This is a genomic window from Nocardioides sp. OK12, from assembly GCF_024341885.1.
Taxonomy (GTDB): Bacteria; Actinomycetota; Actinomycetes; order Propionibacteriales; family Nocardioidaceae; genus Nocardioides; species Nocardioides marinisabuli.
In genome coordinates, this window is sequence record NZ_BNET01000002.1 from 299,646 (window position 1) to 412,371 (window position 112,726).

Here is a 112,726-nt window from a genome sequence, read left to right on the forward strand (position 1 = left end):
CGGACCCTGACCCGGCTCCGGACCCTGACCCGGCTCCGGACCCTGACCCGGCTCCGGACCCTGACCCGGCTCCGGACCCTGACCCGGCTCCGGACCCCGACCCGGTCCCTGACCCCGACCCGGCTCCGGACCCTGACCCGGTCCCTGACCCCGACCCGGTCCCGGACCCCGACCCGGTCCCGGACCCCGACCCGGTCCCGGACCCCGACCCGGCTCCGGACCCCGAGCCGGCGGCACCGGTCTCGTCCAAGACCAGGCTCAAGGTGCTGGACAAGCCGGTGCGAGCCGGTCAGCGAGCTGACATCAAGGTCGTGGTGCGCACGGCCGACGAGACCGTGCCGACCGGGGAGATCCGGGTGAGGGTGCGGGGTGCCAAGAACCTGACCCGCACGCTCGACGCGGACCAGGCCGGAGTGCTGCGGCTGAAGCTGCCCAAGCTGGCCGTGGGGACGCACCGCGTCAAGGTCCGCTACCTCGGCTCGTCGGACGTGGAGTCCTCCGCGGCCAAGACGCGGAAGGTCCGGGTCAAGCGGGCCAAGGCGGGGAAGTCGGCCACGAGCAGCCCTCGTGGTGGATGGAGCGCGGTCGACTCCTGACCGCCCGTGCGCAGGGGCCGGACCGCATCCGCGGCCCGGCCCCTGCCGCTGTCCACAGGTGCTTCCACCCCTATGCGTCGAACGTGCGTTCGAGTAGGATTGGGGCATGACAGCTGCTCCCTCCACCACCGATCTCGCCGCCCTCGGCGAGGCCGAGCTGGTCGAGGAAGTCCGGCGGCTCGATGAGCTCAAGGCCCACGCCGCCGCGCTGCAGGCCGAGTTGACGGCTCGTCTCGACGAGGTCGTACGCCGCCGGCACGCCGCGGCCGGGCTGCCCGTCGACCGGCAGGGCGTCGGTGTCGCCTCGCAGGTCGGGCTGGCGCGGCGCGAGTCACCCAACAGGGGTGCCCGCCACCTCGGGCTGGCGAAGATCCTGGTGGCCGAGATGCCACACACCCTGGCTGCGATGCGCGCCGGTTGGTGTAGCGAGTGGCGCGCCACCCTCCTGGCCCGCGAGACCGCGTGCCTGTCGCTGGAGGACCGGCGCCGGGTCGACGCGGAGCTGATGGCCGACCCCGAGACCACCGAGGGCTGGGGCGACAAGCGACTGGTCGCCGCTGCCCGGGCCCGCGCCTACGAGCTCGACCCGCACGCCGCACTGAAGCGCTCCCGCAAGGCCGAGGGTGAGCGGTACGTGTCCCTGCGACCGGCACCGGACACGATGACCTACCTGACCGCGCTGCTCCCGGTCGCGCAGGGCGTCGCGGCGTACGCCGCACTCACCCGCGCCGCCGACTCCGCCCGCGCCACTGGCGATGAGCGCTCCCGCGGCCAGGTCATGGCCGACACCCTCGTCACCTCCGTGCTCACCCGGTCCGCCGAGCCGACGCCAGTTCCCGCGGTCCCGGCGATTCCGGTGGCGGTGAACCTGACCGTCTCCGACGCCACCCTCCTCGGCGGCGGCCACCAGCCCGGTTGGGTCGCCGGCTACGGCCCGGTGCCGGCCGGGTTCGCCCGCGAGCTGGTCGCCACCGCGGTCGAGCAGGCGCAGGCGACGCTGCGCCGGCTCTACACCACCAGCGCCGGGGCCCTGGTCGCGATGGACTCCCGGGCCCGTACCTTCCCCGCCAGCCTGGGACTCTTCATCGACCTGCGCGACCAGTCGTGCCGCACCCCGTGGTGCGACGCACCCATCCGGCACCACGACCACGTGGTCCCCGACCACGCCGGCGGACCCACCAGCGCCACCAACGGACAAGGGCTCTGTGAGGCCTGCAACCAGGCCAAGGAAGCCCCCGGCTTCACCGCCACCACCGAGGGCAGCACCGTCGTCACGACCACCCCCACCGGCCACCAGGTCCGATCAAGGGCACCCGACCTCCCACCCGCCCACCCACCGGTCACAGCAGCACCAACGCGACCACGGGTCGACATCCTCCACCCCCGCCTGCAGATCGTCCTCGACGACTACACGCCCGCCGCCTGAGCCACCGAGATGACCACGGGGGAGGTGCCAGGCGCCACCGGCACGGTCGTGGTCTTGGAGCGACGCAGCCCACCGCAGCGGCGAGCAGGTCTCCACCCTGCGCGTGGTGAAGAAGGGGTAGCCCCGGGGCGCACCGACCGCGTGCCCCCTTAGGCTCTGCCCATGGATTCTGCCCACGTGGAGCACGACCTCGTCAACGTCCTCTTCACCGAGGAACAGATCCAGGACCGGCTCAAGGAGATGGCCGCCCAGATCGAGCAGGACTACGAGGGGGAGGACCTCCTCATCGTCGGCATCCTGCGCGGGGCCGTGATGGTGATGGCCGACCTGGCCCGCTCCTTCACCCGCCACCTCGAGATGGACTGGATGGCGGTGTCCTCCTACGGCTCGGGCACCAAGTCCAGCGGCGTCGTGCGCATCCTCAAGGACCTCGACACCGACATCTCCGGTCGCCACGTCGTCATCGTCGACGAGATCATCGACACCGGCCTGACCCTGTCGTGGCTCACCTCCAACCTGAGCAGCCGCAACCCCGCGAGCGTCGAGATCGCCACGCTGCTGCGCAAGCCCGAGGCGCTGCAGATGCCCGTCGACGTCAAGTACGTCGGCTGGGACATCCCCAACGAGTTCGTGGTGGGCTACGGCCTGGACTACCGCGAGAAGTACCGCAACCTGCGCGACATCGCCACGCTCGCCCCGCACGTCTACTCCTGAGCCGGCCCCGGTCGTCCCGGGACCCCGCGATCACCAGTCGCCTGCGAGGATGAGCCTGACGCGGGCATGTACCGTCGTCGGTCCGTTCGACGTCTGAGACGAGAGAAGTCCGTGAAGCGCTTTGTCAAGGGTCCCTGGCTGTGGATCGTGGTCGCCGTGGTCGGCGTCCTGCTCGCCCTGCAGTTCCTGGCCCCCAGCAGCGGCGGGGACGAGATCCCCGCCTCCGAGATGTCCGCCTACATCGAGTCGGGGGAGATCAAGGAGATCACCTTCGTCGACGGTGACCAGGAGATCCGCGCGACCCTCGACGAGGGCGTGCGCGAGGAGGGCGCCGAGGTCTTCTCCTACTGGGTGCAGGGCACCCAGCCCCGTCTCTACAACGCGGCCAGCGACCAGGTCGACAGCGGCGAGATCGAGGAGCTGAAGACCGAGATCTCGCGCCCGAGCGCGCTGAGCTCGTTCCTGTTCTCGTTCCTGCCGCTCATCATCATCTTCATCGTCTTCCTCTGGCTGCTCAACAACATGCAGGGCGGCGGCGGCCGCGGCGTCATGCAGTTCGGCAAGTCCAAGGCCAAGCTGATCTCCAAGGACATGCCGAAGTCCACGTTCGCCGACGTCGCCGGCGCCAACGAGGCCATCGAGGAGCTCGGCGAGATCAAGGAGTTCCTCCAGGAGCCCGCCAAGTTCCAGGCCGTGGGCGCCAAGATCCCCAAGGGCGTGCTGCTCTACGGCCCGCCGGGCACCGGCAAGACGCTGCTGGCCCGCGCCGTGGCCGGCGAGGCCGGCGTGCCCTTCTACTCCATCTCCGGCTCCGACTTCGTCGAGATGTTCGTCGGCGTCGGCGCGTCCCGCGTGCGCGACCTCTTCGAGCAGGCCAAGGAGAACGCCCCGGCCATCGTCTTCATCGACGAGATCGACGCCGTCGGTCGCCACCGCGGCGCCGGCATGGGCGGCGGCCACGACGAGCGCGAGCAGACCCTCAACCAGCTGCTGGTCGAGATGGACGGCTTCGACGTGCGCGGCGGCGTCATCCTCATCGCCGCCACCAACCGCCCCGACGTGCTCGACCCCGCGCTGCTGCGCCCGGGCCGCTTCGACCGCCAGATCGGGGTCGACGCCCCCGACCTGGCCGGGCGCCAGAAGATCCTCGAGGTCCACTCGCGCGGCAAGCCGATGGCCCCCGACATCGACCTGCGCTCGTACGCCCGCCGCACCCCCGGCTTCACCGGTGCCGACCTGGCCAACGTGCTCAACGAGGCGGCGCTGCTGACCGCGCGCAACAACGAGAAGCAGATCACCAACATCTCCCTCGACGAGGCCATCGACCGCGTCATCGCGGGGCCGCAGCGCAGCTCACGGCTGATGAGCGAGAAGGAGAAGCTCATCACCGCCTACCACGAGGGCGGCCACGCCCTGGTGGCCGCGGCGCTGCCCGGCAACGACCCGGTCCACAAGATCACGATCCTGCCGCGCGGTCGCGCGCTGGGCTACACGATGGTCCTGCCCGACGAGGACAAGTACTCCCAGCCCCGCTCGCAGATGCTCGACCAGCTCGCCTACATGCTGGGCGGGCGCGCCGCGGAGGAGCTGATCTTCCACGACCCCACCACCGGTGCCGGCAACGACATCGAGAAGGCCACCAACCTGGCCCGCGCGATGGTCACCCAGTACGGCATGACCGAGCGCCTGGGCGCGATCAAGCTCGGCGACTCCAACTCCGAGCCGTTCCTGGGCCGCGACCTGGGCCACCAGCGCAACTACTCCGAGGACGTCGCGGCCAAGGTCGACGAGGAGACCAAGAACCTCCTCGCGGCCGCCCACCAGGAGGCCTTCGACATCCTGGAGGAGAACCGCGACGTGCTCGACGCGCTCGTCCTGGCGCTGCTGGACAAGGAGACCCTCGACAAGGAGCAGATCGCCGAGGTCTTCGTGCCGCTGCGCCGCCGCGACCGGCGTCCCGCCTGGACCGGCTCGCCCGACCGCCGGCCCTCGCAGGTGCCCGCGGTCGAGATCCCGCAGGAGATCCGCGACCGGGCCCGCACCAACGGGGTCGACCGTCCGGCCGAGGCCGACGAGGCCGGTGGCGGGGCCGTGGTGACCCCGCCGGGCGCCGGCGGCGACGTCCACGGCGGCACGCCGCCCCCCTCCGACGACACGTGGCGTCCGTGACCGACGGGATCGGCCCGGTCAGCATGGTCGAGCGCGACCCCGGCGAGGTGCCCGACTTCGACCAGGCGCGCGCCGAGGCCGCGGTGCGCGAGCTGCTGCTGGCCATCGGCGAGGACCCCGACCGCGAGGGCCTGCTCGAGACACCCGCCCGCGTCGCGCGGGCGTACGCCGAGGTCACCGCCGGGCTGCGGATGCGCGCCGAGGACGTGCTCACCACGACCTTCGACCTCGGTCACGACGAGATGGTGCTGGTGCGCGACATCGAGCTGTGGTCGATGTGCGAGCACCACCTGGTGCCCTTCACCGGGGTCGCGCACGTCGGCTACATCCCCGCCGAGAGCGGCAAGATCACCGGCATCTCCAAGCTGGCCCGCCTCGTCGACGTCTACGCCCAGCGCCCCCAGGTGCAGGAGCGGCTGACCACGCAGGTCGTCGACGCGCTGATGACGATCCTCGAGGCGCGCGGCGCCGTCGTGGTGATCGAGGCCGAGCACCTGTGCATGACCATGCGCGGGGTCCGCAAGGCCGGCGCCCGCACCGTCACCTCCGCGGTGCGCGGCACGATGCTCACCGACCGCGCCACCCGCGCCGAGGCGATGGCCCTGATCCACGGGACCACGCGCCGCTGAGCAGCGCGCCGAGCAGCCGATGATCCCCGCCCTGGCCGTGCCGCTGGGACGCCCGCGCGTCATGGGCGTCGTCAACGTCACCCCCGACTCGTTCTCCGACGGGGGCCGGTACGCCGCCCCCGCCGCCGCGGTCGAGCACGGCCTGGCGCTCCTCGAGCAGGGCGCCGACCTGCTGGACATCGGCGGCGAGTCGACCCGGCCGGGCGCGACGCGTCCCCTGGTCGCCGAAGAGCTGGCCCGCGTGGTGCCGGTGATCCGCGAGCTGGCGGGCGCCGGCGCGGTCGTATCGGTCGACACGATGCGCCACGAGGTCGCCGAGGCGGCCCTCGAGGCGGGCGCGGTCGTCGTCAACGACGTCTCCGGCGGCCTCGCCGACCCCGCGCTGCTCGAGGTCGTCGCGGCCGCCGGGGCGACGTACGTCGCCATGCACTGGCGCGCCCACAGCGACAGGATGCGCGAGTTCGCGGTGTACGACGAGCCTGGCGGCGTGGTCGCGGCGGTCTGCCGCGAGCTGGAGGAGCGGGTCGCGGCGATCCGGGCCGCCGGCGTGGCCGACGACCGCATCGTGCTCGACCCCGGCCTGGGCTTCGCCAAGACGCCCGCGCACAGCTGGGAGCTGCTGCGCGACCTCGACCCGCTCATGGCCCTGGGGCACCCGCTGCTGGTCGGTGCGAGCCGCAAGTCCTTCCTCGGCTCGCTCCTCGCCGACGCCGCCGGGCCCCGCCCCGTGGGCGAGCGCGAGGCCGCCCACCTGGCGGTGGTGCTCGAGCTGGCCAGGGCCGGGGTGTGGGGGGTGCGGGTCCACGACGTACGGTCTGCTCGCGACGCGCTGGCCGCCCGGGCCGCGATGCTCGCCGACGAGACCGGCAGGACCGACGCGCAGGGAGGTGGGCATGACTGACGAGATCGCCGTCCTCGGCGTCGAGTGCTTCGCCCACCACGGCGTCCTGGCGCACGAGAAGCGCGACGGGCAGACGTTCGTGCTCGACCTCGCGCTGGGCGTCGACACCGCTCCCGCCGCCGCCTCGGACGACTTGCGCGACACCGTCGACTACGGAAGTCTCGTGACCGCGGTCAAGACCGCGGTGGAGCGCGAGCCGGTCGACCTGATCGAGACCCTGGCCCAGCGGGTCGCCGACGTCTGCTTGTTGGACGACCGTGTTGAATGGGCCCGGATCACGGTCCACAAGCCGCACGCCCCCATCAGCGCGACGTTCTCGGACGTCACGCTGACGATCACCCGGAGACGCGAGGACTCGACGTGACTGAGACGCCCAACCCGCACATCATCAACGCCGACACCCTCACCGGTGAGATGCGCCCGATCCGCCGTGCCGTGCTGGCGGTCGGGTCCAACCTCGGCGAGCGGATGGCCATGCTCCAGGGCGCGGTCAACGCCATCGCCGACACCCCCGACGTGTGGGTCACCGGCGTCTCGCCGGTCTACGAGACCGAGCCGGTCGACTCCCCGGAGGACGCCCGCAACTACCTCAACGCCGTGGTGCTCATCGACACCACGCTGGCCGCGAACCGGTTGATGGACCGCGCGCTGGCCATCGAGGACGCCTTCGAGCGCGAGCGCAGCGACGTGCCGAACGCCCCGCGCACCCTCGACGTCGACCTGATCGTCGTGGGCGACCGCCGCAGCGACGAGCCCCACCTGCGCCTGCCGCACCCGCGTGCCGCCGAGCGCGCCTTCGTGCTCAAGCCGTGGTTCGACCTCGAGCCCGACGCCGCCCTGCCGGGCCGCGGGCCGATCGCCGACCTGCTGGCCGAGACCGGCCTCGATGGCATCACGCTGCGCGAGGACCTCACGCTCGCCGTCGAGTGAGCGAGCCCGAGCGGACTCCCGAGCAGCCCCCGGGGCGGCCCCCCGGCCAGGGCTGGGGCCGTGCCCCGGCCTCGCCCGCGCTGCTGACGGCCGCGGTCGTCGTCGGCCTCGTCGCCGGCTGGCTGGCCCGCCCGGTCAGCACCGCCTGGCTGGGCTCCGCGCCCGTGGTCACCTGGGTGCAGCCCACGCTCCTGGCGATGCTCGCGCTGGTCATCGGCGTCACCGCCCGCCACACCCACACCGCCCTGCAGGTGCGCCGTGAGCCGATGGAGCCGCACCGCGCGGTCAACCGGCTCGCCTTCGGGCGCGCCAGCGCCTACGTCGGCGCCCTCGTGGGGGCCGGGTACGCCGGCTACGCGCTGTCCTGGCTGGGCCTGAACGCCGAGCTGGCCGGCCAGCGGATGCTCTGGTCGGGCCTCGCGGCGCTGGCCGGTGTGGGCGTTGTCGCGTGCGGACTGCTGCTCGAGCGCGCGTGTCGCGTGCCGGGAGACGACTCGGACGCCTAGCCTGGCGCTATGTCCACTTCTGTCGCTGGGGCCACGCAGGCCACAACCGCCGCGTCCGTCACATCCGCCACGCGGGCCTCGCGGCGTCGCCAGCGCTCGACCCGCCTCACCGTCGCCACGGTGCTGCTGGTCCTCTCGGCGCTGCTCGTCCTCGGCGCCGTCGCCAGCGGGTCCGCCCTGCTGGTGACCGTCGCCGCCCTGGCCGCCGTCGTCCTCGGCGCCGCCGCCACCCGCATCACCCACGCCGAGCTGCTGCAGTCGCGCCGCGACGCGGCGCGCGACCGCGCCGAGCAGGCCCAGGCCTACCGCCGTCTGGCCGAGACCCGCGCCGACGAGCACGCCGCCCGCGTCGCCGAGCTGACCGAGCGCCTCGAGGAGCGCGAGAGCGCCCTGGGCGACCTGCAGACCGAGCTGGTCAAGACCCAGCGCACCGCCGCCGACAGCGCCCGCCAGGTCGACGTCGCGCACCGCCGCAACGTCGAGCTCGAGAAGGAGGGCCGCGTCGTGGCCCGCAGCCTGGAGTCCGCCGAGGAGCGCGCCGCCGACGCGATCGTGCGGGTCGCCGAGCTCGAGGCCGAGATCGACGTGCTGCGCGCCGAGCTCGAGACCGTCACCGCCGCCTGGCGCACCGCCGAGGCCGGGGCCCGCCGCCGCGCCTGAGCCCCGGGACCACCACGCCCGAGCGGGCGAGGCGGCGTACGGCATCATGACCCCCGTGAACGACGAGGAAGCGCTGCCCGAGGAGAACCGTTTCGAGAGCGACCCGGGGGAGATCCTCGACGACCTCCCCCTGCCGGACGGCTGGGAGGTCGGGACCCCGGACGCCGAGGACCGCTTCGAGGTCGCCCGCCTGACCCACCTGCTGCGCGCCCACGAGCGCCACGGCCGCGGCTGGGCCGGCGCCGGCGTCGACGACGTGCTGGTCGAGGTCTCCGAGCACGGCCTGCGCACCCGTGCCAACGTGGTGATCCGCGACCCGGAGGGCAGCATCCAGGCCTGGGGCAGCGTCCACGACCGCGCCGGCGGCCGGATGCTCTACTCCCACATCGTCAGCCGCGAGCTGGCCCCGCCGATCGCGCGCAAGTGCTCCGACGCCCTCTTCGGGTGGGCGGCCGGCCAGGCCCGCGCCGTCGGCGAGGCGCGCGGCCTGCCGACCCAGCAGATCGACACCGGCGCCTTCGAGGGCGACGAGCGCCAGTACGAGTGGCTGACCCGCGCCGGCTTCCGCAAGGTGCGCACCTGGTGGCAGATGAACCGCCCGGTCACCCCCGAGGAGCGCGACCTGGTGCCCGACAACGAGGAGTGGGAGGCGCGCGGCGTGCGCTTCCGCCTCGTCGACCGCGAGGGCCAGGGCCTGCCCGACGAGGCCGACCTGCGCGCGGTCCACGACGTGCTCGAGCAGTCCTTCACCGACCACTTCAACAACTTCGAGGAGTCCTACGCCGAGTTCCTGCACCGGCTGCGCGAGGACCCCGGGCACCGCTGGAACCACTGGTGGCTGGCCGAGATGGTCGAGGACGTCCCCGAGGGCCTCGAGGCCGAGGAGGGCCGCCACCCCGCGGTCGGCGCCCTGATCGGCACCGTCTCGGAGAACGCGACCGGCCCCGATTCCTCCTACGTCTCCTACATCGGCGTCGTCGAGGCCGCCCGCGGCCGCGGCGTGGCCAAGGGCCTGCTGCGCACGATCATCTGCGACGCCGCGCGCCGCGGCCGGGTCGGCGTGGGCCTCGAGGTCGACGCCGACTCCTCGACCAACGCCCACGAGCTCTACACCGCGATGGGCTGGCGCACGAAGTACGTCACCGAGTCCTGGCACCGCGACGTGCCCGTCGAGGGCTGAGGCCCGGCCGCGCCGATGAGACTCCTCGGGGCGGCTAGGCCTGCTCGGCCAGCGAGGCGCGCAGGGCGCGGTGCACCCCGTCGGGGGTGAGGACACCGACGAATTGCGCGCCCTCGCGCACCCCGACCATGCCCCTGTCGTCGCGCAGCAGGTGGGTCAGGGCGTCCTCGAGGGTGGAGTCGAGGTCGATGGCGGCGCCGAGCTGGCCGGCGCTGACACCGTCCATCGGCTCGAGGTCCTCACGCCGCAGGGGGACGACGCTCAGGCGCCGCAGGCTCTTCTCGGAGCCCACGAAGTCGGCGACGAACTCGTCGGCGGGCCCGCCCAGCAGCTCGGCCGGGGTGCCGTACTGCGCCAGCCGGCCGCCCTCGGCGAAGACGGCGACCCGGTCGCCCATCTTGACCGCCTCGTCGATGTCGTGGGTGACCATCACGACGGTCTTGCCCAGCTCGCGCTGCAGGCGCAGGAACTCCTCCTGCAGCCGCACCCGCACGATCGGGTCGACGGCCCCGAACGGCTCGTCCATCAGCAGCACCGGCGGGTCGGCGGCCAGGGCGCGGGCCACCCCGACACGCTGGCGCTGACCGCCGGAGAGCTGGTGGGGGAACCGGTCGGCGTACCGCTCGGGATCGAGGCCGACGAGCTCGAGCAGCTCGACCGCGCGGGCGCGCGCGGTGGCCTTCGACTCGCCGTACAGCAGCGGCACCGTCATCACGTTGGTGACGATGCGCTGGTGCGGGAAGAGCCCGATCTGCTGGATGACGTAGCCGATGCCGCGCCGCAGCCTGACCGGGTCGGCGGTGGTGACGTCCTGGCCGTCGATCTCGATCGTGCCGGTCGAGGGCTCGATGAGGCGGTTGATCATCTTCAGCGTGGTCGACTTGCCGCAGCCCGACGGCCCGACCAGCACCACCATCTCGCCCTCGCGCACCTCCAGGTCGAGGTCCTGCACGGCCACCGTGCCGTCGTCGTAGCGCTTGCCCACGCCGGAGAGACGGATCATCACGTTCGCGGGAGCCGACCCGGTAGCGTCCATGCGGTGACCCTACTCGCGCAGGCCGACGACGGGCCGAGCTGCTACGGACGGCTCACCAACGAGTGGCTGTGCTGGGACTACGTGGTCGACTACCGCCCCGAGATCGTCGAGGCCACCACCCAGCACGTCGCCATCACGATCGTCTCGGTGCTCTTCGGCCTGGCCCTGTCCTTCCCGCTGGCGCTGCTGGCCCGGCGCCTGCCGCGCCTCGAGAGCACCGTGCTGGGGGTCAGCACCGGCCTCTACACGGTGCCGTCGCTGGCGCTCTTCCCGCTGCTGGTGCCCTTCACCGGCCTGAGCGCCACCACGGTGGTCATCGGCCTGGGCCTCTACGCGCTGACGGTGCTGGTGCGCGCGATCCTCGAGGGGCTGCGCGCGGTGCCCGAGGAGGTGCGCGAGTCGGCGCGCGGCCTGGGGTACGGCGACGGGCGGCTGCTGCTGCGCGTCGAGCTGCCGCTGGCGGTGCCGGTGGTGATGGCCGGGCTGCGGGTCGCCACGGTCTCGACGGTGGCGCTGACGACCGTCGGGTCGCTGGTGGCCTACGGCGGGCTGGGCAACCTGATCGCGGAGGGCGTGCAGAGCAACTTCCGCGCCCAGCTGCTGACCGCGGCCGTGCTGTGCGTGGCGCTGGCGGTGCTGCTCGACGTGGTGATCGTGGCGGCGCAGCGGGTGCTGACGCCCTGGACCCGGACGGCGGGCTGATCCCGTGGACGTGCTCCTCGACGCGCTGGCCTACCTGCGCGACGCCGACAGCTGGACCGGCCAGGGCGGGATGCTCGAGCTGCTGGTCCAGCAGCTGCTGGTCACCGTCACCGCGCTGGCGGCCGCGATGCTGGTCGGGCTGCCGGTCGCGCTGTGGCTGGGCCACCTGGGCCGGGGCGGGTTCCTGGCCATCAACATCTCCAACGTCGGTCGTGCGGTGCCGACCTTCGCGCTGCTGGCGATCTTCGTCGCCGGCGACGCGTGGGCCTGGACCGGCGGGGCCTTCCCCGGCACCGGCACCGTCGGCCCGTACGGCCGGGCGGGCATCTCCACCCTGGTCGCGCTCGCGCTCTTCGCGCTGCCGCCGCTGATCACCAACGCCTACGTCGCGGTGCGCGAGGTGCCGCCCGAGGTGCGCGAGTCGGCGCGCGGGATGGGCATGAGCGGGTGGCAGCAGTTCCGCCGCGCCGAGCTGCCGCTGGCGCTGCCGCTGGTGATGTCGGGGGTGCGGCTGGCGCTGGTGCAGGTCTGGGCGACCGCGACGATCGCGGCCCTGGTGGCCGGGCCCGGCCTGGGGCGGGTCATCACCGACGGGTTCTTCCGCACCGACTACGGCAAGGGCATCGCCGGGGCGATCGTGGTCGCCGCGGTGGCGCTGGTCCTCGAGGTGCTGGCCGCCGCGGTGCAACGCTCGCTCGACCCGGTGCGCCGCGCCGCCCGGACGGGTGAGCGGGCCGTGTCCCCGGAGGTGTCTACCCTGGAACCGGCGGCCCGCGAGGGCGGCTGAGCAGTGGGCGCCGCCTGCTGACCGGACACGCGCGGGGCCGACCCGCGGGACACAGAAGGTAGGACCCCACATGATGGTGCGACGTTCCCTGGCCGCGGTGGTCTCCGCCGCCGCCCTGACCCTGACGGCCTGCGCCGGCGACGACCTCGCCGCCGAGGGCGACGACGACTCCGCCGAGCCCACCGGCGGCGGGTCGGTCACGATCGCCTCGCAGTCGTTCCCCGAGGCCGCGCTGATGGCCTCGATGTACGAGCTGCTGCTCGCCGACGCCGGCTACGAGCCCACCGTGCAGCTCGTCGACTCCCGCGACGCCTACATGGCCACGTTCCCCGGCGACGTCGACGTCGTCCCCGAGTACGTCGGCGGCATCGTGAACTTCCTCAACTCCACCTCCGACCAGGGCTCCGGCGACCAGCTGACCGCCGGCGACGGCCAGGAGCTCGCCGACGCCGGCGCCGACCTGCTCGACGAGGCCGGCATCGAGCTGCTCGAGCTGTCGGAGGCCACCGACACCAACGCCTACTTCGTGACCATCGAGCGCGCCGAGGAGGAGGGCTGGGAGGTCCTCTCCGACCTCGAGGGCGAGTCGGTCGTGCTGGCCGCCGCCCCCGACTGCGAGGGCCGCCTGGACTGCGAGGCCGGGCTGCGCGACGAGTACGGCATCGACATCACCAAGGTGCTGCCGCTGGGCTACGCCGGCGACCAGACCTACCAGTCGGTCCTCGACGGTGAGTCCGACCTGGGCCAGACCTCCACCACCGACGGCACCCTGGAGTCGCTGGGCCTCGTCGTGCTCGACGACGACCAGGAGATCCAGCCCGCCCAGAACCTGGTGCCGGCCGTCTCCGAGGACTTCCTCGAGCAGAACGAGGGCGTCGCCGACATCCTCAACGAGCTGATGGCCGCCCTCGACACCGACACCCTCACCGAGCTCAACGGCCGGATGGCCGTCGACCGCGAGAAGCCCGAGGACGTCGCCCGCGACTTCCTGGAGTCCGAGGGGCTGCTCTGACTCAGCGCTCGTGCGCGCGCAGGGCCACGGCCTCGTGCGGCACGGGCGCTGCGTCGTCCCCGAGGGGTACGTCGATGACCGGGCCGGCCGGTGAGTCCCGCCGGGGCACCGGCCCGGGGTGCCGGGCCACGTAGGTCATCACAGCCGCGGCGTCGGCGCGCCGGCCCTGCTCGACCAGCCAGCCGGTCAACCGGTGCACCGGGGTCAGCCCGGAGTGCACCAGCGAGCGCTCGCCCCACAGCGAGACGACGCCCTCGTGCAGCAGCGCCCACCACTCGTCGGAGCAGCCGGGGATCTCGGTGAAGTAGCGGTGCAGGTCGCCGGCGAGCACCCGGTCGAGGAAGACCTCGGTGACCTCGGGGGAGCCGTGGGCGCGCACGCTGGCCAGCGACATCTGCTTGGTCGTCCACCGGTCGCGCAGGTCCTCGACCGACGAGCGCTGCTGGGTGATCGAGGAGCCGTCGGAGCGGATCCGCCAGTGGTAGACGACCTCGGGCAGCACCGCGAAGCGGCGCGCGGCCAGGAACGCCCGGGTCGTGGTGGGCTGGTCCTCGTAGCGCAGCCCCTCGGGCCACGAGAGGCCGTGGGCGTCCCAGAAGGAGCGCCGCACCAGCTTGTTCCAGGCGAAGACGTCGCCCAGCACCTCGGGGTGCTCCTCGACGGTGACGGTGCGCCGCTCGCGGTGCAGGCGGCGCATCCACGGCGGCTCGACGAGCGCCTCGCCCTCCCACCGCACGATCGAGCCGGTCGCCAGGTCGACCCCGCGCCCGCGCAGCGCCCGCGCCAGGACGTCGTACGCCGCCGGCGGGACGACGTCGTCGGAGTCGGCGAAGGCCAGCAGCTCGCCACGGGCGTGGGCGACGCCGGTGTTGCGGGCGGCGCCCAGGCCGTGGTTGGCGGTGTGCACGACCCGGATCTCCTCGTGGCGGGCGGCCCACTCGTCGGCGACCGCGCCGGAGCCGTCGGTGGAGCCGTCGTCCACGACCACGACCTCGAGGGGCCGGTAGGTCTGCGCCAGCAGGCTCTCCAGGCAGGCGGGCAGGTAGTCGGCCACGTCGTACACGGGGACGACCACGCTCAGCAGCGGGGCGCGCCGCCGGAGTTTCATGGGTCCCACGCTATCCAGGACGGGCGCTGCGGCGCGGGCGGGGATAGCATCGCCTCCCGTGAGTGCCGACCCCTTCGCCGTGCCCGCCGACCCGGATCCCTCGAGCTACCCCCGCAAGGTCCTCTTCGTCGCGGGCGCCGGGAGGTCCGGCACCAGCACGATGGCCGGGCTGATGAAGATCCTGGGCCTGCACGTGCCGCAGCCCGAGGTCGAGCCCGACGAGACCAACCCCAAGGGCTTCGCCGAGCCGGCCTGGGCCGTCGAGCACCACTCGCGGCTGCTGCGCGAGGCCGTGGTGCAGGTCAGCGACTCGCGCCCCGACGCGTGGTTCGAGACCGCCCGGGTCTCCGCGCGCGAGCCCGAGCGGATCGCCACCGCCGAGTGGCTCGAGGGCCACTTCGCGGTCAACCCCGAGCTCGTCGTCAAGGACCCGCGGCTGAGCTGGTTCCTCTCGCTGTGGCGCGTCGCCTCGATCCGCTGCGGCGCCACCCCGGTCTTCGCGACCATGCTGCGCCCGCCCTCGGAGGTCGTGGGCAGCAAGCAGAAGTACTACGCCAACCGCCTCGGCTCCGCGCACCTCGCGGCCTCGTGGCTCAACATGCTGCTGCACACCGAGCGCGCCACCCGCGAGTCCGTCGCCGACGGCGGCCGCGTCTTCGTGCGCTACGGCGACCTGCTCGACGACTGGGTCAAGGCCACCAGCCACGTGGGGGAGACCCTCGGCCTGCAGCACGTCGTCAACGCCAAGTCCGAGCGGATCCGCGACGGGCACCGCTTCGTCGACCCGGGTCTGCGCCGCGTCTCGGGCTCGCTGGAGGACCTGGGCCTGCCCAAGCGCCTGCACGAGCTGACCGCCGACACCTGGAACGAGCTCAACAAGCTCGCCGAGCCCGGCGGCGACCAGCCCGAGGTGCACCAGGCGCTCGACCAGCTGCGCGAGACCTACGTCGACCTCTACGAGGAGTCCGAGGCCATCTCGCGCTCCTCGGTGGTCGCGGCCGAGCAGAAGACCCGGCGCGGGCGCGACAAGGCTCCCGCCGCCGCGGCTCCCGCGCCCGGCGCCCCCGCTGCCCCGGCCGGCGGCTCCGCCGTCGACCGCATCCCGCACGGCCTGCGCGCCGCGATCCCGCCGAGCGTGCGCCGCGGGCTGCGCAAGGCCGCCGGTCGCGAGCGCTGACCCGGTCGTGAACGCGATCCGCAACGCCGAGGGCCTGCGCAACATCGAGGGCCACAGCGACTTCGACATCACCTGGCCGTGGAACCGGCCCGGCGGGCTGCGCCCCGGCGCGACCGCGGTGCTGCGCGTCAAGGACGAGTCGATGGCGCTGCCCTTCGTGCTGCCGCCGCTGCTGCGCGCCACCGACCACGTGGTCGTGGTCGACAACGGCTCGACCGACGGGACCCCCGAGGTGGCCGCCCGTGCCGCCGCCGACGCCGGGCTGGCCCACAAGCTCACCCAGCTGACGTACCCCTTCGAGGTCGCCCGCGCCGGCGCCGAGCACCTCGCGGTGCACGAGCTGTCGGTGCACTCGCTGTCGTACTTCTACAACTGGTGCTTCGCCCAGGTCGGCACCCGCTACTCCTGGAAGTGGGACGGCGACATGGTGCTGACCACCGAGGGCGAGGTCTCGATGGCCGACCTCACCTGGCAGGTCGGCGGCGTGCAGTCGATCGTGCGGGTGCCGCGCCACGGGCTCTACATCGAGGACGAGTCGCTGGCCTACCTCGACCTCGGGCTGCGCAACGCCGAGGAGTGGGGCTACCCCGTGGGGCCCGACTTCGTCTTCACCAAGGCCTTCGAGTGGGAGATCCGCTCGACGCCGGAGAACTGCCGCACCATGGGCCTGCCGCACGGGCTGTGCGTCGAGCTCAAGGACCTGCACGGCGACGAGTTCGCGCACTGGACCGACCCGTCGTCGTTCGCGACCTCGTGGCGCAACCGCCGCAAGCGCCGCGAGTGGGCGGTCTTCCACGCCCTCAAGGAGGGCACGGTGCCCCCCGGCGTGCACGAGATCCGCGCCCCCGAGGGCGTGCACGTGGTCGACCACGTCACCCACGACTGGCTGCCCCGCGCCCCCCGCCCCCTCCAGGTCGGCTGACCAGGGCCGCGTACGACGACCGTGGGTCAGGTCACACCCGGGTGGGTTACGCGCCCGAGCGGTGCGGCGTACCGTTCATGGGGTATCTGACGGACACGACGTCCGGTACCCACACCGGCCCCCGCGCCAGCAGCCCCGGCTGCGCCGACGAGGGGGTGGTCGGAGGGACTGGAACGAAAGGTTCTGACATGTCTCACCCCGCACTGCGGGTGGGGGTGGTCGGCGCGGGACGCGTCGGCGCCGTCCTCGCTGCCCGACTGCGCGCCGCCGGCCACGAGGTCGTCGCCGCGGCCGGAGCCTCCGACGCCACGCTCCAGCGCATCTCGGCGCTGCTGCCGGGCGTCGCCAACGCCAAGCCGACCGCGGTCGCGCGGGCCTGCGACCTGCTGCTGCTGACCGTGCCCGACGACATGCTCGACAACGTCGTCTCCACCCTCGCCGCGGCCGGGGCCCTGCACGAGGGCCAGCTGGTCGTGCACACCTCGGGCCGCCACGGCCTCGCGGTGCTCGAGCCCGCGCGCGCCGCGGGCGCCCGCACCGCCGCGATCCACCCCGCGATGACCTTCACCGGCACCGCCCTCGACCTCGACCGCCTCGCAGGGTGCGTCTTCGGGCTCACCGCCGGGGCGGGGGAGCGCGAGGTCGCCGAGCGCCTTGTCGCCGACCTCGGCGGTCGCCCGATGTGGGTGCCCGAGGAGATGCGCACGCTCTACCACGCCGGTCTCGCCCACGGCTCCAACCACCTGGTCACCCTGGTCACCGAGGCCATGGAGGTGCTGGCCGCGGCCGGCGCCGACGACCCGGCGGGCACCCTGCGCCCGCTGCTGGTCGCCGCCCTCGACAACGCCCTCGCCCACGGCGACGCCGCGCTGACCGGCCCGATCGTGCGCGGCGACGTCGGCACCGTGCGCGCCCACCTCGAGGACATCACCGCCAACGCGCCGCAGACCAAGGCGTCGTACGTCGCCCTCGCGCGCGCCACGCTGGGGCGCGCGGTCACCGACGGGCGGATCGTGCCGCTGCGCGCGATGCGCATCCACGAGCTGCTCGACGAGCACTCCGAGGCCCGCGCCGGCGACGCGTCCACCGGCCGGCCCGCGGACGCCCGGTGAGCGGCCCGGTCCTCGTCCGCACCCGCGCCGAGCTCGCCGACCAGCTCGCGCCCGCGCGCCGGGCCGGGCAGCGGGTCGGCCTGGTGCCGACGATGGGCGCCCTCCACGAGGGCCACGCCTCGCTGGTGCGCGTCGCGCGCGAGCACGTCGACCAGGGGCCCGTCGTGGTCTCGGTCTTCGTCAACCCGCTGCAGTTCGGCGAGGCCGCCGACCTGGAGTCCTACCCGCGCACCCTCGAGGCCGACCTCGAGGTCTGCGCCCGCGAGGGTGTCGACGTCGTCTTCGCGCCGACCGTCGACGAGGTCTACCCGGGCGGCGACCCGGAGGTCACCGTCGAGCCCGGCCCGCTGGCCGACGTGCTCGAGGGTCGCACCCGCCCGGGCCACTACCGCGGCGTGCTGACCGTGGTCGCCAAGCTCTTCGGCCTGGTGCGCCCCGACGTGGCGGTCTTCGGCCAGAAGGACTACCAGCAGCTGGTGCTCATCCGCCGGATGGTCGCCGACCTGTGCCAGGGCGTCGAGGTCGTGGGCGCCGAGACCCGCCGCGAGCCCGACGGGCTGGCGATGTCGAGCCGCAACGTGCACCTCGACCCCGAGCAGCGCGAGCAGGCGGTCGCGCTGAGCCGCACCCTGTACGCCGCCGTCGAGGCGAGCGGGTACGGCGCCAAGGTCGCCCTCGACGCCGCCCGCGGCGAGCTGCGGGCCGCCGAGGGCGTCGACCTGGACTACCTCGAGATCACCGACCCCGCCCTGGCCGTGCTGCCCGACGACGTGCCCGACGGCACCGACGCGCGGGTGCTGATCGCCGCCCGCGTCGGCAGCACCCGCCTGATCGACAACCTGCCCCTCGTCCTCGGTCGCCCCCAGCCGTCCGCCGACCAGCCCTCCCCCGACCAGCCCCACCACCAGGAGTGATCCGCATGCTGCGCACGATGATGAAGAGCAAGATCCACCGCGCGACGGTGACCCAGGCCGACCTGCACTACGTCGGCTCGGTGACCGTCGACGAGGACCTGCTCGACGCCGCCGACCTGCTGGCCGGCGAGCTGGTGCACATCGTCGACATCACCAACGGCGCCCGGCTCGAGACGTACACGATCGCCGGCGAGCGCGGCTCGGGCGTGATCGGCATCAACGGCGCCGCCGCCCGCCTGGTCCACCCCGGCGACCTGGTCATCCTGATCGCCTACGCCCAGCTGGAGACCGCGGAGGCCAAGGAGCTGCAGCCGCACGTGGTCTTCGTCGACGGCGACAACAAGATCATGGCCACCGGCTTCGACCCGGCCGAGACCTTCGACGGCCCCGGCCTGGTGCGCGGCGACGTCACCGCCGACCGCTGAGCCGCGGCGCCCGCCCCGGCCGACGACGCGCCTGCGACTAGCCTGACCCGATGCCCACCACCCGCCCCGTACGCCGCGTGCCCGGCCGCCTCACCGCGCCCGAGCCCGGCTGGACGACCTCGGCCGACGTCGTGGTCATCGGCTCCGGCATCGCCGGCCTGACCGCGGCCCTGCGCCTCAAGGACGCGCTGGCACCCGGCGAGAAGGTCCTGGTCGTCACCAAGGACGTGCTCTCGGCGGGCTCCACCCGCTGGGCGCAGGGCGGCATCGCGGCGGCCCTGGGCCCCGAGGACACCCCCGAGCAGCACGAGCACGACACCCTGGTGGCCGGTGCCGGCGGCTGCGACCTCGAGGCGGTGCGGGCGCTGGTGACCGAGGGCCCCGAGGCGGTGCACGAGCTGATCGCGCTCGGCGCGCAGTTCGACCTCGACCCCCACGGCGAGCTGTCGCTGACCCGCGAGGGCGGCCACCACCGCGACCGCATCGCCCACGCCGGCGGCGACGCCACGGGCGCGGAGATCCAGCGCGCCCTGGTCGCGGCGGTCGAGCGGGCCCCCGAGATCGAGGTCGTCCAGCACGCGCTGGCCGTCGACCTGCTGCTGGCCGCCGACGGCGGCGTCGCCGGGCTGACCCTGCACGTGATGGGGGAGGGCCAGCGCGACGGCGTCGGCGCGGTGCTGTGCCGCTCGGTGGTGCTGGCCAGCGGCGGCCTGGGCCAGGTCTTCTCGCAGACCACCAACCCCGCGGTCTCGACCGGCGACGGCATGGCCCTGGGCCTGCGGGCCGGGGCGACCCTGCGCGACCTGGAGTTCGTGCAGTTCCACCCGACCGTGATGTACCTGGGCCCCGACTCCGTGGGCCAGCAGCCGCTGATCTCCGAGGCGGTGCGTGGCGAGGGCGCGGTGCTGGTGGGCCCCGACGGCGAGCGCTTCATGCAGGGCGTCCACCCGCTGGCCGACCTCGCGCCCCGTGACGTGGTCGCGAAGGCGATCATGCGCCGGATGCTCGAGACCGGGCTGCCGCACATGTGGCTCGACGCGACCGGCATCGGCGGCGACGAGGGCGCGGCCGCGTTCTGGGAGCGCCGGTTCCCGACGATCCTCGCGGTCTGCCGCAGCCACGGCGTCGACCCGGTCACCGACCTGATCCCCGTCGCCCCCGCCTGCCACTACGCCTCGGGCGGGGTGCGCACCGACGTGTGGGGCCGCTCCGACGTGCCGGGTCTCTACGCGACCGGCGAGGCGGCCTGCTCGGGCGTCCACGGCGCCAACCGGCTGGCCTCCAACTCGCTGCTCGAGGGCCTGGTCTTCTCGCGCCGCATCGCCACGGTGCTGCCCGGCGAGCTGCGGCCCTGGGCCGACCCCGCGCCCGACGGTCGCACCGCGGGCCTCGTCGCCGCCGGGGTACGCCGTCGCGTGCAGGAGGTGATGAGCTCGCGGGTGGGCGTGCTGCGCACGGCCGCGGGTCTCGACGAGGCCACCGCCGAGCTGGACGCGCTGGCCGGCACCCCCGCCGACACCGTCGACGTGGCCGCCTGGGAGGCCACCAACCTGCTCACCATCAGCGCCGCGCTGGCCGACGCCGCGACCCGCCGCGAGGAGACCCGCGGCTCGCACTGGCGCGAGGACCACCCCGAGCGCGACGACGCCGACTGGGCCGGCCACCTCGACGTGGTGATGCGCGACGGCGTCGGCACCGTCGAGTTCGACCCCGCCCCCGCCAGCGACGCCCTCGTCGCGGCCGGCGCCGGCGCCACCGAGGAGACCGCATGATCGCCCGTACCGCCCTGCACGACCTGCCGCGCGGCCTGGTCGAGGAGCTCGCCGAGGCGGGCCTCGACCCCCGTGCCGTGCACGCCCACGTCGCCGACGCCTTCGAGGAGGACCTCCCCGGCGGCGCCGTCGACGTCACCAGCGCGGCGATGCCGCCGATGGGCCACGCGGTCGCCGACGTGGCTTCCCGCGAGGACGGCGTGGTGGCCGGGCTCGGCGTCGCCGAGCTGGCCTTCCGCTACGGCCTGGGCGACGACCTCGAGGTGCTGCACCGGGTGCCCGACGGCACCCGGGTGCGCCCGGGCGACGTGGTGATGACCGTCGCCGGACCGGTGGCGGCGGTGCTGACCGCCGAGCGCACCGCCCTGAACTTCGCCTCCCACCTCTCCGGCGTCGCGACCGCGACCGCCGCCTGGGTCGCCGCCCTCGAGGGCACCTCGGCCCGGGTGCTCGACACCCGCAAGACCCTGCCGGGCTGGCGCTCGCTGCAGAAGTACGCCGTGCGCTGCGGCGGCGGGCTCAACCACCGCATGAGCCTGGTCGACCGGGCGATGGTCAAGGACAACCACGTCGTCGCCGCCGGGGGCGTCGTCGAGGCCTACCGCGCGGTGCGCGCCGCCAGCCCCGAGGTGCGCGTCGAGGTCGAGGTCACCGACCTCGACCAGCTGCGCGCGGTGCTCGAGGCCGGCTGCACCGAGGTGCTGCTCGACAACATGGACGACGCCACCATGGCCGAGGCGGTGCGCCTGACCGCCGGCCGCGCCACTCTCGAGGCCTCCGGCGGGCTGACCCTCGAGCGCGCCGGTGCGGTCGCCGCCACCGGCGTCGACTACATCTCCGTGGGCGCGCTGACCCACTCCGTGCGCGTCTTCGACCTCGGCCTCGACTTCCGCGAGGGCTGAGCCGTGGTGCTGCTCGCCGCCGACATCGGCAACGCCCACACCGTCCTGGGGCTCCTCGAGCCGGCGGTCGACGGGCCCGGGCACGACGTGCTGGCGCACTGGCGGGTCGGCACCGACGAGCGGCGTACGGCGGACGAGTGGGCGGTGCTGCTGCGCGGCCTGCTGGGGCGCCACACCTCCGAGATCGAGGGGTTGGCGGTCTGCTCGACGGTCCCGTCGGTGCTGCACGAGTGGCGCGACATGCTCGCCTCGCACTTCGACGACGTACCGCGGGTGGTGGTGGAGCCGGGGGTGCGCACCGGCATCCCGGTGCTGATGGACAACCCCCGCGAGGTCGGCAGCGACCGCATCATCAACGCGCTGGCCGTCGCGACCCTGCACTCCGGCCCGGCGGTGGTCGTCGACTTCGGCGGCACCGCCACCACCTTCGACGTGGTCAGCGAGAAGGGCCAGTACGTCGGCGGCGCGATCGCCCCCGGCATCGAGATCAGCCTCGAGGCGCTGGGCCGTCGGGGCGCGCAGCTGCGCAAGGTCGAGCTGGCCCGCCCCCGCTCGGTGATCGCCAAGAACACCGTCGAGGCGTTGCAGTCGGGCATGGTCTTCGGCGCCGCCGCCCAGGTCGAGGGCATCGTGCACCGCATGGTCGGCGAGCTCGGGGTGGACGCCGCCGACGTCACTGTGGTCGCCACCGGCCACCTCGCCCCGCTGGTGCTGGAGGAGTGCTCGGTCTTCACCGTGCACGACCCCTGGCTGACCCTGCGCGGCCTGGGCCTGGTCTTCGACCGCAACCGCTGACCTCCCCGCGCAGCCCCCCCGGGTCGTGGGCCGGGTCGTGGTCCGGCTCGTGGGTCGTGGACGCGCCCTGGCGCGTCCGTGGGCACACGAATAGGGCCACGACCGAAACCACGACCGAAACCACGACCCGAAACACGACCCGGTTTATCGGATAGCCGCGGAGGGGTTTCCCTCGGCAAGGAACATCGGATTCCGGCGCGATTCCCGCATTGCCGGTTAAGAAACTCACGACAATTGTTTGCGCGTCGACGGTAATGGCATGATGACGAGAGTTCCGGCGCTTTCCCGAGGTATTCCACCGGCGGGCGGTGCCGAATTGACATCCCGTTCCACCGACAGCAAGGAATGAACAAATGGCGCAGAAGGTCCAGATCATCCTCGAGGACGACCTCGACGGCACCGAGGCCTCCGAGACCGTCTCCTTCGCCCTCGACGGCACCTCCTACGAGATCGACCTGACCGAGGAGCACGCCGCCGAGATGCGCGACGCGTTCGCCCGCTACGTCGGCCACGCCCGCAAGGTCTCCTCCTCGCGCCGCGGCTCGGGGCGTCGTACGTCGTCGTCGGGCTCCCCGGCCAACGGCTCGGGCCCGAGCACCAAGGACATCCGCGACTGGGCGCGCGAGCAGGGCATGGAGGTCTCCGAGCGGGGCCGGGTGAGCAGCGAGGTGCGCGAGGCGTACGACGCCGCGCACTGACCGGCTCGACCCGCACCACCCGGAGGCCCGTTCGCTGTCAGCGGACGGGTCTTCGGTCGTGAGGGGGAACGCGTAGGCTGTTCGTGGGGTTGGAACAAGTGTCTCCACCGCTCGAGCATCGGGCGGGGAACCCCCACACAGCTTGAGGAGCGATGCCCATGTTCGAGCGGTTTACCGACCGAGCCCGCAGGGTGGTCGTGCTGGCCCAGGAAGAGGCCCGCATGCTCTCCCACAACTACATCGGCACCGAGCACATCCTGCTGGGCCTGATCCACGAGGGCGAGGGCGTGGCCGCGAAGGCGCTGGAGAGCCTCGACATCTCGCTCGAGGCCGTGCGCGCCCAGGTCGAGGAGATCATCGGCCAGGGCCAGCAGGCGCCCAGCGGCCACATCCCCTTCACCCCGCGCGCCAAGAAGGTGCTCGAGCTCTCGCTGCGCGAGGCGCTCCAGCTCGGCCACTCCTACATCGGCACCGAGCACATCCTGCTCGGGCTGATCCGCGAGGGCGAGGGCGTGGCCGCGCAGGTGCTGCAGAAGCTCGGCGCCGACCTCAACCGCGTGCGCCAGCAGGTCATCCAGCTGCTCTCCGGCTTCCAGGGCAAGGAGTCCACGGCCTCGGCCGCGGCCGCGACCTCCGGTGCCGGCGAGGCGCCGTCGTCGTCGCTGGTGCTCGACCAGTTCGGGCGCAACCTGACCCAGGACGCCCGCGAGGGCAAGCTCGACCCCGTCATCGGGCGCGACCAGGAGATCGAGCGGGTCATGCAGATCCTCTCGCGGCGCACGAAGAACAACCCGGTGCTGATCGGCGAGCCGGGCGTCGGCAAGACGACCGTCGTCGAGGGCCTGGCGGCCGACATCGTCAAGGGCAACGTGCCCGAGACGCTGAAGGACAAGCAGATCTACACCCTCGACCTCGGCGCCCTGGTCGCCGGTTCCCGCTACCGCGGTGACTTCGAGGAGCGCCTGAAGAAGGTGCTCAAGGAGATCCGCACCCGCGGCGACATCGTGCTGTTCATCGACGAGATCCACACCCTCGTCGGCGCCGGCGCGGCCGAGGGCGCGATCGACGCCGCCAGCATCCTCAAGCCGATGCTGGCCCGCGGCGAGCTGCAGACCATCGGTGCGACCACGCTCGACGAGTACCGCAAGCACCTCGAGAAGGACGCCGCGCTCGAGCGCCGCTTCCAGCCGATCCAGGTCGCCGAGCCGTCGATCGCGCACACCATCGAGATGCTCAAGGGCCTGCGCGACCGCTACGAGGCGCACCACCGGGTCACCATCACCGACGAGGCGCTGGTCTCGGCCGCCACCCTGGCCGACCGCTACATCTCCGACCGGTTCCTGCCCGACAAGGCCATCGACCTCATCGACGAGGCCGGCTCGCGCCTGCGCATCCGCCGGATGACCGCGCCCGCCGACCTGCGTGAGTACGACGACAAGATCGACGAGGTGCGCCAGAAGAAGGAGGGCGCGATCGACGGTCAGGACTTCGAGGCCGCCGCCCGCCTGCGCGACGAGGAGAAGCAGCTCATCCTCAAGAAGGCCGAGCGCGAGAAGCAGTGGCGCGCCGGTGACATGGACGAGGTCGCCGAGGTCGACGAGGAGCTGATCGCCGAGGTGCTCGCCGTGGCGACCGGCATCCCGATCGTGAAGCTCTCGGAGGAGGAGTCCTCGCGGCTGCTCAAGATGGAGGACGAGCTGCACAAGCGCGTCATCGGCCAGGACGAGGCCGTCAAGGCCCTCTCCCGCGCCATCCGACGCACCCGTGCCGGCCTCAAGGACCCCAAGCGTCCCGGTGGTTCCTTCATCTTCGCCGGCCCCTCGGGTGTCGGTAAGACCTGGCTGTCCAAGACGCTCGCGGAATTCCTCTTCGGTGACGAGGACTCGCTGATCCAGCTCGACATGAGCGAGTTCTCCGAGAAGCACACGGTGAGCCGTCTGTTCGGTTCTCCTCCGGGTTACGTCGGTTACGAAGAGGGTGGCCAGCTCACCGAGAAGGTGCGGCGCAAGCCGTTCTCGGTGGTGCTGTTCGACGAGGTCGAGAAGGCGCACCCCGATATCTTCAACAGCCTCCTGCAGATCCTCGAGGAAGGCCGTCTGACCGATTCCCAGGGTCGCGTGGTCGACTTCAAGAACACCGTCATCATCATGACCACGAACCTCGGTACCCGAGACATCGCCAAGTCGGTGCACCTGGGCTTCAACCAGGGCGGCGACGCGGCGGGCTCCTACGAGCTGATGAAGAACAAGGTCCGCGACGAGCTCAAGCAGCACTTCCGGCCCGAGTTCCTCAACCGGGTCGACGAGACCATCGTCTTCCCGCCGCTCTCGCGCGAGCAGATCATCCACATGGTCGACAACATGGTCGCCTCGGTGGAGCTGCGCCTGCGCGACCGCGACATGGGCCTCGAGCTGACCCAGGCCGCGAAGAACCTGCTCGCCGAGCGGGGCTTCGACCCGGTCCTGGGTGCGCGACCGCTGCGCCGCACGGTGCAGCGCGAGATCGAGGACACGATGGCCGAGAAGATGCTCTTCGGCGAGGTCGGCCCCGGTCAGATCGTGCTGGTCGACGTGGAGGGCGAGGGTGCTGCGGCGACCTTCACCTTCACCGGCCAGAAGGTCGCGGCGCTGCCCGACGTCCCGCCGCTCGAGGTGGCGGGTGCCGTCGAGGGCTCCGAGGACGAGGGCCCGACCGACGTGCCCAAGGGTGGCCCCGCTCCCGAGTGAGGCGCCTGAGCACAGGCTCGTGACGAGTGCCCCGGACCGGTCGGTCCGGGGCACTCGTGCGTCTCAGGGCCGCTCAGGGCAGTGCGTACACGTCGACCGCGACCTGCGCGACGAGACCGTCGGCGACCAGTCCGGCCAGGCAGCGGGTGCGCTGCTCCGCATCGGGCCACACGACGTCCAGCGCCGAGCGGTGCACCGGGGCGTGGCTCTCGCGCAGCACGGCCATCAGCCGCCCCCGGCACTGGCGGTCGGTGCCCTCCCAGGCCTGCGCGCGCCGCGGCGGGCCGTCGTACGCCGGGTGGCCGGCCAGGCGCCAGGCGCACCGGTCGGCGACGGGGCAGGCCGCGCAGCGCGGGCCGGTGGCGGTGCAGACGAGCGCGCCGAGCTCCATCACCGCGACCGCCCAGGTCGCGGCCGTGGCGTCGTCGGCGGGCAGCAGCACGGCGGCCGCGTCGCGCTCGGCACGGGTCACCGACCGCGCGGGCCACTCGACGCCGCCGACGGCGCGGGCCAGCACCCGGCGCACGTTGGTGTCGAGCACGACGTGGCGGCGCCCGAAGGCGAAGCTGGCCACGGCGGCGGCGGTGTAGTCGCCCACCCCGGGCAGCGCGATGAGGTCGTCGTAGTCGGCCGGCACCTCGCCGTCGTGGTCGGCGACGATCGCGGTCGCGGCGGCGTGCAGGCGCAGGGCGCGGCGGGGGTAGCCGAGGCGGCCCCAGGCCCGCACCGCCTCCCCGGTCGGTTCGGCCGCCAGGTCGGCCGGCGTGGGCCAGCGCTCGAGCCACGCCTCGTGCACCGGCAGCACCCGCTTGACGGGGGTCTGCTGCAGCATCAGCTCGGAGACCAGGACCGACCAGGGCGAGGCCTCCGGCCGACGCCAGGGCAGGTCGCGCTGGTGCTCGTCGTACCAGTCCAGGACCGGGGTGTGCAGCTCGCTGGTGGGCATCGGGGACATTCTCGCCGCCGCCGCGGAGCGCCTCGCCGAGACCCCCGTCGACGCTGGCTAGATTGACGCCCCATGAGCACCATGACCCGGGGACCCCTCGCGCCCGCGGTCTACTGGCGTCGCCGCCTGGTGGTGATGCTGGTGGCCCTGCTGATCCTCTTCGGTGGAGCCCGTCTCCTCGGCCTGGGTGGCGGCGACGAGGCCGCCGACGAGCAGCTTGTCCAGAGCTCCGCCGAGACCGAGGTCGGCGAGGAGGACGAGAGCCAGCCCTCCTCGACGCTGCCGACCAGCGACGCGGGCGCGACCAGCGGCGACGGCGCCGGCACCACCGGGGGCAAGGGCGGCGCCAAGGCGAAGGCGAAGAAGGCCAAGGCGACGACGCTGCCGGAGCCGGTCGGCACCTGCCTGCCCAGCGACGTGAAGGCGCAGCCGGTGATCGACTCGGCCGTCGCCGGTCGCGAGGTCGCGATCACCCTCGAGCTGAGCACCCGCGATGCGGTGGCGTGCACCTGGGAGGTCTCCCCGGGCGACCTGACCATGAAGATCACCTCGGGCCCCGACGAGATCTGGACCAGCCGCCAGTGCCCGAAGGCGGTGCCGACCAAGGAGGTCGTGCTGCGCAGCTCGGGCACCACGACCGTCGAGGTCGCCTGGAGCTCGCGCCGCTCCGACGACTCCTGCAGCAAACTGACCGACTGGGCGCTCCCGGGCTTCTACCACGTCACCGCCGCCGCGCTGGCCGGTGAGCCGCGCGACGTGCAGTTCGAGCTGGTGGCCCCGGTGGCGCCCACGATCACCGCCTCGCCCGAGCCCCAGCCCGACGCCGACGAGAAGAAGAAGGACAAGAAGGACCGGGACTAGCCCTGCGAGCGCCCCAGCAGCGTCTCGTCGAGGTGCTCGAGCAGGTCGCGCGGGGTGTCGTGGACGCTCGCGGCCCCGGCCTCGAGGAGCTCGGCGGTGCTGATGCCGCCGGTGTGCATCCCGAGGCAGGCGACCCCGGCGCGCCCCGCCGACTCCACGTCCCACACGGTGTCGCCGAGCATCACCGCGCGCCGCGGGTCGACGGAGCCGAGCGCCACCTCGACCAGGTCGGGGGCGGGCTTCGACTCGTCGGCGTCGCCGCCGGCGACGCGGTCGTGCAGCAGGGACGCGCCGCCCTCCACGAGGTCGAGCAGCCGCTCGCTGAGCTCCTTGTCGGCCGAGCTGGCCAGCACCAGCGTGAAGCCGCGGGTGCGCAGCTCCTCGAGCAGCTCGGCGGCGCCGTCGGTGGCCACGATCTCGTGGAAGCGCTCGTCGAGGCGCTCCTTGTGGCGCGCGCGCACCTCGTCGCCGACGGCGTTCTCGACGCTCTCCCCGGCCACGGCGGCGACCAGGCGGTCCCCGCCCATGCCGATGGAGCGGTGGATGCGGTGCGAGGCGACGTCGACGCCGACGTCGCGGAACGCGGCGCGCCAGGCGGTGGTGTGCTGGTAGACCGAGTCGACCAGGGTGCCGTCGAGGTCGAGCAGGACGGTGTCGATGCGGGAGTCGCTGCCGGCGTCATTCGAGGTCATGCGTGCCACCGTCGCACGCCGTCGGGGGAGTGCCTTCACCCCGAGGGGCGTGGGTGCGGCCGGTGGCGGCTCCTAGCGTCGTGGACGTCCACTACTGTCGAGCGACACCGCACCGAGGAGGACCCGATGCCCACCAACAGCAACGGCAACGACGAGCCCGGCCCGAGCGTCAAGGACGACGAGCTCTACGAGAAGCTGCGCGACGAGGGGAACAGCAAGGAGAAGTCGGCGCGGATCGCCAACGCCGCCGCCTCCTCCTCGCGCTCCGAGGTCGGCAGCCGCGGCGGGTCGTCGCCGGCGTACGAGGACTGGACCGTCGAGGAGCTGCGCGAGCGCGCCTCCGAGCTGGAGGTCGAGGGCCGGTCGTCGATGACCAAGGACGAGCTGATCGACGCCCTGCGAGAGCACTGAGGAGCCCCACCCGTGACGAACCGCTCTGCCGAGCCCTCCACCGACCTCGAGCCCGCCGACGTCCTCTGGTTCGTCGTCGCGGTCGGCTTCTACGCGCTGGCCGCGCTCCCCGCGGCGTGGGCCCTCAACGCCATCCTCGACGACGGGCGCGCCGACTACCTGCCGGTCCTGGTGCTCGTGGTCGTGACCGCGGTCGTGGCCCGGGTCAGCCCCTTCGCGCTGCGCGACCGCTAGCCGAGCCGGGCCCGGAGCTTCTCCAGCAGCGGCCCGGCGGCCTCGTCGAGGAAGCGCTGCTGGCCCTCGTCGCCGACCTGGACGAGCGCCACGTCGGTGAAGCCGGCGTCGGCGAAGGCCGAGACCGACTCGACGATCTTGTCGAGGTCGGGGCCGCAGGGGATGTTCTCGGCGACGTCGTCGGGGCGCACGAACTGGGTGGCGCCGGCGAAGCCGGCCGTCGTGGGCAGGTCGGCGTTGACCTTCCAGCCACCGGCGAACCAGCGGAACTGCGCGTGCGCCCGCTCACGGGCGGCCGCCTCGTCGGGGTCCCAGCAGATCGGGATCTGCCCGATGGCCCGGGCGCCGTCGCCGATGCGCGGGGCGCCCTCGACACCGTTCCACGAGGCGACCAGGTCGGGGTCGGGCTCGACCGCGATCAGGTCGTCGGCCAGCGGCGCGAAGCGCTCGACACCCTTGTCGCCGGCCACCGCCAGCGCGAGGCGCACCGGCTCGTCGGGCAGGTCCCAGACCCGCGAGGAGTCGACGTCGAAGTGCTCGCCGCGGTAGGTCACCAGGTCGCCGGCGTGCAGGGCCCGGATGATCTCGACGGCCTCGACCAGCATCTCCTGGCGGGTGTCGACCGCCGGCCAGCCGTGCCCCACGGTGTGCTCGTTGAGGTTCTCGCCGCTGCCCAGGCCCAGGGTGAAGCGGCCCTCGCTCAGCAGCGCCATGGTCGCCGCCTTCTGGGCCACCACGGCCGGGTGGTACCTCATCGTCGGGCAGGTGATGTAGGTCATCAGCTCGACCCGCTCGGTCACCTGGCTGACCGCGCCCAGCACCGACCAGGCGTACGGCGCGTGGCCCTGCTCGGTGAGCCAGGGGCTGAAGTGGTCGCTGGAGACCTCGAAGTCGAAGCCGACCCGCTCCGCCGCGGCGGCGTACCGCACGAGGTCGCGGGGGCCGCTCTGCTCGGTCATCAAGGTGTACCCGAATCGCATTGCACCGACGCTAGGAAGCGCTGGCCCCGCCCCTGCTCACCCGGTCGGGTTCGTCCTGAGGGGTGGAACTGAGGGGTCGAGGGGGTGCATCTGCCCGTTTCACCCGCGAGGATGACCGCAGCGGCCCATCATGGCTGTTGTCTGAGCCCTGGGACACCGACCGGTGGTCCGCGGGGCGGGACTCACGCAGTCCGTGCGGGGGGCGCAGCAGGACCCGCGACCACCGGTCGTGGCACGACCGGCTCTCGCGAGTCTGCACAAGCATTGGACAGATCGACGCCGCGCGGGACAAACCTCACCTGCGGGGGTGAAAGTCGCGCTCCGGGCCTCGGGGTCGGGGCCGAACACGAGTACGTTCGAGGGGTGTCTACCTCTCGTCCCGTCCGTGTGGCCCTCATCGACAACTACGAGGTGTCCGTCGCGGGCCTGCGGGCGCTCCTGGCTCCCTTCTCCGGACGGGTGCACCTCCTGGAGCTCCGCTCGGCGATGAACAAGCCGTCCGCGGTCGACGTGATCCTCTACGAGCCCGTCCGGCAGTCCCCGACCACGCAGGGGATGCTGCGCGACCTGGTCCGCGCCTCGCAGAAGCAGGCGATCGTCTACTCCTGGCGCGACCAGGAGGGCGAGCTGCGCGGGTCGTTCGCAGGTCACCTGTCCAAGGCCCTCCCGGTCGCCGAGCTGGTCTCGGCGCTCGAGGGGATGGCCGACGGCAGCGACATGACCGTGCGCCGCCGGATGCCGGCCGACCCGGGCCCGCTCAGCATCGTGGCCCGCTCCTCGGTGGCCGACTACGAGCTGACCCCGCGCGAGGCCGAGATCCTCGCCCTGGTCACCCAGGGCCTGACGAACTCCGAGATCGGCGGGCAGCTCTACCTGAGCATCAACTCGGTCAAGACCTACATCCGCGCGGCCTACCGCAAGATCGAGGTGACCCGTCGCGCGCAGGCCGTGGCCTGGGGCATGGAGCACGGTCTGGCCCCGTTGAGCGAGCGCCAGCCGGTCGGCGTCTGAGACGATCTCCCTTTGGGCACCGAGAAAGCCCGAAAGGTTTGTTAGTCTCCTCCGCGAACGTACGAGGTTCACTCCTCGACCGGGTGAAGCATCACCAGCGCCGGGTGATTTCGATACGTCTGCGTGTGGCCTCGAGCCGCACCCCACACGGTGGGCCCCGACGCTAGCGGGGCCCACCGTCGTGGTTCTCAGGCACTCAGATGCCTTGTTCCCCCGCCCAGACGGTCCCAAACCTGGGAGACGTGGTCACGTCGGTGGGCCCCGTGGGACTCGAACCCACAACCAAGAGATTAAAAGTCTCCTGCTCTGCCAATTGAGCTAGAGGCCCGCGCACGCCGGATGCTACCGAGGTGTCAGGCGGGCCGAGAAGTCAGGCGCAGCCGGCGGGCGACGTGGTCGCACGGCCGCAGTCCGCACAACTCCGAACAGCCCCGAGACCGTGAACGTCTGCGCGGTGGCCCCGCGTTCGCGACGATGACGTCGTCGCACGAGCGGCCGGGACCCGAGGAGACCACCCATGCGCATGGCGAGCACCCGAGGCGCCGTGGCCATGGCCATGGCCGTGGCGCTGGCCGCCTCGCCGCTGGGCTCGGCCACGGCCACCGAGGAGCCTGCGACCGCTCCCGTCCAGGGAAGCCTCCAGGGCGTGGCCACGGGCGTCGGTGGGCTCTGCGCGACCACGTGCACCCGCCCCAAGGACGTCGACCACAGGATCCGCGTCGACTTCGGGACCGGTCGCTTCGCGACCGACGACCCCGTGCCCCCGGGCAGCTACACGCTCTGGATGTCCGACGGCTGGGCCACCCACGAGAGCTGCACCGACATCGACTGCGGGAACCACCTGGCCAAGGGCTTCTACCTGCAGGAGCTGCCGAGCGGTCTCTACACGGGCACCGCGGTCGAGGAGGAGGCCACCCGCTTCGTCGTGCCGGTCCAGACCGAGACCGACGCGCAGCCGACCGACCTCGGCACGCTCGACACGTTCTCGGGGTCGGCGGGCCTGACGGGTCCGACCTACTACTACAGCTCCTCGGCCAAGGGCTCGCCCACGACCGGCATCAGGCGCTCGGTCGGCCACATCGACGTGCCCCGGGGGTCCAGGACGATCATCGAGACCACCGGGTGCGGCGGGAGGAAGTACCGCTGGAGCGACGTCTCGAGGGGACCGGGCGGCGGCACGTGGGAGTGGCGGGACGACGCAGCCTCGCAGCGCTACGGGAGGACCATGAGGGTCCAGGTGTTCCTTCGGGACGAGGGCGAGCCGAGACGGGCGATCTCCAGCGCCTACAAGGTCGGCCTGGCGTGGGACGAGACGTGCTGATCAGGCGTCGTGCCACGCCAGGTAGGCGTCGCGGACCCGTTGGCGGTCGCGCTCGGGCACGTCGGCGTCCTCGACCATGCTGCGCACCAGCTCGGCCTGCGTGCGCAGGGCGGCGACCGCCTCGGGGCGGTGCAGGTGGTCGATCGACTGCTCGACCTGGTGGATGACGTCGAGCAGGTAGATCAGCACGGCCGGGTCCTCGGCGGAGACGAGGCGGACCTCGTCGAAGGCCAGGCCCACGAGCATCGCGTACGTCGTGGCGTGCGGCACGAGCAGCACCTGGCCCCGCTCGCCCGCCAGGTGCTGGGCCGGGGGGACGCGGCACAGCAGGTCCGCCAGCACGGTGCCGGTGTGCGAGATCGCGTCGTGCGCCGTCGTGGGGTCGTTGACACCCGGTGACATCGCCTTGAGCGCCACGTCGGCCAGCTGGCGCACGCCGTAGGCGACGTCCTGCTGCATCGTGCGGGTCTCACCGACCATGACCGCGGCGCGGATCGAGTCGTGGACGGTCTCGTCGTCCACCGGCGGCCAGACCCGGCACACGGGGGTGTTCTGGATGGCGTAGCGCCCGGCGAACGTCTCTAGCCGCGCACGCGAGCCCGGAGGCAGCACCTGCAGCAACCGGTCGAAGTCGACGTTCTCCACCCAGCCGTACGAGGTGAAGCGCACCACCGTGGCGTCCTCGGGCAGGTCGCCGTCCCCGCCCCCCAGCTGGCGGTCCGAGTCGGGATCCGGGTCGGGCCAGCCGCTGCTGGCCTGCTGCAGCGCCTCCTGGGTGACCCGGTGCAGGATCTTGGAGACGTCCATCGAGTGCGCACCGTGGTTGATGAACGCGATGATCGCGAGCACGGAGGCGATGCCCAGCAGCACCGCCAGCAGGATGGAGACGCTCGGGACGATCGGCTCCTCGGTGCCCTCCAGCGAGCTGCGCACGGCGCGCAGGACCACCAGGCAGTAGGTGAACGTCCCGATGACCAGGCCCATCACCCGCTTGTTGAACGGGTCGCGGAACATGCCGTGCACCACGCGCGGCGAGTACTGGCTCGAGGCCAGCGAGATCAGCAGCAGGCTCACCGAGAAGGCGATGCCGGCGAAGCTCAGGGTCGCGCCCGCGACGGTGGTCAGGACGGTCCGTGCGCTGTCGACCGTCGCGGTCAGGCGGGGGTCGATGCCGGTGACCTGGGCGTCGACCGCCAGCATCGCCTGGCCCAGCACCGCACCGCCCAGCACGCAGAGCATCGGCACGAAGAAGAGGCTGCTGCGGACGCGGGATCCCAGGGCTGTGATGCGGCTCACCATGCGCGGCAGGCTAGCGAAGGGAGGCCTCCCCCTGCCTGCGCGAAGGGGTGGCGCCGGTCCCGACGCTGCCCGAGCGCGGCGGCTTCCTGCCCGCCTGAGCGCCGGTGCACGACGTCCGCCCCTCGCACTAGGGTGCGGCCATGACCAGTCCCGGACCCGAGGCCACCACCACCCACGACGGGCCGCTGCGCGTCGAGCGCGACGGCCACGTGGAGACGTGGACGATCGACCTGCCCGAGCAGCGCAACCCGATCTCGGGGCCCGACGTGGTCGCGGCCTTCGTCGAGCACACCGCGCGTGTCGACCGCGACCAGGAGGTGCGCGCGGTGATCCTGACCGGGGCCGGCTCCGCCTTCTCCGCCGGCGGCAACGTGCACGAGATGGCCGAGCGGCGCGGGATGTTCTCCGGGGCGCCGTACGAGCAGCGCAACGGCTACCGCCACGGCATCCAGCAGATCCCGCTCGCGCTGCGTCGCTGCGAGGTCCCGCTGATCGCCGCCGTCAACGGTCCCGCGGTCGGCGCGGGTTGCGACCTGGCGATGATGTGCGACCTGCGCATCGCCTCTACCAAGGCGTTCTTCGCCGAGTCCTTCGTGCAGCTCGGCATCATCCCCGGCGACGGCGGGGCCTGGTTCCTGACCCGGGCGATCGGCCCGGCCCGCGCCGCCGAGATGGCCCTGACCGGGGACCGGGTCGACGCCGCCACCGCGCTGGAGTGGGGTCTGGTCTCGCGGGTCGTCGAGCCGGAGGCGCTCCTCGACACCGCCCGCGACCTCGCCGCGCGGGTCGCCAAGAACCCGCCGCACGCCACCCGGATGGCCAAGAAGCTGATCCAGGAGTCGCAGCAGCGCGACCTCGAGGGCGTCCTCGAGCTGAGCGCGGCGATGCAGGCGATCTCGCACCACACCCAGGCCCACACCGACGCGGTGCAGGCGTTCGTGGAGCGCACGCGCCGCTAGTCACCCATACTCACCGGGTGAAGACGCTCGTTCCCCGCCGCGCCGCCTCCCTGGTGGCGGCGCTCGCGGTCTCGGTCCCCCTGCTCGCTGCGCTGACCACGGCGCCCACCTCGTCCGCGGCGGCCGCGCCAGCTGCGGCTCCCGCGGCGAGCACGCCGGCCGCGGCGAGGGAGGTGCCGACCATCCGGTGGCGCTCGTGCCGCGGCTTCGACTGCGGTCGCGTCGACGTGCCGCTCGACCACGACCGCCCCGACGGCGCCACCCTCACGCTCGCGCTGCGGCGGGTGCCGGCCCGCAAGCCGGCCCGGCGCCTGGGGGCCGTCTTCGTCAACCCGGGCGGCCCGGGCGGCTCGGCCGCCGCGTTCGCGCCCTGGGCGGCCGACCTGCTTGGACGCCGGGTCACCAACCGGCTCGACGTCATCGGCATCGACCCCCGCGGCGTCGGGGGGAGCAGCCACCTGACGTGCCGGGGGCGCAGCGACACGGCGTACCCGAGCGTCGGCTTCCCCGACACCCGGCGCCAGGTGCGCGACTGGCTGGCCTTCGACGCCACCGTGCAGCGGCTGTGCGACCGGCGCATCGCCGACCACATGAGCACCGCCGACACCGCGCGCGACATGGACCTGGTGCGCCAGGCGCTCGGCGACGAGCAGGCCAGCTTCTTCGGGGCGTCGTACGGCTCGGTGCTGGGGGCGACCTGGGTGTCGATGTTCCCCGGCACGGTGCGCGCCGCGGTCGTCGACAGCGTGCTCGACCCGGTGGCCTGGACCACCGGTCACGACCTGCCCGACGGCACCCCCGGCTCGAGCCTGCCGATCAGCGCCCGCCTCGGCAGCGAGGTCGGGTCGCGCGACGCCCTCGAGGCCGGGCTCGCCGAGTGTGACGACGCCGGCCGTCGCGCCTGCCGGCTCGCCGGCGACGCCCTGGGTCGCTGGGACGCGGTCGCGGCGCGGCTGCGCTCCGACCGGGCCGCCGCCCGTCGGGTCGGGCTGTCCTACTCCGACTTCGTCGGCACCACGCTGGGCATGCTCTACGGCGGCGACCTCTGGTACATCGCCGAGTTCGCCTTCCAGGCCGAGAAGCAGCTCTCGCGCCTGGCGGGCCGACCGACCTCCGACGAGCCGGCGGCCCCCGACGGGACGCTGGGCCGCACCGTGCGCGAGGTGCGCGCGGAGCTGGCGCGCTCGCCGTACCCGGGCCCGTACGCCGCGGTGGCCGGTCGCGGCCGGCAGCAGCGGCTCTGGCTCGACGGCAGCACCCACGGGGTGATGTGCTCCGACTCGCTCAACCCGGCCGGCACCGCGGCCTGGAGCGAGGCCGCGGAGCGCACCCGGGCCGCCGGCGGCGCCGACTTCGGGCCGTCCTGGACCTGGCTGTCCTCGGCCTGCTCGGCCTGGCCGGGGTCGGGGGAGGACGCCTACCGCGGGCCGTTCACGATGCCCGACGCCGAGCGGCTGCTGATCGTCAGCAACCGCCACGACCCGGCCACCCCGCTCAGCGGCGCGCTGGCCCTGCAGCAGCTGATGCCGGGCTCGCGGCTGGTGACGACCGGCGACACCGGGCACGTCGCGACCGGCGCCAACCGGTGCGCCACCGAGGTCGTGCGCGACGTGCTGCGCACCGCGGAGAGCCCCGCCGAGGACGTCGTCTGCACCCGCGAGCGGGAGCCGTTCACACGCTGATCCACAAAAAGACGCCCTCGATTGGTTTGCACACGGGGTGGGCGCGGTAGTGTTAGCCCCAGCAACAGATGCAAGTTCCAGCAGGTCGACGCCAGCGGAGTTTGTGATCCAACGGCGTTTCAGCTTGTACGGGTCCTGCCAAGGTCAAAGCAAGTCGGAGCGACGTGTCACCGCATCAAGTTTGCCGGGCCGTCGAAGTGACGGTCCTCGCTTTGACTAAGGAGTACCAAGCACATGGCACAGGGCACCGTTAAGTGGTTCAACGCCGAGAAGGGTTTCGGCTTCATTGCGCAGGAGGACGGCGGCGACGACGTCTTCGTGCACTACTCGGCGATCCAGACCCAGGGCTACAAGTCCCTGGACGAGAACCAGAAGGTCGAGTTCGACGTCACGCAGGGCCCCAAGGGCCCGCAGGCGGAGAACGTTCGCCCCGTCTGATTCAGGACGTCACCGGCAGCTAGCCGGTAGCACCACGACGAGGCCCCACCCGGCGACGGGTGGGGCCTTCGTCCATTTCGCACCACCGCTCGTCACGGTTGGGTACGCCGGTGAGCGGGTTGCTGAGTTTTGGCCCAGAATCTGGCCGGTGGGGGTTTGCTTGGCACACCGGTCGGGCACTCTGGTCCCGATGGACATCCACGAGCTGAGCGGAGGAAGGGTGCACGACCAGTTCGACGTGTCGCTCGAGGACTCCGACCTGCTCGGGGAGGTCGAGCTGACCACCAACCTCATCATCGCCGCCTCGGAGTCCGAGGACCACCTGAGCCAGGTCGAGATCGACGAGATCCTCGGGGTCGCACTCCAGCGCGACGCCTCCTGAGCGTCGTCCCGTCCGGCACCTGCTCCCATCGGGGAGCAGGTTCTTCGTGCTTGCATTCATACCGTAGGGGGGTACCCTATGGACATGGTTGAGCACCAGCACGGGTACCTGCACCGCAAGGACGACTACCTCGCACGGCTGCGCCGCATCGAGGGGCAGGCCCGCGGCCTGCAGCGGATGGTCGAGGAGGAGCAGTACTGCATCGACATCCTGACCCAGGTCTCGGCCATGACGAAGGCGCTGCAGTCGGTCTCGCTGGGGCTGCTCGACGAGCACATGCACCACTGCGTGGCCGACGCCGCCCGCGCCGGCGAGGCCGAGGGGCGCGCCAAGATCGACGAGGCCGTCGCGGCCATCACCCGACTCGTGAAGTCCTGAAGGAGCACAGATGAGCACCCACACCAGCACCTGGACCGTGACCGGCATGACCTGTGGGCACTGCGTCGCCTCGGTCAGCGAGGAGATCGCCGAGATCGACGGCGTCGAGAGCGTCGACGTCACCCTGGAGAGCGGCGAGGTCGTCGTCACCAGCACCGCCCCGCTCGAGCGGGTCAGCGTCGAGGCCGCCGTGCGCGAGGCGGGTTACGAGCTCACGTCATGACCGCCGGGGCGACCACCGATGTGACGACCGGGGCGACCACTGGGGCGACCACCGACGTGGAGCTGGCGATCACCGGCATGACCTGCGCCTCGTGCGCGAACCGCATCGAGCGCAAGCTCAACAAGCTCGAGGGCGTCAGCGCCAGCGTCAACTACGCCACAGAGAAGGCGCACGTCGTCGCCTCCGGCCCGGTCAGCACCGACCTGCTGCTCGAGACCGTCGCCCAGGCCGGGTACGCCGCCAGCGTGCCGGACCCCGGCGTCGACGACGACCACGCCGAGGTCGAGCTGGTCGCCCTGCGCCGCCGCCTGGTCGTCTCCGCGGTGCTGGCGGTGCCCGTGGTGGCGCTGGCGATGGTGCCGGCGTGGCAGTTCGACCGCTGGGCCTGGGTCTCGCTGGTCCTCGCCACCCCGGTGGTGCTGTGGGGCGCGTGGCCCTTCCACCGCGCCGCCGCCACCAACCTGCGCCACGGCACCACCACCATGGACACGCTGGTCTCGGTCGGCGTGGGCGCGGCCTACACCTGGTCGCTGGTGGCGCTGGTCCTCGGCGACGCCGGCATGCCCGGGATGACCCACGGCTTCTCCCTGAGCCTGCAGCGCGGCGACGGGCTCGACGAGGTCTACCTCGAGGTCGCCGCCGGCGTCACGACGTTCCTGCTGGCCGGTCGCTGGTTCGAGAAGCGCTCCAAGCGCCGGGCCGGCGCCGCGCTCGAGGCGCTGCTGCGGATGGGCGCCAAGGAGGTCACGCTGCTGCGCGACGGGGTCGAGACCCAGGTCGCCGCCGAGCAGCTCCGGGTCGGCGACGTCTTCGTGGTGCGCCCCGGCGAGAAGGTGGCCACCGACGGCGAGGTCGTCGAGGGCGCCTCGGCGATCGACGTCTCGATGCTCACCGGCGAGCCGGTGCCTGTCGACGTGGGCCCCGGCGACGTCGTCACCGGCGCCACCGTCAACGCCGGCGGGCGCCTGGTCGTGCGGGCCACCCGGGTCGGCGCCGACACCCAGCTGGCGCAGATGGCCCGCCTGGTCGAGCAGGCCCAGCAGGGCAAGGCGCAGGTGCAGCGCCTCGCCGACCGGGTCTCCGGGGTGTTCGTGCCGGTCGTCATCGCGCTCTCGCTGCTGACCCTCGCCGCGTGGCTGCTCAGCGGCGCCGGGGCCACCACCGCCTTCGCCGCGGCCGTCGCGGTGCTGATCATCGCCTGCCCCTGTGCCCTGGGGCTGGCCACGCCGACCGCCCTGATGGTCGGCACCGGCCGCGGCGCCCAGCTCGGCATCCTGATCCGCGGCCCCGAGATCCTCGAGTCCACCCGCCGCGTCGACACGATCGTGCTCGACAAGACCGGCACCGTCACCACGGGCCGGATGAGCCTGGTCGACGTGGTGGTCCACCCCGACACCCCGGCCGACGAGGCGGAGGTGCGTCGGGTCGCGGCCGCGCTCGAGCACGGCTCGGAGCACCCGATCGCCCGCGCGGTGGCCACCGCGGCCCCGCGCCCCGAGCACCCCGAGGTCGTGGGCTTCGCCAACCGCGAGGGCCTCGGCGTCGTCGGCGACGTCTCCGGGCGTCGTACGGCGGTCGGACGCCCGGCGCTGCTCGAGGCCGAGGGCATGGCGCTGCCGGCGCCGCTCGCCGACGCGCTCGAGGCGGCCCGGGCCCTGGGCCGCACCCCCGTGCTGGTCGGCTGGGAGGGCGTCGCCCGGGGCGTGCTGGTGGTGGCCGACACCGTCAAGGACACCTCGGCCGCGGCCGTCGCCCGGCTGCGCGAGCTCGGGCTCGACCCGGTGCTGCTCACCGGCGACCACGAGCGGGCCGCCCGTGCGGTGGCCGCCGAGGTCGGCATCGACACCGTGGTCGCCGACGTGCTGCCCGCCGAGAAGGTGGCGCAGGTGCGCCGGCTCCAGGAGGCCGGTCGGGTCGTGGCGATGGTCGGCGACGGTGTCAACGACGCCGCCGCCCTGGCCCAGGCCGACCTGGGCATCGCGATGGGCACCGGCACCGACGTGGCCATCGAGGCCGCCGACCTGACCCTGGTCAGCGGCGACCTGCGGGTCGCCGGCGACGCCGTCGCGCTGGCCCGCCGCACCCTGGCCACGATCCGCGGCAACCTCTTCTGGGCCTTCGCCTACAACGTCGCCGCCCTGCCCCTGGCCGCCCTGGGCCTGCTCAGCCCGATGATCGCCGGCCTCGCGATGGCCCTCTCCTCGGTCTTCGTCGTCTCCAACAGCCTGCGCCTGCGCCGCTTCCGCTCCTCCATCGCCTGACCAGCGCCAGCCCCCACCGCCGTGGGTTGAGCAGCGAGGGCCGAAGGCTCGAGCGTCGCCGAAACCGGGTGAGTCCATGGCGTACGTCGTGCGCGGTTCTTGCGGGGTCTCGACGACGCGCGTCGCTGGCGCTCCTTGCTGCTCGACCAGCGGTGACCCCGCGGCTCAGCAGGTGGCGAAGAGGACCGGGCCGTCGGAGAGGTCGCTGAGGGGGTAGGCGCCGGGGGCCGGGGTGAGGTCGAGGGTGACGGTGGTGCCGTCGGCGGTGACCTCGTCGACGCTGAAGCGGTCGGAGAAGGCGCCGCCCTGGCCGGGGGCGGGGCCGGCGGCGAGCGCCGCGCGGGTGTCGGCGTTGGTGCGGGCCTGCTCCTCGGACTCGAAGCCGAGGCCCACCCGCAGGTCGAGCGGGGCCTGGGCGCCACCGTCGTCCCCGGGCGGCAGCAGCGCCAGGACGAACCCGGTCAGCGGGTTGACCGGGCCGGCCTGCGCCAGCAGCTCGTCGGCCGCGGCCTGGTCGGACTCGCCGGCCTGGCCCATCGACAGCGCGCCGCAGGCCTGCTCCCCGGTCAGCACCACCGCGCTGAGCGGCTGCGCGGGCAGGGTGTCGAGCACGTCGGTGACGCCGGCCGCGTCGGGCTCGTGGTCGTCGGCGGCCTCCTCGAGGGCCCGTTCGAGGTAGGAGCGCTGGTCGCTGGTGAGCACCAGCGAGCGGTCCTCGTCGAAGGCCATGAACTGCAGGGTGGGGGTGCCTGCGGCGCCGTTCGCGGCGTTGAGCCGGGCCAGGACCTCCTCCCCGCCCTCCCAGATGCCCTCGGGGGACTCGGGACGGGTGTAGCCCAGCGACTCCAGGCGATCACCCAGCTCGCCGGTGTCGGCGTCCTCGCCGAGCCCGACCACCTCGAGCGCCCCGTCGGGCGACTGGGCCAGCAGCTCCCAGTCGATGCTCGCCGGCGACCAGCCGAAGGACCGCGCCAGCAGCGGCGCCGACTCCACCAGGCCCGAGGCCGAGGTCAGGTCGGCGTCGAAGCCCTCGTCGAGCAGGCGGCGTACGGCGTCGTCGTCGGTGCCCTCGACCTGGAGCCGCTCGCGCGCCCCGGCCCAGTCGGTCCAGGTCCAGCGCTGCGTCTCGGCGGGGGCCAGCGCGACCGCGCGCTCGAGGTCGCTGCCGGGCCCGCGCCACCAGCGCACGCCCACGCCCAGGGCGGCGATGAGCAGCAGGGTCAGGGTCACCACGCCGGCCACCACCAGGGCGCGGCGCGGGCCGCGCCGACCCTCGGCGGGGCCGCTGCTGCTCGGGTCGGTCGCGGGGGCGGCCAGGGGCTCAGGCACGGGGTCGGGCTCCTCATCGTGGCGACGGTGGTGTGAGACTACGGCCATGGCAGCCGTCCCGAGCCGGTCCCGTGACGTCATCGCCGCCGGGGCCGTGGTGTTCCGCCCCGGCCGCGAGGTCCTCCTGGTCCACCGCCAGCAGTACGACGACTGGTCCTTCCCCAAGGGCAAGCTCGACCCGGGCGAGCACGCGACCACCGCGGCGGTGCGCGAGGTCGAGGAGGAGACCGGGCTGCACGTGCGCCTGGGCCCCCCGCTGCCGCTGCAGCGCTACGCGACCGCCAAGGCGATGAAGACCGTGCACTACTGGGTGGGGCGCGTGGTCTCCGGCGACGACGTCGAGTCCTACGAGCGCAACGCCGAGATCAGCGACGTGCGCTGGGTGCCGGTCGACGAGGCCGCGGACCTGCTCTCCTACGAGCGCGACCGCGAGCTGCTGCAGGTCGCGCTGGGCCGCCGCAAGCGCACCCACGCCCTGGTCGTGCAGCGCCACGCGCGGGCCCGGGCCCGCTCGACCTGGCGCGGCGACGACCGGGAGCGCACGCTCCAGCAGGTCGGGCGCACCCAGGCCTTCGACCTGGTGCCGGTGCTGGCGGCGTACGACGTGCGGCGGCTGGTGACCTCGCCCGCGGTGCGCTGCCTGGAGACCCTCACGCCGTACGCCGAGACGATCGACGCCGACCTCGAGCACGTGGAGGAGCTGACCGAGGACGCCGCGACCCCCGACTCGGTCGCCGAGGTGCTCGCCAAGCTGGTCCACGACGTGCACGCGAGCCGCCGCGGCGCCGTGCTGTGCACGCACCGGCCGGTGCTGCCGCACGTCTTCGCGGCGCTGGGCATCGACGACCCGGCGCTGGCACCGGGGGAGATGGTGGTGGTCCACCTGCGCAAGGGGCGCGTGGTGGCCACCGAGCAGCACCTGCCGCACTGACGTCCCTACCCACTGGTCCAGACCGGCGTCAACGCCCCAGGGGGCATGACCGGGGCGTGTTCATGTGACCGCCGTCTCGTGCTTTGCCTGATGTCGCCGACATGGTGCTGTGGGTTCACCGTTCGTTCACCGACGCCCACGAAGCCCGTCATCTGGGCTGCTTAGGTTCCCTGTCGTCAACAGTCATCAGACTTCAGGAGAAGCCGAAGTGAAGAGCACCTCCATCCGTCGGGCGTTCGTGCCCGGCGTCGCCGTCCTCGCCCTCGCCCTCACCGCCTGCGGCGGCGCCGACGCCGGCAGCGACTCCGGTGCCGAGGCCGACACCAGCGCCAGCGGCTCGGTCACGATCGACGGCTCGTCGACCGTGTTCCCGATGAGCGACGCGGCGGCCGAGCTCCTCAACGAGGAGAACCCCAACGTGCAGGTCTCGGTCAGCGAGTCCGGCACCGGCGGTGGCTTCGAGCGCTTCTGCAACGGCGAGACCGACATCTCCGACGCCTCGCGCCCGATCGCCGAGGACGAGGTCGCGGTGTGCGAGGAGAACGGCATCGAGTACACCGAGCTCCAGGTCGCCACCGACGCCCTGACCGTGGTCGTGCACCCCGACCTCGACGTCGACTGCCTGACCGTCGACCAGCTCAAGGAGCTGTGGGGCCCCGACTCGACCGTCTCCAACTGGAACGAGCTCGACCCGAGCTTCCCCGACCAGGAGATCGCGCTGTTCGGTCCCGGCACCGACTCGGGCACCTACGACTACATGGCCAACGACGTCATCGAGTCGGAGACCGAGAACACCCGCTCCGACTACGAGGGCTCCGAGGACGACAACGTCCTGGTCCAGGGCGTCGCCGGCACCGAGGGCGGCACCGGCTACTTCGGCTACACCTACTACGAGCAGAACGCCGACGCGCTGAAGGCCGTCGAGATCGACGGTGGCGACGGCTGCGTGGCCCCCTCGGCCGAGACCGCCCAGGCCGGGGAGTACACCCCGCTGGCCCGCCCGCTGTTCATCTACGTCAAGAACGAGGCGTACGCCGACAACGAGGCCGTCACCGCCTACGTCGACTACTACATCGGCAACCTCGCCGACATCGCGGAGATCGGCCAGTTCATCCCGCTGAGCGAGGAGCTCTACTCCGAGACCCAGTCGAACCTCGAGAGCATCGCCTGATCGGCAGCGCCACCTGAGGCAGGAGCACCCCGACCGGGTGCTCCTGCCACACTGGTTCCACCGCCTCACCCGAAGGACTCCATGAGCACCTCCAGCGCCACTGTCGCGGGCTCGCCCCCACCCGGGGCCGGCTCGTCCGGCGACATCAACCTGTCCAAGAAGCCCCGACCCGCCGAGTCGGCGATCAAGGTGCTGCTCGCGACCTGTGCGCTGCTCTCGGCGTTGATCTCGGTCGGCATCGTCGCGGCCCTGATCGACCCCGTCATCGACTTCTTCGGCCAGGTGCCGTTCGGCGACTACTTCGCGCTCGAGGGCGAGTACGGCGTGCTGCCCCTCATCAACGCCACGATGATCACCACGATCATCGCGCTGCTGGTGGCGGTCCCGCTCGGGCTGGGCGCGGCCATGTACCTCTCGGAGTACGCCTCGCCGCGCGCCCGGCGCATCCTCAAGCCGACCGTCGAGCTGCTGGCCGGCGTGCCGTCGGTGGTGTACGGCTTCTTCGCGCTGGCCTTCGTGACCCCGACCCTGCTGCAGGACATCCTCAGCCTCGACGTCGGCTTCACCAACATGCTCGCCGCCGGCCTGATCCTGGGCGTGATGGTGATCCCGACCATCGCCTCGCTCGCCGAGGACTCGCTCTCGGCGGTGCCGATGGCGATGCGCCAGGGGTCGCTGGCGATGGGCGCCAACCGGATGCAGACGACCGTGCGCGTGGTCTTCCCCGCCGCGCTGTCGGGCATCGCCGCCGCGATCGTGCTGGGCATGTCCCGCGCGATCGGCGAGACGATGATCGTCACGCTGGCGGCCGGCAACATCAAGAACTTCACCCTCGACCCGCGCGACGGCGCCCAGACGATGACCGGGTTCATCGCCAACACCGCCGGCGGTGAGAACCCCGTCGGCTCGGTCGACTACAACATGCTCTTCGCCGTGGGCATGACGCTGTTCGTGATCACCCTGGTCATCAACATGGTCAGCATCTTCATCGTCCGTCGCTACAGGCAGGCCTACTGATGAGTGTCGCCACCGCTACCGCCCGCCGGGTGACCGAGGCGACCGCGCTGACGGGTCGCTCCAAGGACCGCAACGTCCGCTCGATCCTCTTCCTCGTCGCCCTGTGGTTCTCGCTGTTCTTCGGCGTCATGGTCCTGGCCGTGCTGATCATCGACACCGCCATCGAGGGCAGCTCGCGCTTCGACGCGGCGCTGCTGACCGAGTACGCCTCCCGGGTGCGGCCCGAGTCGACCGGCTTCCGCGCCGGCATCCTGGGCACCGTCTGGCTGATGGGCGTGACCGCGGTCCTCGCGGTGCCGCTGGGCATCGCGGCGGCCGTGTACTTCGAGGAGTTCGCCGACAACCGGCGCTGGTACAACCGGGTCCTCGAGGTCAACCTGCAGAACCTGGCCGCCGTGCCCGCGATCGTCTACGGCCTGCTGGCCGTCGCAGTGATGGCGGTGCTCGGCTTCAGCGAGACCGGCACCGCCCTGGGCGGTGGCCTGGCGCTCGCGCTGCTGATCCTGCCGGTCATCGTGATCACCACCCGCGAGGCGCTGCGCGCCGTGCCCGACGACATCCGCCAGGGGTCGCTCGCGCTGGGGGCCACGGTGTGGCAGACCACCTGGCGCCAGACGCTGCCGTCCTCGGTGCCCGGCATCGCGACCGGCACCATCCTGGGTCTCTCGCGCGCCATCGGTGAGGCCGCCCCGCTGATCGTGGTGGGCCTGGCCGGCTCGCTGCGCTTCGACCCCACCGGCGTGATGAGCCCGATCACCGCGCTGCCGATGCAGATCTACTCGCTCACCTCGCAGTCCCAGGAGGACCTGCGGGTGGCTGCCTCGGCGGGCATCATCGTCCTTCTCGTCATGGTCCTGAGCCTCAACGCGCTCGCGATCGTGATCCGCAACAAGTTCCAGAGGTCCTGGTGAGAGCATGAGCAAGCAACCGCACAGCGTCACGATCCGAAAGGGACCCGAGACAGTGGACCCCGCATCCCCCGAGCCCCAGACCGGCTCCCTGGCCGACGTGGGGCGTGACCGCGCCGTCGCGTCGGTCCCGGCCAAGTCGGTCATCGAGACCCGCGACCTCAACGTCTTCTACGGCGACTTCCACGCCGTGCACGACGTCGACCTGGCCTTCGGCCAGAACGAGATCACCGCCCTGATCGGCCCCTCGGGGTGCGGCAAGTCGACGGTGCTGCGCTGCCTGAACCGGATGAACGACCTGGTCGCCAACGCCCGGGTCACCGGCGAGGTCAGCTACCACGGCCAGAACATCTACGGCCCCGGCGTCGACCCGATCGCGGTGCGCACCCACATCGGGATGGTCTTCCAGAAGCCCAACCCGTTCCCCAAGTCGATCTACGACAACATCGCCTACGGCCCCCGGGTCACCGGCATGAAGGTCGAGTCGATGGACGACCTGGTCGAGGAGGCGCTGCGCGGCGCCGCGCTGTGGGACGAGGTCAAGGACAAGCTCAAGCAGTCGGCGTACGGGCTCTCGGGCGGGCAGCAGCAGCGCCTGTGCATCGCGCGCACCATCGCCACCAAGCCCGACCTGATCCTGATGGACGAGCCGTGCTCGGCGCTCGACCCGATCGCGACCTCGCGCATCGAGGACCTGATGATGGAGCTGCGCCAGACCTTCACCATCATCGTGGTCACCCACAACATGCAGCAGGCCGCGCGCGTCTCCGACCGCACCGCCTTCTTCACCGCGCGCCCCGACGAGACCACCGGCAACCGCACCGGCCTGCTGGTGGAGTTCGACGACACCAACCGGATCTTCACCAACCCGGCCGACAAGCGCACCGAGGACTACATCTCGGGTCGCTTCGGCTGAGGGCTGCTCCGGATAGTCCCTGACCTTCCACACCCCGACACGCCGTTGGTGTGTCCGGGAGGTCAGGGACTTTCTCGCGCTCCGGGGGCCTGCGAGCGGTCCCTGTGGAGGACGAGCCCGCCCCGGCCCGCGGTGGGCCACCCTGCGGGGCATGGCGACGCAGGGGCTGGGCTCGGGGCACGGAGTGGTCGTGCCGGTGCCCGTCGACCCGCGCGGCATCGACGGCCCCACGGCTCGCGAGGCGGCGGGCCCGTGGTGGCGGCGTACGTCGCGGGGCCGCTACGTGCCCGCGCACGTCGAGCCGAGCGCTGCGCAGCGCATCGCCGAGGCCGCCTGCCTGCTCCCGGCGCGGCACGTCTCGGTGACCGGGTGGGCGGCGCTGTCGTGGCGCGGGGCGCCGTACGCCGACGGGCTCACCGCGGCCGGTGAGCCGAGGCCGGTGCCGGTCTCGACGTCCCGTCGGCGGCTCCGTCCGCAACCGCTGTTCGCCCTGTGCGAGGAGCGCTGCGACCCCCGCGAGGTCGAGCTGGTGGACGGGGTGCCGATGAGCTCGGCGGTGCGGGCGACCTGCTTCGAGGTCAGGTACGCGGCCGGTCTCGACGCGGCCGTGGTGGTCCTCGACATGGCCTACCTCAGCGACCTGGTCGCCCCCGGCGAGGTCGCGGCCTGGGTGGGGTCGCACGCCAGCTACACCGGCATCGAGCAGGCCCGTCGGGCCCTGCCGCTGGCTGCGGAGAACGTGTGGTCGCCGATGGAGACCCGGCTGCGGCTGCTGTGGCAGGAGCGGATGGCCGAGGTGTGCCTCCTGGCCAACGCGCCGGTCTTCGACACCCGCGGGAGCCACGTCGCGACCCCCGACCTCCTCGACCCGGCCAGCGGGGTGGTCGGCGAGTACGACGGCGAGCTGCACCTCGAGGGTGTCCGGCGGGCGCGTGACCTGCGCCGCGAGGGCGACCTGCGCCGCCACGGGCTGGAGCCGGTGGTGATGGTCGGCGCCGACCTCGCCTCGCCCGGCGACTTCCTCGACCGGCTGCGCGACGCCTACCGGCGGGCCGCCCAGCAGCCGGTCGCCGCGAGGGGCTGGACCCTGCAGCAGCCGCACTGGTGGCGCGACACCAGCACCGTGGCCCGGCGCCGCGCCCTGGTCGGCGGCGAGCGAGACCTGTGGCTGGCGCGCGGTCGTCGTACCGGCTGAGGCTGCGGGGCCGCGGACAGTCCCTGACCTTCCACACCGTGACACGCCGATCCGGTGTGTGGAACGTCAGGGACTATCCGCGCCCCCGCAGCCTCAGGGCAGCTGGAAGACGTAGTGCGAGACCCAGTAGAACGACGCGGCGACCAGGCCGGCGGCGGGGAAGGTCAGCACCCAGGCGGTGACGATGGAGCGGGCCACGCCCCACCGCACGGCCGAGAAGCGCTTGGTGGCGCCGGCGCCCATCACCGCGGAGGTGATGGTGTGGGTGGTGGAGATGGGGGCCTCGAAGACGAACGCGGTCGTGTAGAGGACACCGGCGGCGACCGTCTCGGAGGCGAAGCCGCGGGCGGGGTCGAGGGCGATGATGCGCCGGCCCAGGGTGCGCATGATCCGCCAGCCGCCGGCCCAGGTGCCGGCCGAGATGGCGGCGGCCGCGGCGAGGATGACCCAGATCGGGAGCGGGTCGTCGGCGGTGGCGTACCCGCCGGTGACCAGGGCCAGGAAGATCACGCCCATCGTCTTCTGGGCGTCCTGCAGGCCGTGGCCCAGCGCCATCGCGGCGGCCGAGAGGGTCTGGGCGATCCGGAAGCCGCGCTGGGTGCGGTGCGGGTTGCGGCGCCGGAAGATCCACATGATCGCGACCATCAGCACGAACGCGGCGGCGAAGCCGAAGAGCGGCGAGGCGATCATCGGGAGCAGGATCTTGTCGACGATGACGTCCCACTTCACCAGCGACCCCGACGCGACGGCCGCGCCGACCAGGCCGCCGATGAGGGCGTGGGAGGAGGAGGAGGGCAGGCCGAAGTACCAGGTCAGCAGGTTCCAGGCGATCGCGCCGAGCAGGCCCGACATCACGATCACCAGCCCGGCGGTGCCGGCCTCGGGGGTGATCACCGACCCGACGGTGTTGGCGACCTCCTGGCCGAGGAAGGCGCCGATGAAGTTCATCACCGCGGCCATGGCGAGCGCGACCCGAGGGGTGAGCGCCCGGGTCGAGACCGAGGTGGCGATGGCGTTGGCGGCGTCGTGGAAGCCGTTGGTGTAGTCGAAGACCAGAGCGACGACGACGACCGCGATGACGATCGCGAGGGTCAACTCAGGACTCCTTGACCGCGATCTGCTCGATCCGGTTGGCGACGGTCTCGAACGCGTCGATCGACCCCTCGAGCGCCTCGGCGATGTCCTTGAGCTTGAGCACCTCCATCGCCTTGTACTCCCCGGAGAACAGGTTGGCGATGATGCGGCGGTGGTTGCGGTCGCCGGCGTTCTCGAGCCGGTTGATCTCGATCCAGTACTCGCCCAGCGACTGCATCGAGCGCAGGTTCGGCATCGTGGTCGCGGTCAGGTCGGCGCAGCGCTGCAGCAGCTCGACCTGGTCGAGCAGCTCGGGCGGCAGCACCTTGGGCTCGTAGAGCAGGACCATGTCGACGACCTCGTCCATCATGTCCATCACGTCGTCCAGGCCCGAGGCCAGCGCGTAGATGTCCTCGCGGTCGAAGGGTGTCACGAAGGTGGAGTTCACCTGCTTGACGATGGCGTGGGTGGTCTCGTCGGCGGCGTGCTCGGCCTCGCGCATCCGCAGGGCGACGGCCTCGCGGTCGGCCTCGTCGGAGAGCATCTCGGCGAGCAGCCCGGCCCCGGTGACGAGGTGCTGGGCGGAGTCGAAGAAGTGGTCGTAGAACGAGCTCTCGACCGGACGGAAACGCAGTCGCACGGGTGTCTCTCCTGGGGGCGACGAGATGGCGCGCCCAAGACTAGGGCTCGTAGAGCCGGGTGACTAACCTTCAGCCGCCGGCGCTGGTGTGGCGTCGCCCGCGCTGGCGCTCGATCAGCGCCTCCTGCAGGTGTACGCCGCCGCCGTTGCTCGCCCACGACCCGTCGCTGCTCAGCTCCCACGCACTGGTGTCGGGGTCGAAGGCCAGGTCGAGCAGCTCGCCGACGGCCTCGATGCTGGCGGCGTCGGGCAGGCGCACCAGCACCTCGACGCGGCGGTCGAGGTTGCGGTGCATCAGGTCGGCCGAGCCGATCCACGCGACCGGGTCGCCGCCGTTCTCGAAGCGGAAGATCCGGCTGTGCTCGAGGAAGCGCCCCAGCACCGAGCGCACGGTGATGTTGTCGCTGAGCCCGGGCACGCCGGGGCGCAGCCCGCAGATGCCGCGCACCAGCAGCTCGACCGGCACCCCGGCCCGGCTGGCCAGGTAGAGCGCGTCGATGACGCTCTCGTCGACGACCGAGTTGGCCTTGATGCGGATGCGCGCGGGGCGGCCGGCGAGGTGGTGCCCGATCTCGCGGTGCACCTGCTCGATCAGCCCCGGGCGCACCGAGTCGGGGGCCACCAGCAGCTCGTCGTACGAGGCGTTGCGCGACCAGCCCGAGAGGTTGTTGAACAGGTGGGCGACGTCCTCGCCGATCCGCTCGTCGGTGGTGATCAGGCCCAGGTCCTCGTAGAGCCGCGAGGTCTTGGGGTTGTAGTTGCCGGTGCCGATGTGGGTGTAGCGGCGGATCCCGCCCTGGCCCTCGCCCTCGTCGCGCACGACCATCGAGAGCTTGCAGTGGGTCTTGAGCCCGACCAGCCCGTAGACGACGTGGCAGCCGGCCTGCTCGAGCTTGCGGGCCCAGCGGATGTTGGCCTGCTCGTCGAAGCGGGCCTTGATCTCGACGATCACCAGCACCTGCTTGCCGGCCTCCGCGGCGTCGATGAGGGCGTCGATGATGGGGGAGTCGCCGGAGGTGCGGTAGAGCGTCTGCTTGATCGCCAGCACGTGCGGGTCGGCCGCGGCCTGCTCGATGAAGCGCTGCACCGAGGTGGCGAACGAGTCGTAGGGGTGGTGCAGGAGCACGTCGTGGCGCCGTGCGGCCTTGAAGACGTCGACGGGGGCGGCGGACTCGACCTCGGCGAGCAGCCGGTGGGTGGTCGGCACGAACGCGGGGTAGCGCAGCTCCTCGCGGCCGATGTCGGCGATGTCGTGGAGCCCGCGCAGGTCGAGCGGGCCGGGCAGGTGGAAGACCTCGGCGCGACTGACCCCGAGCTCCTCCATCAGCAGGTCGAGCACGTGCGGGGCGATGGACGCCTCGACCTCGAGGCGCACCGCCGGGCCGAAGCGGCGGCGCAGCAGCTCCTTCTCGAGCGCGGCCAGGAGGTTCTCGGCGTCGTCCTCCTCGACCTCCACGTCCTCGTTGCGGGTGACCCGGAAGGTGTGGGCCTCCAGCACCTCCATGCCGGGGAAGAGCCGCTTGAGGTGCTCGCGGATGACGTCCTCGAGCGGCACGAAGCGGTGGTTGCCCAGGGAGACGAATCGGCTGAAGCTCGGCGGGACCTTGACCCGCGCGAAGTGCTCCTTGCCGGTCTTGGGGTTGCGGATCATCACCGCGAGGTTGAGCGATAGCCCCGAGATGTAGGGGAAGGGGTGGGCCGGGTCGACGGCCAGCGGCGTCAGCACCGGGAAGATCCGGTCCTTGAACATCCGCTTGCACTGCTTCTGCTCGTCGCGGTCGAGGTCGTCCCAGCGCACCAGCTCGATGTCGTGCTCGACCAGCGCCGGGACGATCTCGTCGCGGAACAGGGAGGCCTGCCGCTCGCTCAGCTCGCGGGTGGTGGTCCAGATCCGCTCGAGCACGTCGAGCGGCATCAGCCCGGAGGCGGCGCGCACGGCCAGCCCGGTGGCGATGCGCCGCTTGAGGCCGGCGACGCGGACCATGAAGAACTCGTCGAGGTTGCTGGTGAAGATCGCCAGGAAGCGCACCCGCTCCAGCAGCGGCAGCCCGGGGTCCTCGGCGAGCTCGAGGACGCGCTGGTTGAAGTGCAGCCACGACAGCTCGCGGTCCAGGAAGCGGTCGTCGTGCTCGGCGACGGCGGCCAGCTCGGCCTCGTCGGGCGCGTACGGCGCCTCCTCGGTGCCCGCTGTGCCCGCGGCCTCCGCAGCGCCCCCGTCGGCCCCGGCGGTCTGGTCCTCGACCAGGGTCAGGTCGGCGGCGGCGGGAGCGGTCTCGAGCGGAGCGTCGGGCATGGCGTCAGTGTGTCACCGCGAGTTGAACGGGAGGTGACGCTAGGTTCGGGAGCCGTGACCACCTCCCGAGCCAAGCAGGCCGTCGAGCGGTTCGCCCTGCGCGGGCTGACCGGTCTGCCCGAGGTCGTGCAGCGCCGGATCGGTCGCCCCGTCGTGCGCGACACCCAGACCCTGGCCGACGACGTGCGGCTGATGCTGGCGCTGCAGCGAGTCGCCCGCGAGCCGGCCGTCGAGACGATGCCGATCCCCGAGGGGCGCGTGGCGCTGGCCCGCCAGACCGCGCTGATCGCCGGCGACGACCCGGTGGCCGAGGTCCGCGACCTGCAGGTGGCCGGGATGGCGGCGCGGCTCTACGTGCCGAGCCAGCGCCGCGGCGCCGGGAGCCACCCCACGCTGCTGTTCTTCCACGGCGGCGGCTTCGTCTACGGCGACCTCGAGAGCCACGACGCCCCGTGCCGGCTGCTGGCCTCCGAGGCCGGGGTGCGGGTGCTGGCCGTCGACTACCGGCTCGCGCCCGAGCACCGCTTCCCGGCCGCCCACGACGACGCGCTGGCGGCGTACCGCTGGCTGCTCGACCACGCCGCCGAGGTCGGCGCCGACACCTCGCGGCTCGCGGTGGGCGGCGACTCCGCGGGCGGCAACCTGGCCGCCGCGACCGCGCTCACGGCCGCCCAGGAGGGCCTGCCGCTGGCGCTGCAGCTGCTCATCTACCCCGGCACCGACGCGCTGCGCGACACCGAGAGCCTGCGGCTGTTCGGCGACGGCTTCTACCTGACCCAGGGCTTCATCGACCTGGCCGCCGAGTGCTACTACCCCCAGCTCTCCGACGACGAGCGGCGCGACCCGCGGCTCTCGCCGGCGTACGCCGACCTGGGTGCCGAGGTCGCGGGCCGACTGGCCCCGGTCTTCCTGTGCACCGCCGGGTTCGACCCGCTGCGCGACGAGGGCGAGGCCTACGCGCGCCGGCTCGAGGAGGCCGGTGTCGCGGTCGAGCTGCGCCGCTTCGAGGACCAGATCCACGGCTTCCTCAACATGACCGGCGCCGGTCGCACCCCGCGCGCCGCGGTGGTCGAGATCGCCCACCGGCTCGAGGCGGGGCTCGCCTAGGAGCTGCCGGCCCAGCCGGTTCGGTCGGGTCAGAGCTCGGGGCGCCAGGCGCGCAGCGCCTCGACGAACTCCTCGGGCTCGACCATGGTCGCGTCGACCGCCACCGGCGGCAGCGTCCTGCGGTGGAAGAGCACCCGCCAGTCGCGGTCGCCGGGCTCGCCGACCGCCTCGATGACGGTGGCGGGGTTGGCGGCGCTGAAGCGGTGGTGTCCGTCGCTGTTGAGGATGTCGACCACGCCGTCGTCGCCGATGCTCGCGCTGCCGGAGGCCCGCAGTGAGCGGACCGCGACCACGCCGAGCAGCACCGCGAGCAGCACCGCGGCCAGCGGCATGGGGGTGGCGAACCCGTCGGCCAGGCCGACGCCGACGCCGACGATGGCGGCGAGCAGGGCGAGCGCCCCGGCCACGGCACCGACCACGCGGCCCGTGGTGCGCGGGTGCGAGCTGGGCGGGTGCGGGTCGCGGGCGACCGGGCGGGTGCCCTCGGGAGGTCCGTCGGGGCTGCCCAGCAGCCCCTGCAACCCCCGCTCCTGCTGTGCGGCCGGCCGGCCGCGGGGCCGGGTCCGGGCGAGCTCGTCGGCCAGCGCGGTGGCGCGCTCCTCGGCGGCCAGGCGTTCGGCCATCGCGATCTCGACGAGCTCGGCGTGGTGGCGCACGGAGGCCTCGACGGCCTGCCGGTCCACGGCCCGGTCGGCGGCGGCCTGCTCGGCCTCGGCGCGGGCGGTGACGGCCTCGGCGGCCGCCTGCTCGGCCTCCTGGCGGGCGACCTGCGCGGCGCGCAGCGCCTCGTCGTGCTCGCGGGCGGCGGCGGCCATCTGCTCGAGGACCTCGATGGTGCGCTGCTCGGCGGCCTCCCGCTCGCGGGCGGCCTCGGCGGCGAGCTCGGCGTGGCGCTGGGCGTCGGCCTCGGCACTGGCGCGGGCCTCGACGGCCTCGGCGGCGGCCTGCTCGGCGGCGAGCCGGGCCTCGTGGGCCTCGGCGGCCAGGCGCGCGTGCTCGGTCGCGGCGGCGTCGGCGAGCGTCTGGGCCTCGTGGGCCTCCTGGGCGCTGCGAGCCTCGGCGGCGGCGTCGGCACGGGCCGCCTCGAGGGCGGTGCCGGCGGCCTCCGCGTCGCGCCCGCGGGCGGCCGCGGCCTGGTGGGCGGCGTCGGCCAGGGCGACGGTCTCGCCGAGGCGCACCGCCGCGTCGGCGGCGGCCTGCTCGGCGTCCGCGCGGGCGGCGTGGGCCTCTGCGGCCAGCCGGGCGTGCTCGGCGGCGGCCTCGTCGGCGGCCTGCCGCGCGACCGCTGCCTCCTCGGCGGCGGCGTCGGCCGCGGCCCGGGCCTCGTGGGCGGCGGCGGCCGCCTCGCCCTGCTCCTGGGCGCGTACGTCGGCCGCCTGGCGGGCCCGGAGCGCGGCCTCGGCCTCCTCGTTGGCCGCGCGGGTGGCCTCCTCGGCCCGCTCGCGGGCGGCCTGGGCCTCGTCGGCGAGGCCGGCCTGCACCCGCCCAGCCTCCTCGGCCTCGAGGCGCGCGGCGTGCGCCTGCTCCGCCTCCTGGGCGCGCTCCTGGGCCGCCTGCTCGGCGGCGGTGCGGGCCTCGTGGGCCTGCTCGGCCAGGTGGGCCTGCTCGGCGGCGGCCTCCTCGGCGCTGCTGCGCGCCCGGGCGTGCTCAGCGGCGACCCGGTCGGCCTCCTCGCGCTCGGCGGCCTGGGCGGCGGCGGCCTCCTCGGCCGCGGTGCGGGCCTCGGCGGCGGCCTGGGCGCGGGCCTCGGCCTCCCGGGCGGCGTGCTCGGCGTTCTCGCGGTCGGAGTGGGCGTGGGTGGCGGCCTCGCCGTGGGCGGTGGCGACCTCCTCGGCGCTGCGCCGCGCGACCAGCGCCTCCTCGGCGGCGGTGGCGGCCGCGGCGGCGGCCTGCTGGGCCTCGGTCTGGGCGGTGTGCGCGGCCGCGGCGGCCTCGGCCTGCGCCCGCGCGCTCTCCTCGGCCTCGGCGCGGGCCTCGGCCGCGGCCTGGGCGGCCTGCTCGGCGGCGGCGCGCAGCTCGGCCTGCTCCTCGGCGCGACGGGTCGCCTCGGTCGCGGCCTCCTCGGCCGCCTCGCGGGCCCGGGCCGACTCCTCGGCCCGCTCCCGGATCGACTCCTCGGCGGCGGCGCGTGCCTGCTCCGCCGCGGCCCGCGACTCCTCGGCGACGCGAGCGGCCTCCTCGGCGGCCGCGCGGGCGTCGTACGCCTCCTGCGCGGCGGCGGCGTGCTCGGCCGCGGCGCGGTCGGCCTCGGCGCGGGCCTGGGCGGCCTGCTGGGCCAGCTCCTCGGCGGCGATCCGCTCGGCGGCCTGCTCGGCGGCCGCCAGCTCGGCGGAGTGGCGCAGCGAGGCGGCGCGCTCGGCGGCCGCGGTCTGGGTGGCGATCCGCTCGGTGAGCTCCTCGACCGACGGCGCGGGGGCGGCGTCGGCGGTGGTGGTCGTGGCGGAGCGGCGCAGCCAGCGGCGCGGCTCGGTGGGGGGAGGACCGGGAGTGCTCATCGGGATCAGTACACCAGCGCCTGCACGTGCTCGCCGAGCACTTCCTCGGCAAAGAGCGCTGCGCCGGCCATCCGCACCCCCGGCGCGAGGTCGTCCTCGGTGATCCCGCGGCGCGCCGCGCACTGGGTGCAGACCGTCACGCGGCCGGTGGCGAGCACCACCTCGAGCAGCTGGGCGACCGGGGTGGCGTGCTCGAGCCCGAGGTCGGGCCCGCCGCCCGCGACGGCGTACGACGCGGCGTCGCCGGTGAGCCACAGCGAGACGTCCGCCCCGGCCGCGGCCGCCGCGGCGGCGACGGTGAAGGCCTGGTTGGAGCGCTCGGGGTCGTCGGCGGCGCAGGTGACCTTGATGACGAGGGGACGCATGGGCGAAGCCTAGGCGCCGCCCCCGGCCGGGTCGGCGCCTATGGTGGAGGGGTGCCGATCGAACTCCCTCCCAACCTGCATCCCCACTGTGGCCCCCTCGTCTGGCTGCTCGGCACCTGGTCCGGCAGCGGCAAGGGCGACTACCCGGGGATCGAGCCCTACGACTACCAGCAGGAGCTGGTCTTCCAGCAGGACGGCCGCCCGTTCCTGCACTACTTCTCGCGCTCGTGGATCATCGACGAGAACGGCGAGAAGGTGCGCGAGGCCGCGCAGGAGACCGGCTTCCTGCGCTGCCCCGAGCGCGGCAAGGTCGAGATGGTGCTGGCGCACAACACCGGCATCTCCGAGATCTGGTACGGCAACGCCGAGGACGGCAAGATCGAGCTGCGCACCGCCGGCGTGGCCTTCACCGAGACCGCCCGCGAGGTCACCGGCGGGCACCGGCTCTACGGCAACGTCGAGGGCGACCTGCTCTACGCCTACGACATGGAGGCCGAGGGCAAGGAGCTCCAGCCGCACCTGTGGGCGCGGCTGAAGCGGTCCTGAGGCGCGGGGCGGGGTGGGCTGCGCGATGACCGACGACCTGCGGCGCCGCCTGGCCGGCAGCGGCTACCGGCTCACGCCGCAGCGCGAGCTGGTGCTGCGGGCGGTCGAGTCGCTGGGCCACGCCACGCCCGACGAGGTGCTCGCCGAGGTGCGCCAGCACTCCTCGGCCGTCAACGTCTCGACGGTCTACCGCAACCTCGAGGTGCTCGAGGAGCTCGGGCTGGTGCGCCACGCGCACCTCTCCGACCGGGCACCGACCTACCACTCCGTCACCGACCACGAGCACTTCCACCTGGTGTGCCGCACCTGCCGCCGGGTCGTCTCCGTCGGCGCCGAGGTCGCCTCGGTGCTGACCGGGCGCCTGGCCGACGAGCACGGCTTCACCGCCGACATCGGTCACCTGACCGTCTTCGGCACCTGCGCCGAGTGCGCACGAGAGGAGAACCCATGACCAGCCAGACCCACCCCCGCACCAGCCCCCTGCTCGACCTGCCCGGCGCGGTCGCCGGCAACGGCGTCGACGCCCCGGTGGCCGCCCACTACGGATCCTTCAACGCCGAGCAGCGCACCCTGGAGTCCGGGGAGGGCTTCGTCGACCTCTCCCACCGCGACGTGCTGCGCATCGAGGGCCCCGACCGGCTGACCTGGCTGCACGCGCTGACCACGCAGTACTTCCTCGACCTCGCGCCCAAGGTCTGGACCGACGCGCTGGTGCTCTCCCCGCAGGGCCACGTCGAGCACGCCTTCAGCGGGTACGACGACGGCGAGGCGTTCGTGGCGCACACCGAGCCCGGCGCGGCCCCGGCGCTGCTGGAGTTCCTCGAGCGGATGAAGTTCATGACCCGCGTCGAGCTCTCCGAGGTCACCGACGACCTCGCGGTGACCTGGCGCGCCTCGTCGACGGGCACGACCTACGAGCTGGTGCCCCGCGAGCAGCTGGCGGCGTACGCTGCCGCGGCCGGCCCGGCGTGCGGCATGTGGGCCTTCGAGGCGCTGCGCATCGCCCGCGGCGAACCGCGGCTCCTGATCGACACCGACACCCGCACCATCCCCAACGAGGTCGGCTGGGTCGGCCCGGCGGTGCACCTCGACAAGGGCTGCTACCGGGGCCAGGAGACGGTGGCGCGGGTGCACACCCTGGGCCGTCCGCCGCGCCGGCTGGTGCTGCTGCACCTCGACGGCACCGAGAACCGGCTGCCCGAGCAGGGCGCCGAGCTGAGGAACGGCGAGAAGGTCGTCGGGTTCGTCGGCTCCTCGGCCCGCCACCACGAGCTGGGCCCGATCGCGCTGGCGATGGTCAAGCGCAACGTGCCGGTCGACGCGACCCTCGAGGTCGACGCGATGCCGGCCGCCCAGGAGGTCGTGGTCGACCCCGAGGTGGGGCTGCACGTGCGTCCGAAGCTGCGCTGAGGCCTCAGGTCGAGCGGCGCCTGGAGTGCCGCTCGATGTGGGGGCAGCGGTCGCCGTACTTGCGGCGGCAGCGCACGGTGCGTCGCAGCTTCTTGAACACGTGGCGCCTCTCTCGGTCGTCCGAGACGGTGGGAGGGCGACGGTGACGACGCCCGAAGCGCTATTGAAGCGCCGGTCGGCGTCGCGTGGGTGGCCGACAGGTGACGGGTCTGGACCACCCGGGCCGTCATAGGGCACCCGCTGGTCTAGACCGCTGTGTTACAAACAGCGTCCGAACGTAAAGCGAATGGGTCGTGGCACGACCCTGACTTAGGCTTGAACCTGCCGCTGCACGACCTGTCTGCCCGCGAGTCGTGCTGTCTCGCCTGCTTGAAAGCTGATGTTGTGCATCCTTCCGCCGACGACATGTCGTCGACCGCCTCGAGCGGCGCGGGCGAGCCCACGCCCGGACAGCAGGCCGCCGACCCGTGGACCGCGCCCCCGGCGTTCCGGCGCTACCTGGGCGACCCGGGCGCGCAGGTGCACCTGCACGAGGCCGGCACGAGCGAGGGCGCACCCGTGGTGCTGCTGCACCGCGACGGCGGCACGGGCGAGGCCTGGGCCGACCTGATGGGCCTCGGCTCGTGGAGCGCGCGCCTGCTGGCCCCCGACCTGCCCGGCTGCGGGCTCTCCGACGCCGTCGAGGGCGGCGTCGAGGAGCGGGCGAGCCACCTGCTCGACGCGCTGCGGCGCTCCGAGCCCCGGGGCCTGCTGCTGGTCGCCGAGGGCGACGCCGCGTGCCTGGCGGTGGAGATGGCGCTGACCGAGCCCGGGGCCGTGGCCGGCCTGGTGCTGCTGGGACCCGTCGAGCAGACGGCCTGCGACGTGCTGGAGCGGCTGCGGCAGGTCACCGTGCCGGTGTGGGCCGCCGTGGGCGAGCGGCCCGACCACTCGGTCGAGCTCCCGGGCGCGCGCTGGCTGGTGCTGCCCGGGGTCGGCGACGAGCCGGTGACCGAGCACGCCGACCTGGTGCTCGACCTGGTGCACGGCGCGCTCGCCGAGCTCGTCCACCCGGTGCCCGAGCAGGCGGAGCCTCAGGCGGGGCGGCGGTACATCACGTGGGTGTCCTCCGAGGCGTGGGTGAACCCCAGCTTGTCGCGGTAGACGCGGATCGCGGCCGCGTTGTCGGACTCCACGTAGAGCAGCACCTCGTTGACCTGCAGGTCGGCGAGGTGGTGCAGGCCGGCGAGGGTGACCAGCCGTCCGAGGCCGGCGCCCTGGGCCTCGGGGTCGACCCCGACGACGTACACCTCGCCGAGCTCGCGCGAGTGCTGCTTGGTCCAGTGGAAGGCCAGCAGCCGGCCCTCGGCGCCCTCGGAGGTGTCGACGGCCAGGATCAGCCCGGCGGGGTCGAACCAGTGCTCGGCCATCCGCTCGGCGAGGTTGTCGGCGTCCATCGCCCCCTGCTCCGGGTGGGCGGCGAAGGCCGCGGCGTTGAGCCGCAGGACGGCCTCGGCGTCGTCGTCGGTGTAGGTGCGCAGCCGGACGCCCGGCGGCGGGTCGAGGCGAGGCAGCGGGATCGACGTACGACGGCGCATCACCCACAGCTCGCGCACCCGCTCGAAGCCGGTGCGCCCGGCCAGGTGTCGGGCGGCGGGGTGGTCGGCGTGCGACCAGGCCTCGAGCCGGGTGCCGGGCCCGACGTCACCGAGCAGCTGGTCGAGGAGCTTGGAGCCGAGCCCGCGGCCGCGGGCCTCGGGAGCCACGACGAGGGAGACCTGGTCGTCGACCAGGACCGCGACCGCCTCGCCCTCGACCCAGGAGCGGAACCGCTCGGGGTGGCGCAGCGCCATCAGGGTCGCCTCGTCGAGCGGGGCGGTGCCGTCGGCGGCCTCGGAGAGGGCCGCGACCCGTTCGATCTGCCGTGCGTGGTGCAGGGAGTCCATTCCCCTGACCTTAGCCCGAGGCGGGTTCGCTGACCCCGGCCTCGGTGATGGTGCGGGCGTCGGCCTCGGCGCGCGCGTCCTTGGCGGGCACCACGAAGCGGTAGCCGACGTTGCGCACGGTGCCGATGAGGGTCTCGTGCTCGACGCCGAGCTTGGCGCGCAGGCGCCGGACGTGGACGTCGACGGTGCGGGTGCCGCCGAAGTAGTCGTAGCCCCACACCTCCTGCAGCAGCTGCTGGCGGTTGAAGACGCGGCCGGGGTGCTGGGCCAGGTGCTTGAGGAGCTCGAACTCCTTGAAGGTCAGGTCGAGCGGGCGCTTGCCGATGCGCGCGGTGTACGTCGCCTCGTCGACGGTGACCTCGCCGGAGCGGATCAGGTGCGACTCGGGGTCGTCGGCCTCGATGCGCGCGGCGAAGCGGCCGATGGCGATCTTGATGCGGGCCTCGAGCTCGGCGGGGCCGCAGGTGTGCAGCACGACGTCGTCCATGCCCCAGTCGTGGCTGACCACGGCGAGGCCGCCCTCGGTGGCGACCAGCAGCACGGGCTGCTCGCTGCCGGTGGTGCGGATGAGGCGGCACAGGTCGCGGGCGTGGGCGAGGTCCTGGCGGCCGTCGACCAGGAGCAGGTCGACGTCGGGCGCCTCGAGCAGTGCGCTGCCCTCGGGTGGCAGCACCCGGACCTGGTGACCGAGCAGGGCCAGCCCGGGCAGCACCTCGGCAGAAGGCTGCAGGGCGCTGGTCAGGAGGAGAATCGTGCTCACGGTGGGTCCCTCCGGTGTGCGGGGGACCAGAACGCATCGTTGGGCTCCGGTCGGTGATCCGGGTTGAATACTACCGAAGCCCCGACCCGGCAGCAGGAGGAAGTCACGTGGTTGAGACGCAGGTGGTGCACGTGCACTACTGGGCCGGCGCCAAGCACGCCGCCGGCACCGGTGCCGACGAGCTCGAGGTCGACGGCGCCGTCAGCCTCGCCGAGGTCGTACGGCGCGCGGTCGCGCTGCACCCCGGCACCGACCTCGAGCGGGTGCTCGCGGTCTGCTCCGCGCTGGTCGGCGAGCAGCCGGTCGGCAGCCAGGACCCCGGATCGGTGCAGGTCGAGCCGGGCGCCACGGTGGAGTTCCTGCCGCCCTTCGCCGGCGGCTGAGCAGGGCTCAGCCCCGGGTGGTGCGGCGTGCCTTCAGCTCCCAGCCTCGGAGTGGGTGCTGGGTGAGGTGCCACCGGGGGTCGTGGGCGCGGTGGTGGTGCCAGGAGCAGAGGGGTATCGCGTTGTCGAGGTCGGTGTCGCCGTGGTGGGACCAGGCGATGAGGTGGTGGATCTCGGTCCAGGCGAAGGGTCTCTCGCAGGTCCCGATGGCACAGGTGTCATGGACGGGTGCCAGGGCTTTTCGTTGATGGTGAGTGTGGAGCCGTTTGGTCCGGCCGAGGTCGAGGGGCACTGATCGGGAGTTGAGGACGGCGGGGACGAGTCCGGCCTCGCAGGCCAGTCGGCGCAGGTCGCCGGCAGCGACCCGGGTGCCGGTGTCGAGCTTGGCGGTGCCGGTCTCGTCGGGTCCTCGCCAGTCGGGCCAGGCGGCCGGGTCGAGGTCACCGGTGGCGGCGAGGTCGCGGGTGAGGTCTTCGGCGGTCATGGTGACCAGGAGGGTCAGGGCGTTGGCGCCGTTCCAGCCGTCGGTGGGCAGGTGCTCGATGAGCTCGCACAGGGCATTGCCTGCGACCTCCCAGTCCGACAGGCCGTGGTCCGGCCCGGTGGGGGCGGACTCGTCGTAGCCGGAGATGTTCTCGCCCTCTGGGCCGGTACGCGCCTTGTTGAGGCGGCGGGGTGCCGACAGGGTCTCGATGGCGGTGCGGAGCAGGGAGCCGTGGAGCTCGGGGATGGTGAACTTGCCGGAGTAGGTGCCGTCGCCGTTGTCGTGCAGCGCGAGGTAGGTCTCGTGCTTGGCGCGGCGGGATTCGCGCCCGAGCATGATCGCTTCGTGCTTGTCGGCGAGGTCGCGGTCGATGACGTCGAGCATCCGCCTGGCGGCTTGGCGGAGGCGTTTGGGGTTCATGGGGCGCCCGGTGCGGGTGCCGATGCCGGTGGCTTTGTTGACCAGCACCTCCTCGGCGGCGGCGAGCTGTTCGGGGGTGGTCTCGAGGGGTGCTTGTTCGGCGGCGGCGACGATGATGCGGACCTGGCGGGTGGTGATCGCCCCGGTCGCGTACGCCGCACGGGCGTGGTGGTACTTGCTGCGCAGCAGCTCCGCGACCCGCGCACCACCGGCGAGCACCTCCCGCGACTGCCCGGTCAGGGCGGCGGCCCACGCGTCGGTGCCGGTGGCGGCCTCGGCATCGGCGACCTGGCGTCGTTCGGCCTCACCGAGCACCTCACCCAGCAGCGCGGACGCCTCAGCCTCCAGGCCCGAGAGGGCTTGAACCAGCACGGCGAGGTCCTCGACCGGTTGCCGACGCAGATCCCCGTCGCGTGCCGCCGCCATCGCAGCACGCGCGGCCGCGACCGCCGCCGCGACAGGACCCGACTCAGGTGCTGAGGAGAGGCCGGCGGGCACCCCAGGACCCGGGCCGGGGGCCCGGTCGCTGGTGGGGTGCTGGAGCAGCCTCATGCCCGCCATTCTCCCACGCGCGAGGCGCTTTGTCGAACATTTGTTCGACCCTGTGGAGGAGCGCCGAAGGGGAGGTCAGCCGTCGAGCAGGTCGGTGGCGGCGGTGCTGGTCCCGGTGTGGGCGCCGGTGCTCGTCCCTGGGCCGGAGGAGGTCTTGGCGTAGGCGTCCTCGAGCAGGCGGCGGGCCACGTCGCGGCCGCCCAGGCCGAAGGCGAGGGCCAGACCGAGCGCCAGTGCGCCCATGGTGGCGGCGAAGGCGATGGTGACGATGGCCTCCGCGATCTGGAGCTGGTCGAGGATCATGAAGAGCGCGATGACCATCACCAGTGCCGGCACGACGGTGGCTGCGATCCGGGCGCTCGGGGTCTCGCCCATCACCTTGCTGACAGCGCTGCCGGCGGCGCCGGCGAGCAGGGCGGCGATGACGAAGATGACGATGGCCACGATGACGTTGGGCAGGTAGGCCAGGACCTGGTTCATGAAGGTGGTGGCCGTCGGGATCTTCAGGGCGCCGATCGCGCTGGTCAGGAAGAGGATGAAGATCAGCCAGAAGACGACGGAGGCCAGGATCTTGCTGATGCTGGTCCCGGGTGCCATCCGTTCCACGTGGCCGTGGATGGCGGTGCGGCGCAGGTGCTCGTCCACCTTGATCCCGTCGAGGAGTTTGCGCACCACGGCGGCGACCACCCTGGCCACGATGTAGCCGATCAGCAGCAGCAGCAGGAAGCCGACGAGGTTCGGCAGGAAGTCGAAGAACCCGTCGAGGGCGGTCTGGAGGCTCTGCTCGATCTCCATGGCGATCTCCTCTGGTCACCCTCCCGGTCAGGGAGTGCTTCCATCCTGCGCCGGTGGCCACCGGTCCGGGGTGGGGCGTACCCAGAACCGGGCATGGCGAGGCGGCCGCCCCGACCCTCGGGGCGGCCGCCTGTGAGCGGGGTGGTCAGCTCTCGATCGCGGTGGTCTCGCGGTCGGACGAGCTCGAGCCGATCTCGATCTTGCGCGGCTTCGCCTTCTCGGCCACGGGCACGACCAGCCGCAGCACGCCGTCGTCGTACGTCGCCTCGATGCGCTCGAGGTCGAGGTTGTCGCCGAGGACTAGCTGGCGGCTGAACATGCCGGTCGGGCGCTCGGAGGCGAGCCGCTCCCAGTCGCCGTTGCGGGCGACGCGCTCGGCGCGCACGGTCAGGACGTTGCGCTCGACGTCGAGGTCGATGCTGTCGCGGCTGACGCCGGGCAGGTCCATCTCGATGACGAACTCCTCGCCCTGGCGCCAGGCGTCCATCGGCATGGCGGCCGGCCGGTTCGTCGTCCCCAGCAGCTGCTGGGTGATGCGGTCGAAGTCGCGGAACGGGTCGGTGGTGCGCAGCAACATGGGGTCCTCCTTGAGCTCATGTGGATGTGGATGTGGGTCCAGACGGTCTGCGTAAGCCCGCCGTACCTGTATCAGTGGTTACAGGTTTGTTGTAATCCATCCAGTAGGTCAGACTCAAGTCCCAGGGCTGAGAAAATTCTGAGAGTTCGGCGGCAGGAGGGTGGTGGCGATGGCGACGAACGCACGGGGCGTGTTCGCGATCTCGGTGGCGGCGCAGATGGTGCGCATGGAGGTGCAGAACCTGCGCGTCTACGAACGCCGCGGCCTGCTGAGCCCGGACCGCACCGAGGGCGGCACGCGGCTCTACAGCCAGGCCGACATCGAGGTGCTGCACCGCATCCGTGACCTGCTCGCCGAGGGGCTCAACCTGGCGGGCGTGGCTCGGGTGCTGGAGCTCGAGGAGGAGGTGCGCCGACTGCGCGCCAGGCTGGCCGCGAGGCGCTGATCGGCAAGAAAAACCGGGCGGAGAGCCGCCAGGTCGCGGTTTTGCGGGGTTTGCTGGTTAGGGTGCGGTGAACGACGGACCCCAAGACGAGCAACACGATGAAGGAGAACTGCATGAACAAGGGAGAGCTTCGCGAGACCGTGGCCAAGGAGACCGGGCTGACCGGTGCCGACGCCGAGCGTGCCGTCGACGCCGCGCTGTCGGCGATCGTCTCGGCCGTGGCCAAGGGTGAGCGCGTGAGCATCGCCGGTTTCGGCACCTTCGAGCCCCGTGAGCGTTCGGCTCGCGAGGGTCGCAACCCGCAGACCGGCGAGACCATGCAGATCGCCGCGACGACCGTCCCCGGCTTCAAGGCCGCGGCCGCGTTCAAGAAGGCTGTCGCCGGCTGATCGAGCCACTGACGCCACGAGGGCCGGGTTCCGCTGCTGCGGAGCCCGGCCCTCGTGTCTGTGCGCCGGCAGGCGGGGGGAGCCTGCTCAGGCGGCTGGTTGCACCAGTCGCGGACGCACCGGGGCGCGGCGTACGACGGGGGTGGATCGTTCGCCGCGACGCAGCAGCTGGCCGACGAGGATGCCGGCGAGCAGCGAGAAGGCCGCCCACACGAGGGCAGCGAGGATGACGAGGGCAGCGGTGGTCAGCACGGGTCTCCCTGGGGGGTGGGGAACGGCTCCTGTGTCCACTGTGCGCGCGGTGCGCCGTCGTGTCTGGGGGGTCGGCGGATCGCCAGCGGTGGACTAGACCAATGATGCCCTATCGGGCTCAGAGGTGGAAGTGCGTCCTGTCAGACTCCGGGCCGCCGGCGCAGTCGCGCAGGTTGTCGTGAGCCAGGGTGGTGAGGGCCTGCTCGGCAGGACCGGGGGTGTGGCCGTGACTGAAGGCGCGACCGATGGCCACGGCGAGCGGGAGCGGCGCCAGGCACCAGACGGTGGCGGCGAGCGCGGCGACGACAAGCTCCTGCATGTGAATCCCTCCCAGGGCTCCTGACACTTCTTATGCCCACTGTTCGAGACGCCAATCACATTCGGATGGTGAAGAAATCAGGTCGTCTGGACCTGTGGGTGGTGCGTGGGTGGTGCGGACTGGAATGTGCGGCTCTGATCGGCTGTTGTGGTCCGCGTGCCTACCGGACTGTGGATCGCCCTCGCTGCCGTCGCGATCGCCCTCGCCTTCGGCGCCTACCGTGCCGCGACCGACGGTCGTTTCCGCGGGACGCACCAGGTGAGGGGAGCTGCCGGCGGCGGGTCCGCTGCGTCGGCGGGCGCTGAGGCGGGCGCTGGCTCCGATGCTCCTGCGGCGGCCGAAGCGCCCGTGCGCACCGCCTGGGACGAGGTCCTGGCGGCCCTGCCGGACGCCGAGCTGGGGGAGCGCGCCACCTTCGTGCAGTTCTCCTCCGCCTTCTGCGCCCCCTGCCGCGTCACCCGGCGCACGCTGGGCGAGGTGGTCGAGGTGGTCCCGGGCGTCGCGCACCTCGAGATCGACGCCGAGCACCACCTCGAGCTCGTACGCCGCCTCGACGTCCTGCGCACCCCCACCACCCTCATCCTCGACAGCACCGGCCACGAGGCCACCCGTGCCGCTGGCGCCCCCCGCAAGGAGACCGTGCTCGCCACCCTCGCATCGGTCGTCGGCGACTGACCGCTGGCCGGAGCGGTGAGCTGGCAACCGTTCCGGGGTACGGGTCGGTTGCTGAGCCACCGCCGTTGAGGCCGGACCGGCATGGGCGGTGAGCTGACAACCGACCGGGCCTGACGTTCGGTTGTCAGCTCACCGCTGACGCGCATGTAGGGCAGGCCGCGGATGCTCAGTCGTACGAGACGAGCTGCGGTTGTGCGGTGCGGACCTGGAGGTCTTGGGCGGGGCTGGTCATGGTGACGGTGCCGTTGACGTCGCGCCAGGGTCCGTTGCCGAGGCGCCAGCGGGCGGTCCAGGTGGTGGTGAGCTGGAGGGTGACGGGGCCGGCCTGGGTGTAGCGGTGGGAGACGTAGGCGTCCATGGGGGTGCCGGGTGTCCAGGGTTGGCCGGGGTCGGTGGTGGTCTTGGTCTGGCCGTTGCCGAGGGTCCAGGTGAAGGTGGCGGGGGTGATGTCGAAGGTGATCTGGCGGCCCAGGAGCTGCACGGTCTCCTGGAACGGCTCGGCTTGGGTGTGGAGGATGGTGTCGAAGTTGACCAGGGTCTCTCCGCCGGGTGGCTGGATCTGCAGGGGTGCGTCGGGTAGCGGGATGCGGCGGAAGGCTTCGAGGATGCGGCCGGGGGTCAGGACGGGGGCCGTTGCCGCGGCTGGGTCGTTAGGTTCGACGCAGTGCTGTCCCGAGATATAGGTGTCTCCATCCGGCAGATGAGCCCAGACGTCGAAAAGGTCGCCGTCGTTGCCGCAAGTTTGCTGACTGCCGCACCCATAGAAATAGCCTTCGCCGGTGCCGCTGCCCCGTATGCACGAGGGATCGAGGGAGTACGTGATCTCACTGCCGCTCGACGAGTTGGTCGTGACCGTGCTGAGAGGATCGCTCGGCGCCATGGAATTGTTTCCGCACGTCGTCACGGCTGCGTAAGCGTCCTGGGCGGCCGTTGCCTCACTCACGCAGCCCGCGGCTGCCGCGGCCCGGGTGGGGGCAAAGGCAAGGACGCCGACGACCAAGAAGGTGACGGCGAGGGATCGGAAGAAAGTCACTCGACGATGTCCAGACTCATCATCGTCCAGCCGTCTTCGACCCAACGCACCTGAGCCGTGTAGGTGGACTCTCCGCCTGCGAACTGCTCGGTCTTGGCATCGGCGGATCGCTTGAGTCGCTGAGGACTCTGCGCGATGCGCATGCTGACTCGAGTGGTGGGCGAGGCGTCGTCAGCCGGAGTCGAGACCGACAGGACTCGCCAGCCCTTCGACTCGATGAAGCCGCCGTCGCTGTAGATGTCTTTGGTGAGCGCGATGTAGTTCTGACAAGTGGTGCACTCGGAGGAACTCGCGGCGGCCAGAGCCTCAGTGTCACCGGTCTGCTTGGACTGGTCGAACCAGCTGATCCACTGTTCCGCGAAGGCGATTACGCCCTCTTCGCTCTCCTTCTCCCACGGCTCCTTCTCGGCCGCAGCACTTTCGCTCGGTGACGAGGAGGAGCTGGGCGTCGCGGTCGGGTCGGCGACCTGCGGTTCGGGGTCGTCGCCGCAACCAGCGAGAGCGAGAACTGCCGCTCCGGCGGCGGCGTACGCGAGGTGTCGTCTCATGTGTCTGCTTTCCCGAGGGAGCGCCCTCCGGGACGGGGGAGGGCGCGATGTCACGGTAAAGACCTACCCACTTCGACGCCAGGTCTCACCCACAGGCTGTGGATGGTCGACGGCAGTCGACGTGAGGTGACGCACCACACGTCGCAACATCCTGGAAAAAATCGGCGGTAAGTAAAGGGGCTCGGCAGGGTTCTCCCTCGTGCTCCCCACCGCTACCGCCCGGCGCTTGCCGGTGCTGGCCCTTGCCGCCGTGCCCGTGCTCGCCCTCCTCGTCGGGGCGTCACCGGCCTCGTCCTACGACCAAGAACGGCAGGATGGCGCCGTCGTCCAGAACCGGGTCGGCGTCGTCGAGTCCGGTGAGGACTACGAGCCGCCGCTTCCGCCGGTGAGGCAGCAGGCTGCTGCGAACGCGCCCAACATCATCCTCATCACCACCGATGACCAGACGGCGTCCGACATGAAGTACATGCCGAAGACCCGCAAGCTGCTGGGCAAGCAGGGCGCAGAGTTCACGGACGCCATCAGCCCGCACCCCTTGTGCTGCCCCGCGCGAGCCGAGATCGTGTCGGGCCAGTTCGCGCAGAACAACGGCGTGCACTCCAACGGCGGCGCCTATGGCGGCTACCGGCGACTGAAGAACCCGCACGACACGTTGCCGAAGTGGCTCTACGAGTACGGCTACCACACCGGCATGATCGGGAAGTTCATCACGCACTGGAAGCCCAAGCGCGATGGGGTCCCCACGGGGTGGGAGTGGTTCGACGTGCCGCGCACCTCCGCGTTCGGCTACTACGACTTCAAGATGTTCACCCAGGGCGTGAAGCGTCGCTACAACGACGGCGTGGCCTACTCGACGACGTACGCCACGGAGCGGACCGTCGACCTCATCCACGACTGGGCGCCCGGGGAGTCGGCGAGCACCGACGACAAGCCGTTCTTCATCTGGACCTCGTACTTCGCTCCGCACGGCGAGTGCGGGGAGAGCACCTGCAAGGTCGGGCCGACTCCGGAGAGGAAGTACCGGAGTGCCCTCAGCCGGGAGAAGGCGCCCAGCCTGTCCAAGAAGTCCTACGACGCGCCGCTGCACAGGCCCAACCGCCTGATCGCCGGCAGCGACGTCGTCCCCCGGGGGAAGACCCAGAAGTTCTTCCTGGAGCGCATCCGGTCGTTGCAGAGCGTCGACGACGGTGTCGCCGAGATCGTGGCGGCGCTGCAGGCGACGGATGAGCTGGACAACACCTACATCGTCTTCACGTCCGACAACGGCTACCAGCTGGGGGAGCACCGCTACTCGGGGAAGATCCTCCCGTACGAGGAGTCGTTGCGCGTGCCGCTGCTGGTCCGCGGGCCGGGTGTGAAGCAGTCGCGGCCTGACGTGACCGCGACGACGGTGGACCTGGCGCCGACGATCATCGACGCGGCCGGGGCCAAGGCGGGCCGGGTCCAGGACGGACGCAGCCTGCTGCCGCTCCTGACCCGTGGGAAGAGGCCGGTCGGGGACACCGCCCTGATCCAGGCGGGAGCGAGGTCGGCCAAGGACGGCACCGGAGCCTGGATGTACCGAGGCGTGCGCACGTCGCGCTACACCTACACCAACTGGAAGGTCGCCTCGGGACCCGGGTTCTGGGAGCTCTTCGACCGCAAGACGGACCCGTTCCAGCTGCGCAACCTCGCCGGCGATGCCCGGTACCGGAACGTGCAGCGCGAGCTGGCACGGCGGCTCGGCGTGCTCAACGGCTGCCGGGGCACCAAGACCTGCTTCCGCGACTTCGGGCGGATGCCTGCACCTCGGGGGTGATCCAGGCCATGGCCGCGTGGGCTCAGTCGTAGGAGACGAGCTGGGGTTGTGCGGTGCGGACCTGGAGGTCTTGGGCGGGGCTGGTCATGGTGACGGTGCCGTCGACGTCGCGCCAGGGCCCGTTGCCGAGGCGCCAGCGGGCGGTCCAGGTGGTGGTGAGCTGGAGGGTGACGGGGCCGGCCTGGGTGTAGCGGTGGGAGACGTAGGCGTCCATGGGGGTGCCGGGTGTCCAGGGCTGGCCGGGGTCGGTGGTGGTCATGCTCTCGCCGTTGCCGAGGGTCCAGGTGAAGGTGGCGGGGGTGATGTTGAAGGTGATCTGGCGGCCCAGGAGCTGCACGGTCTCCTGGAACGGCTCGGCTTGGGTGTGGAGGATGGTGTCGAAGTTGACCAGGGTCTCTCCGCCGGGTGGCTGGATCTCCAGGGGTGCGTGGGGTAGCGGGATGCGGCGGAAGGCTTCGAGGATGCGGCCGGGGGTCAGGACGGGGGCCGTCGCCGCGGTTGGGTCGCCAGGTTCGATGCAGGTCGTGCCCTGAGCTGAGGTGCTCCCGTCGGGCAGCATCGCTTGAATAAGGAACAGCTCGCCATCAGTGCCGCATCGCTGCTGGCCTGCGCAACCGTAGAAACTATCGCCGGAGATGCCCTCGCCGCGTACGCAAACGGGGTCCAGAACGTAGGTGACGCCAATGTTGGTGGTGCTGTCGACCGGGTCGGCCACTGCGGTTTCTAGCAGCGACGCCGACTGGGTTTCCTCGGAGATCGCGACGAACTCGTTCTGCCCGGCGCCCACATCGGGCTCATCGGCGGTTGCTGACGTGACGCCGGAGAGGCTGCAAACGACGAAGAGAGCCGCGACCGTCCGTGTCACTGCGAGTCCCTCAGGAGTCGAGAAACTCTCCATGCGTCTTGCGTCCACTTGAGCTCGAAAATGTAGGGCTGCTCGGTGGGTGGCGCAGTCGAGGGCGGCACTCCTGTTCTCGTGATCGTCTGGGCGGGAACGCGCATGGTGCCCGTGACCGCCACCGTTCCAGCGGCCCCATCAGGCGCGGACCATGCTGGGTCCTGGAGCTTCCAGGGGTTTCCCTCGATAGTTCCGCCGTTCTTGTAGACGTCATCGATGAGGTTGATGAACGAGTCGCACGTATCGCATGAGGCCTGGCTGGCTGCCCTGAGAGCGTCGGTGTCTCCCGTTGTGAACGCAGTGCTGAACTCGGACACCCAACGCTCAGAGAAAGCAATGGCGCCCTCGGGGGTCTTCTCCTCCCACGGCTCCTTCTCGGCTGCAGCGCTCTCGCTCGGCGACGAGGAGGAGCTGGGAGTCGAGGTCGGGTCGGCGACCTGCGGTTCGGGGTCGTCGCCGCAGCTGGTGAGGGCGAGGACCACCGCTCCGGCGGCGGCGTACGCGAGGTGTCGTCTCATGTGCCTGCTTTCCCGAGAGAGCGCCCGCGGGACGGGGAGGGCGCGGTGTCACGGTAAAGACCTACCCACTTCGACGCCAGGTCTCACTTCGCGCCTGTGGACGACGCCGTACGGCTCAGAGCGTGGCGCTCGGCTCCAGGTAGGAGACCGCGTCCTCGACGCCGCTCTCGAGGCGGGTGATGTCGACGCGCACCATGTGCTCGATGACCTGCTCGAAGGTGACGCTGGGGGTCCACCCGAGCTGCTCGCGCGCCTTGGTGGGGTCGCCGACCAGGTCGGCGACGTCGGCTGGCCGCATCAGGGCGGGGTCCTGGCGCAGGTGCCCCTGCCCCGACCCCAGCCCCGCGGCGGCGAAGGCGACCTCGACCACTTTGGCCAGCGGGCGGGAGGTGCCGGTGGCGACGATGAAGTCCTGCGGGTCGTCGAGCTGGAGCATCCGGTGCATCGCGACGGCGTAGTCGCCTGCGAAGCCCCAGTCGCGGCGTACGTCGAGGTTGCCCAGGACCACCTCGTCGCGACGCCCGAGCGCGATCTCGGCGACCGAGCGGGTGATCTTGCGGGTCACGAACTGCTCCCCGCGCAGCGGGCTCTCGTGGTTGTACAGCGTGCCGGTGGCGGTGAAGAGGCCGTAGGACTCGCGGTAGTTGACGACGAGGTGGTGCGCGAACGACTTCGAGGTCGCGTACGGCGAGCGCGGGTGGTGGGGGGTGCCCTCGGTCTGGGGCTGCTGGTCGGAGGTGCCGAACATCTCTGAGCTCGACGGCTGGAAGAACCGGGGCGCCCACCCGTGCCGGTTGCGGAAGGCCACCAGCTCCTCGAGCATCCGCAGCACCGCCAGCCCGTTGGTCTCCGCGACCACCTCGGCGTGCCCCCACGACGCCCCCACCGAGGAGAAGCCGGCCAGGTTGTAGACCTCGTCGGGCCGCAGGCCCTCGAGCACCGCCGCCCAGCCCTCGTGGTCGCGCTGGTCGAGGTCGACCAGCTGCACGCCGTCGAGGTAGGCGTAGGCCCGCCCCAGCGTCAGCGGAGCCCAGCGGCTGCCGGGGCGCAGGGTGCCGACCACGTGGTAGCCGAGCGAGCGCAGGTGCCGCGCGAGGTAGACGCCGTCCTGGCCCGCGACGCCGGTGACGAGTGCGGTGCGCGGACGACCGGCGGGAGGGGTGCTCATGGTGCGACGACCCTAGCGGCGGGCTCGGGACGGCGTCCCCGATCCTGGTGACGTACGCCGTCACCTCGGCCGCCCGCTGCCCTGCGGGTGTCTCCTGAGCAGATGAGCCTGCTGCACCGAGCACCCGCGCAGACCTGTCCCCAGTGCGGCCACCCGCGGCTGGGCCCGGTGCAACGGGCGCTCGAGCCGCTGGTCTGGTCGCAGCACTGCTGCCACGTGCTGGTCGACGACCCGTGGTCGTACTACGGCGACGACGAGTGCGGCTGCTCCGGGGAGCTGCACCAACCCCGGTTGCTGGCGCACTTCAGCGCCCTGACCCACCTCGGACACCTCGGGCACCGGGGCCACGTGGGCCACTTCGGGCAACAGCGCCGCGAGGGCTGAGTGGTTACGCCTCGGCCAGTCCTTCGTGTGAGGCGCGCTCGGCGAGGTCGATGACCTCGGCGTCCTCGCGCCCGGGCAGCTCGGCGTAGACGCGCAGGTCGTCCTCGGGTGAGGCCTGGATCCAGATCCGGGTCGCCCCGGCGTCGGAGAGCACCTGCTCGACGCAGGAGAGCAGCTGGTCCTGCAGGCACAGGTCGTTGCCGGGGTGGAGCGTGAGGATGCGCCGCCCGGCGGACTCGGTCATGTCTGTACTAACGGGAGGGGTCGGCGCTCGTTACGCCGCAGTAACTGTCTTGGCATGTGGAACGGGTGTCCATTCAGTGAGATGCGATGGGGAATAGAACGCCGCTGGCTCCTATTGTCTCCTACATGACCACCACTTGGCTCACGAAGCGGCGAGCAGTCGACCACTGCCGCATGCGCTCGAGCCTGTGTCGGATGTCGTGACGGCGCTGCCTTTCCTCCTGCTCCTCTGAGCACGCGCAGCGCCGTGGCCGCGGCCCCTCTGGGCCGCCGTACCAGCCAGACCGGCGACGCCATCCCAGGAGAGACATGTCCAGCACCACCACCGAGCGCCCGCAGGCGCCCGTCACCACCGCCACCCGCCCCACGACCGGCACCGGCGCCCCCGCAGGCATCGACCCGCGCGGCCCGCAGTTCGCTGCCGGCGTCACCGCGCTGGTGCTCATCGCGATCCTCGGCCTCCCGCCGGTCGCGGCCCTGGTGCTGACGATCGTCCAGGCCTCGCTCTTCGCGCTCGGCGCCGCCCGCGGCGTGCAGCACACGCCGCACTCGTGGGCCTTCAAGCGGTTCATCCGGCCGCGGCTCGGCGCCCCCGACGAGCTCGAGGACCCGGCCCCGCCGCGCTTCGCGCAGAGCGTCGGGCTGGTCTTCACCCTCGTCGCGATCGCCGGGTACGTCGCCGGGCTCACCGTCCTGGCCCAGGTCGCGATCGGCTTCGCGCTGGTCGCCGCCACCCTCAACGCCGTCTTCCGCTTCTGCCTGGGCTGCGAGATGTACCTGCTCATCAAGCGCGCCACCGCCTGACCTCTGCACCGCCTCGCCCTTCCCCGCACGACCCGACCCCGGCGGCGTACGACTGCGCCTGCCAACGAAAGGCCCGACATGACCCGCGAGAACAGCCTCGTCACCACCCAGTGGGTGGAGGAGCACGCCCACGACGACAACGTCGTCCTCATCGAGGTCGACGAGGACACCACGGCCTACGACAAGGGCCACATCGCCGGCGCCATCAAGCTCGACTGGACCACCGACCTGCAGGACCAGGTGCGCCGCGACTTCGTCAACAAGCGCCAGTTCGAGGAGCTGCTCAGCGAGCGCGGCATCTCCAACGACGACACCGTGGTGCTCTACGGCGGCAACAACAACTGGTTCGCTGCCTACGCCTACTGGTACTTCACGCTCTACGGCCACGCCGACGTCAAGCTGATGGACGGCGGTCGCAAGAAGTGGGAGCTCGACTCGCGCCCGCTGACCGACGAGGTGCCCACCCGCGAGAAGACGACGTACACCGCGACCGAGCAGGACCGCTCGATCCGCGCCTTCCGCGACGACACCGTCGCCGCGATCGGCACCCAGAACCTCATCGACGTGCGCAGCCCCGACGAGTACGCCGGCCGGCTGCTCGCCCCGGCCCACCTGCCGCAGGAGCAGGCCCAGCGCGCCGGCCACGTGCCGACCAGCCTCAACGTGCCGTGGAGCAAGAACTGCAACGACGACGGCACCTTCAAGTCCGACGAGGACCTCAAGGCGCTCTACGCCGAGGTCGGCATCGACGACTCCAAGGACACCATCGCCCTGTGCCGCATCGGTGAGCGCTCGTCGCTGACCTGGTTCGTGCTCAAGGAGCTGCTCGGTCACCAGAACGTGAAGAACTACGACGGCTCCTGGACCGAGTACGGCTCCCTGGTCGGCGTCCCGATCGCGCTCGGCGACGAGCCCGGCTCGGCCGAGGGTGACGCCTGATGTGCGGCGCGACCCAGGGCGGGCTCTCGCTCGACGGCGTCGACGTGGCCAAGGAGGCCGTGGTGCAGGGCCAGGTGCTGCGCGACGGTGAGCCCGTGGCCAGCGCCTACGTGCGCCTGCTCGACCGCACTGGCGAGTTCACCGCCGAGGTCCCCACCTCCGCCACCGGGCACTTCCGGTTCTTCGCCGGCAACGGCGAGTGGACCCTGCGCACCCTGGCACCCAAGGCCGACCCCGTCGACCGCAAGGTCGTAGCCCAGGTCGGCCAGGTCGCCGAGGTCTCCATCAGCGTCTGAGCCACCCGGCACCCTGAGCAGCAGCGAGCCCCCGTGCAGCGGCACGGGGGCTCGCTGCGTCCCCGCCGACCCGGCGCAAACTTCGCGCCGACCCGGCGCAGATCTCGCGCCCACCCGGCCAGGACTTCGCGCCGACCTGGCTGCAAGGGCGACGTACGACGACCCGGTTGGTTCGAACCGGCCGGCTCGGCGTACGGCGGGAAGTGGCGCCGGCTCGGCGTGGGTCGTTGGTTGAGCAGCGAGGGCCGGAGGCTCGAGCGTCGCCGAAACCCGGTGAGCCCATGCGTACGGCGAGGATGGCGCGGTGCTCGCGGGGTCTCGACGACGCGCGTCGCTGGCGCTCCTTGCTGCTCGACCAACGGTGCCGGCGGTTACGGCGGTGGGGGAGCGGGTAAAGAGGGGTCGTGCCCGACGAGACCCCGACGGACCCCGCTGCGACCGACCCGTTCTGGGCGCCGGTACGCCGCCGGCACCCCGACGTCGACATCGTCATGCTCCCGCCGGAGCAGCCAGAGCAGCCGGCGTCCGAGGCGCCCGCACCCGAGGCGACCGAGCCGTTCGACCCGGCGGAGGTCGAGGAGCCCTCTGACAACCTGGTGAGCGCCCTGTGGCGGGCGGCGGTCGGCGACACCGTCCCCACCGAGCGCGAGCAGCGCTGGGTCCAGGACCGGGTGCAGACCACCTGGACCCACGAGACCGGTGACCCGCTCGACCCCGCCACCGCGCAGGGCGTCTTACGCCGCCTGGCTGACGTCCTGGAGCAGGACGGGTATGAGGTGCTCGCGCCCCCGGACGGGCTGCCCCGCGTGCAGGCCGGGAAGCCCGACGGGCTGAGCCGCGCCGAGGTGCTGCTGCTCGTGGTGCCGGAGACCGGGCGGCTGGTGCTGCGGCACCGCTCCGGCGCGTGGCCGGTGGCCCCGTGAGCGAGGTGGACCAGTGAGTCACATGGGGCTGGAGTACAACGCGCTGCGCGCCGGCAGCGAGCGCTGGTCGAGCCTGGGCGAGCTGCTCGAGGAGACCGCCAGGGACTTCGGCAGCGCCCCCACCACCGGGCTCGCGCCGGAGGTGCAGGGCGCGGCGCGGGCGTTCCTGAGCGCCTGGGAGGGCTACGCGGGCGAGAGCGCCGCGATCGTCGAGGGCTTCTCGACCGCGCTGGAGGAGGTCGCGGCCCGCACCGCCGCTACCGACAGCAACACCCAGGGCGAGATGGACGCCCTCGACAGCCGCCTCGGGCCGGCCCGATGACCACGATCACCGTCCCGGCCTCCGAGCCGGAGATCCGCGAGCCCGAGGGCAGCCCGGCCGGCGCCGACCAGCTCGCCGAGCGGCTCTTCACCGCGGTCGGCCGCTACGACGAGGTCGCCACCGAGGCCGGCCACCTCCAGTCGCTGCAGGGCTGGTGGGGCGAGGCCTACGACGCCTACCGCGGGGCCGCCTCCCGCGCCGGCGACGAGCACGACGCGATGGCCACCACGCTGCGCCGGGTGACGCGGGCGGTGGCGGCGTACGCCGACGACCTGCGCGCCCACCAGGGCGTCGCCGACGACCTGGTGAGCCGAAAGGGCGACCTCGACGCCGACCGCAGCGGCCTGGTCGCCGACATCAACGCGATCACCGACGCGACCCCGCAGGACGTCGAGGTGCTGCGCGCCCGCGCCGCCGACCTGCGCCTGGCCTACCGGCGCCTCGTCGAGGACCACGCCGACCTGCAGCGCGCGGTGCGGGAGAACGAGCAGCGGCTGCGGCAGGCGTTTGAGGCCGGCACCAGCCTGCGCAACGCGCTCTCGGCGACCGGTGGCGCCAGCGACGCCGCCGTCGAGGCGATGAACCGGCCCGGGGCGCCCGGCAGCGGCGCCACCCCGAGCGAGGTGCAGCGCTGGTGGGCCGGGTTGAGCGAGGCGCAGCAGCAGGCAGCGCTGGCGGCGTACCCCAGCCTGCTCGGTCAGGCCGACGGCCTGCCGGCGTCGGTGCGCGACGAGGCCAACCGCCTGCTGCTCGACGACGACCTGGCCACGCTGGCCGCCCAGCGCGACGACGGCACACTGAGCCCCGAGGAGGCGCAGCGCCTGGCCAACGCCGAGGCCACTCAGGAGGCGCTGACCGACGCCGACGGCTTCGAGGACCCGACCACCGGTGAACGCCCGGGCGGGCGGCTGTGGCTCTACGACCCGGGCGCCTTCGACGGCGACGGGCGGGTCGCGGTGGCGATCGGCGACCTCGACACCGCCGCCGACATCGCGGTCTCGATCCCGGGCATCACCACCGAGACCACCGACGTGGCCGGGGGCGTCAGCGACGCGATCAACCTCTACGAGGCGACCCGCTTCAACGGCGACGGCTCGAGCGTGGCCACCATGTTCTGGCTGGGCTACGACACCCCCGAGAGCGCCATCGACATCGACACCATCACCCGCGGACGCGCCGAGGACGGCGGCGAGCGGCTCGCCGACGCCATCGACGGCCTGCGCGCCTCCCGCCCGGGTGACGCCGCGCACCTCACCGTGATCGGCCACAGCTACGGCTCGACCACCACGTCGTACGCCGCCACCGACCACGACCTGGCCGCCGACGACGTCGCCCTGATCGGCAGCCCCGGCGCCGGCCCGGCCGAGACCGCCGACGACTTCAGCCCCGGCGAAGGCAACGTGTGGGTGGGGCGCAACAGCCGCGATGCGGTGGGGTTCTTCGGCGACGAAGGCTGGTGGCACAACCCCGGCGGGCTGGGCGTCGACCCCTCCTCGGAGGACTTCGACGCGAACCGCTTCGAGGCCGAGTCGGTGCTGCGCAGCGACCACCGCAGCTTCGCCGACCACAGCCGCTACTACGACCACGACTCCGAGTCGCTCTACAACCTCGGGCGCATCGTCGACGGCCAGCACGACGCGGTCAACTCGGGTGACCAGACCTACGACCCGTGGTGGCGCTGGGCCGACGACCCCGAGGGCGAGCGCGAGCCCAGCGGCAACGTGCCCGGCCGCTCCGACACCACCCAGGACCGGCCATGAACCGCCTTCCCCTGACCGCCATCGCTGCCTTGGTGCTGCTCGCCGGGTCCGCCTGCGGCATCGACGATGAGGAGGCGCTGGACGACCTCGAGCAGCTCTCCGGGCAGGTGCTGACCACAGGCGGCGAGGTCGTCGATGCCCTCGAGGAAGCCGGGCTCGAGGTCGAGAGCGCCGTGGGCCAGGGCGACTACTGCCAGATGGAACCCGCCCCCGGCCTCACCTTCCTCCTCGGCGGGTCGGTGTCAGAGACCGAGGCGTACGCCGAACAGCACGCCGTCGCGCTCGAGGCCCTGCAAGCCGACGGTTGGGAGGTCACCGACGAAGGCGAGTACGCCCAGCGCGGCGAGCGGCCCAAGCCCTACTCCCGCCTGTCCCGCGACGACTACCGGCTCTCCCTCGACAACACAGTGCGAGAGGGCTCCGACGCCCTGGTCTTCGGGCTGCGCCGCGACGACGACTGCATCCGCGTCTCCGACGGCAGCGTCCAGTTGCCCGACGACCTGAAAGAGATTCCGTTCGTGGAGTAGGCCCACGTGGTTGAGGAGGGACGCAGCCTCGTCTCGAGATCACTAGCAAAGGCCGCGCCTAGTTCGCGTCAAGTGCCCAGGTCGCGATCCAGTTCGCTCGGTGAACGACCACGAAGACCACCGCGGAGTGTTGCGACAGGCATCGCGCTGCTCCTCCTCAGCGGTGCGTTCGCTACCTCGGCTACGACTACTCCGTTCGACACCTGGACCGGAGTCTTGCTCGCGCGCCGCACAAGGCCACCGTCGGCGACAAAGTCCGTGTCGTGGTCAACCCCAGGGCTGACGGACCCGCCGAGGGCCCCCTTGCACCGGTGACCTGGTTCTGATCGTGAGGGACGAGGCCAGGACCGTGGTCGCGTCCGCTTGAGACCGGTCCAGGAGCGTGACCGTCGCCTCCAATTTGCGAGGGCCGAGACCGCGGCATCCGGTAGCCAACTGCAATCCTGGGGAGAGGGTCCGAGCAGCGAGGCGCGTGGGGAAGGGTGATCTTCGGGTCGGCGAGCGCAAGGCCTGAGTCCCGAGACACCGACACTCAGAGGCGCCCCAACAGGGTCGCGCCTGCCGTCGTCCGGTACCTGAAGTCCGAGCGGTCAACAGTTGGTCAGCACCGCACTCAATCGCGGCACCGAACGGCCACCGCGTGGAACATAACCCCGATCCTTCAGACAGCCGTCCTTCGCGTCGGGGCGTTGCGGAAGTCGCTGCGCCGCCATGAGTCGACACCTACAACCCTGGCGCTGGTTGTCGACCCATCGGCGGAGGACTTCGATGCGAACGATATCGGGTCCGATTCGGTCGCGCGCGGGACGGTGCGCATCGTCGACGGCCAGCACGACGAGGTCAACGAAGGCGACCCGACCTACGGCCCGCGGTGGCGCTCAGCCGACGACACTGAGGTCGAGCGCGAGCCGCCGACCTGGGTGCCGGGCTGTTCCGAGACAGGGCCTAGCAGTGAACGAGCAGACCGCGGTCGCGGAGCTCGAGTCGCTGGCCGACGACGTGACGAGGGTCGGGAGGGGGCGTCGCCACGTTCGAGGCCGCCGGGCTCGAGGGGGCCTGCGTCACGGCGACGGCGACTGATGCCAGTCGACACCCGCGTACTGGGTTCACTGTTGCGCTGGGCGGCTGCTGTGCGAAGGAGTGGCGTACGACGAGCAGTTCGTGGCTGCGCCGAGGTTATGGTCGACGCCGGGCGGCAGGTCGATAGTGAGGGCGAGCATCGGAGAGCAGGAGTTTGAGGCGTGAGCACCTGCCGCGCAACGACTGGCGCCTTACGCTGCGCCGCAGCCCGCTCGAGGGCTCAGACGCGCTCGTCTTCGTCCTCACGGGCTCGCCGCCGGCATCAGCATTCCCGGCACCACTCGCGTCCCCGCGTAGGCCGAAGAGGTTCAGCTCATGATGCCGCTTGACCAGGCGTAGGCCTCGCCAAGTTGAGGGTCGTGGACAGCACGAGTCTGATGGTCGCCTACCGGCCTGCGTGCAAGCATCGACGTGCCGCCACCGTCATGACGAATTCTGAGGCTTAGTGAGCCAGAGCTGATCGGCAGTCGAATCTGGGGATTCGAATTTCTTGAATCCTCGGACAGTTGCGGGTGACAAACCTAACCTGTTCCGGTGCCCCCTCAGATCGAACTCCGCGAAGCGCTACGTGCTGAGATACCCGACACCGTATATGACGCTCAACGGCTTGCAGATTTATCGGGCGAGCCGCTCTCGCGTGTGCTCCGTAAGTCTCTGTTAGCGGGCGTCCGATCGGACTCGGACGGGCTCGAAGCGGCCGTACGGCTACTAAGCGATGCTGTGGAAGTTGATGAGGACACTGGCGGATACAGCACCGGAGCGTTACTTGGGCGGCTTGCCAAAGGGGCGACACCCGAGGTCGTGGTGGACCTCCTCCAAGCATGCTTGCGCGCCGACATAGTTGTGCCGCTCGACCGCTTGGGGGTGATTGCAGACGCCTTTGCCAACAAGGGACGCCTCGACCTGGTGAAGTTTTGCCACGAGTACGCGGAAGGAACTGGTCAGCCTATCAATGCTTTCTTGTGGGCCGCAACGATGCGCGCACATCAGGTGGCAAGCGATGCAGATGGGGCAGTGCGCACCTTTGCTCAGGTGCCTAGCCCGACGGTGCATCACTTAACCCCTTTTATTGACACGCTCATTGCCGCGCGACGGTATGGGGAGGCGGTCGAGGCGTGGGAAGCGTTCGATAAGCGCGGCACGGAGGGAGATAATCCGTCGTTGCTTATTCGTATAGCAGCGGCGATCGCCGACACGCGGCAACCGGGCCGAGCTGCAGCTTTCACAATCCAACAGATTCAGCGCGGCGTGCCGTTCCGGCCAGCAATGTTCACTCCGCTTTTTAGCGTGTTCGCCCGACAGCAGCAGCATGTTCCCGCGCTCGAATTAGTCGAGGCCATTCGTGCGCAAGGCATACCGCTGTCTGACCGAAATTTGGACGACTTTGTCAGCACTTTTCGAGGCATTTCTGACCCAGCGATCCTCATCGACTTAGCGCCTCGACTGAACCGCTTGCTTCGAAGGACTCACTGGGCTCGACTCATCAGCACCTCACTTCTGCCGGGTGATTTCAACCCCGAGTGGTTGCATGTCGTGAAGGGTGCGTTCGAATTTGAGAAAGACGAACTTGCAGGCATGCCAGTCGTTGAGAACCTCTCACCTGGCCTGTATTCGAAACTCCTTTCCATATGCGTGTCAGCTTCAGACCGGGGATCGCTGCGATGGCTAATTCGTCATCGCAAGACTGTGAGTGTTGAGCAGTTTCAGGTGGCTCTGCGGTTAGCGTCAAGCCTAGGAGAGGCCGAACTTGCCAGACAGCTCGTCGCGGAAATGTTCCAGCGCGGCGTCAAGCCTGATCGCTCTATCTTCGAGCTAGCCGGGGAAAGTTATAGCGGATCGCTCTCAGCAGTGCCTGATCGTTTCAAGGCGAGAGTGCGGACGGAGGGCGGCGGGAATCCTGAGGCACTTGCCCAGTTGTTTGTCAGCGTCGTGCTGCAGGTGTACGCGGAGACGAACCAAGCATCCCAGGCCAATCACATACTTGCTAAGTTTGATGGCTGGCCTCCACTCACCTCGTGGGACGTGGTCGAGGTGTCGCTGCTGGAGGTATCTTCACGGCGCTCAGAGGACGTCAATGATTTTATCGCGGCTCTCGAACCAACTTTGGGTAGGGTCCCGGACCGGCTGCGCGGCCGTGCCGCGCTGGAGGTCGCCCGTACCGGCAACGTGGTGGCGCTACGCGCGCTGCTCGGCGACCGACAGGGCCGACGCGAGCTGACCCGGCGCCGCGCCGAGGTGTTGTGCTTAGCGAATGCATATCACCGCCTCGACCGAGGCCGTTCTTATTTCCGATCCCCACCTCGCTCCAATGCTAGGGGGGACAACTGGATTCCTAATGTTGCCGACGAGGTAGCCATGGTCGAGGCTCTATGCGAACCCATCGACCTGAAACGGGCTAGAGATTTGTGGTCCAGGAACGGCGAGGCTTGGGCGTCCGCGCTCCCGTTGACACTTTGTCTGCACTTCCTTCGTCAAGCTCGAAGGCCCTCCAACCAGACGGGCCGGATTTTGGACGCACTGTCGATTCGGTTTCCAGACTCTCGAGGAATCATTGAGGAGGTGGCCGATCTTCTTGACCTTCGCGCGGGGTTGGGCGAAGAGCTGTTGTCACGCCTATTGCAGCCGGCTGCGGATGTGACGTATCCGCGGGCAGAAGCGTATATCCGGTCTGCACTGCCTGAGCCAGCAGATCAGGAACGTGCCCTCGCGCGGTTCAAAGCATCTGCGCGTGAAATTCCCCCGGGAGGTCGACCGCAACTCTTATTGAGGGTTGTTGTGGATGCTCTCGCGCTGAACAGGCAGCCCGAAGCCATCCGCCGAGTTTTCGCTGAGTTCACAGTGCTCACCGAGCCTGACTGGCAGTCGTGGGCGCACCTCCAAGTCGCCCACGACGACGACCCCGAACTAGTGCTTGGGGTCACGGTGGAGATGACCCGTGCGGGGACGACGCCTCATCTCCGAAACCACAGGCTTGTGGTCAGGGCCTTTACCCGAACTGGCCGCCTCGACGACGCTGAGGCGTATGTCGCCTCCAATCAGACAGGACTGTCGGCGAAGGAGGTCGTTTCGCTGGTGGGGCAGGTTCTAGTTGCCGCCGCGAACGTCGATGATCTCGATCGGGCAAAGCGACTACGGGATCGCATTTGGGAAATGTCGGAGGCGTTGCCGACTGGCGCTGAAGCGGCGCTTCACGATGCTCGTGTACGCGCTGGACTTGATAATCCCATCGTAGGTACAGCGGCGGAAAGCGTGCAGCTAAAACTTGACAGTTTCGTCCAAGACTTTGCCCATGACCTGCACAATATGTTGGGTCGGGTGTGGGTGCGTGTCGAAAATGCTATCGAGGTGCTCGAGGAAAACGGAGACGTTGAGGTCGCTTTGCGGCAGTTAACCCCGATTGAAACGGCGGCACGCGAGCCCATTCAGGAGCGCTTGGATCACTGGCGCACGGTCGCGGATGCCGACGCAGCGGATGAAGAGAACTGCGATGTCGCGCAAGTAGTTCGACGAGTTTTCGCACTTTATCGTCGGGAAACCAATCTCGGGGTTCGGTTCGAGTGCACTATAAATCCGGGCGCCGTGATGGTTCGGATGTCCACCTTCCAGTTGGACCTTGTGTTGCGCCACCTAATCGACAACGCAGTTAAGCATCTCCGCAGGGTCGACACCAACCGGCTGGTTGAGGTTCGGGCTAGCGAAGTCGGCGCCGAGACCAGTCATGACGGTCAGCGTTGGATTCGTATCTCAGTGTATGACTCCGGCCCCGGCATTCCCCCTGAGCACAGGACTGCGATCTATGAGTCAGGCTTCACCACTAACCCCGAGCGTGGGATCGGGCGTGGCCTTGCCATCGTGAACGGCGTTATCAAGGCCACCGGCGCCAGCATTAGTGTCGAAAGTCGCTCGGAAGCCGAGTGTGTCGACGGCCAGCACTCTTTCACTCAATTCAACTTGATGGTCCCCCCGTCGATTGCCTAGCCCCAAAGGATATGACAACGTGATAGAACATTTAGTTGTGGTGGACGACCGTGAAGACGGTCGGGATATTGCCGCAAGCCTGGCCGATCTACTTGGGCTGGAACTGCTGCAGTTCACTCATCCGAATGAAGCGTTACAACCGTTGCTCGGTCTCGATCGACCCTTCATTCTCATCTTGGATCACAACTTTGAGGACGAGGAAGTGCAGGGGTATCACCTGTGCAATGAACTTCGCCAGCAGCATCCGTTCGGATTGATTTTGCCGATTGTTTATCTTTCTGGGTATATGGACGGTGCCAGCTTCATCTCCCTCATGCACGATCAATTAATCTTTGCGCCCACTGCATTCATTTCGAAAGGGGATCATGGGAGGCTGAAGCCGATCGTGCGCAGCATTCTGAGCACTTTTGACGGGATAGTCGAAACCGCACAGCGACAATCGTCCACGCAGGCGTTATCCGCCTTGGCGGAGTGGTACTGATGCTGCGGCCGCATGTGGTTCTCTCCTCTACCGAGGATATGCGGTCGGTCCCCCTTGTCGTGATCGACACGAATGCGGTACTCGATATAGCTCTGCATGCCCAGCGGTGGTTCACGTCGAAATTTGCTGGATTCACGCTGGTCGTTCCACCAATCGTGCTTGCCGAACTTGCCACTAAGACTCATGTTCAGGCGTATGCCCAATCCGAATCGCTGTCTAGCGCCACGCGACATGCGGCGCGAGCCTCACTCATGCAACTGAGCCAACCCGGTTCGCCCTGGCCTTCGCACGGTGCTGCGACCACCGTAGTGGGCTACCCCAGCATGAAACTGTGGTCGGCGATTAGTCGACAGCGTCAGTGCAGCCAAGCCGATTGCTCCGACGACTGGCTGCAATGGAGTAGTTATGACGGTAACGGCCGACGCTTCAGCAGCCCAGCTATGGCGGACCACCAAGTGCTAGCGACGGCTTGGGGGTTAGAGCAAGACGGGCACAGAAACACCATGCTTCTAACCAGTGACGGCGACCTCAGTCGGGCTTGCCGACGCTTTGGGGTGGCTGTGAGTGGCGTTCCGCGCGAGAGGCGCCGTGGGGCGTAGTTGTGTTCATTCTCCGCAAACTCACTCGGGCATCCCATGCTGGGAAACGTTTGGCGGCGGCGCTCTCGGTGGGGCTGTTGGTCGGTGTGGTTCTCGTTACCGATTGGCCTCTCCCCGGGCTTCTCAACTTCGGTACAGACATATTTTGGCGCGACCATGCGTTGGTGTCGGGAGTTGTGGGATCGGTGCTGCTGCTAGGTGCGGGGTTGCTGACCTACGACGTCGAACGTGACATCAGAAGAGACCGCGTTAGGCGCCGGGTCGAGAATCTAATGTTTCACTCGCTGTCAGGATCGTTGGCTGATCTGGCGCATCGGATGCCAGCTCTTAGACGAGAGATCGATGCCGCGTACCGGCCCGGGGCCGAGGTTGCTCCCGACGCCCGCTCCATCCGCGACGCCCTGCGCTATTTGACCGAGGAGTTGCGCCATTGGCAGGTCGTGTCGTTGACCCTCGCCCATGGTGAGGAGCCTCGCAGTGCCGAGCTCGTCGGGCGTCAACTCGTTCTTGCGAACCAAGCTCGTGGGCATCTCGTCAACCTTGCCCGTTCAAATGGCCGCCGGCAGGCAATTGCAAGTTTTAGCAATTTTGCATCCGTCCTTAGTGATATGGGCGCTAACCACGAATTGCTATGTTGGGCCACCCAGGAAAATGTGAATCTGCAAGAATGCCGACGATCGGTCGGCGTAACGGCCGATCTGAATGACAGTGATTTTATCCGTGCTTACGGCACTTTTCGTTCGGGTCTTGGTGGATTCCACGCGACGGGGACACCTGGCATTGAACCGGCGCTCCGGTTCTACGACGCGGCGTTCGACCCCCGGGAGCATGAGTGGCAGGAACTCATCGAAGCGCGCCACGACGCCGCCGATCGTCTTAGGGCTGGCAGCCTTGGCCTCAGCGGGCACCGTTTGGAACGCGGTGCAAGTAAGCCACTGGGCGGCGGCGTGCTGCATGCAGCGATATCGAGAGTGGCGGTCAACTGATCGGACGGTGACAACTTTGACCGGCTTGATGGTGGGCGCCCATCGTGGGCCGGGTCACTAGGAGGGGATGCGAAGGCGGAAGTGAACGGTTGCTTCCTGTCTTGCGGTGCCGGCGCTGGAAGAGAGTTGCTAGTCAGGTCCCTCGGCGGACCCCAGCAACCGTTTCGCCTTGGCTCCTCGGGCCCTCGACCTGGACCCCTCAGCGGCAAGCACAGCCCACCAAGCGGACACACCCCCAGCACACCCGGAGCCCTCGCTACCTTCGGCAAAGTCAGCAGCCGCTGACCCGACGCCAGCCACCTGAGCAGGAGCACCGATGACGCACCGCCCCGAGACCCTGGCCGTCCACGCCGGCCAGGAGGAGGCCGACCCGGCGACGAACGCCCGGGCCGTGCCGATCTACCAGACGACGTCCTACGTCTTCGACGACACCGACCACGCGGCGAACCTCTTCGCGCTGGCCGAGCCGGGCAACATCTACACCCGCATCATGAACCCGACCCAGTCGGTCTTCGAGGAGCGGATGACCCAGCTCGAGGGTGGCGTGGGGGCGCTGGCGACGGCGAGCGGCTCGGCGGCGACGACGTACGCCGTGCTCAACCTCTGCTACGCCGGCGACAACATCGTGGCGCTCTCGACGCTGTACGGCGGCACCTACGCGCTGTTCGCGCACACGCTGCCGCAGTTCGGGATCGAGGTGCGCTTCGTCGACCCGGAGAAGCCCGAGGACCTGGCCAAGCACGTCGACGAGAAGACGAAGATGGTCTTCGGCGAGACCGTCGGCAACCCCAAGATCAACGTGATCGACCTGCCGGCCTGGTCGGAGGCGGCGCACGCGCAGGGCCTGCCGTTTGTGGTCGACAACACCGCGCCGACGCCGTACCTGGTGCGGCCCTTCGAGCACGGTGTCGACGTCGTGGTGCACGCCGCGACGAAGTTCATCGGTGGCCACGGCACCTCGATCGGCGGCGTGATCGTCGACTCGGGCAACTTCGACTGGGCGGCGCACTCCGACCGCTTCCCGGGCCTGACCAAGCCCGACCCGGCCTACCACGGCGCGGTGTGGACCGAGGCCGCCGGCCCGGCGGCGTACATCATCCGGGCCCGCACGGTGCTGCTGCGCAACACGGGTGCTGCGATCACCCCGATGAACTCGTGGCTGTTCCTGCAGGGCCTGGAGACCCTGCACCTGCGCATGGAGCGCCACAGCGCCAACGCGCTCAAGGTCGCCGAGCACCTGCAGGGCCACGACGCGGTGTCGTGGGTCAGCTACCCCGGCCTGCCCGACAGCCCCTACAAGGCGGTGGCCGACAAGATCCACACCGGCCACGGGTACGGCGGCCTGCTGAGCTTCGGGGTGAAGTCGGGCCGCGAGGGCGGCAAGAAGTTCATCGAGGCGCTCGAGCTCTTCAGCCACCTGGCCAACATCGGCGACGCGAAGTCGCTGGCGATCCACAACGCCACCACCACCCACAGCCAGCTCACGCCCGAGGAGCTGGTGGGCGCGGGCGTGCCGGAGGACATGGTGCGCCTCTCGATCGGCATCGAGAACGTCGAGGACCTGATCGCCGACCTCGACCAGGCCCTCGCCGCGACCAGCTGACGCAGGAGCTCCGACCTGTGAGCGGCCCGCTCCTCGACGCCGTGGCCCAGCGGGTCGTCCTCGCCTCCGAGGACGACCCGCTGCGGCTGCGTGGCGGCAAGAGCCTCGAGCACGTCGAGGTGGTCTACGAGACGTACGGCGAGCTGTCGCCGGCGCGCGACAACGCGGTGTTCATCTGCCACGCGCTGACCGGCGACGCGCACGCCGCGGGCTACCGGCGCGGGGAGGACCCGCACACCGCGAAGCCGGGCTGGTGGGACCGGATGATCGGGCCGGGCAAGCCGGTCGACACCGACCGGTTCTTCGTGATCGCCCCCAACATCCTGGGCGGCTGCTCGGGCACCACCGGCCCGATGAGCATCGACCCGGCGACGGGGGAGCCGCGCTACCTCGACTTCCCGCTGCTGCACGTCGCCGACCTGGTCGCCTGCCACCGCCGGCTGCTGGCCCACCTCGGCGTCGAGACCCTGTGCGCCGCCGTGGGCGGCTCGATGGGCGGCATGCAGGTCCTGCAGTGGGTGATCGACGAGCCGCAGCGCATCGAGCGCGCGGTCGTGGTCGCGGCCTCGTCGCGGCTGACCGCGGAGAACATCGCGTTCTCCTCGGTGGCCCGGCAGGCGATCATGGCCGACCCGGAGTTCCACGGCGGGCGCTACGCCGAGCACGGCGTCGTACCGCGGCACGGGCAGAAGGTGGCCCGGATGATGGCCCACATCACCTACGTCTCGCCGCAGTCGCTGGAGACCCGCTTCGACCACCAGCGCGACTCAGCCGGCGACGACCAGTGGCGCCTGGAGCCCGACTTCGAGGTCGAGCACTACCTGCAGCACCAGGGCGAGACGTTCCTGGGCCGTTTCGACTCGCTGTCCTACCTCTACCTGACCCGGCTGATGGACTACTTCGATCCGTTCGCCGACGAACCCGTCGCCGAGCGCCTCGTCGGCTGCCCCACCCGCTTCCAGGTCACCTCCTTCTCCTCCGACTGGCGCTTCGACACCGCCCAGTCCGTCCGACTGACCGAACAGTTGCAGGCCCTCGGCGTCGACGCCGACCACGCCGAGGTCCACAGCCCCTACGGCCACGACTCCTTCCTCCTAGACCCCCCGGGCTACCTCGACCGCGTCGCCACCTTCCTCCAGTCGTCGTAGGCACCTCGTTGGTCGAGCAGTGAGACGCCCCAGCGCCGGACGTCGTCGAGACCCCGCAACAACCAAGACCGCCGTACGCCGCTGCCGCAGTGCGGGCCGAGCAACGGACTGCCCAGTGCCGAGCGTTGGCAGAGCAGGCAACGTCCAACACCACGCAGGCCGCTCGTCGCAGTGATCTCAGCTCGGAGCTTTACCCTTCATCTCGGCGACCGGCCGCATCCTCCAGAAGAAGGACACCATTCATGCACAAGCTCATCGCTGCGTCTGTCGGCGCCGCTCTGCTGGCCCCAGGCGCCGCGACCAGTGCATCCGATGGCCCGTACACCTCGCCATTCGGCACTGACGTCGCGTTCAGGGCGCCGAGCAAGGTCGCGATCGGCGAGAAGATCAGGGTCAAGGTCAGGGTGAGGACCGACGGCGACGCAGGGGAGGTATGCACCGGCGACCTCGCCCTCTTGGTGAAGAACGATGACGACGTTGTCGTCAAGCACTCCCGCAAGCCTGTAGACAACCGCAGGGAGTTCGGCTTCAAACTGCGCAGCGAGGGGCCGTACCGCCTTGCGGTGAAGTACCAGCGGGGCGACGACGACCCGTGCGGCAAGTCCCGCGAGGGCAAGGACCTGCGCGTCACCAAGCGCGGCTCCTGAGCCCCACCCGTCGGGTCGCGGATCGCCGAGCTGGCGACCAGGGGCAGGGGTTACTGTCTAGTACGCGATCCGTTCCGGATGGCCAGCGCGTTACGTTTGCGTCAAATGTCGGGACGGATGTACGGGAATGGCCCGACATGTGCTTATCTTTACCCGTCAACTACGTCTCAGGCGCCGCAGCGTGCCTCTATGGGGAGTCTCAGCCATATGAAGAAGATCATCGCCGCGTCTGTCGGCGCCGCCCTGCTCATCCCGGGTGCCGCGACCAGCGCGTTCGCCGACCCGTACCCCGTCACCCAGCCCACCGACACCTCGTTCAACGCGCCCTCCAAGGTGACCATCGGCGAGAAGATCAAGGTGCGCGTCAAGTCCAACACCGACGGCGACGCCGGCGCGGTCTGCACCGGTGAGTTCGTGCTCATCGTCAAGAACAACAACAACGAGGTCGTCAAGCAGGCCCGCAAGCCTGTCGACAACACCAAGACCTTCCGCTTCAAGCTGCGCAGCAAGGGCTCGTACCGTCTCGCGGTCAAGTACCAGCGCGGCACCGACGACCCGTGCGGCAAGTCGCGCGAGGGCCAGGACCTGCGCGTCTCCAAGCGCGGCAACTGATCTAGCCCCACCGCACTACCCGAAGGCCCCCGAGCTCGGCTCGGGGGCCTTCGGCGCGCTGGGCCGGTCGGCTGCCCGGCACTGCCTGCCCACCATCTGCTGAGCTCAACTACGACGTTAAGGTTCCCCCATGTCGCGGCTCCGTCTGGTCCTTCTTCTCATCGGTGGCGTGACGGTGGTACTCGTCGTCCTGGGTGCCCTCATCGGGTGGCGCGCCCTGCAGGTCAACGACGCGCTCCAGGACGCTGTCGACGACGCCGGCGTGCTCCGGGACTCGCTCCAGACCGAGGACGAGTCGCGCATCGACGCCGCACTCGCGTCCCTGCAGGAGTCCTCCTCAGACGCTCAGCAGGCGACGGGCGGATGGATCTGGGGCCTCGCCACGTTCCTGCCGATGATCGGCGACGACGCCAGCGGTGTCCGCGCAGCGTCGGAGGTCGTCGCTGACTTGAGCAACGACGGTCTCGAGCCGCTCGCCCGCACGGCCACCGAGCTCGACGGCCTGCTCCCCGAGGACGGGGGTGTCGACATCGAAGCTGTGCGCGACTTGCAGGGCCCCGTCCAGCAGGCCGCGACCGCGCTGGCCGAGGCGGAGGCCAGGCTCGCTGAGGAGGACTCGTCGGGGTACATCGACCGGTTCCGCGACAAGTTCCGCGAGCTGCAGGCACAGGTCCGCGCCGCGGCCGCCGCGACCGACTCTGCCTCCGTGGCGGTCGAGGTGCTGCCCGAGCTGTTGGGCGAGGACGAGCCCAAGGACTTCCTGCTTGTTTTCGAGAACAATGCGGAGATCAGAGCCACAGGTGGTCTCCCCGGCGCCTTGTCGATCCTGAGCACCGATCAAGGACGGATCTCGCTGGGTCGTCAGGTCGCGGCGAACTCCTTCGGCGAGCGCCAGGAACCGGTGCTGCCGTTGACGAAGCAGGAGGCAGACATCTTCGGTGAGCAGCTCGGCACCTACGTGCTCGATGCCAACTTCACCGCTGACTTCCCCCGCGCCGCTGACCTGATCCGTGCGCGCTACGAGGAGGTCTACCCCGAGCGGCTCGATGGCGTGATGTCCATCGACACAGTGGCCGTCAGCTACCTGCTCGAGGCCACCGGACCGGTCACCGTCGGCGACTACGAGATCACCGCTGACAACGCCGTCGACATCCTGCTGCACCAGGCTTACCTCGACATCCGCGACCCGGCCGCGCAAGACGTCTTCTTCCGTCTGGTTGCCAAGGCTGTCTTCGACCGCATATCCAGCGGTGAGGTCGGCAAGCCGCGGGATCTCCTCCTGGCGCTCACGAAGTCGGTGGACGAGGGACGCGCGCACGTCCGCCTCTTTGACGATGGTCTGCAGGAGCAGATAGTCGAACGCCGGGTGGCAGGCGCCACGACCGACGCGGACGGCAGCTCCGACGCCATCAACGTGTCCCTGCTCGACGGCACGGGGGCCAAGATGTCGTACTTCCTGCGCTACGACGTCCGGGGTATGCCTGCCGGGTGTGTCGACGGTCGCGAGCGCATCCAGGTGCGGGCGACGTTGACCTCGGGGGCCCCGCAGGACCCGTCAGGCCTGCCCGACTACGTCACCGGCGGCGGCGACTTCGGCGTCGAGGTCGGGAAGCAATTGGTCAGCGTGCAGCTCTTCACTCCGTCCGGTGGCACTGTGGAGAACTTCGAGATCAACGGTGAGGACTACGACGTCAAGGATCGAGCGCTGGGAGACCGCTTCGCCAGCACGGCGTTCGTGCTCGTCGAGCCTGGTGGCAGCGCTGACATCGCTTGGGAGATCACCGACCCAGCGGGTGGCGCGCCCACGCCGCTGCTGGTGACCCCCGGTGTCGAGCCCGGTAGCCAGTCCAGCGTGGTGGCCGCCGGTTGCTGAAGGAGGGCTGGCCGGGCCAGCGTCGGTAAAGCAAACGCCGCGGAGCGTTGGGCTGGTGGTGGGCGGCGTTCCCGCCTCAGGCTCTTGGAATGACATGCGCGACTGTCGCTGAGGCGGCGGTGATGGGGCCCAGACTGGGTGGATGGTCGACCTAGATCGCGCCAGTGCTTTCTGGTCGGTCCAACCACTTGTGGCCTTGGCCTTGATGGCGCCCCCAAGGCGGGCCCACTGCCGGGGTACGCCCGCAAGCTGGCATCCGGCAGCGCTGAGGCGTGGAGCTCCCCCAGAGGCACGCTTGGGCACGCCGCAAGGCCGGAGTCCCGGGACACCTCTGACCGCTCTCCAGACCGGCGCTCAGCGCGCGACATCGGTTGTCGAACGCCGCCCGTGAAGACGCAACGGAGGGGAGCCCCTGTCGCCAGCGTGTCGAGCTCCTGTTCGATGCGGCGTCGCGGCTCGAGGTTGAAGCCGGCACGAGCCCTTGCACGGCTGGGGGTCCGGGTCTTGATGTGGCCGGTCTCGGGCGCTCGGCAACTTGGGTCGGTGGCCGGCCTCGACGAGGGAAGCAGTCTTCGGTGCGCTCGTAAGGGTCAGCGTCGATGGCATCAGGTGCATCGAGCGCGACATCCAGAACCGCAGCACTCCACGTAATCCCCCTGAGCGCCCGGACTCACTCCCGCGGCAGGACTGTCTGAGGCCGGGAAGCGCGGTCGGGCAAGGCTGTGCCCGATAAAGAGGCCGAGCCCCGCGCACCATGCGCGGGGCTCGACCTGATCGACTTTGGAGGCAAGGACCTGCTCAGTCTTGATGCTTGTGGCGCGTCTTCTTCGCCTTCTGCTTTGCCGCCGGCAGCTCGGCCTCGGGGGCGTAGCCGTAGCCGTAGCCGTAGCCGTAGCCACCGGCTCGGCGTTTCGCGGGCGCCATGTTGAGGACCACTCCCACCAGCGATGCGTCGACCTGTGCGAGCCGATCAGCAGCCTGGGCGAGCTGGTCCTTCGTGGTCTTGCCGTGTGCGACGACCACGATCGCGCCGTCCGCGTGAACGCCGAGCAGCGCTGCATCAGTCACGGGAAGGAGCGGGGGCGCATCGATGATGACGGTGTCGAACCGCTCGCGGGCGCGATCTAGCAGATCGGTCATGGCGCGCGACTGGAGGAGCTCGGCGGGGTTGGGCGGGATGGCGCCGCTGCCAAGGACGGCCAGCCCACTGGTGACCTCCTCCTGCAGCGCATCCTCGAAGGTCACCTTGCCGAGCAGCACGGTCGTGACGCCGACCGAGTTGTCGAGGCCCAGGGCTTCAGTGGCCTTCGGTCGGCGCAGGTCGCACTCGATCAGCAGGGTCTTCTGGCCGGTCTGGGCCAGCGTGATCGCCAGGTTCACCGAGGTGGTCGTCTTTCCTTCGCCAGGGAGAGCGGAGGAGACCACGAATACCTTGGTCGCCGCGTCGACGTCGACGAACTGCAGATTGGTCCGGAGCACACGGAAGGCCTCGACCCGGGGTGCGTGCGACTGCAGCGATGTCACCAGCGGCTCGGTCCTGATGGACGCGTCGTACGAGATCGCACCGAGCATGGGCGCGGCGGTGGTCTCGCGCAGGTCCTCGGGGCTCTTCACAGTGGTGTCGAGCAGTTCTCGGGCTACCGCAAGACCAACGCCGAGCAATAGGCCCAGCACGAGTGCCAGGCCGAGGTTCCGGACGGGCTTCGGGGAGACGGGGGCGCTGGGCAGCGTGGCGGGCTCAGGGATCTTGGCCTGGGCCAGCGGAGCGGTCTGTCCGTCCGGGGTCTCGATGCGACGGATGAGGTCCGTCATGCCGTCGGCGTACGCCTGCGCGATGGCCTGCGCCCTCGTCGGCGATGGGTCCTGAGCGGAGACGTCGAGGACGACGGTCTGGGGCGAGACGGTGGCAGCAACCTGGCTCTTTAGCTCGGCTGCCGTCAGGTTGAGGCCGAGGTCGTCGATGACTTCCTCTGCCAGGGAGTCGATGCTGACGAGCTCGGCGTACGACGACACACGCTGCTGGGTGAAGAGGCCGCCCTGGTAGGCGCCGGCCGTCGTCTCGCCGCCGTCGCCGGCGGCGTTGATGAAGAGCCGAGCCGTCGACTGGTACACCGGCGTAGCAGTGAAGGTGTAGGCCGAAGCGGCCGCCACGACGATCAGGGTCGACAGAGCGACCAACAACCACCGCCGACGCAGGATGCGCAGGTAGTCCCGAAGCTCCATGACCGACTCCCGTTCATCGTGAGGACGCACCGAACTCTAAAGGAAAGAGCCGGAGAACCCCGCGTCGGGAGCGTCGAGGTCAACGGGCCGAGACCGGGGTACGACCGTAGTCGTCCTCGAGGCGGCAGATGTCGTCCTCCCCGGTGTAGGAGCCGAGTTGTACTTCGACAACCACCAGCGGGTGGTCCTCCTGATTGGTGATCCGATGCGCTTGGCCCACCTCGACCCAGATGGACTCACCTGGTCCAGCGACCACGGTTTCTCCGTCGATGACGGCAGTGCAGCGACCGGACGCGATAACCCAGTGCTCGGCTCGGTGCTCATGGGTTTGGTAGCTGAGTCGCGAGTGCGGGTTGACGTGGATGCGCTTGACCTTGAAGTTGTCACCTTCGTCGAGCACGGTCCACGAACCCCAAGGGCGGTCCTCGGTGTCGCCGATCATTCCATCCACCCCTTCTGCAGCAGTCGTTCCCCACGCCGTTCCCTCAGGCTAGGGCACCCGCTCAGCCTGAGGGGTAGGTTGTTACCGAACGTTAGCGACGGCGTAGACCAGCCATGGCCGGGCGGACGTCAACCATGTAGACGATCGCGGCAATGGTGAAGATCAGGTTGAGGATGCCGATGGGGCTGTTCAGGAACAGCACCTGGAGCGCGACGGCGAGTCCGAGCAGGATCGTCCAGGTCGGTTTGTTGAGCTTGCCCGCCGCTTCGTAGGACTCTGCGGAGAACGAGAGCGAGCTGACGAAGGCGAAGATCTTCACTGCAAGAAGTACGAAGGCGAGGAGGGCGTAGAAGCCGAGCTCGAGGGAGTAGACGTCCAACACGTGACCAGCGTACGGGCACGGCTCGACCGCAGCCCCGCAGCGACCGTCGCCGAGATCCGGTGCCGGACCCAGACCGAGTCGCCGCTCAGATGCAGGCCCGGATCTCCCCGACGGGCTTCCCGCCACCGAGCAGCACGTGCTCCCCGGTCCTGCGCACGGTCTCGGCGTCGACCCAGTCCTCCGAGGTCACCCCAGATCGCTCCAACGCGGCGGCCATCACCACCGGCCGCGCCCGCGCCGCGCCGTCGTCGGTCTTCAGAGCGAACGCCTGCCCATCAGGCAGCGCCACGGCGTAACAAGACTCCGCACCGGCCTTCCCTATGGAGCCGGGCATGGCTTCCAACAACGTCCGTTCGTCTCGCGTCGTCCCAGACACGTACTCGGGGTGCGACCTCATCGCCTCCGCGACCCGCTGCTCGGCACCCACAGTGGCGACGGCCAGCCGTGAGAAGGCTCGCGCCAAACCAGTGAGCGAGGTAGACAGCAGCGGTGCGCCGCAGCCGTCCACCGCAACTTGGGCAGCTTCTCCGGTCATTCGTTCGAATGTGCCACGGATCGCCTCTTGAAGCGGGTGATGCGGGTCGAGGTACGTGGCGATGTCCCAAGCGTTGTGCACGCACGTGGCTAACATCGCGGCGTGCTTGCCCGAGCAGTTCATTGCCAGCGACGACTTCTCGCCACCGGCTCGCAGCATCGCCTCGCGAGCAGACTCGTCGAGCGGCCAGTCGGGCGGCGTCTGCAGCGCCTCCTCGTCGAGCCCGGCACCGGCCAGGATGCGTTGGGCGCCCTCCAGGTGGTGCGTCTCGCCGGAGTGCGATGCGCAGGCGAGAGCCAGCAGCTCCGGGGGCAGGTCGAGCCCCTGCTCGACCATAGCCAGCGCCTGGATCGGCTTGTTCGACGAGCGCGGCAGCACCGGGGAGGTCACGTCGCCCACGGACCACTCAATGCTTCCGTCGGCCTTCATCGCCACCACGGAGCCGTAGTGATGGCCCTCCACGATCCCGGAGCGCACGATCTCGGCCACGACGACAGGTCCAGTCATGCCTCGCACGGTAGAGGGCGTGCGCCATGACGCTGAAACTCGACTGAATCTGTCAAGATACTTCGGTGAGTTACCCGCAGCACTGCCCCAGCCCTCGCGAGCTCGACGACCTCGAGCTCTTGGTGACAGGCGCCTGGGCCCCGATCGCCGGCTTCAACGAGCCCGGCAGCCCGGTGACGCTGAATCTGCCCGACGACATTCGTGCGGCCGCCGAGCAGGCTGGCGCCGTCGAGCTGGTCGACCCCGAGGGACTGCCTCTGGCTCGTGTCGCCGTGCCCGGCGGCTTGGTGGAGCCGCTGACGCACCCTCAGTACGGCCCCTTCCGCCGCTACTATTTGACCCCGGAGCAGGCGCGTGCGCGCCATTTGGGTCGTACGGTCGTGCCGGTCGTCGACGCGCTGTCGGACACTCAGCTCGAGAGACTCCGGAGCGCAGGCCCGATCCTCCTGCTGGCGCTGGTCGGTGCTGGCACGCCTGACCTGAGCCCTACCGCGCTGATTCGAGCGAGCCTCGCGGCCGCGGAGCGACTGGAAGACGCGGCTGTCGTAGCGGTCCCGCTAGCGAGCAGAGGGGACGCGGCCGTGGATCATGCGCTCGGTGCCCAGGTGGCAGCCACGTACGCCGGCGACAACGCCGTGCTCGCACTCCCCGACCCCGGCGAGGACGCGACCTACGACGACGAGATCGCAGCAATCATCGACGCCGACCAGCCCGGACCCGAGGAGCGGGGCTTGGTGCTCTTCTTCACCGGCCTGTCCGGCAGCGGCAAGTCGACGCTGGCCCAAGCGCTGATGGACCGCGTCCTCGAGCAGGGCACCCGCACCATCACCTCCCTCGACGGGGACGTGGTGCGTCGCAACCTCTCGGCCGGACTGACCTTCTCGAAGCAGGACCGGGAGACCAACATCCGGCGCATCGGCTGGGTCGCCGCCGAAATTTCACGCCACCGCGGCCTCGCCGTCGTCAGTCCCATCGCTCCCTTCGACGAGACCCGTCAGCAGGTCCGAGCGATGGTCGACGAGGCCGGGGGAGCGTTCTTCCTGGTCCACGTCGCCACCCCCCTCGAGGAGTGTGAGCGCCGCGACCGCAAGGGCCTCTACGCCAAGGCCCGGCGTGGCGAGATTCCCGAGTTCACCGGCATCTCCTCGCCCTACGAGGAGCCGCAGGACGCCGACGTACGCGTAGACACCACCGGTCGCACCATCGACGACGCCCTCCAGGACGTCATCGACGCCCTCGCCGAGGCCGGCTACCTCGACCTTCGCACCCCCGTGCAGTCGGCTGAGCAGGGAGGAGCGCCAGCGACGACCGCCCGTCGAAACCCGGTGACGGACGACGCAACCGCAAGCACGGACACCGCCCCCGCGCCGTTGGTTGAGCAGGGAGGAGCGCTAGCGACGACCGTCCGTCGAAACCCGGCGACCGACGAAGCATCCGCACCCCCGGAGGTTGAGGAAGGCGCGGCAGCGCCCGTCTCGAAACCACTCAGGGTCCTCTTCGTCTGCACCGCCAACATCTGCCGCTCGCCCTACATGGAGCTGACAGCCCGCCGGCTCGCCGGGTCAGACCCCACCCTCGAGTTCGCCAGCGCCGGCACCCACGGGTTCAAAGCCGAAGCGATGAACCCCCCGATGATCGAGGTCCTGACCGAGGGCACCACCGGACACGACGAGTTCCGCAGCCGCCCACTCACCAACGCCGAGCTGGCGTGGGCCGACGTCGTGCTCACCGCCGAGGCGTCGCACCGGCAGTTCATCCTCGATGACAACCCGGCGCTGTTCCGCAAGGTCTTCACGCTGGGGCAGTTCGTCGAGACTGTCGGTGACATCGGGTCCGAGCTCCACGGTCGTGAGCTCCTCGCAGCTATGCAGCACCGACGAGGCATCGCATCGGCGGATCTCGACGTCGACGACCCGTACCGGCGAGGCCCCGAGGCTGCGCGGACCGCGGCCGACCACATGGACCGACTGCTGACGGTTGCGATCCGCGCGCTGTCCACCGCGACGAAGGGCATCTGATGGATCTGCTCACGCTCACCGCCCTCTCGATCCTGGTCGCCGGTTTCGTGGTCGGCATCGTGGTCGGTCTGACCGGCATGGGAGGCGGCGCCCTGATGACGCCCGCCCTGATCTTCCTCGGCGTCGGCTCCGGCGAGGCAGCCACGATCGTCACCGCTGACTTGACGGCCGCGGCGGTCTACAAGACAGGCGGCGCCGCCGTGCACGCAAGGCACGGCTCGCCTAACTTCACCCTGGCCAAGTGGCTCATCATCGGGTCAGTGCCGATGGCCTTCCTCGGCCCCTACATGGTCATGATCTTCACCACCGACGCCGAGCAGCTCGACAGGGTTCTCAAGCTCAGCATCGGCTTCGCGCTGCTCTTCGCCGCGGCCACCTACGCGCTGCGGCTCTACATCAACCTTCGGGCGGTCCGCTCCGGAGGATTCACTGGCGACCCGGACCCCAAGATCAAGGTTATCCCGACCTTGCTGGTTGGCATGCTGGGCGGTCTGCTCGTTGGCATCACCAGCGTCGGCTCCGGCTCGGTCATCATGATCGCGCTGCTGATGCTCTACCCCGGTCTTTCGGCGGTGAAGCTGGTCGGCACCGACCTCGTGCAGGCCGTTCCGCTGGTGCTGGCCGCCGCGATCGCCAACATCGCGATCCATGGCCTTGACTGGTCGATCGCGATCCCCCTCATCGTCGGCTCCGTGCCCGGCACCCTCCTGGGCAGCCGCATCGCCCCTCGCGTGCCTCAGTCATTCATCCGTCGCGGCATCGTGGTCGTGCTGACGATGTCGGGAGTGGCGCTCCTCGACAAGGCCGGTTGGGCCCCGCTCGGTCGTGAGGAGACCTATCCGGCTCTCATCGGGCTCATCGGGTTGGCGATGGCCGTGCTGGTGCCGGTCGTGTGGGGCTTCCTGCGCAAGGAGCAAGGCCTGCCGTTCATGGGGGCACCCACCGTCAGCGAACTCGACAGTTGGACCTACGGACGCACCGATCGTCGTACTAGCCGTGAGACGCCCTCAACCGACGATCGGGTGGACCGGCCAGTCGACTAGCGCGGGCCGATCGACCCACCCGGTCCCGGCCTCGAGGGCGGCGATGTCTGCGTCGACCATCAGCCTGGCCAGGTCGGCGCCGGCCACGGTCGCTCTCCAGCCGAGCTCACGCGCAGCCTTGCCGGGGTCACCGATCAAGGCGTCCACTTCTGTGGGGCGCAGGTAGCGGTCGTCGAAGCGCACGTGCCGCTCCCAGTCCAGACCGGCGTGCTCGAAGGCGGTACTGACGAAGTCTCGGACCGTGCATGCCACTCCCGTGGCCAACACGTAGTCGTCAGGTGAGGCGGCTTGCATCATTCGCCACATGCCTTCGACGTACTCGGGGGCATATCCCCAGTCCCGTACTGCGTCGAGGTTGCCGAGATAGACGTGCTCCTCCAACCCAGCCTTGATGCGGGCGACGGCGCGCGTGACCTTGCGGGTCAGGAACGTTTCGCCTCGGCGCGGCGACTCGTGGTTGAAGAGGATGCCGCTGACCGCCCACAACCCATACCCGTCCCGGTAGTTGCGCGTCATCCAGTGCGCGAACACCTTCGACACGCCGTAGGGCGAGCGCGGGTGAAGCCCGGTCCGCTCGTCCTGCGGAGGGTTGGTGGCGCCGAACATCTCGGAGCTAGACGCCTGGTAGACCCGTGCCGGTACTTCCGCCATCCGCAGCGCCTCCAGCACTCGGAGGGCCCCCATGCCGGTGACGTTGCTGGTGTGCTCGGGTTCCACGAAGCTGACGCGCACGTGGGACTGCGCGGCCAGGTTGTAGACCTCATCGGGCTGAATCCACTGGAAGAGATAGGTGAGGCGCCCCACGTCGGTCACGTCACCGTGGTGCAGCACCAGGCGTGCCGCGGGATCGTGCGCGTCCTGATACAGATGGTCGATCCTGGCGGTGTTGAAAGTGGAGGCGCGCCGGATCAAGCCGTGAACCTCGTAGCCCTTGCCGAGCAGCAGCTCGGCAAGGTAGGAGCCGTCCTGGCCGGTGATCCCGGTGATGAAGGCACGACGGGTAGTCGAAGCTCGGGTCATGGGCAGTGATTGTCGCGCATGCCCCCCCGGGACCACCGGTCGGTCTGTGCATTCAGCCACTCAGCGAGCGCGTGGTTGAGGCTGCGGGGCCGGTCCGGTCTACGATGAGCCGACTTGTCACGAGGAGAGGTTCATCTGAGCATGACCGAAACGCATGCCGACTACCGGCTGAGCCAGCTCGACCAGCTGGAGGCGGAGTCGATCCACATCATCCGCGAGGTCGCAGCCGAGTTCGAGAAGCCCGTCCTGATGTTCTCCGGCGGCAAGGACTCCATCGTGATGCTCCGGCTCGCGGAGAAGGCGTTCTACCCGGCGAAGATCCCGTTCCCCATCCTTCAGGTCGACACCGGCCTGGACTTCCCTGAGGTGATGGAGACCCGCGACCGCTGGGTCGAGCGCCTGGGCGTCCAGCTCGTGGTGGCTAGCATCGACGACGCCATCGCGAAGGGCGTCGTGGTCGAGGACGGCAAGACCAGCCGTAACCGGCTCCAAATCGGCACGCTGCTCAACGCCATCGAGGAGAACGGCTTCACTGCCGCCTTCGGTGGCGGACGCCGCGACGAGGAGAAGGCCCGCGCGAAGGAACGGGTCTACTCCCACCGTGACGAGTTCGGCCAGTGGGACCCCAAGAACCAGCGTCCCGAGCTCTGGAACCTGTACAACGGGCGCCTGCACGAGGGCGAGCACATGCGGATCTTCCCGATCTCCAACTGGACCGAGCTCGATGTTTGGTCCTACATCGCCCGTGAGGGCATCGAGATCCCACAGATCTACTTCTCGCACCAGCGCCGGGTGTTCGAGCGCGGCGGCATGCTGATGACGGAGACCCCGCTCAACCCCTGCCGCGAGGGGGAGGTCGCCGAAGAGCGTACGGTCCGCTTCCGGACCTGCGGGGACATCACCCTCACCGGCTGCGTGGAGTCCACGGCCAGCACGGTCGAGGAAATCATCGAAGAGACCGCGGTCTCCCGCGTCACCGAGCGAGGTGCGACCCGCGGGGACGACAAGTTCTCCGAAGCTGCCATGGAAGACCGCAAGAAGGAGGGCTACTTCTGATGGCCACCGAGATCGAGAACATCACTGCAGGCGAGCAAGCCGTTGAGAACGTCACCACGAACATGGATCTGCTGCGCTTCGCAACAGCTGGCTCCGTTGATGACGGGAAGTCGACTCTCATCGGGCGGCTGCTGCTGGACTCGAAGTCAATCTTCGAGGACCAACTGGAGGCAGTTGAGACCACGAGTAAAGGCAAGGGCTACGACTACACGGACCTCGCCCTACTGACTGATGGTCTGCGCTCGGAGCGCGAGCAGGGCATCACCATCGATGTGGCGTACCGCTACTTCGCCACCCCGAACCGCAAGTTCATCATCGCGGATACACCGGGTCACGTACAGTACACGCGCAACATGGTGACGGGTGCGTCGACCGCAGACCTCGGCCTTGTGCTCGTTGATGCGCGACAAGGGCTCACAGAGCAGTCCCGCCGCCACGCCGTCATCCTGAGCCTCCTGCGTGTGCCGCACCTGGTACTGGCCATCAACAAAATGGATCTTGTCGACTTCGACCAGGGCGTCTATGAGCGCATACACGCCGAGTTCACGCAATTCGCAACCAAGTTGAACATCCCGGACCTCGAAGTTATCCCTATCTCGGCGCTCCAGGGGGACAATGTGGTGAACCGTTCGAAAAATATGGACTGGTACTCGGGCCCTACGCTCATGCACCATCTGGAACACGTCCATGTGGCCTCGGATAGAGATCTCGTGGATACACGCTTCCCGGTACAGTACGTAATTCGTCCCAAATCAGACGAGCACCACGATTACCGTGGTTATGCCGGTCAGGTAGCCGGCGGTGTACTGAAGCCTGGCGATGAGGTGGTCGTCCTCCCCAGCGGCATGACGTCACGCATCGCTGGCATAGACTTGTACGACCAGGCGATCGATGAGGCCTTCCCGCCCATGTCAGTGACAGTTCGGTTGCAGGACGACGTGGACGTATCTCGAGGGGACACAATCGCACGCGTCAAGAATGCGCCGATCCCCAGCCAGGATATCGACGCGATGATTTGCTGGATGGCTGCGTCACCACTGAAGCCTCGTCAAAAACTGGCGATCAAGCATACGACTCGAAATGCCAGGGCGTTGGTCAAGGAAATCCAATATAGATTAGACATCAACACTCTCCACCGCGATCAGGAAACGAAGGAGATCGGCGTTAACGAAATTGCGCGCGTACAATTACGCACTACCGCGCCATTGCTATGCGATTCTTATGCGCAGAATCGAACAACAGGTTCGTTCATTCTGATCGACGAAATGACCGGCGTGACTGTGGGTGCGGGTATGATTTTGGGCTCGGCCTGACTTCGAGTGCCAGGATAGGCTGCTCGTGCGCAGGACTCTGGCAATAAGTCCGGAATTAGTTCTTATGGGCACGTCATCCTGCAGGAGTTGCAGCGTTAGGCGCGGTAAGGGCGATCAATGCGGATTCTCCTCGATCTAAGCGAGGCAGGTCGTTAAGCTGAGCGGGCGACTGGATCAAACCGCAGTGAGCAGTTACCTGAAGTTAGAAGACACCCGATCGTGTCGGGTTGGCCCGGGCGGGTACCCGTGGAGTGAGCTCCTCACCGAATGGCCCGAGGAGAATACCTATAGGAATTGCGAACAAGTCTTGCTGGTAGCGAAAGGAGCACGGCGTGACGGTCCGTGACGACCCGATGGTGACGGTAGACGTCATCGTCGTGCTATATAATTCGCTCCCGCAGGTCGCCGCTGAGGTGGAGGCCATCGTAGACGCTGTCGTTGCGACGGAGCACTGGTCCCTGACTTTCGTCGACAACGGAACCGGCGCTGACACGGAATGGTTGCGGTTGCGTTTTGGGAATCATTGCGCGTTTAAAGTAATCAAGTTAGACAATCCAGGGTTCGCGGCGGGGTGCAACCGAGCGGCAAGCGAGGTGACGGGAGATTGGCTTCTGTTTCTAAACCCTGACGCGCTATTCAGCAGAGCGGCACGTGCACAAGTGGACGAAACACTTCGTCGGGTTCAGCCGCGGTCTACGCTTGCTCTCTCTATGGTCACTGCCGGTCGCGTGCATGCGGGAGTGAGGTTCCTCTTAGGTCTTTGGTTCGTCGACGCTGGCATGGACGGCAAACTAGTTTGGGGCCCGAGTGGCGGTGCTGGCCTGTATCCGCGCAAGCTGTTCACGGCGCTAGGAGGATTCCCGGAGGACTTCTTCGCCTGGGGAGAGGACGCGGACTTGGCCGCGCGTCTTCGTGCCGCCAAAGTGCCTTGCTCCATAGTCGACGTCCGACTGCCGCACAGAGGCGGGCATTCCTTGACGAACCTCAAGGCTGGCCAAGCCCGCAAGGTTCGCTTGCTGTACCGAAATCGTCTGCTCGTGTCCAAACGAAACAACTCAAGGGTCGGGCATCGAGTATTCAGTACGGGTTACTTCGCCATGACCTTTTTGTTGATGCCAAAAAACTTCCATCGTGGGGCTCTCAGTGCTTCTTGGGCGGGCTTGTTCGATGCTTACCGGATGTTCAGGAGCGGTTATGGAAAGCCGAAGTGAGTATGTCTAACGGAACCCTAGATGTCATTATCGTGGCATACCGTGCTGAGGAGCTCTTAAGAAACTGCTTATCGTCACTGGCGGAACAGGTTCTGCAGGTTGAATTGAGGGTGGTCATAGTAGACAATTCGCCGCTCCCTATCGAGCGGCGTTACTGGGACACCCGACTTTCCATCAGCTATGTTAGGCAAGATTGGAACTCGGGGTTTTCGCGCGCCGTCAATCGTGGAATCAACATGACCAGCGGTCATCGGGTGCTGCTTCTAAACCCGGATACGGAGTTCCTGGAAACAGGAACGCTACAGAAAATGATCGACTATCTTGATGGAGATGAGCGGGTCGGCATCGTCGGTCCGCGACTTGTTACGGCTGAAGGCGATCTCGACCCTGCCAGCAAACGAAATCTACCGACTGCAGGTGGTGCCTTGCGCCACCAGATCAATAAGTGGCTGGGCACCCAATTCCCCTCGGATTACCTAGCCCCTCAAGTGGGCGAGCATGAGCGCGGCCGTGTCGGGGCGGTAAACGGTGCCTTCATGCTCATGCGCCGTTCAACGATTGAAAAAGTTGGACTCATGCCAACGGCTTACTGGATGTACGGCGAAGATTTGGACTGGTGTCGTTCAGTCGCCCAGGTGGGGCTTGAAGTGCGTTATCTTGGTGATATCACCGTGAGGCACGTCAAGAGTGGTTCAGCTGGAAGTGTCCGCGGTCCTCTGACAAACTGGCACTTTCACAAGAGCATGGTCACCTACGCGTGGCGGGCCCCGACGCGGTGGCGAAGTACGCCTCTCGCCTTGGTGGGCGCCGCATTCGGGTACTGCGCGGCGTCACTAAAGTATCTTGTGGTGAAGGTTCGGCGCTAACATGGTCGACATTGTTGCGATCATACCATTGTATAATCCGGGCCCTGGACTGCGGGAAGTTGTGGCGTCAATTCCCGTCAATATACCTGTGATCCTAGTAGATGACGGCTCCTCGCACGGGTTGGAGACAGCCATTGAGTTAGTTAATACTCGCCCGATGCTTGAGCTGTTGGTCTCAGAAGAGAACCGTGGCATAGCATCGGCGCTAAATTTGGGAATGCGGGCAGCGCGCTCCCGGCTGGGTGGGGGCGGCTGGTTGCTCACGTTGGATCAAGATTCTCGACTCCCCGTCGGATATATGGATGAAGTTCGAGAACGTCTCGATGCCTCCTTTGATCAACGGTGTGAGGCAGACCTGTACTATCCGAGTCACCTAAATGGCGTTCCGCAAGCGGTCCGCGTCGGGCTTCGTCGTTCGGTTCAAGCGGTCGAACCTATCCAATCTGGCTGGGTGGTTCGGCTAACTTGGCCTTCGGGCGAATGGTTTTTCGACGAGTCCCTAGTAATAGATGGCGTGGACACCGATGCCTACCTTCGCTTGATTCGGCAGGGCGGTAGGGTCCAGTCGATTCCAGCCTCGCTTCACCATTCTCTGGGGACGTCGAGTGTTTTGTGGGGAAAAACTGTTAGCACTCATAACGCCAGGCGCGTCTACTTCATGTTGCGGAACCGCATCTTCCTCATGCGCCGGTACAGCGGTGTGACCCCATTGTGGTGGCGGCTGAATGCCTGGGTCATAGCGGTCGAGACTTTGAAAGCCTTCGCTGCAGGGAGGCGTAATCACGCGTACTGGCTCGCCATTGCAAGAGGCATACGGCACGGTGTCTCGCAGGAGGCTTCGAGATATCCGTCAATATAGTAATCGGACTTCGTCGGTGAAGTCACGAGGGAGCACCTTCCCCTATCGAGCGGCAGGCGGTTTCCTGATCGGGCCTGCGTTTCTCTCGGTGGTTCCTTTCTTTATTTTCCCTCTCCTTGCGCGTTTGTCGGATGAGGGCCAGTGGATTGCGATCGGTGTAGGCCAGGGCGTAGGATTAGTCGCATCGGTAATTGTCGGCGCCGGATTTAACGTGACGGGCCCAGCGGAGGTAGCCGGTCGAGGTATCGATGAACGCGTGGAATTGTGGCGCGAGAGTGTTGTAACAAGACTCGCCGCTTTTTTGTTCGTTAGTCCGGGCGCTTACCTGCTGGCCGATTCTTTGGTGAAAGACGCTGGCAGTACGGCGGGACTAATGGCTGTAGCTATTTCCTCGACCGGCCTATCGGTGCAGTGGTTCGCCGTGGCGGTCGGCGACTCGAAATTAATTCTGACTTGTGACGTCATCCCCAAAGTCAGCTCCAACCTTATTGGCGCGGCCTTGGCCTGGGGTGCTGACGAGTTGGTTCTATATCCGATGACCGTCTTGCTCGGAAATTTGGTTGGTCCGCTAATTGCTACGTTGGCCATCGGCTGCGGCCAGTCCCGAACTACTGTGAAGTCTGTTATCAGGCGGATGCGCAGAAATCGTCGAAGCGTAGTGATTGAAACTGTATCGGGCGTCTATTCCTCAGGCGCAGTACCTCTTTTCAGCTTCTTCGGTGCTGGCGGCGCAGTCCTGCTTTTCACGTCAGCGGATCGTTTGGTTCGGTTGATGTCGCCGGCGATTTCCATAGTGGGTAACGTATGCCGGGCGTGGGTCGCAAGTGCCGACGAACACAGCTTCGCCGGGCGACTGAAAGTGGCTGCGTTCCTACATTTCTTTGTGGGCCTCTGCGGCATGTTTTTTCTGATTCTGATGGGCCCGTGGATGACTGCCGTGCTTTTTGGCGCAGAATTCGCGGTAGGAATTGACGTCATGGTTCCCATTGGGGTCTACTTCTTTCTTTGGTCGCTCGAGACTGTAACGTCAAGACACATGCTCGCGAATATGGGCGGCATTTCCCATCTCTACTTGATCACGTTGACCATCAGCATTCCGGGAGCGTGCGCCTTGCTAGTTGCGGGCCGTTACTCAGGTGCCGTAGGAGGCGCGTGGGTTCTGGCTTCGGTGATGGCGACCCTCGTCGTTTCGCAGGCAATCGCAGCCTGCACTTTGTGGGGTCGCCCTGAAACCTCAACCAACCCCTAGGGTGAGTCTCTATTCGGCGCTGGGGCGGGCCGGCGATCAGTTGGGAATCAACGCTAGGAAGTCCTGTATCCGGGTCTGCCATTGCCAGGACGAGGTCGACGAGGGGCACCGAACTGGCGTCACCAGCACCGAGGCGCGGCCGCATCCTTTGAGCTCGAGCGTGAGGTCTAACTGGGTGTGTCCCATTGAAAGTCGACTTCGCCAGCGGGCCAAGAAGGCACCGTGGGTCTGCCCCTAGTTCAGTTGACACCTGACCTCTGAGGTTTCTTCCTCAGGCGGAAGGATGTCCCCGTGGCAAAGCCCTATCCCAAGGAGTTCCGCGACGACGTCGTGGCCGTGGCCCGTCAGGGTCAGTCCTCGTTGAAGCAGATCGCGAAGGACTTCGGGATCTCCGAAGGCTCGTTGGCGAACTGGATGAAGCAGGCCGACATCGAGGACGGACGCCGTCCCGGCCTGACCGATGCTGATCGCGACGAGCTGCGTGAGCTGAAGAAGCGCAACCGGCTCCTCGAGCAGGAGAACGAGGTCCTGCGACGCGCAGCGGCCTATCTGTCCCAGGCCAACCTCCCGGGAAAATAGTCTTCCCGCTCGTCCGAGAGATGGCCGCGGCCGGTGCCCCGATCAGGGTGCCGGTCGCGGTGGCGTTGCGGGTCCTGGGGTTGTCCAGGCAGGGGTACTACAAGTGGTTGGCCGACCCGGTGTCCCAGCGGGACTGGGACGACGCCCACCTGCTCGACGTCATCCTCGAGGTCCACGAAGACGACGCCACGTTGGGCTACCGACTCATCACCGATGAGCTCGCCGACGAGCACGGCATTACTGTCGGGGAGAACCGCGTGCACCGGCTGTGCAAGTCCGCAGGGATCTACGCCAGCCACCACAAGAAGCGCAGCAAGGCCGGTACGAAGGTCCACCACCACACGACGACCTCCTCGCGGTCGTCGATGAGCACGGGGTGGTGCGTCACGAGTTCATCGCCGATGGTCCGAACAAGGTCTGGCTCTGGGACATCTCGGAGCATCGGACCAGGGAAGGCAAGCTCTACATCTGCGCGATCAAGGACATGTGGTCGAACAAGATCGTCGGCTACTCCATCGACACCAGGATGAAGTCCTCGATCGCACGCTCGGCGATGCGCAACGCGATCGCGCTCCGCTCCCCGTCCGGCACGATCTGCCACAGCGACAGGGGCGGTCAGTTCAGGGCCAAGGCCACCCAGCGGCTGCTGGCCAATAACGGCCTGCTCGGCTCCATGGGCCGTTCTTACGGCGCCGGGGACAACGCCAGCATGGAGAGCTTCTTCTCCCTGCTGCAAAAGAACGTCTTGAACACCCGACGCTGGGAGACCCGCGAGGAACTACGCCTGGCGATGGTCACCTGGATCGAGACCAAGTACAACCGCCGACGCCGTCAACGCGGTCTCGGGAAGCTCACCCCGGTCGAGTTTGAGATGATCTACGCGGCCGCACTCGCGGCCTGATTACTGCAAACCCCGTGTGTCAACCAGAGCGGGGGCAGACCCAGAGCGGGGGCAGACCCTGGGGTCCGACTGGTCACCTCGAATGCCCACGCAGGCCTGGTCGAGGCAATCGCAGCGAACCTGCCCGGAGCGGCCTAGCAACGCTGCCGCACCCACTACGCCGCGAACCTGATGTCGGTGACACCCAAGAGCATGTGGCCCGCGTGAAGGCGATGCTGCACTCGGTCTACGACCAGCCAGACCGGCCCGCCGTCCACGCCCAGTTCGACCGGCTCATGGACTACGTCGACGGCAAGCTTCCGAGGTCCACGACCACCTCGACGCCGCCCGCGTCGACATCCTCGCCTTCCATGAGTTCCCCAAGGACGTGTGGACCCAGATCTGGTCCAACAACCCCGCCGAACGCCTCAACCGCGCGATCCGACGCCGCACCGCCGCCGTAGGCATCTTCCCCACACGCGCCGCCATCGTCCGCCTCGTCGGCGCGGTGCTGGCCGAACAGACCGACGAATGGGCCGAAGGCCGCCGCTACCTCGGACTCGAGGTCCTCGCCCGCTGCCGCGTCAACATCGTCCCCACCACCGAACCCGGGATGGAAGCTGATGACCTTCCTGCTCTGACCGCCTGATCCATCACGAAGGAATCGCAGCGATACACCACTACCGGGGACTTGACCCGCGGCTGGGCCACCTCGGCGAGGTCTCCCGATCCTGCGACGTCGAGGCGTCTTGCCTGCCCTCGTCGACATCAACCCGTCTCAACTAGGTATGTCGGACTCGGCGATACTGAAGCCCTTTGCTGCGGGCACAGCGGTTCTCACGCACCCGGGCCAGCTCACTGCTCTCGACGACGAAACCATGGCACTCCGGTGCCGGCGTACGCACCGCTATCGGGCGACCATCATCGCCTCACTCACGGTGTCCGGGAAAGCGGGGGACCTTCGTTGGCTCGTTTCGGGGTGCCCTGCTGGCTGCGAAGCAACGGGATGGGTGGAGCCCTAGTAGGCGCCTCGACTACTAAGTACTGCACCAACCGTGCGTCCCAGGATTGAAAGATCCTGCAACATCGACCAATTGTCGACGTAGTACAAGTCCAGCCGGACTGCTTCTTCGACAGTCAGGTCATTGCGGCCCGAGACTTGCCAGAGCCCGGTCATTCCCGGACGGACGTGCAACCTTCTGCTCATTGATGAGTCGTACAACGCGACCTCTCGCGCGACCTGAGGGCGGGGACCGACCAGGCTCATGTGCCCTAGAAAGACATTGAAGAGCTGCGGAAGTTCGTCAACCGACAGCCGGCGCATCCACCGGCCGGGGGGAGTGATCCGCGGGTCGTCCTTCATTTTAAACAGCAGCGCCGAAGCGCCGTGTGCTTCTTGCAGGCCGGTTACCAGTGCTTCAGCGTCCTGGATCATGGTTCGAAATTTGAAGCAAGAGAACTCGTTGCCGTTACGTCCGACTCGATTGTGTCGGAAGAAGACGGGGCCACGGTCGTGCAACTTGATCTGCAGCGCGACCACGAGGAATAGAGGGGCAAAAGCCATGATGAGGACGGCCGACCCAAAGAGGTCGAAAGCACGTTTCCCCCAGCGTGATGCGTCACTCCAGGTGGGCGGTTCTATGTGCATCAACGGAAGACCGCCGACGGGACGGATGGAGATGCGTTCATTGGAGACATCTGTGACGCTGGGAGCGATGACTACCTGCACCTGGCTTTGTTCAAGGTCCCAGACCACCCGGCGGAACTGCGCCGAGGAGCCCACCGCCCCTCCAGCAAAGAAGATCGCATCGGCGCGGTGATGCGCCACTAGCGACGTCACTTCATCGGAATTGCCGACCACGGGAAGGCCCGTCGCGGTCTCTTCGCTCAGGTCGTATTCCGGAGTCAGGGCGCCAATCACTTCGTATCCCAGCCAAGGCTCGCGCCCCAGCACCCCCGCAATCTCGTCGACGTGGGATCGAGTGCCAGAAATGAGCACACGCTGCCGAAGAAGTCCCCGGCGTCGGGCGGTATGCAGCGCTCGCCGGAGTAAGAAGCGTCCCAGGAACAGCGCGGGCACGCCCAGCCCATAGGCCAGGACGAAGAAGCCGCGGGAAAGATCAAACTTCACGAGGTAGGAACCCACCCCGGTGATGCCGGCCGCCAGTAGGCTGGCGTCCAGCACCCTGCGGTACTCGTCCGTGCCAACGCCGAAGACGTCTCGGTGGTAGGCACCGAGGATAACCAATGCCGCGATCCAGCCAAGGATCATGAGCGGGCCCGCGATGACAACCTGTTCCTCGACAGATGCCGACGACGCGAAGAGGTCGAGGTGCCGTCGGCCGACTATGGCCACCAGGCCGACGATCGTCATCAGCAGCAGGTCAATGATCAGGGCGGACGTCGGCAGGTAGCGCAGCATTCGACTGGGAGTCGCGGTCGAGGTTGCCTGTGCGTGATCGGACGTGGTGGTCACGCCAACTCCCCATGATGCTGTAGAACGACGGCTGAGCGCCTGAGACGAGCCGACTTTACGCGCTCCCGCGCGTCGACGCATATCGCGGAGGTGAACCCGCTGTAAATTGCTCGACCGCGCTGGTCAGGCTCTCCGTGTGGGATGCGCGCATTCCTCCCGGGTCCCCGCGCCGTACGCTCACCGCCGTGAGCGAGGAGACCCCCGACCTGCTGGTGACCCGAGGCGACGGCGTGGTGGAGGTCACCTTCGACCGGCCGCAGCGTCACAACGCCTTCACCCGCGACATGTACGCGGCGCTCAAGGACCTCTGCGCCGAGCTGCGCGAGAGCCCCGAGGTGCGGGCGCTGGTGCTGCGGGGCGCCGGTGGGCGGGCGTTCGCGGCCGGCAACGAGATCTCTGACTTCCTCGAGCAGGACCCGGTCGCCTATGAGGACTGGATCCGCGAGCTGCTCGAGTCCTTGTTCTCCCTGCCCCAGGTCACCATCGCGGCCGTCGACGGCGTATGCGTTGGGGGAGGGCTCGCGGTGGCCACCCACTGCGACCTGCGCATCGCCACCGCCGGCTCCCGCTTCGGCTACCCGATCGCCCGCACCCTCGGCAACGCCCTGGCCGCCTCGATCGTCTACCGCTGCGCCACCGTCTTCGGTGAGCCCATCACCCGCGAGATGCTGCTGGCCTCGCGGCTTGTCGGCGCCGACCGGGCGTACGCCGTCGGGGCGCTGATGAGCGTCACCGAGGACCTCGACGCCGAGCTGGCCACGGTCCTCGACGGGCTGCGCGCCGCCTCACCGGTGACGCTGCGGGCCACCAAGGGCCAGCTGCTCGACCGCGCCCAGCGCCTCGAGGCGTCGCCGGCCGGCGACACCGACCTGCTGCGCGAGGTCTACACCGGCCCTGACTTCGCCGAGGGGGTGCGGGCGTTCCTGGCCAAGGAGAGGCCCGCGTTCGGACGCTGAGACGAGCCTGAGACAGTAGGTGCGCGTCGACGCGACCGGTTGGCGCGGAGTCCTGGGGGATGGAGTAGGCCCATGCGAGTGCTGTTCGGTGCGACACCCAACGACGAGGTCAGCGACGACGACCTGACGACGCTCTACGCCTCGGAGGCCAGCGCCGCCAAGCCGTGGATGCGCTGCAACATGGTCAGCACCGTCGACGGCAGCGCCACGGGCGCCGCCGGTGACTCCGGCTCGATCAACAACGACGCCGACGGCCGGGTCTTCCACACCCTGCGCGCGCTCGCCGACGTCATCGTCGTCGGTGCCGGCACCGCCAAGGCCGAGCGCTACGGGCCCACCGACCGGCCGATCGTGCTGGTCAGCCGCAAGGCGCAGGTGCCCGAGTCGCTGCGCGACGCGCCCGCCGGCTCGGTCTACCTGGCGACCTGCTCGCGCTCCGACGGTGTCGACTCCGCGCGCGAGATCCTCGGCGAGGAGCACGTGCTCACGCTCGGCTCGCACCGCGTCGACCTGCCGCTGCTCAAGAAGGAGCTCGCCGAGCGGGGCTGGGTCAACCAGCTCTGCGAGGGCGGCCCCCACCTGCTGCGCGACCTGGTCTTCCAGGGCTGTGTCGACGAGCTGACCGCCACCACCGTGCCGCAGCTCGTGGGAGGCATCAACGGGCGGATCACCGAGGGCGCGCCGATCCAGACCGAGCTCGACCTGACCCTGCTGCTCGAGGACCACGGCACGCTGCTCGGTCGCTGGCGCGTCAAGAACTGATCAAGCAGACTGACGAGCGGCTCCGGACGGTCCTCGGGGGAGCCCACCTCTCGACGAGACGGACACGATGACTCGCTCCCGCCTGGCCGTGCTGGCCGCCACCGCGTTGGCCGCCGGCATGCTGCCCGCACTGTCCACCACGGGTTCCGCTGCGGCCGCACCGATCACCCTGCGCGCCGACGCCGACGACATCTTCACGACGCTGCCGGGCTTCGAGCCTGACGGTGACCGGGTGCGGGTCGAGGCCTCCGACTTCGCTGCGGTCAGCATCGACCTCGGCGCGGCCCGGGCAGCCCTGACCAGCGCACCCACGCGGGCGGCGGCTCGCGGTGAGGTCTTCGAGCTGCCCACACCCGACGGTGACGCCGAGCGGTTCCGGGTGCACCGCACCACGGTGATGGAGCCGGCGCTGGCCGCCGCGCACCCCGAGCTGCGCAGCTACGCCGGCCAGTCGCTTGACACCCCCGGGCGCAGCGTCGTCCTCGACATCACCCCGCTGGGGCTGCACGCCTCGGTGCGCGGTCCCGGCGGCGACTACCTCGTGGACCCGGCGTACGACCGGCGCGGCACCACCGCGCACCTGAGCTACTACGCCAAGGACGCGACCACGCCGGTGCCCGACCTGGTCGCCCAGGAGGAGCCGCGCGAGGTGGCCCCGCGCGTCGGCACCGACAACGCCGACCCCGAGGCCGGCGAGCTGGTGACCCGGCGCACCTACCGGATCGCGATCGCCAACGACCCGTCGTACGCCGAGTACTTCGGCACCGACAACGTGCTGGCCGAGAAGTTCACGCTCATCAACCGGGTCAACCAGGTCTACAACGACGACCTCGGCATCCGGATGGTGCTCATCGACGACACCAAGGAGCTCAACTTCGACACCGAGGCCAAGGCGCACGGAGTCGATGGCCCGTGCGGATCGGCTCCCTGCTTCGACCCGCCGGTGGGAGACGACCCCGAGGCCGACGACTACGTGCCCGGGATGCTGGACTACTGCAGCCCCGGCGCGCTCGGGCGGATGCGCACCGTGCTCGGCCAGGTCGTCGGCGCCGACTCCTACGACCTCGGTCACCTCGTGCTCGGCGTCAACGGCGGCGGCGTCGCCTACCTCGGCGTCGTGGGCCAGGACTACTCCTCGGGCGGCTGCACGGGCCTGCCCGAGCCGCGAGGCGACTTCTTCGCGATCGACTACGTGGCCCACGAGATCGGCCACCAGTTCGCCGGCAACCACACCTTCAACGGCACCAAGGGGGCCTGCGGCGGCAACATCGCCGACGCCTCGGTCGAGCCCGGCTCGGGCTCCTCGGTGATGGCCTACGCCGGCATCTGCGGCACCGACGACCTCCAGCCGCACACCGACCCGTACTTCTCCCAGCTCACCATCGAGGAGATCACCTCCTTCGTGACCCAGCGGGTGCGCGCGTCGTACGAGGTGCAGACGGTCTCGCTGCGCGGCTTCGACAGCCCGGGCGACAGCCTCGAGATCCGCTTCGGTGACGCGAGCCGCACCGTCACGCGCGGGGAGAACTACACCCGCGCCGGGGTCGAGGCCGCCGTCGAGGCCGTCACCGGCGTCGAGGTGCGGATCGCGCGCTGGGGCTACGACGCCTACGGCGACTTCAGCCAGGCCATCGCCAGCCCCGGCGTGCCCAGCGAGGCCGGCTTCCAGGTCATCTTCAACGACGAGCTCGACCCCTTCGGCAGCGGCAACGGTGAGCGGAAGAACTACCCCTCGCTGCAGGTCGTCGGCGGCGAGGGCGTCACCGCCTTCGTCGGCGAGACCACCAAGGGCGGCGCCGCCTCCAACCGCGGTGACCAGGTCACCGAGACGGACAACCACAGGCCGGTCGTCAGCGCCGGGCGGAACCGGGTCATCCCGGCCCGCACCCCCTTCGAGCTCAAGGGGTCCGCGACGGACGCCGACGGAGACG

At 70.0% G+C, this 112,726-nt stretch carries 111 protein-coding genes, 1 tRNA gene and 2 pseudogenes (1 of these 114 running past the window's edge); 82 read left to right on the plus strand and 32 right to left on the minus strand.

Annotation, left to right across the window (positions count from 1 at the left end; genetic code table 11):
- Positions 1 to 263: 263 nt before the first annotated feature.
- The 11 genes from OCU29_RS05550 to OCU29_RS05600 all read left to right on the plus strand — a co-directional run bounded on the left by OCU29_RS05550 (position 264) and on the right by OCU29_RS05600 (position 9,711).
- A complete protein-coding gene (locus tag OCU29_RS05550) occupies positions 264 to 596 on the plus strand; it encodes an Ig-like domain-containing protein (protein WP_261819123.1) in 333 nt (110 codons plus the stop codon).
- 106 nt (positions 597 to 702) lie between these two features.
- On the plus strand, positions 703 to 2,022 hold the full coding sequence (locus OCU29_RS05555) for an HNH endonuclease signature motif containing protein (RefSeq protein ID WP_261819124.1): 1,320 nt from the start codon (positions 703 to 705) through the stop codon (positions 2,020 to 2,022).
- Between the two features lie 162 nt (positions 2,023 to 2,184).
- Complete coding sequence (hpt, locus tag OCU29_RS05560; protein WP_179615231.1) at positions 2,185 to 2,736, plus strand: hypoxanthine phosphoribosyltransferase; 552 nt, start codon at positions 2,185 to 2,187, stop codon at positions 2,734 to 2,736.
- 111 nt (positions 2,737 to 2,847) lie between these two features.
- Positions 2,848 to 4,905 (plus strand): ATP-dependent zinc metalloprotease FtsH, encoded by a 2,058-nt coding sequence (gene ftsH / locus OCU29_RS05565; RefSeq protein ID WP_370463654.1) that lies wholly within the window; start codon positions 2,848 to 2,850, stop codon positions 4,903 to 4,905.
- 23 nt (positions 4,906 to 4,928) lie between these two features.
- Positions 4,929 to 5,534 carry a GTP cyclohydrolase I FolE gene (gene folE / locus OCU29_RS05570; RefSeq protein ID WP_218876917.1) on the plus strand — a complete coding sequence of 202 codons (606 nt, stop codon included), beginning with the start codon at positions 4,929 to 4,931 and terminating at the stop codon, positions 5,532 to 5,534.
- A 19-nt stretch (positions 5,535 to 5,553) separates the two neighbouring features.
- The gene (gene folP, locus OCU29_RS05575; RefSeq protein WP_246305127.1) at positions 5,554 to 6,435 is read left to right on the plus strand and encodes a dihydropteroate synthase; all 882 of its coding nucleotides are present in this window, start codon (positions 5,554 to 5,556) and stop codon (positions 6,433 to 6,435) included.
- Positions 6,428 to 6,799, plus strand: a complete 372-nt coding sequence (gene folB, locus OCU29_RS05580) for a dihydroneopterin aldolase (RefSeq protein WP_261819126.1) — start codon at positions 6,428 to 6,430, stop codon at positions 6,797 to 6,799. Before folP ends, folB begins: the two co-directional genes overlap by 8 nt.
- Complete coding sequence (gene folK, locus OCU29_RS05585) at positions 6,796 to 7,365, plus strand: 2-amino-4-hydroxy-6-hydroxymethyldihydropteridine diphosphokinase (RefSeq protein WP_179615235.1); 570 nt, start codon at positions 6,796 to 6,798, stop codon at positions 7,363 to 7,365. The genes folB and folK overlap by 4 nt, the downstream gene beginning before the upstream one ends.
- The gene (locus OCU29_RS05590; RefSeq protein ID WP_261819127.1) at positions 7,362 to 7,871 is read left to right on the plus strand and encodes a DUF3180 domain-containing protein; all 510 of its coding nucleotides are present in this window, start codon (positions 7,362 to 7,364) and stop codon (positions 7,869 to 7,871) included. Before folK ends, OCU29_RS05590 begins: the two co-directional genes overlap by 4 nt.
- 9 nt (positions 7,872 to 7,880) lie before the next feature.
- Positions 7,881 to 8,531 (plus strand): hypothetical protein, encoded by a 651-nt coding sequence (locus tag OCU29_RS05595; RefSeq protein ID WP_179615236.1) that lies wholly within the window; start codon positions 7,881 to 7,883, stop codon positions 8,529 to 8,531.
- A 55-nt stretch (positions 8,532 to 8,586) separates the two neighbouring features.
- The gene (locus OCU29_RS05600; protein ID WP_261819128.1) at positions 8,587 to 9,711 is read left to right on the plus strand and encodes a GNAT family N-acetyltransferase; all 1,125 of its coding nucleotides are present in this window, start codon (positions 8,587 to 8,589) and stop codon (positions 9,709 to 9,711) included.
- A 34-nt stretch (positions 9,712 to 9,745) separates the two neighbouring features.
- On the opposite strand, the gene OCU29_RS05605 is transcribed toward OCU29_RS05600, so the two are convergent.
- Positions 9,746 to 10,747 (minus strand): ABC transporter ATP-binding protein, encoded by a 1,002-nt coding sequence (locus OCU29_RS05605; protein ID WP_218876281.1) that lies wholly within the window; start codon positions 10,745 to 10,747, stop codon positions 9,746 to 9,748.
- A gap of 3 nt (positions 10,748 to 10,750) precedes the next feature.
- On the opposite strand from OCU29_RS05605, the gene OCU29_RS05610 reads away from it, so the two are divergent.
- From OCU29_RS05610 to OCU29_RS05620, 3 genes are all read left to right on the plus strand, one after another.
- Positions 10,751 to 11,449, plus strand: coding sequence for an ABC transporter permease (locus OCU29_RS05610; RefSeq protein ID WP_179615238.1), 699 nt, complete (start codon positions 10,751 to 10,753; stop codon positions 11,447 to 11,449).
- A gap of 4 nt (positions 11,450 to 11,453) precedes the next feature.
- On the plus strand, positions 11,454 to 12,236 hold the full coding sequence (locus tag OCU29_RS05615; protein ID WP_261819129.1) for an ABC transporter permease: 783 nt from the start codon (positions 11,454 to 11,456) through the stop codon (positions 12,234 to 12,236).
- Positions 12,237 to 12,309: 73 nt separating this feature from the next.
- The gene (locus tag OCU29_RS05620) at positions 12,310 to 13,248 is read left to right on the plus strand and encodes an ABC transporter substrate-binding protein (protein WP_261819130.1); all 939 of its coding nucleotides are present in this window, start codon (positions 12,310 to 12,312) and stop codon (positions 13,246 to 13,248) included.
- Between the two features lies 1 nt (position 13,249).
- Here the strand turns inward: OCU29_RS05620 and OCU29_RS05625 are convergent, their stop codons facing one another.
- Entirely contained in the window at positions 13,250 to 14,356 is a 1,107-nt protein-coding gene (locus tag OCU29_RS05625; RefSeq protein ID WP_261819131.1) for a glycosyltransferase, read from the minus strand.
- Positions 14,357 to 14,414: 58 nt separating this feature from the next.
- Between OCU29_RS05625 and OCU29_RS05630 the strand changes: the two genes are divergently transcribed.
- The 10 genes from OCU29_RS05630 to OCU29_RS05675 all read left to right on the plus strand — a co-directional run bounded on the left by OCU29_RS05630 (position 14,415) and on the right by OCU29_RS05675 (position 25,799).
- The gene (locus tag OCU29_RS05630; RefSeq protein ID WP_218876282.1) at positions 14,415 to 15,533 is read left to right on the plus strand and encodes a sulfotransferase family protein; all 1,119 of its coding nucleotides are present in this window, start codon (positions 14,415 to 14,417) and stop codon (positions 15,531 to 15,533) included.
- 7 nt (positions 15,534 to 15,540) lie between these two features.
- Complete coding sequence (locus tag OCU29_RS05635; protein WP_179615242.1) at positions 15,541 to 16,455, plus strand: glycosyltransferase; 915 nt, start codon at positions 15,541 to 15,543, stop codon at positions 16,453 to 16,455.
- Between the two features lie 188 nt (positions 16,456 to 16,643).
- The gene (locus OCU29_RS05640; protein WP_179615243.1) at positions 16,644 to 17,567 is read left to right on the plus strand and encodes a Rossmann-like and DUF2520 domain-containing protein; all 924 of its coding nucleotides are present in this window, start codon (positions 16,644 to 16,646) and stop codon (positions 17,565 to 17,567) included.
- Positions 17,564 to 18,481: a pantoate--beta-alanine ligase gene (panC, locus tag OCU29_RS05645; protein ID WP_179615244.1), complete on the plus strand. Its 918-nt coding sequence runs from the start codon at positions 17,564 to 17,566 to the stop codon at positions 18,479 to 18,481. The genes OCU29_RS05640 and panC overlap by 4 nt, the downstream gene beginning before the upstream one ends.
- A 5-nt stretch (positions 18,482 to 18,486) precedes the next feature.
- A complete protein-coding gene (gene panD / locus OCU29_RS05650; RefSeq protein ID WP_261819132.1) occupies positions 18,487 to 18,906 on the plus strand; it encodes an aspartate 1-decarboxylase in 420 nt (139 codons plus the stop codon).
- A gap of 50 nt (positions 18,907 to 18,956) precedes the next feature.
- Positions 18,957 to 20,678, plus strand: a complete 1,722-nt coding sequence (locus OCU29_RS05655) for an L-aspartate oxidase (RefSeq protein WP_261819133.1) — start codon at positions 18,957 to 18,959, stop codon at positions 20,676 to 20,678.
- Complete coding sequence (gene nadC, locus OCU29_RS05660) at positions 20,675 to 21,580, plus strand: carboxylating nicotinate-nucleotide diphosphorylase (protein ID WP_261819134.1); 906 nt, start codon at positions 20,675 to 20,677, stop codon at positions 21,578 to 21,580. Before OCU29_RS05655 ends, nadC begins: the two co-directional genes overlap by 4 nt.
- 3 nt (positions 21,581 to 21,583) lie before the next feature.
- Positions 21,584 to 22,375 (plus strand): type III pantothenate kinase, encoded by a 792-nt coding sequence (locus OCU29_RS05665; protein ID WP_368858949.1) that lies wholly within the window; start codon positions 21,584 to 21,586, stop codon positions 22,373 to 22,375.
- A gap of 353 nt (positions 22,376 to 22,728) precedes the next feature.
- Complete coding sequence (locus tag OCU29_RS05670; RefSeq protein WP_179615248.1) at positions 22,729 to 23,073, plus strand: Lsr2 family protein; 345 nt, start codon at positions 22,729 to 22,731, stop codon at positions 23,071 to 23,073.
- A 158-nt stretch (positions 23,074 to 23,231) separates the two neighbouring features.
- The gene (locus OCU29_RS05675; protein WP_261819135.1) at positions 23,232 to 25,799 is read left to right on the plus strand and encodes an ATP-dependent Clp protease ATP-binding subunit; all 2,568 of its coding nucleotides are present in this window, start codon (positions 23,232 to 23,234) and stop codon (positions 25,797 to 25,799) included.
- A 73-nt stretch (positions 25,800 to 25,872) separates the two neighbouring features.
- Here OCU29_RS05675 and OCU29_RS05680 read toward each other — a convergent pair whose 3' ends face one another.
- On the minus strand, positions 25,873 to 26,754 hold the full coding sequence (locus OCU29_RS05680; protein ID WP_306799009.1) for an A/G-specific adenine glycosylase: 882 nt from the start codon (positions 26,752 to 26,754) through the stop codon (positions 25,873 to 25,875).
- A gap of 63 nt (positions 26,755 to 26,817) precedes the next feature.
- Between OCU29_RS05680 and OCU29_RS05685 the strand changes: the two genes are divergently transcribed.
- Positions 26,818 to 27,606, plus strand: a complete 789-nt coding sequence (locus OCU29_RS05685; RefSeq protein ID WP_261819137.1) for a hypothetical protein — start codon at positions 26,818 to 26,820, stop codon at positions 27,604 to 27,606.
- Here the strand turns inward: OCU29_RS05685 and OCU29_RS05690 are convergent.
- Positions 27,603 to 28,298 (minus strand): HAD family hydrolase, encoded by a 696-nt coding sequence (locus tag OCU29_RS05690; protein ID WP_261819138.1) that lies wholly within the window; start codon positions 28,296 to 28,298, stop codon positions 27,603 to 27,605. The genes OCU29_RS05685 and OCU29_RS05690 overlap by 4 nt on opposite strands.
- Positions 28,299 to 28,424: 126 nt before the next feature.
- On the opposite strand from OCU29_RS05690, the gene OCU29_RS05695 reads away from it, so the two are divergent.
- Together OCU29_RS05695 and OCU29_RS05700 are read left to right on the plus strand one after the other, a co-directional pair.
- Positions 28,425 to 28,709, plus strand: coding sequence for a Rho termination factor N-terminal domain-containing protein (locus OCU29_RS05695; protein WP_179615253.1), 285 nt, complete (start codon positions 28,425 to 28,427; stop codon positions 28,707 to 28,709).
- A gap of 12 nt (positions 28,710 to 28,721) precedes the next feature.
- Entirely contained in the window at positions 28,722 to 28,943 is a 222-nt protein-coding gene (locus OCU29_RS05700; protein WP_179615254.1) for a hypothetical protein, read from the plus strand.
- On the opposite strand, the gene OCU29_RS05705 is transcribed toward OCU29_RS05700, so the two are convergent.
- On the minus strand, positions 28,940 to 29,923 hold the full coding sequence (locus OCU29_RS05705; RefSeq protein ID WP_261819139.1) for a TIGR03557 family F420-dependent LLM class oxidoreductase: 984 nt from the start codon (positions 29,921 to 29,923) through the stop codon (positions 28,940 to 28,942). The two genes, OCU29_RS05700 and OCU29_RS05705, sit on opposite strands and share 4 nt — an antisense overlap.
- Before the next feature lie 363 nt (positions 29,924 to 30,286).
- Here OCU29_RS05705 and OCU29_RS05710 point away from each other — a divergent pair, with 363 nt between their 5' ends.
- Complete coding sequence (locus OCU29_RS05710) at positions 30,287 to 30,934, plus strand: response regulator transcription factor (RefSeq protein ID WP_179615256.1); 648 nt, start codon at positions 30,287 to 30,289, stop codon at positions 30,932 to 30,934.
- A 255-nt stretch (positions 30,935 to 31,189) separates the two neighbouring features.
- Here the strand turns inward: OCU29_RS05710 and OCU29_RS05715 are convergent.
- Positions 31,190 to 31,262 (minus strand) — tRNA-Lys (locus OCU29_RS05715).
- Between the two features lie 189 nt (positions 31,263 to 31,451).
- Here OCU29_RS05715 and OCU29_RS05720 point away from each other — a divergent pair.
- Positions 31,452 to 32,255: a hypothetical protein gene (locus tag OCU29_RS05720; protein ID WP_261819140.1), complete on the plus strand. Its 804-nt coding sequence runs from the start codon at positions 31,452 to 31,454 to the stop codon at positions 32,253 to 32,255.
- Here the strand turns inward: OCU29_RS05720 and OCU29_RS05725 are convergent, their stop codons facing one another.
- The gene (locus tag OCU29_RS05725) at positions 32,256 to 33,551 is read right to left on the minus strand and encodes a DUF2254 domain-containing protein (RefSeq protein WP_261819141.1); all 1,296 of its coding nucleotides are present in this window, start codon (positions 33,549 to 33,551) and stop codon (positions 32,256 to 32,258) included. It abuts the gene before it with no gap.
- A gap of 143 nt (positions 33,552 to 33,694) precedes the next feature.
- Between OCU29_RS05725 and OCU29_RS05730 the strand changes: the two genes are divergently transcribed.
- The 7 genes from OCU29_RS05730 to OCU29_RS05760 all read left to right on the plus strand — a co-directional run bounded on the left by OCU29_RS05730 (position 33,695) and on the right by OCU29_RS05760 (position 39,877).
- Positions 33,695 to 34,513 (plus strand): crotonase/enoyl-CoA hydratase family protein, encoded by an 819-nt coding sequence (locus OCU29_RS05730; RefSeq protein WP_261819142.1) that lies wholly within the window; start codon positions 33,695 to 33,697, stop codon positions 34,511 to 34,513.
- 17 nt (positions 34,514 to 34,530) lie between these two features.
- A complete protein-coding gene (locus OCU29_RS05735; protein ID WP_261819143.1) occupies positions 34,531 to 36,195 on the plus strand; it encodes an alpha/beta hydrolase in 1,665 nt (554 codons plus the stop codon).
- Between the two features lie 234 nt (positions 36,196 to 36,429).
- Positions 36,430 to 36,633: a cold-shock protein gene (locus OCU29_RS05740; protein WP_056863399.1), complete on the plus strand. Its 204-nt coding sequence runs from the start codon at positions 36,430 to 36,432 to the stop codon at positions 36,631 to 36,633.
- A 190-nt stretch (positions 36,634 to 36,823) separates the two neighbouring features.
- Entirely contained in the window at positions 36,824 to 37,015 is a 192-nt protein-coding gene (locus OCU29_RS05745) for a hypothetical protein (protein ID WP_179613740.1), read from the plus strand.
- An 84-nt stretch (positions 37,016 to 37,099) separates the two neighbouring features.
- Complete coding sequence (locus OCU29_RS05750) at positions 37,100 to 37,393, plus strand: metal-sensitive transcriptional regulator (protein ID WP_193669917.1); 294 nt, start codon at positions 37,100 to 37,102, stop codon at positions 37,391 to 37,393.
- Between the two features lie 10 nt (positions 37,394 to 37,403).
- Entirely contained in the window at positions 37,404 to 37,616 is a 213-nt protein-coding gene (locus tag OCU29_RS05755; RefSeq protein ID WP_261819145.1) for a heavy-metal-associated domain-containing protein, read from the plus strand.
- On the plus strand, positions 37,613 to 39,877 hold the full coding sequence (locus tag OCU29_RS05760) for a cation-translocating P-type ATPase (RefSeq protein ID WP_261819146.1): 2,265 nt from the start codon (positions 37,613 to 37,615) through the stop codon (positions 39,875 to 39,877). Before OCU29_RS05755 ends, OCU29_RS05760 begins: the two co-directional genes overlap by 4 nt.
- A 165-nt stretch (positions 39,878 to 40,042) precedes the next feature.
- Here the strand turns inward: OCU29_RS05760 and OCU29_RS05765 are convergent, their stop codons facing one another.
- Complete coding sequence (locus OCU29_RS05765) at positions 40,043 to 41,206, minus strand: hypothetical protein (protein ID WP_261819147.1); 1,164 nt, start codon at positions 41,204 to 41,206, stop codon at positions 40,043 to 40,045.
- Between the two features lie 46 nt (positions 41,207 to 41,252).
- Between OCU29_RS05765 and OCU29_RS05770 the strand changes: the two genes are divergently transcribed.
- From OCU29_RS05770 to OCU29_RS05795, 6 genes are all read left to right on the plus strand, one after another.
- A complete protein-coding gene (locus OCU29_RS05770) occupies positions 41,253 to 42,137 on the plus strand; it encodes an NUDIX hydrolase (protein WP_261819148.1) in 885 nt (294 codons plus the stop codon).
- 208 nt (positions 42,138 to 42,345) lie between these two features.
- Positions 42,346 to 43,308, plus strand: coding sequence for a PstS family phosphate ABC transporter substrate-binding protein (locus OCU29_RS05775; RefSeq protein ID WP_179615266.1), 963 nt, complete (start codon positions 42,346 to 42,348; stop codon positions 43,306 to 43,308).
- A gap of 81 nt (positions 43,309 to 43,389) precedes the next feature.
- The gene (gene pstC, locus OCU29_RS05780) at positions 43,390 to 44,325 is read left to right on the plus strand and encodes a phosphate ABC transporter permease subunit PstC (RefSeq protein WP_261819149.1); all 936 of its coding nucleotides are present in this window, start codon (positions 43,390 to 43,392) and stop codon (positions 44,323 to 44,325) included.
- Positions 44,326 to 44,354: 29 nt separating this feature from the next.
- The gene (gene pstA / locus OCU29_RS05785) at positions 44,355 to 45,236 is read left to right on the plus strand and encodes a phosphate ABC transporter permease PstA (RefSeq protein ID WP_218876283.1); all 882 of its coding nucleotides are present in this window, start codon (positions 44,355 to 44,357) and stop codon (positions 45,234 to 45,236) included.
- A 52-nt stretch (positions 45,237 to 45,288) separates the two neighbouring features.
- Positions 45,289 to 46,149: a phosphate ABC transporter ATP-binding protein PstB gene (pstB, locus tag OCU29_RS05790; RefSeq protein ID WP_370463655.1), complete on the plus strand. Its 861-nt coding sequence runs from the start codon at positions 45,289 to 45,291 to the stop codon at positions 46,147 to 46,149.
- A 151-nt stretch (positions 46,150 to 46,300) separates the two neighbouring features.
- Complete coding sequence (locus OCU29_RS05795; RefSeq protein WP_261819150.1) at positions 46,301 to 47,344, plus strand: hypothetical protein; 1,044 nt, start codon at positions 46,301 to 46,303, stop codon at positions 47,342 to 47,344.
- A gap of 93 nt (positions 47,345 to 47,437) precedes the next feature.
- Here the strand turns inward: OCU29_RS05795 and OCU29_RS05800 are convergent, their stop codons facing one another.
- The 3 genes from OCU29_RS05800 to OCU29_RS05810 all read right to left on the minus strand — a co-directional run bounded on the left by OCU29_RS05800 (position 47,438) and on the right by OCU29_RS05810 (position 51,351).
- Positions 47,438 to 48,439, minus strand: coding sequence for an inorganic phosphate transporter (locus OCU29_RS05800; RefSeq protein ID WP_179615271.1), 1,002 nt, complete (start codon positions 48,437 to 48,439; stop codon positions 47,438 to 47,440).
- A 1-nt stretch (position 48,440) separates the two neighbouring features.
- On the minus strand, positions 48,441 to 49,058 hold the full coding sequence (locus OCU29_RS05805; RefSeq protein ID WP_261819151.1) for a DUF47 domain-containing protein: 618 nt from the start codon (positions 49,056 to 49,058) through the stop codon (positions 48,441 to 48,443).
- 70 nt (positions 49,059 to 49,128) lie between these two features.
- Positions 49,129 to 51,351 (minus strand): RNA degradosome polyphosphate kinase, encoded by a 2,223-nt coding sequence (locus OCU29_RS05810; RefSeq protein ID WP_261819152.1) that lies wholly within the window; start codon positions 51,349 to 51,351, stop codon positions 49,129 to 49,131.
- Positions 51,352 to 51,405: 54 nt separating this feature from the next.
- On the opposite strand from OCU29_RS05810, the gene OCU29_RS05815 reads away from it, so the two are divergent.
- Entirely contained in the window at positions 51,406 to 52,458 is a 1,053-nt protein-coding gene (locus OCU29_RS05815) for an alpha/beta hydrolase (RefSeq protein ID WP_261819153.1), read from the plus strand.
- Positions 52,459 to 52,487: 29 nt separating this feature from the next.
- On the opposite strand, the gene OCU29_RS05820 is transcribed toward OCU29_RS05815, so the two are convergent.
- On the minus strand, positions 52,488 to 54,953 hold the full coding sequence (locus tag OCU29_RS05820; protein WP_261819154.1) for a hypothetical protein: 2,466 nt from the start codon (positions 54,951 to 54,953) through the stop codon (positions 52,488 to 52,490).
- 5 nt (positions 54,954 to 54,958) lie between these two features.
- On the minus strand, positions 54,959 to 55,318 hold the full coding sequence (locus tag OCU29_RS05825; RefSeq protein ID WP_261819155.1) for a DsrE family protein: 360 nt from the start codon (positions 55,316 to 55,318) through the stop codon (positions 54,959 to 54,961).
- Positions 55,319 to 55,369: 51 nt separating this feature from the next.
- Between OCU29_RS05825 and OCU29_RS05830 the strand changes: the two genes are divergently transcribed.
- The 4 genes from OCU29_RS05830 to OCU29_RS05845 all read left to right on the plus strand — a co-directional run bounded on the left by OCU29_RS05830 (position 55,370) and on the right by OCU29_RS05845 (position 58,417).
- Entirely contained in the window at positions 55,370 to 55,864 is a 495-nt protein-coding gene (locus OCU29_RS05830; protein ID WP_179615277.1) for an FABP family protein, read from the plus strand.
- 25 nt (positions 55,865 to 55,889) lie between these two features.
- A complete protein-coding gene (locus OCU29_RS05835; RefSeq protein WP_179615278.1) occupies positions 55,890 to 56,315 on the plus strand; it encodes a Fur family transcriptional regulator in 426 nt (141 codons plus the stop codon).
- Positions 56,312 to 57,274, plus strand: a complete 963-nt coding sequence (locus tag OCU29_RS05840) for a folate-binding protein YgfZ (protein ID WP_261819156.1) — start codon at positions 56,312 to 56,314, stop codon at positions 57,272 to 57,274. The genes OCU29_RS05835 and OCU29_RS05840 overlap by 4 nt, the downstream gene beginning before the upstream one ends.
- Before the next feature lie 405 nt (positions 57,275 to 57,679).
- The gene (locus OCU29_RS05845) at positions 57,680 to 58,417 is read left to right on the plus strand and encodes an alpha/beta fold hydrolase (protein WP_261819157.1); all 738 of its coding nucleotides are present in this window, start codon (positions 57,680 to 57,682) and stop codon (positions 58,415 to 58,417) included.
- On the opposite strand, the gene mshD is transcribed toward OCU29_RS05845, so the two are convergent.
- Positions 58,348 to 59,199: a mycothiol synthase gene (gene mshD, locus OCU29_RS05850; RefSeq protein ID WP_179615281.1), complete on the minus strand. Its 852-nt coding sequence runs from the start codon at positions 59,197 to 59,199 to the stop codon at positions 58,348 to 58,350. The two genes, OCU29_RS05845 and mshD, sit on opposite strands and share 70 nt — an antisense overlap.
- A 10-nt stretch (positions 59,200 to 59,209) precedes the next feature.
- The gene (locus OCU29_RS05855) at positions 59,210 to 59,959 is read right to left on the minus strand and encodes a response regulator transcription factor (RefSeq protein WP_179615282.1); all 750 of its coding nucleotides are present in this window, start codon (positions 59,957 to 59,959) and stop codon (positions 59,210 to 59,212) included.
- 107 nt (positions 59,960 to 60,066) lie between these two features.
- Here OCU29_RS05855 and OCU29_RS05860 point away from each other — a divergent pair, with 107 nt between their 5' ends.
- Entirely contained in the window at positions 60,067 to 60,342 is a 276-nt protein-coding gene (locus OCU29_RS05860) for a MoaD/ThiS family protein (RefSeq protein WP_179615283.1), read from the plus strand.
- Between the two features lie 7 nt (positions 60,343 to 60,349).
- Here the strand turns inward: OCU29_RS05860 and OCU29_RS05865 are convergent, their stop codons facing one another.
- The 3 genes from OCU29_RS05865 to OCU29_RS05875 all read right to left on the minus strand — a co-directional run bounded on the left by OCU29_RS05865 (position 60,350) and on the right by OCU29_RS05875 (position 63,170).
- Complete coding sequence (locus tag OCU29_RS05865; RefSeq protein ID WP_261819158.1) at positions 60,350 to 61,798, minus strand: HNH endonuclease signature motif containing protein; 1,449 nt, start codon at positions 61,796 to 61,798, stop codon at positions 60,350 to 60,352.
- A gap of 75 nt (positions 61,799 to 61,873) precedes the next feature.
- Entirely contained in the window at positions 61,874 to 62,593 is a 720-nt protein-coding gene (locus OCU29_RS05870; RefSeq protein WP_261819159.1) for a hypothetical protein, read from the minus strand.
- A 145-nt stretch (positions 62,594 to 62,738) separates the two neighbouring features.
- Positions 62,739 to 63,170: an Hsp20/alpha crystallin family protein gene (locus OCU29_RS05875; RefSeq protein WP_261819160.1), complete on the minus strand. Its 432-nt coding sequence runs from the start codon at positions 63,168 to 63,170 to the stop codon at positions 62,739 to 62,741.
- A 169-nt stretch (positions 63,171 to 63,339) separates the two neighbouring features.
- Here OCU29_RS05875 and OCU29_RS05880 point away from each other — a divergent pair, with 169 nt between their 5' ends.
- The gene (locus tag OCU29_RS05880; RefSeq protein WP_261819161.1) at positions 63,340 to 63,615 is read left to right on the plus strand and encodes a MerR family transcriptional regulator; all 276 of its coding nucleotides are present in this window, start codon (positions 63,340 to 63,342) and stop codon (positions 63,613 to 63,615) included.
- 98 nt (positions 63,616 to 63,713) lie between these two features.
- Positions 63,714 to 64,004, plus strand: coding sequence for an HU family DNA-binding protein (locus tag OCU29_RS05885; protein WP_219633554.1), 291 nt, complete (start codon positions 63,714 to 63,716; stop codon positions 64,002 to 64,004).
- Positions 64,005 to 64,091: 87 nt separating this feature from the next.
- On the opposite strand, the gene OCU29_RS05890 is transcribed toward OCU29_RS05885, so the two are convergent.
- Together OCU29_RS05890 and OCU29_RS05895 are read right to left on the minus strand one after the other, a co-directional pair.
- Positions 64,092 to 64,256 (minus strand): hypothetical protein, encoded by a 165-nt coding sequence (locus OCU29_RS05890; protein ID WP_179615287.1) that lies wholly within the window; start codon positions 64,254 to 64,256, stop codon positions 64,092 to 64,094.
- A gap of 118 nt (positions 64,257 to 64,374) precedes the next feature.
- Positions 64,375 to 64,575 carry a hypothetical protein gene (locus OCU29_RS05895; protein ID WP_261819162.1) on the minus strand — a complete coding sequence of 67 codons (201 nt, stop codon included), beginning with the start codon at positions 64,573 to 64,575 and terminating at the stop codon, positions 64,375 to 64,377.
- A 348-nt stretch (positions 64,576 to 64,923) separates the two neighbouring features.
- Here OCU29_RS05895 and OCU29_RS05900 point away from each other — a divergent pair, with 348 nt between their 5' ends.
- Entirely contained in the window at positions 64,924 to 65,250 is a 327-nt protein-coding gene (locus OCU29_RS05900; RefSeq protein WP_261819163.1) for a thioredoxin family protein, read from the plus strand.
- 166 nt (positions 65,251 to 65,416) lie between these two features.
- On the opposite strand, the gene OCU29_RS05905 is transcribed toward OCU29_RS05900, so the two are convergent.
- Positions 65,417 to 66,283: a hypothetical protein gene (locus OCU29_RS05905; RefSeq protein WP_261819164.1), complete on the minus strand. Its 867-nt coding sequence runs from the start codon at positions 66,281 to 66,283 to the stop codon at positions 65,417 to 65,419.
- The gene (locus OCU29_RS05910) at positions 66,280 to 66,831 is read right to left on the minus strand and encodes a DUF6318 family protein (protein ID WP_261819165.1); all 552 of its coding nucleotides are present in this window, start codon (positions 66,829 to 66,831) and stop codon (positions 66,280 to 66,282) included. Before OCU29_RS05910 ends, OCU29_RS05905 begins: the two co-directional genes overlap by 4 nt.
- A 199-nt stretch (positions 66,832 to 67,030) precedes the next feature.
- Between OCU29_RS05910 and OCU29_RS05915 the strand changes: the two genes are divergently transcribed.
- The gene (locus tag OCU29_RS05915) at positions 67,031 to 68,629 is read left to right on the plus strand and encodes a sulfatase (RefSeq protein ID WP_261819166.1); all 1,599 of its coding nucleotides are present in this window, start codon (positions 67,031 to 67,033) and stop codon (positions 68,627 to 68,629) included.
- A 22-nt stretch (positions 68,630 to 68,651) separates the two neighbouring features.
- On the opposite strand, the gene OCU29_RS05920 is transcribed toward OCU29_RS05915, so the two are convergent.
- The 3 genes from OCU29_RS05920 to OCU29_RS05930 form a co-directional block, all read right to left on the minus strand.
- The gene (locus OCU29_RS05920; protein WP_261819167.1) at positions 68,652 to 69,494 is read right to left on the minus strand and encodes a hypothetical protein; all 843 of its coding nucleotides are present in this window, start codon (positions 69,492 to 69,494) and stop codon (positions 68,652 to 68,654) included.
- Positions 69,491 to 70,045 (minus strand): DUF6318 family protein, encoded by a 555-nt coding sequence (locus OCU29_RS05925; protein ID WP_261819168.1) that lies wholly within the window; start codon positions 70,043 to 70,045, stop codon positions 69,491 to 69,493. The genes OCU29_RS05920 and OCU29_RS05925 overlap by 4 nt, the downstream gene beginning before the upstream one ends.
- A 115-nt stretch (positions 70,046 to 70,160) precedes the next feature.
- Positions 70,161 to 71,213: a GDP-mannose 4,6-dehydratase gene (locus tag OCU29_RS05930; RefSeq protein WP_261819169.1), complete on the minus strand. Its 1,053-nt coding sequence runs from the start codon at positions 71,211 to 71,213 to the stop codon at positions 70,161 to 70,163.
- A 102-nt stretch (positions 71,214 to 71,315) separates the two neighbouring features.
- On the opposite strand from OCU29_RS05930, the gene OCU29_RS05935 reads away from it, so the two are divergent.
- Positions 71,316 to 71,597, plus strand: coding sequence for a hypothetical protein (locus tag OCU29_RS05935; protein ID WP_261819170.1), 282 nt, complete (start codon positions 71,316 to 71,318; stop codon positions 71,595 to 71,597).
- Between the two features lie 4 nt (positions 71,598 to 71,601).
- On the opposite strand, the gene OCU29_RS05940 is transcribed toward OCU29_RS05935, so the two are convergent.
- Positions 71,602 to 71,841, minus strand: a complete 240-nt coding sequence (locus OCU29_RS05940; protein ID WP_261819171.1) for a hypothetical protein — start codon at positions 71,839 to 71,841, stop codon at positions 71,602 to 71,604.
- A gap of 308 nt (positions 71,842 to 72,149) precedes the next feature.
- Between OCU29_RS05940 and OCU29_RS05945 the strand changes: the two genes are divergently transcribed.
- The 16 genes from OCU29_RS05945 to OCU29_RS06015 all read left to right on the plus strand — a co-directional run bounded on the left by OCU29_RS05945 (position 72,150) and on the right by OCU29_RS06015 (position 90,418).
- Positions 72,150 to 72,644 (plus strand): DUF4395 domain-containing protein, encoded by a 495-nt coding sequence (locus OCU29_RS05945; RefSeq protein WP_179615298.1) that lies wholly within the window; start codon positions 72,150 to 72,152, stop codon positions 72,642 to 72,644.
- A 78-nt stretch (positions 72,645 to 72,722) separates the two neighbouring features.
- Positions 72,723 to 73,583 carry a sulfurtransferase gene (locus tag OCU29_RS05950; protein ID WP_179615299.1) on the plus strand — a complete coding sequence of 287 codons (861 nt, stop codon included), beginning with the start codon at positions 72,723 to 72,725 and terminating at the stop codon, positions 73,581 to 73,583.
- Positions 73,583 to 73,879 (plus strand): DUF1416 domain-containing protein, encoded by a 297-nt coding sequence (locus tag OCU29_RS05955; protein ID WP_179615300.1) that lies wholly within the window; start codon positions 73,583 to 73,585, stop codon positions 73,877 to 73,879. The genes OCU29_RS05950 and OCU29_RS05955 overlap by 1 nt, the downstream gene beginning before the upstream one ends.
- A 404-nt stretch (positions 73,880 to 74,283) precedes the next feature.
- Positions 74,284 to 74,802, plus strand: a complete 519-nt coding sequence (locus OCU29_RS05960) for a hypothetical protein (protein ID WP_261819172.1) — start codon at positions 74,284 to 74,286, stop codon at positions 74,800 to 74,802.
- A 13-nt stretch (positions 74,803 to 74,815) separates the two neighbouring features.
- On the plus strand, positions 74,816 to 75,124 hold the full coding sequence (locus OCU29_RS05965) for a hypothetical protein (RefSeq protein ID WP_261819173.1): 309 nt from the start codon (positions 74,816 to 74,818) through the stop codon (positions 75,122 to 75,124).
- A complete protein-coding gene (locus OCU29_RS05970) occupies positions 75,121 to 76,884 on the plus strand; it encodes an alpha/beta hydrolase family protein (protein ID WP_261819174.1) in 1,764 nt (587 codons plus the stop codon). Before OCU29_RS05965 ends, OCU29_RS05970 begins: the two co-directional genes overlap by 4 nt.
- The gene (locus OCU29_RS05975; RefSeq protein ID WP_261819175.1) at positions 76,881 to 77,411 is read left to right on the plus strand and encodes a hypothetical protein; all 531 of its coding nucleotides are present in this window, start codon (positions 76,881 to 76,883) and stop codon (positions 77,409 to 77,411) included. The genes OCU29_RS05970 and OCU29_RS05975 overlap by 4 nt, the downstream gene beginning before the upstream one ends.
- A 1,614-nt stretch (positions 77,412 to 79,025) precedes the next feature.
- Entirely contained in the window at positions 79,026 to 82,469 is a 3,444-nt protein-coding gene (locus tag OCU29_RS05980; protein WP_261819176.1) for an ATP-binding protein, read from the plus strand.
- 37 nt (positions 82,470 to 82,506) lie between these two features.
- On the plus strand, positions 82,507 to 82,950 hold the full coding sequence (locus OCU29_RS05985; protein WP_261819177.1) for a hypothetical protein: 444 nt from the start codon (positions 82,507 to 82,509) through the stop codon (positions 82,948 to 82,950).
- A 38-nt stretch (positions 82,951 to 82,988) separates the two neighbouring features.
- A complete protein-coding gene (locus tag OCU29_RS19830; RefSeq protein ID WP_368858955.1) occupies positions 82,989 to 83,549 on the plus strand; it encodes a type II toxin-antitoxin system VapC family toxin in 561 nt (186 codons plus the stop codon).
- 164 nt (positions 83,550 to 83,713) lie between these two features.
- Positions 83,714 to 84,535 carry a hypothetical protein gene (locus OCU29_RS05990; protein ID WP_261819178.1) on the plus strand — a complete coding sequence of 274 codons (822 nt, stop codon included), beginning with the start codon at positions 83,714 to 83,716 and terminating at the stop codon, positions 84,533 to 84,535.
- A 316-nt stretch (positions 84,536 to 84,851) separates the two neighbouring features.
- Positions 84,852 to 86,138: an O-acetylhomoserine aminocarboxypropyltransferase/cysteine synthase family protein gene (locus OCU29_RS05995; RefSeq protein WP_261819179.1), complete on the plus strand. Its 1,287-nt coding sequence runs from the start codon at positions 84,852 to 84,854 to the stop codon at positions 86,136 to 86,138.
- A gap of 17 nt (positions 86,139 to 86,155) precedes the next feature.
- Positions 86,156 to 87,286: a homoserine O-acetyltransferase gene (locus OCU29_RS06000; protein WP_261819180.1), complete on the plus strand. Its 1,131-nt coding sequence runs from the start codon at positions 86,156 to 86,158 to the stop codon at positions 87,284 to 87,286.
- A 242-nt stretch (positions 87,287 to 87,528) separates the two neighbouring features.
- Positions 87,529 to 87,933, plus strand: a complete 405-nt coding sequence (locus tag OCU29_RS06005) for a hypothetical protein (protein ID WP_261819181.1) — start codon at positions 87,529 to 87,531, stop codon at positions 87,931 to 87,933.
- Between the two features lie 207 nt (positions 87,934 to 88,140).
- A complete protein-coding gene (locus OCU29_RS06010) occupies positions 88,141 to 88,545 on the plus strand; it encodes a hypothetical protein (RefSeq protein ID WP_261819182.1) in 405 nt (134 codons plus the stop codon).
- A gap of 130 nt (positions 88,546 to 88,675) precedes the next feature.
- The gene (locus OCU29_RS06015) at positions 88,676 to 90,418 is read left to right on the plus strand and encodes a DUF4012 domain-containing protein (RefSeq protein WP_261819183.1); all 1,743 of its coding nucleotides are present in this window, start codon (positions 88,676 to 88,678) and stop codon (positions 90,416 to 90,418) included.
- Between the two features lie 798 nt (positions 90,419 to 91,216).
- On the opposite strand, the gene OCU29_RS06020 is transcribed toward OCU29_RS06015, so the two are convergent.
- The 4 genes from OCU29_RS06020 to OCU29_RS06035 form a co-directional block, all read right to left on the minus strand.
- Complete coding sequence (locus tag OCU29_RS06020) at positions 91,217 to 92,641, minus strand: polysaccharide biosynthesis tyrosine autokinase (protein ID WP_261819184.1); 1,425 nt, start codon at positions 92,639 to 92,641, stop codon at positions 91,217 to 91,219.
- Between the two features lie 79 nt (positions 92,642 to 92,720).
- A complete protein-coding gene (locus tag OCU29_RS06025) occupies positions 92,721 to 93,083 on the minus strand; it encodes a phosphomannose isomerase type II C-terminal cupin domain (protein ID WP_261819185.1) in 363 nt (120 codons plus the stop codon).
- Positions 93,084 to 93,174: 91 nt separating this feature from the next.
- Positions 93,175 to 93,465, minus strand: a complete 291-nt coding sequence (locus tag OCU29_RS06030) for a DUF2516 family protein (RefSeq protein WP_261819186.1) — start codon at positions 93,463 to 93,465, stop codon at positions 93,175 to 93,177.
- A gap of 85 nt (positions 93,466 to 93,550) precedes the next feature.
- Positions 93,551 to 94,507, minus strand: a complete 957-nt coding sequence (locus OCU29_RS06035) for an asparaginase (protein WP_261819187.1) — start codon at positions 94,505 to 94,507, stop codon at positions 93,551 to 93,553.
- Between the two features lie 65 nt (positions 94,508 to 94,572).
- Between OCU29_RS06035 and cysC the strand changes: the two genes are divergently transcribed.
- Both cysC and OCU29_RS06045 read left to right on the plus strand, forming a co-directional pair.
- Positions 94,573 to 96,525, plus strand: coding sequence for an adenylyl-sulfate kinase (cysC, locus tag OCU29_RS06040; protein ID WP_261819188.1), 1,953 nt, complete (start codon positions 94,573 to 94,575; stop codon positions 96,523 to 96,525).
- Positions 96,525 to 97,568 carry a sulfite exporter TauE/SafE family protein gene (locus tag OCU29_RS06045; RefSeq protein WP_261819189.1) on the plus strand — a complete coding sequence of 348 codons (1,044 nt, stop codon included), beginning with the start codon at positions 96,525 to 96,527 and terminating at the stop codon, positions 97,566 to 97,568. The genes cysC and OCU29_RS06045 overlap by 1 nt, the downstream gene beginning before the upstream one ends.
- Here OCU29_RS06045 and gmd read toward each other — a convergent pair.
- Positions 97,533 to 98,588 (minus strand): GDP-mannose 4,6-dehydratase, encoded by a 1,056-nt coding sequence (gene gmd, locus OCU29_RS06050; RefSeq protein WP_261819190.1) that lies wholly within the window; start codon positions 98,586 to 98,588, stop codon positions 97,533 to 97,535. The two genes, OCU29_RS06045 and gmd, sit on opposite strands and share 36 nt — an antisense overlap.
- 141 nt (positions 98,589 to 98,729) lie before the next feature.
- Here gmd and cysD point away from each other — a divergent pair, with 141 nt between their 5' ends.
- From cysD to OCU29_RS06085, 8 genes and pseudogenes are all read left to right on the plus strand, one after another.
- Positions 98,730 to 99,644 carry a sulfate adenylyltransferase subunit CysD gene (gene cysD, locus OCU29_RS06055; protein ID WP_261819191.1) on the plus strand — a complete coding sequence of 305 codons (915 nt, stop codon included), beginning with the start codon at positions 98,730 to 98,732 and terminating at the stop codon, positions 99,642 to 99,644.
- 62 nt (positions 99,645 to 99,706) lie between these two features.
- Complete coding sequence (locus OCU29_RS06060) at positions 99,707 to 100,957, plus strand: sulfate adenylyltransferase subunit 1 (RefSeq protein ID WP_261819374.1); 1,251 nt, start codon at positions 99,707 to 99,709, stop codon at positions 100,955 to 100,957.
- Between the two features lie 332 nt (positions 100,958 to 101,289).
- Entirely contained in the window at positions 101,290 to 102,168 is an 879-nt protein-coding gene (locus OCU29_RS06065; protein WP_261819192.1) for a glycosyltransferase, read from the plus strand.
- A 2-nt stretch (positions 102,169 to 102,170) separates the two neighbouring features.
- A complete protein-coding gene (locus OCU29_RS06070; RefSeq protein WP_261819375.1) occupies positions 102,171 to 103,034 on the plus strand; it encodes a glycosyltransferase family 2 protein in 864 nt (287 codons plus the stop codon).
- 1 nt (position 103,035) lies between these two features.
- Positions 103,036 to 103,893 (plus strand): glycosyltransferase, encoded by an 858-nt coding sequence (locus tag OCU29_RS19835; RefSeq protein ID WP_368858950.1) that lies wholly within the window; start codon positions 103,036 to 103,038, stop codon positions 103,891 to 103,893.
- Between the two features lie 16 nt (positions 103,894 to 103,909).
- On the plus strand, positions 103,910 to 105,142 hold the full coding sequence (locus tag OCU29_RS06075; protein ID WP_261819193.1) for a lipopolysaccharide biosynthesis protein: 1,233 nt from the start codon (positions 103,910 to 103,912) through the stop codon (positions 105,140 to 105,142).
- A 291-nt stretch (positions 105,143 to 105,433) separates the two neighbouring features.
- Positions 105,434 to 106,622 (plus strand): annotated as a pseudogene (locus OCU29_RS06080) (IS3 family transposase).
- Between the two features lie 60 nt (positions 106,623 to 106,682).
- Positions 106,683 to 107,250, plus strand: a pseudogene (locus tag OCU29_RS06085) (transposase); the annotation flags it as partial.
- 369 nt (positions 107,251 to 107,619) lie between these two features.
- Here OCU29_RS06085 and OCU29_RS06090 read toward each other — a convergent pair.
- Positions 107,620 to 109,077, minus strand: a complete 1,458-nt coding sequence (locus OCU29_RS06090) for a sugar transferase (protein WP_261819194.1) — start codon at positions 109,075 to 109,077, stop codon at positions 107,620 to 107,622.
- 185 nt (positions 109,078 to 109,262) lie between these two features.
- Here OCU29_RS06090 and OCU29_RS06095 point away from each other — a divergent pair, with 185 nt between their 5' ends.
- The 3 genes from OCU29_RS06095 to OCU29_RS06105 form a co-directional block, all read left to right on the plus strand.
- A complete protein-coding gene (locus OCU29_RS06095) occupies positions 109,263 to 110,033 on the plus strand; it encodes an enoyl-CoA hydratase-related protein (RefSeq protein WP_261819195.1) in 771 nt (256 codons plus the stop codon).
- A gap of 72 nt (positions 110,034 to 110,105) precedes the next feature.
- Positions 110,106 to 110,795: a dihydrofolate reductase family protein gene (locus tag OCU29_RS06100; RefSeq protein ID WP_179615330.1), complete on the plus strand. Its 690-nt coding sequence runs from the start codon at positions 110,106 to 110,108 to the stop codon at positions 110,793 to 110,795.
- A gap of 67 nt (positions 110,796 to 110,862) precedes the next feature.
- Positions 110,863 to 112,726 carry the 5' portion of a reprolysin-like metallopeptidase gene (locus tag OCU29_RS06105; RefSeq protein WP_261819196.1) on the plus strand. Its footprint extends 749 nt past the window's final position, so the window shows 1,864 of its 2,613 coding nt (coding positions 1-1,864); its start codon is at positions 110,863 to 110,865; the stop codon falls past the right edge of the window.

Bases quoted from the DNA above. Each gene is read 5' to 3' on its own strand.
- OCU29_RS05555 (WP_261819124.1), top strand. From the start codon at position 703: ATGACAGCTGCTCCCTCCACCACCGATCTCGCCGCCCTCGGCGAGGCC.
- hpt (WP_179615231.1), top strand. From the start codon at position 2,185: ATGGATTCTGCCCACGTGGAGCACGACCTCGTCAACGTCCTCTTCACC.
- folE (WP_218876917.1), top strand. From the start codon at position 4,929: ATGGTCGAGCGCGACCCCGGCGAGGTGCCCGACTTCGACCAGGCGCGC.
- folP (WP_246305127.1), top strand. From the start codon at position 5,554: ATGATCCCCGCCCTGGCCGTGCCGCTGGGACGCCCGCGCGTCATGGGC.
- folB (WP_261819126.1), top strand. From the start codon at position 6,428: ATGACTGACGAGATCGCCGTCCTCGGCGTCGAGTGCTTCGCCCACCAC.
- OCU29_RS05595 (WP_179615236.1), top strand. From the start codon at position 7,881: ATGTCCACTTCTGTCGCTGGGGCCACGCAGGCCACAACCGCCGCGTCC.
- OCU29_RS05605 (WP_218876281.1), bottom strand. From the start codon at position 10,747: ATGGACGCTACCGGGTCGGCTCCCGCGAACGTGATGATCCGTCTCTCC.
- OCU29_RS05620 (WP_261819130.1), top strand. From the start codon at position 12,310: ATGGTGCGACGTTCCCTGGCCGCGGTGGTCTCCGCCGCCGCCCTGACC.
- OCU29_RS05625 (WP_261819131.1), bottom strand. From the start codon at position 14,356: ATGAAACTCCGGCGGCGCGCCCCGCTGCTGAGCGTGGTCGTCCCCGTG.
- OCU29_RS05640 (WP_179615243.1), top strand. From the start codon at position 16,644: ATGTCTCACCCCGCACTGCGGGTGGGGGTGGTCGGCGCGGGACGCGTC.
- panD (WP_261819132.1), top strand. From the start codon at position 18,487: ATGCTGCGCACGATGATGAAGAGCAAGATCCACCGCGCGACGGTGACC.
- OCU29_RS05655 (WP_261819133.1), top strand. From the start codon at position 18,957: ATGCCCACCACCCGCCCCGTACGCCGCGTGCCCGGCCGCCTCACCGCG.
- nadC (WP_261819134.1), top strand. From the start codon at position 20,675: ATGATCGCCCGTACCGCCCTGCACGACCTGCCGCGCGGCCTGGTCGAG.
- OCU29_RS05670 (WP_179615248.1), top strand. From the start codon at position 22,729: ATGGCGCAGAAGGTCCAGATCATCCTCGAGGACGACCTCGACGGCACC.
- OCU29_RS05675 (WP_261819135.1), top strand. From the start codon at position 23,232: ATGTTCGAGCGGTTTACCGACCGAGCCCGCAGGGTGGTCGTGCTGGCC.
- OCU29_RS05680 (WP_306799009.1), bottom strand. From the start codon at position 26,754: ATGTCCCCGATGCCCACCAGCGAGCTGCACACCCCGGTCCTGGACTGG.
- OCU29_RS05685 (WP_261819137.1), top strand. From the start codon at position 26,818: ATGAGCACCATGACCCGGGGACCCCTCGCGCCCGCGGTCTACTGGCGT.
- OCU29_RS05690 (WP_261819138.1), bottom strand. From the start codon at position 28,298: ATGACCTCGAATGACGCCGGCAGCGACTCCCGCATCGACACCGTCCTG.
- OCU29_RS05695 (WP_179615253.1), top strand. From the start codon at position 28,425: ATGCCCACCAACAGCAACGGCAACGACGAGCCCGGCCCGAGCGTCAAG.
- OCU29_RS05705 (WP_261819139.1), bottom strand. From the start codon at position 29,923: ATGCGATTCGGGTACACCTTGATGACCGAGCAGAGCGGCCCCCGCGAC.
- OCU29_RS05720 (WP_261819140.1), top strand. From the start codon at position 31,452: ATGCGCATGGCGAGCACCCGAGGCGCCGTGGCCATGGCCATGGCCGTG.
- OCU29_RS05730 (WP_261819142.1), top strand. From the start codon at position 33,695: ATGACCAGTCCCGGACCCGAGGCCACCACCACCCACGACGGGCCGCTG.
- OCU29_RS05740 (WP_056863399.1), top strand. From the start codon at position 36,430: ATGGCACAGGGCACCGTTAAGTGGTTCAACGCCGAGAAGGGTTTCGGC.
- OCU29_RS05745 (WP_179613740.1), top strand. From the start codon at position 36,824: ATGGACATCCACGAGCTGAGCGGAGGAAGGGTGCACGACCAGTTCGAC.
- OCU29_RS05750 (WP_193669917.1), top strand. From the start codon at position 37,100: ATGGTTGAGCACCAGCACGGGTACCTGCACCGCAAGGACGACTACCTC.
- OCU29_RS05755 (WP_261819145.1), top strand. From the start codon at position 37,404: ATGAGCACCCACACCAGCACCTGGACCGTGACCGGCATGACCTGTGGG.
- OCU29_RS05760 (WP_261819146.1), top strand. From the start codon at position 37,613: ATGACCGCCGGGGCGACCACCGATGTGACGACCGGGGCGACCACTGGG.
- OCU29_RS05770 (WP_261819148.1), top strand. From the start codon at position 41,253: ATGGCAGCCGTCCCGAGCCGGTCCCGTGACGTCATCGCCGCCGGGGCC.
- pstC (WP_261819149.1), top strand. From the start codon at position 43,390: ATGAGCACCTCCAGCGCCACTGTCGCGGGCTCGCCCCCACCCGGGGCC.
- OCU29_RS05795 (WP_261819150.1), top strand. From the start codon at position 46,301: ATGGCGACGCAGGGGCTGGGCTCGGGGCACGGAGTGGTCGTGCCGGTG.
- OCU29_RS05810 (WP_261819152.1), bottom strand. From the start codon at position 51,351: ATGCCCGACGCTCCGCTCGAGACCGCTCCCGCCGCCGCCGACCTGACC.
- OCU29_RS05820 (WP_261819154.1), bottom strand. From the start codon at position 54,953: ATGAGCACTCCCGGTCCTCCCCCCACCGAGCCGCGCCGCTGGCTGCGC.
- OCU29_RS05825 (WP_261819155.1), bottom strand. From the start codon at position 55,318: ATGCGTCCCCTCGTCATCAAGGTCACCTGCGCCGCCGACGACCCCGAG.
- OCU29_RS05835 (WP_179615278.1), top strand. From the start codon at position 55,890: ATGACCGACGACCTGCGGCGCCGCCTGGCCGGCAGCGGCTACCGGCTC.
- OCU29_RS05840 (WP_261819156.1), top strand. From the start codon at position 56,312: ATGACCAGCCAGACCCACCCCCGCACCAGCCCCCTGCTCGACCTGCCC.
- OCU29_RS05845 (WP_261819157.1), top strand. From the start codon at position 57,680: ATGTCGTCGACCGCCTCGAGCGGCGCGGGCGAGCCCACGCCCGGACAG.
- mshD (WP_179615281.1), bottom strand. From the start codon at position 59,199: ATGGACTCCCTGCACCACGCACGGCAGATCGAACGGGTCGCGGCCCTC.
- OCU29_RS05865 (WP_261819158.1), bottom strand. From the start codon at position 61,798: ATGAGGCTGCTCCAGCACCCCACCAGCGACCGGGCCCCCGGCCCGGGT.
- OCU29_RS05870 (WP_261819159.1), bottom strand. From the start codon at position 62,593: ATGGAGATCGAGCAGAGCCTCCAGACCGCCCTCGACGGGTTCTTCGAC.
- OCU29_RS05875 (WP_261819160.1), bottom strand. From the start codon at position 63,170: ATGTTGCTGCGCACCACCGACCCGTTCCGCGACTTCGACCGCATCACC.
- OCU29_RS05880 (WP_261819161.1), top strand. From the start codon at position 63,340: ATGGCGACGAACGCACGGGGCGTGTTCGCGATCTCGGTGGCGGCGCAG.
- OCU29_RS05885 (WP_219633554.1), top strand. From the start codon at position 63,714: ATGAAGGAGAACTGCATGAACAAGGGAGAGCTTCGCGAGACCGTGGCC.
- OCU29_RS05895 (WP_261819162.1), bottom strand. From the start codon at position 64,575: ATGCAGGAGCTTGTCGTCGCCGCGCTCGCCGCCACCGTCTGGTGCCTG.
- OCU29_RS05910 (WP_261819165.1), bottom strand. From the start codon at position 66,831: ATGAGACGACACCTCGCGTACGCCGCCGCCGGAGCGGCAGTTCTCGCT.
- OCU29_RS05925 (WP_261819168.1), bottom strand. From the start codon at position 70,045: ATGAGACGACACCTCGCGTACGCCGCCGCCGGAGCGGTGGTCCTCGCC.
- OCU29_RS05930 (WP_261819169.1), bottom strand. From the start codon at position 71,213: ATGAGCACCCCTCCCGCCGGTCGTCCGCGCACCGCACTCGTCACCGGC.
- OCU29_RS05935 (WP_261819170.1), top strand. From the start codon at position 71,316: ATGAGCCTGCTGCACCGAGCACCCGCGCAGACCTGTCCCCAGTGCGGC.
- OCU29_RS05940 (WP_261819171.1), bottom strand. From the start codon at position 71,841: ATGACCGAGTCCGCCGGGCGGCGCATCCTCACGCTCCACCCCGGCAAC.
- OCU29_RS05945 (WP_179615298.1), top strand. From the start codon at position 72,150: ATGTCCAGCACCACCACCGAGCGCCCGCAGGCGCCCGTCACCACCGCC.
- OCU29_RS05950 (WP_179615299.1), top strand. From the start codon at position 72,723: ATGACCCGCGAGAACAGCCTCGTCACCACCCAGTGGGTGGAGGAGCAC.
- OCU29_RS05955 (WP_179615300.1), top strand. From the start codon at position 73,583: ATGTGCGGCGCGACCCAGGGCGGGCTCTCGCTCGACGGCGTCGACGTG.
- OCU29_RS05970 (WP_261819174.1), top strand. From the start codon at position 75,121: ATGACCACGATCACCGTCCCGGCCTCCGAGCCGGAGATCCGCGAGCCC.
- OCU29_RS05975 (WP_261819175.1), top strand. From the start codon at position 76,881: ATGAACCGCCTTCCCCTGACCGCCATCGCTGCCTTGGTGCTGCTCGCC.
- OCU29_RS19830 (WP_368858955.1), top strand. From the start codon at position 82,989: ATGCGGTCGGTCCCCCTTGTCGTGATCGACACGAATGCGGTACTCGAT.
- OCU29_RS05995 (WP_261819179.1), top strand. From the start codon at position 84,852: ATGACGCACCGCCCCGAGACCCTGGCCGTCCACGCCGGCCAGGAGGAG.
- OCU29_RS06005 (WP_261819181.1), top strand. From the start codon at position 87,529: ATGCACAAGCTCATCGCTGCGTCTGTCGGCGCCGCTCTGCTGGCCCCA.
- OCU29_RS06010 (WP_261819182.1), top strand. From the start codon at position 88,141: ATGAAGAAGATCATCGCCGCGTCTGTCGGCGCCGCCCTGCTCATCCCG.
- OCU29_RS06015 (WP_261819183.1), top strand. From the start codon at position 88,676: ATGTCGCGGCTCCGTCTGGTCCTTCTTCTCATCGGTGGCGTGACGGTG.
- OCU29_RS06020 (WP_261819184.1), bottom strand. From the start codon at position 92,641: ATGGAGCTTCGGGACTACCTGCGCATCCTGCGTCGGCGGTGGTTGTTG.
- OCU29_RS06025 (WP_261819185.1), bottom strand. From the start codon at position 93,083: ATGATCGGCGACACCGAGGACCGCCCTTGGGGTTCGTGGACCGTGCTC.
- OCU29_RS06035 (WP_261819187.1), bottom strand. From the start codon at position 94,507: ATGACTGGACCTGTCGTCGTGGCCGAGATCGTGCGCTCCGGGATCGTG.
- OCU29_RS06045 (WP_261819189.1), top strand. From the start codon at position 96,525: ATGGATCTGCTCACGCTCACCGCCCTCTCGATCCTGGTCGCCGGTTTC.
- gmd (WP_261819190.1), bottom strand. From the start codon at position 98,588: ATGACCCGAGCTTCGACTACCCGTCGTGCCTTCATCACCGGGATCACC.
- cysD (WP_261819191.1), top strand. From the start codon at position 98,730: ATGACCGAAACGCATGCCGACTACCGGCTGAGCCAGCTCGACCAGCTG.
- OCU29_RS06060 (WP_261819374.1), top strand. From the start codon at position 99,707: ATGGATCTGCTGCGCTTCGCAACAGCTGGCTCCGTTGATGACGGGAAG.
- OCU29_RS06070 (WP_261819375.1), top strand. From the start codon at position 102,171: ATGTCTAACGGAACCCTAGATGTCATTATCGTGGCATACCGTGCTGAG.
- OCU29_RS19835 (WP_368858950.1), top strand. From the start codon at position 103,036: ATGGTCGACATTGTTGCGATCATACCATTGTATAATCCGGGCCCTGGA.
- OCU29_RS06100 (WP_179615330.1), top strand. From the start codon at position 110,106: ATGCGAGTGCTGTTCGGTGCGACACCCAACGACGAGGTCAGCGACGAC.